Consider the following 114,737-nt stretch of genomic DNA (forward strand, 5'->3'; position numbering starts at 1 on the left):
GCACCGCGCCCGGGCGCCCCGCGCGCCCGGCCCCCCCCCCCCCCCGCCCCCCCCCCGGTGTTTTGGTTTGGCGCGCCCCCCCCCCCCCCCCCCCCCCCGGGGGGCCCCCCCCCCCGGGGGGGCGCCCCCCCCGCTTCCCTTCCTCCTCGGTCCTAGATCAGCCCGCGCCGCATCGCGTACCCCACCGCGTGTGCCCGGTTGCGCAGCCCCAGTCGGGTGATGATCTCGTGCAGCACGTTCTTGACGGTGCGTTCGGAATACGACGTCTTGGCGGCGATCTCGCTGGTGTCGAAGCCCTCCGCCACCAGCTTCAGCATCTCCGCCTCCCGGGCCGTCAACGTCGAGAGGGTCAGACCCCGCCCGTCAAGCATGGTGCGCTGGAGCATCCCGATCCGGTCGAGCAGCTCACCCAACAGGTCTCCCGGCATCACCCCCTCGCCGTTGGCGAGCGCCGTGATCAGGTGCACCAGCCGGTCCTGGTCGGCCTCCGAGCGCCGCAGCACGGCGGCGACCCCGCACTCCACTATGGTCTGCAGCCCGCCGGCCTCGAAGTGCCCCACCACCAGGCCTATCCGGCCCGAGGTGGCGAGCCGCAGCCGGCGCAGGTGCTCGGTCACCGTCTCGGTCAGCGCGTCGACCACCAGCAGGGAGACCTCCGCCCGTCCGGCCTCGCTCTCGCTCAGCAGCTCCACCTCGGGCCGCTGGCGCAGTTGCTGGACCACGCCGGTCTGCAGGATGAGGTCCTCCGCGTACACCGCCACCCGCACGCCCCGCCTGCCGCGCAACTGCTCGGGGACGCGCGGCCCGGCAGCACTGCCGGGCCGCGGCGCCACCCGGGTCCGACGGTTGGTGACGGCTTCCTCACGGGTTGTATCGGTCGACGTCATCGAACTACTCCATTCTCTGGTCCTGCGAGGGTGACGGCCGGCCGCCGCGAGGCGGGGCCGGCCGGGGGAATGTGGGGGCGGGTCACGCGGAGCCGGGCCAGGCTCGCGACCACACCGGGCGGGGTCTTCGTTCGGTCCGTTCGGGCAAGGGGCGTGCCCCTAGCTTGCCCGTACGGCCCTCTCCCTCGGCGCCGTACGGCCCTACCGTCACGCTATGACCACATCCGCCGAACTCGGCCTGCCAGCAATCACGGTGGCCCCCGGTGGCGTGGCCACCACGACCCTGACGGTACGTAATGATCTCGACATCGTTGAGGCTTACACGTTCGAGGCGGTCGGCGACTGCGCCGCGTGGACGACGGTCGAGCCGGCCCGGGTCTCGCTCTTCCCGGGGACCTCCGAGACGGTGACGGTCCGGCTGGCTCCGCCGCGCTCCCCCGCCACCCGGGCCGGCGAGTTCCCGCTCGGCATCCGGGTGCTGCCGGCCGAGCGCCCCGATCTGGTGACGGTCCCCGAGACCACGGTCACCGTGACGCCGTTCCACGAACTGCGGGCCGCACTCGCACCGCGCCGTCGCCGCGGCTGGCTGCGCGGACGCTACCGGGCCTCGGTGCGCAATCTCGGGAACGCTCCCACCGGTGTGACGTTCACTCCCGGGCAGGCGGGCGAGGACCTGCGGTTCCGGGTCACCCCGGAGAAGCTGCGGCTGGAGCCCGGCGAGTCCGGGGAGGTGCGGGTGCAGGCGCGCACCCGCAAGCTGATCTGGTTCGGCAAACCGGCGACCTGGCCGTTCGAGGTGACGGTGGGCCCGGAGGAGCGGGCGGACGGCAGGGACGGAAAGAACGGCAAGGACGGCGACAAGGCGGCGGAAGGCAAGCCCGAGACCGCTCCGGAGGCCGCGCCGACACCTACCCAGAAGCCCGTCCTGGAAGGCGAGTTCCTCCAGCTGCCGATCTTCCCCAAGTGGCTGCTCGCGCTCCTGGCGGCGCTGATCGCGCTGCTGCTGGCCTGGTTCGCCCTGGTCCGCCCGGCGGTGCGCAGCTCCGCGAAGCAGGCCGCCGAGCAGGCCGTCGCCCAGCAGAGCGCCACCCCGACACCGCCTGCCGGTGCTCCGGTCGGCGACGCGTCGGGCGCCCCCTCCAACGGCAACACGCCCGGCGGCCAGACCAAGCCGGGCGCCGGGAAGCCGACCGCCGGCCCGGGCAGTCAGGGCGGCCCCGGCGTGGGCCCGGCGGTGCCGGGGACCGGGCAGCAGTTCTCCGAAACGATCGACGTGCAGACCGCGAACGGCGCCGCCGGGACGGGCAGTTACCCGGTGCCGCACGGCAAGGTCCTCGACATCACCGACATCGTGGTCGCCAACTTCCAGGGCGACCAAGGCGTGGTGACCATCACGGCCGGCAACAAGACGATCACCACCATCGCCTTGGAGACCTTCCGCAACCAGGACTACCACTGGGTGACTCCCATCCAGGTCCCCGAGGACCAGGCCGTGACGGCGAACGTGACCTGCGAGGCGCCGGGCACTCCGGCCTCGGGCAAGCAGGCGGCCGCGTGCCACGAACTCCTCAACATCAGCGGGACGTTGAGCGACATCCGGCCGGGGAACTGAACGTTTCCGGCCCGTCCGTCTCCGGATTCCCCCTCCTCCCGCATCTCCCCTCACATCTCGTGACCATGTCAACACCCGACGGACACTGTTGCATCGTGCACCCGTACGGACAAAGCCGACCCGCCCGCAACGCGCCGCGGTCTGTCCTTCCGGGGCAACCGGCCTGGTCCTGCGGGGCAACCGGTCCGCCCCTTCGGGCGATGCGGTGTGCCCCGGGAACGCCGAACGCCGGCCCCGCCCGTTCGAGGGCGAGGCCGGCGTTCGGCGTGATCCCGTTCGGCGTGATCCCGTTCGGCGTGACCGCCGTCGGCGGCCGCCGGATCAGAACCAGTGCAGGCAGTGCGGGGAGCGCTCGGCATGGAACAGGGCGTCGGCGAGGACGGCCGCGCCGGGGCGGTGGGCGCGGATGTGCCCGGCCCGGACGAGTGCGCTCGGGGCGGTGCCGCCGAGGTAGACCGCACCCAGGTCCCGCACGTCCAGGGACAGATCGGGCTCGCGCTCCGTCGGGACGCACTCGGCCTTCCCGTCCCGGACGGTCAGCAGGTACCGGTGGTGCTCGCCGAGGAACGGGTCGTCGACGTCCAGGACGAGCTCGCCGTCCGTGAACCAGGCGCGCGAGGTCATCGCGCGCGGCACGTCCAGCAGCCGCACCCACAGCCAGTCGGTGTGGTTGCTCAGCTGGCCCGCGTTGAAGTCCGCGAGCTGCCAGCGCAGCGGGTGGTCGGGCGGGTAGTGGCGGAACGCGACCTGGGCGACCAGGTCGTGGCCGAGCACGAACCGGGCCAGGTCGGTGTAGCCGGCGTCGTCGACGGCGATGGTCTCGTCCACCGTCAGGGTGTCGTCGCCGATCCAGTAGCTGGCGTACCCGTCCGGGGTGCCGTCGGCGTCCCGGTGGACGGCGACGTAACGCGGCGTCGGGGCGATCGGGACCTGCCCCGCGCCCAGCTGCCACCAGCGGCGCGGCCGGGACAGCGCGCCGGGCTGGACCCGGCGGTAGCGGTCGTAGACCTCCTCCACGGTCTCCCCGCACTCAGCCCGCCGCAGCAGTTCGACCGAGCCGCTCGCCGACGCTCCGGCCCCCTGCGCCCTGGGAGCGGCGAAGGCGGCCTGGTGGCGCTGCACCGTGAGTCGCTGGGTGTACGTCGCCGGTCCGTAGCCGAACCGGCCGTAGATCCCGGCCTCGGAGGCCAGCAGCACGGAGAGGAACTCCCCCCGGGCCCGCAGATCGGCGAGCTGACGCCGCATCATTGCGGTGAGTATGCCCTGGCGACGGTGGGTGGGCAGGACGCCGACGGCCGTCACCCCGGCGACCGGGACGACGACCCGGCCGGGCAGGGTGAGCTCGAAGGTGTGCGCACCGGCGGTGCCGACGGGCCGTCCGTCCGCCGTCACGGCGAGCAGATTGCGGTCCATCTCGGTCGCCGCCCACCAGACTCCGCCGCCGTTCGCGTCCGGGGCATCCGGGAAGCGCCCCAGCGCGGCATGGAAGGTGTCGACGAAGGTGCCGAGGTCCTGGTCGGTCGTGGAACGGATCTCCATGTGGTGCTGTTGCCTCCCCGCAATACCGGCGCCACCCGTTGTGGCGCTCCCCGAAGTGCAGCGTTACCGCGCGGGCCGGTCAACCGAATTACCGGCGGGCGGGCTTCCGGAGCGAAACGCTGCACAAAGGCTGCGAGTGGTCTCGCCGTTCCGAAACGCTGCACAGTGCCGGTGTGACCACGCGAGCCCACCCGCCCCTCGCCGCCGTGCCCGCTACGGCGCCCGCCGCCGCGCCCGTCCCGGTGCCGGCCGCGGAGTTGGGCGCCCTGGTCGCGGCGGTGGCCCGGGGCGACCGGGCGGCGTACGCGGGGCTGTACCGGGCCGTGGCGGCCCCGGTGTACGGGATCGCGCTGCGGACGCTGCGCAGCCCCGCCCACTCCGAGGAGGTGGCCCAGGAGGTGCTGCTGGAGGTCTGGCGCACCGCCGCCTACCGGCCGGCCCGTGGAACGGTCATGGCCTGGGTGCTCACCATCGCCCACCGCCGGGCGGTGGACCGGGCCAGGGCGGCGCGCGCCGCCGCCGACCGCGAACTTCGGGCGGCCCTGCGGGAACAGCCGGGCCGTCGCCGGCCGCCGGGTCGTCGCCGGCCGCCGGCCACGGCCCGAGCGGCGGCCGCACGCTGCGGATGGGCGCGGTCCGCCCCGAGTGCCGCGGCCTGGCCCAGGCCGCCGTCCGCCTGGACTCCCCCGAGGTCGCCCGGATCCTGCGGGAGGCGGTGGATGCGCTCGGGATCGTCGCCGCCTGGACGGAGGTCATGATGCCCGCGCTGCGCGCGACCGGACGCAAGTGGGCCTCCTTCGGCGAGCAGTACGTCGAGGTCGAGCACCTGCTGTCCTGGCACGTGTCCACCGCCCTGCGCGCCGCGGCCGTACGGCCCACCAGGGCCCGGCCCGCGCCGCCCGTCCTGCTGGCCGCGATGCCCGACGAGCAGCACAGCCTGGCCCTGGAGGCGGCCGCGGCGGGCCTGGACGAACGGGCGCTGCCCTTCCGGATGCTGGGCGCGGCCGTCCCGCCCGGGGCGCTGCTGGACGCGGTGCACCGGATCGGCCCGGGCGCCGTGGTGCTCTGGTCGCAGTTCCCGCTCACCGCCGACCACGAGCTGGTCCGGCGGGTGGCCGACTCCACGTGGGGCCCGCGCGGTTCCCGCGGCCGGGCGCTGGTCCTGGCCACCGGCCCCGGCTGGGGCCGCTCCGGCCTCCCGGACGGCACCGCGGGCCCGCGGACCCTGGCGAAAGCGCTCGACCTCCTGGAGCGGACCGTCACCGCGTGAGCCGGGCCATCGGCCGGCTACCCCGGTCGAGTGAACCGGAGCCCGGAGACAGTCACCCGATCGAGTGGTGGCGGGCACCCCCCGCCCGTCGGGAGCGCCGCCGACACCGAGCCGGGTCCCCGAAGGCCGCAAGCGTTACATTGAAGCGGAGAGGGGAGAGGGACGTCGCTCCCGAACGGGGTGGCTGATGAGCTCGATCACCGACTGGCTGAGCGGCCTGTCCGGCCCGGTCGTGTACGCGGTCGTCGGGGCCCTCGTGTTCGCCGAGGACGCCCTCTTCTTCGGCTTCGTCATCCCCGGCGAGACCGCCGCAGTCCTCGGCGGGTTCCTCGCCAACCAGGGCAAGGTCTCCATCGGCTGGCTCGTCCTGGTCGTGGTCGGCGCCGCCGTTCTCGGCGACTCCACCGGCTTCGAGATCGGCCGCCGGATCGGCCCGAAGATCCTCGACACCCGCCCCATGCGGCGCCATGCGGACCGGATCGGCCAGGCCCAGGACCTGATTCGCCGACGCGGGCCGGCCGCCGTCTTCTTCGGCCGGTTCGTCGCCTTCTTCCGCGCCATGATGCCCGCCCTGGCCGGCACCTCCCGTATGCCGTACCCCCGCTTCCTGCTGTTCAACGCGCTCGGCGGCCTCATCTGGGGCGCCGGGTTCACCCTCCTCGGCTACTTCGCCGGAGCCGCCTACACCCAGGTCGAGGGCGCTGTCGGCCGTGCCCTCGCCCTCCTGATCGCCGCGTTCGTCGTCATCACCCTGGTCGTCTGGCGCCTGCGCCGACGCAGGTCCGAGGCTCGCACCCCGCCCCGGGACGACCGGGACGGCCAAGGCGACCGGGACGACCGGAAGAAGAAGCCCTGACGCCGCACCGCCGGGAGCGGGACCCCGTCGCCGTTTCCCCGATGCCGGGAGCCCGCGGTTCTCGGGCAACCGCCGAGCGCCGACGGTCACCGGTCCGAGTGGAGGTGGGCCACGGTCACCGCGTGGCGAGGTGACGGGCGCCGGTGGCGTCGCCCGTCGCGTCCGGCAGCGCGGCTTCCGGCCCGGGGTTACGGTCGAGAGGCCGACGGCCGCCGGAACCGGCGCCGTGCCGGGCCGCCCGACCTCGTCCACCCGGTTCGGAACCGGACATTCGGGGCAGCCGCCCGGTAACCCCGAAGCCCAGGACCCGGAAAGGGGAACGAGCCATGACCACACCCGACGACCACGGAACGCAGCCGGACCAGCCGACACAGGAACGGTCCGCCGAGGAACGCGCGATCACGGCCCCGACCCCGCGCGATGTCCGGGCGAAGGCCGAGGGCCGGGTCGGGGCCCGGGAGCGCTCCGCCGAGGAACGCTCCATCACGGCGCCCACCCCGGCCGATGTCCGGAAGAAGGCGGAGCCGGACGACGACGAGGAACCCGAGCCGCCCGCGGCGGACGCCGTGGCGCCGTAGGCCCCGTCTGCACCGCCGGAGGGATCGAGAACTCCCAGGTCGCCGTCCACCTCGCCCTCGTGAACCGGCGATCCGGACCGCTGCCGGGGCGCGGGCGTCCCGGCAGCGGCAGTGTGCGCGACCGGGCCGGACCTTGCGGGACCGACGGCCGTCCGGAGCAATCCGCCGCGCGGCTGGCTCCGAAGACCGGGTGCGGAGCATCCGCGCACCCGACGGCACCACCTGCGAGGCCCCACCCGTGACCGTATCGATCGCCCTGTTCACCCAGGACCTGCGGCTGCACGACAACCCCGTGCTGCACGCCGCCAGGACCGCGGCCGACCAGGTCGTCCCGCTGTTCGTCCTGGACCCCGCCGTCGAGGGCGCCGGGTTCGCCGCGCCCAACCGGCAGGCGTTCCTGGCCGACTGCCTCGCCGACCTGGACGCCGCACTGCGCCGGACCGGCTCCCGGCTGATCGTGCGCCGCGGCGAGCCCGCCGAGCAGACGGCCCGGGTCGCCGCCCGGGCCGGTGCCGCCACCGTGCACGTCGCCGCGGGCGTCAGTGCCTTCGCGCACCGGCGGGAGGCGCGGCTGCGCGAGCACTTCGGCGACCGCCTGCACGTCCACGACGCCTCGCTGACCGTGGTCCCGGCGGGCCGGATCACCCCGGCCGGCCGGGACCACTACGCGGTCTTCACCCCGTACCACCACGCCTGGCAGCTGGCGCCCCGCCGCACGGTGCTGGGCGCACCCCGGGCGATCGACACCCCGAGCGGCCTCGGCAGCGACAACCTGCTCCACACCGGGCCGCTCTCCCCGGCCCTGCCATCCGGGGGCGAGACCGCCGCGCGCGAACGGTGGCGGCGCTGGGACGTCGACGCGTACGCGCAGGTCCACGACGACCTCGCCGCCGACGCCACCTCCCGGCTCTCCCCGTACCTGCACTTCGGCTGCCTGTCCCCCACCGAACTCGTCGAGCGCGCCCTGCGGCACGGCGGCGAGGGGGCGCAGGCCTTCGTCCGGCAGCTCGCCTGGCGCGACTTCCACCACCAGGTCCTCGCCGCCCGCCCGGACGCCGCGCACCGCGACTACCGGGCCAGGGACGACCACTGGCACCGGGACGAGCGCGAGGCCGAGGCCTGGCGGCAGGGCCGTACCGGCTACCCGATCGTCGACGCCGGGATGCGCCAGCTCGCCGAGGAGGGCTGGATGCACAACCGGGCCCGTCTGCTGACGGCGGGCTTCCTCGCGAAGAACCTGTACCTGGACTGGCGGATCGGCGCCGCGCACTTCCTGTCGCTGCTGGTCGACGGGGACCTCGCCAACAACCAGCTCAACTGGCAGTGGGTCGCGGGCACCGGCACGGACACCCGCCCCAACCGGGTGCTCAACCCGCTGCGCCAGGCCGACCGGTACGACCCGGACGGGGCGTACGTGCGCCGCTGGGTGCCCGAACTCGCCCACCTGCCCGGGCCCGCCGTACACCGACCCTGGCAGCTCGCCCCCGACTACCCGGCCCCGCTCATCGCCCCGGACGCCCTCACGGACCGGTTCCGCCGTGCCCGCGGCAATCCCGTCGACTCCGTGCGGTGACACTGCGTGAGCCCGTCGGGCGGCTGACGTCCGGTTGACAGGACTCTCGACGATGAAGCTACGTTGAGTGTCTAACCCGTCGCATCCTGTGATCGCCCCTGCCTGCAACCGAGGAGCCCGAGCGTGACCACGACCCCCACCCGCCCCACCGCCGTACCGTCCATCGAGCAGCTGCCCCAGCCGAAGCTGCGTACGAACACCGACATCCAGGGCAACATCCTGGCGGCGTTCAACAAGGACTTCACGGACTTCCGCTACCTGCACTTCCCGGACGCCACCAAGGGCCGCGGCTGGCTCTCCGCGATCCTCAACACCGTCGCGACGACCAGCGAGACCGAGGACTTCAACGAGCAGTTCTCGCTGGCCCGCCGGGCCTTCGGCCGCGACCCCGCCATCACGGCCGTCCGCTGCGGCGTCTCGCTCACCTTCGAGGGCCTGGTGACGGTCGCCAACAAGCCCGATCAGGTCAAGAAGGACCTCAGCACCTTCACGTCGTTCTGCGCGGGCGCGGTCGCGCGGGCCAAGGAGCTCGGGGACACCGAGGAGAGCGACCCCAAGCACTGGCTGTTCGGCGCCGGGACCGGCGACAAGGTCGTGCACGCGGTCCTCATCGTCGCCGCGGACACCGAGGAGCTGCTGAAGGAGAAGCTGAAGAACCTCGATGCGGTCGAGAACACCCACCAGGTCACACGCGTCCACGTGGACCAGGGCCGCACCCTGTCGGGCTCGCTGAAGGGACACGAGCACTTCGGCTACAAGGACGGCATCTCCCAGCCCGGCGTGAAGGACTTCCACCGGGAGAACCCGGAGAACAAGGGCTTCCGCGACAACCACGCCGGAACCGAGCTGATCGAACCCGGCGAGTTCGTCTTCGGCCACAAGAGCGAGAAGGGCGACCGGAAGGCGCCCGAGTGGATGAAGAACGGTTCGCTCCAGGTGGTGCGCCGACTGCACCAGGACGTTGCGGGCTGGAACAAGGCCGTGGTGGACGGCGTCAAGCAGTTCACCGGGACCATGGACGCCCCCCGGCTCGGCGCCTGCCTGGTCGGCCGCGCGAAGGACGGCACACCGCTCGCCCCGCCGGTCGGCGCCGTGACCGGTCTCGGCTCCGACCGCAACGACTTCGACTACGAGAACGACCCCATCGGCCAGCACACCCCCTGGATCGCCCACATCCGCCGCACCCATCCGCGCGCCTTCGCCGGCGTCGTCGACGACAAGCCGAAGAGCCACCGCCTGATGCGCAGGGGCATCCCGTACGGCCCGGAGTTCAAGGGCGGCGCGGACGACGGCAAGGACCGCGGGCTGATGTTCGTCTGTTACGGCACATCACTGGAGGAGCAGTTCGAGCTGGTCCAACAGCACTGGTCCAACAACCCCGGGTTCACCCCCGGAGACCCGAAGGCCCCCAACGTCCCCAACGGCTTCGACAAGGTCATCGGCCTCGCCGGCAAGGCCGGGATCGGACTCGCGGACGGCACCCACGGCACGGTCGACATGAAGCGTTTCGTCCGCACCACGGGCGCGCTCTACGCCTTCACCCCGTCGATCACCACGCTGCGTCTCCTCGCCGAGGGCAAGGACCTCCCCAACAAGCCGGTCGGCTCCTGACCGGCCGGCGCACTGAGGAGACACCATGGAGAACCCCCTCATCGAAGGCACCGCCGGTGACCGCGCCCGCTGGCAGACCTGTCGGCAGCTGGCGCGCGAGTTGCTGCTGGTCGGTCCGGACGGCAAGGACCTGAAGCTGCGCTACCTCGACGTCCTGATCAAGGACGGCATCCCGGAGACGGGCGAGCCCAAGGACGTGCTGATCGTCGGCGCGGGCATCGCGGGCCTGGTCGCCGGGAAGCTGCTCAAGGACGCCGGACACAACGTCACCATCCTGGAGGCCAACGCCAGCCGGGTGGGCGGGCGGATCAAGACCTTCCGTTCCACCGACGACGAGGTCGACGGACCGTTCTACGACCCGGATCAGTACGCGGAAGCCGGGGCCATGCGGCTGCCCAGCTTCCACCCGCTCATCCTCGCGCTGGTCGACCGTCTCGGCCTGCGCCGGCAGCTGTTCTTCAACGTCGACGTCGATCCGGACACCGGCAACCAGAACGCGCCAGTCCCACCGGTGGTCTACGAGTCCTTCGAACCCGGCAAGGTCTGGAAGTACGGCGCGGACAGCCCGGAGTTCCGCGAACCGGTCAAGCGCTTCAACTCCTGGATCCGCACCAACCGGATCCAGGCCCGCCGCGAGGAGTACGCCGCCGACCCGAGCTGCGTCAACGAGGGCTTCCACCTCACCGGCGACGAGGTGCGGATCACTGCCGCCGACCTGGTCAACCGGGCCCTGGAGCCGATCCGCGACTACTACTCGGTGATCAAGGACGGCAAGCGGGTGAACAAGCCGTTCGCCGAGTGGCTGGACGGCTGGACCCGGGTGATCCACGAATTCGACGGCTACTCGATGGGCCGCTTCCTGCGCGAGTACGCGGGCTTCAGCGACGAGGCCATCGAGGCGATCGGCACGATCGAGAACATGACCTCGCGGCTGCACCTGGCCTTCTTCCACACCTTCCTGGGCCGCAGCGACATCAACCCGAACGCCACCTACTGGGAGATCGCGGGCGGCAGCTGGAAGCTGCCCGACGCGCTCGCCGAGGAGCTCCGGGAGGAGCTGCGGATGGGCGAGCGGATGATCCGGATGGAGTACTGGGACCCGCACCGGGACGGCGGGGGAGGCCGCAACGTCGGCCCGAACGGGCCGCAGGTCGCCGTTCTGACCGTCCCCGAGCACGACCCGGAGGCCGAACCCGAAGTCTGGAAGGGCGACTTCGCGATCGTCACGGTCCCCTTCTCCGCCATGCGGTTCGTCCAGGTGACGCCCCCGTTCTCGTACAAGAAGCGCCGGGCGATCATCGAGACCCACTACGACCAGGCCACCAAGGTGCTGCTGGAGTTCTCCCGCCGCTGGTGGGAGTTCACCGAGGCGGACTGGAAGGTGGAACTCGAATCCATCGCACCCGGCCTGTACGAGTACTACCAACGGGCCGGCGAGGAGGACGCCGAGGCGGCCGTGGCCGCCGCCCACAACGGCCACCGGCCGCCGCGCAACCTGCCGGAGATGCTGCTCGGCGCGCACGCGAGCGTGGACGAACGACGGATCAGCCAGGCCCAGCGGGAGGTCTACCAGCACACCGCGCTGCTGCGGGCGAGCGTGCGCCCCGCCACCAACTGCTTCGGCGGCGGTTCGACCACCGACAACCCGAACCGCTTCATGTACTACCCCTCGCACCCGGTGCCGGACAGCGACGGCGGCGGCGTGGTGCTGGCCAGCTACAGCTGGTCGGACGACGCGGTGCGCTGGGACTCCATGGAGGACTACGAGCGCTACGTCCACGCACTGCGCAACCTCCAGTCGGTGCACGGCCGGCGGATCGAGGTGTTCTACACCGGCTACGGGAAGACCCAGAGCTGGCTGCGCGACCCGTACGCCTTCGGTGAGGCGGCGGTGTACACCCCGCACCAGATGACCAGCTTCCACCTCGACGTGGTCAAGCCGGAGGGCCCGGTGCACTTCGCCGGCGAGCACGTCTCGCTCAAGCACGCCTGGATCGAGGGCGCGGTGGAGACCGCCGTCCGGGCCGCCATCGCCGTGCACGAGGCGCCCCCGCCGCCGCCTCCGGCTCAACCGGAGATCCGGCCCGAGGTGCAGGCCCGCAGGGAAAGCCGGAAGGAGGCGCTGAGCCGATGAGCGGCGACGACGAGTGGACGGTGGCCCGCTACCTGGCCACCAGGCTTGAGCAGTTGGGGATCCGGCACCTGTTCGGGGTGCCGGGGGACTTCCTCGGCCCGTTCCTGACGATCATGCAGGCCACGACCAAGGTGCGCTGGATCGGCACCCCGACCGAGATGGGCGGCGGCTACGCCGCGGACGCCTACGCCCGGGTGCGGACCGCCGACGCCGACCCGGACAAGCGCGAACAGGGCGTCGGAGCCGTTGCGGTGACGTACGGGGTGGGCGCGTTCAGCCTGCTCAACACCATCGGCGGCGCGTACGTCGAGGACGTACCGCTGATCGCGATCAACGCGGCGCCGTCCTACGAGCAATGGCTCAACTACCAGGCGGTCGGCCTGCTCACCTCGCACATGAGCCCGCGCCGGGAGAGCAACCTCGACGTCTACCGGCAGGTCACGGTGGACGCACAGGTGCTCTCCAACCCGGGACTCGCGCCCTCGCAGATCGACAGCGCGATCACCGCGTGCCTGACCGAGCGCAAGCCGGTCTACCTGGAGGTCATGGAGGACCTCTGGCACGCGCCCTGCGAGCCTCCGAAGGGTGAACTCCGCGCTCACGAGCGGACGTTCACCAAGCGGAACAAGGACATGCTGGAGAAGGCCGTCACGGCGGCGGTGGAGCTGATCAGGAAATTCGGCACACCGATCGTCTGGGCCGGCGAGGAACTGGTCCGCCTGCGGCTGGAGAACGAGCTGCTGGAGTTCGTGCAGTCCACCCGGATGCAGTTCTGCACCACGGTCGGCGCGAAGTCCGTGGTGTCCGAACGGCACCCGCTGTTCGCCGGCGTCTACAACGGCAAGGCGAGCCTGCCGGAGATCCGGAAGACCTTCAAGAACGCGGGGTGCCGGATCGGCCTGGGAACCTGGTCCACGTCCAAGAACCTCGGCGGCGAGCAGTCCATCGGCGACGACTGGATCGTGGCGGCACGCGACGGAGTCAGCGTCGGCGCCACGTACTTCCCCGAAGTGCAACTCGGCCGTTTCATCACCGCGTTGAGCAAAGCCCTGGCGGGACAGACCTTCCCGGCCGACCACTTCGCGCTGGCGCACGCGGCGGGCCTGGACGTCCCGGCCAGCACGGCCGCCTTCCTGGACTCGCTGAGCACCGACCAGTACCCGCCGGAGCTGACCTACGACAGCTTCTTCCAGCACATCAACCACTTCCTGGAGCACCAGGCCGCCGGCGGGGACCAACAGGCCGCCTCGCCGTTCACGGTGGTCTCGGACGCGGCGTTCGCGCTGCTCGGCTCGATGAACCTGCGGATCACCGAGCGGGCCGGCTTCCTGGCGCAGAACAGCTGGCTGTCCATCGGCTACTCCGTCGGCGCGGCCACCGGCGTGGCGCTGGGCCGGCAGCAGCCGATGAAGCGCCCGATGGTGTTCGTCGGGGACGGCTCGTTCCAGGAGATCTGCCAGGAGCTGTCCACCCAGGTACGTCACCACCTGCGGCCGGTGGTCTTCGTCCTGGACAACGAGGGTTTCTACGGCATCGAGCAGATGCTGGTCAGCCCCTGCTACTACAAGGAGAAGCCGTCCGACGGGGCCGACTTCTACAACGTGCTGCACCCGTGGCGCTACGAGAAGCTGGCCGAGGTCTTCGGCACGGACAAGGACCGGATGCACGGGTACGAGCTCACCACCCACGCCGAGCTCGACTCACTCCTGCTGGACATCGCCGATGCCGGCAACGACATCAACCACGCGCCGATCCTGGCGCGCGTCCGGCTCAGCCGGCACGACTACCCGAAGGCGCTCCAGTACAAGATCGACGAGAGCTGCAAGTAGCCGCCCCGAGTCCACCGGCCCTCGTCCCCGACGAGGGCCGGTGCGTGCTCGGTGCCGGCTGCCGGACCTCGGGCCGAGCCGCATCGGCGACTGCGTGACCGGCCCGGCAGAAGACCGGCCGGGGCCGGGTCACCGGCCGGCGGCCGGCCCGTTGGCATCCTCGGCGTGCTCGTGCCCGGTGTCCCGGACGACGACGACCGGGCAGGAGGCGTGCTGGACGCAGTGCTGGCTGACCGAGCCGAGCAGCGCCCCGGCGAAGCCCCCGTGGCCGCGGTTTCCGAGCACCAGGAGTTCGGCACCGTCGGCGACCTTCAACAGGACCTGGGCGGCGTTGCCGTACTCCACCCGCTCGCGCACCTCGACCGGGCACTGCGGGCCCGTCTCCTGCGCGACGGCCTCGGCGAGCGCCTTGCCGGCGTACCCGGCGACCTCCGCGTCGACCACGGCCACACCCCAGTCGTAGATGGCCGGGTACTCCCAGGTGATCACCGCCTCGACCGTGGCGCCGACCAGGGTGGCCTGCCGCACCGCCCACCGCAGGGCGGCGCGCGAGGACACCGATCCGTCGACGCCCACCACGATCCGCCGCTGTGCCGCCGTCTCGTTCATGTTCCCTTCCTCTTCTCTCGGATTGTGGATCGCGGGCCGGGCCTCAGCCGCGCAGGTCGAAGACCAGGCGGGCGGAGACCTTGCCGCTCAGGACCTCGTCGAAGCAGGCGTTCACGTCCTCGAGTCGGCGGGTCTCGCGGATCACCCGGGTGCGGCCGAGGGCGTGCAGGCGGAAGACCTCGGCGAGGTCCTCGCGGGTGCCGACGATCGAGCCGATCACCTTGGTGCCGTTCAGCACCGTCTCGAAGACGGGCAGTTCGAGCTTGCCGCCGGCCGGGAGGGCGACCAGGACGAGGGTGCCGCCGCGGCGCAGGGCGCCGTAGGCGGCCTGGAAGGAGGTGTTGCTGACGGCGAGGGCGATCGCGGCGTGGGCTCCGCCGAGGGCCTGGACCTCGGTGGCGACGTCCTGGGTGCGGGCGTCGATGACGTGGTCGGCGCCGAGGTCGCGGGCGAGGGCGAGTTTGTCGTCGGTGACGTCGACGGCGATGGTCTCGGCGCCGCAGATCCGGGCGTACTGGAGGGCGAGGTGGCCGAGGCCGCCGATGCCGGAGATCAGGACCCGGGTGCCGGGGCGGGCGCCGGAGACCTTGAGGGCCTTGTAGGTGGTGACGCCGGCGCAGGACAGCGGTGCGGCGTCCATCGGGTCGATGCCGTCGGGGACGGGGACGACGTAGTCGCCGTGCGCGAGCGCGTACTGGGCGTAGGCGCCGTCCACCGAGTAGCCGCTGTTGTGCTGCTGGAGGCAGAGCGTCTCCCAGCCGCAGACGCACTGGTCGCAGCGTCCGCAGGCGTCCGCGAGCCAGGGGATGGCGACCCGCTCGCCCACCCGCACGTGCCGGACCAGGTCACCGGCCGCCTCGACGATGCCGACGCCCTCGTGCCCGGGGACGAACGGCGGGCTGGGCCGGACCGGCCAGTCGCCGTGGGCCGCGTGGATGTCGGTGTGGCACAGGCCGGAGGCCTCGATCCGGACCCGGACCTGGTGCGCGGCCGGCTCGGGTACCGGACGGTCCTCGACGACCAGCGGAGCGGTGAAATCGTGGACGACGGCGGCCTTCATGATGGTCCTGCCCTTCTGGCGGTGGCGGAGCGGCGGTTCCGGTGTCCACCGGTACCGCGTTGCCTTCATCCCACCGCCTCGGCCCGGCGTCCGCTGGGGCCGGGAGGTACACCCGTCCAAGGCCGAAGGTCCCCGCTTGCCGTGGTCAGCCGATGCGGACGGCTCCGAGGGGCGTGTTCCCGTCAGGGCGTCTGGACCGAGGCACCCAGCCGGTAGTCGTGTGCGGAGAACGCGGCTGCGACGGCGAAGCGGTCCGCGCGGACGAGCGTCTGGCGCCATTCGATCAGGCGCCCGCCGGTGTCGTGGCCGAGCCGGTCGATCGCGAGCAGCGCGGTGGTCTCGGGGCAGTCGAGCAGGATGCGCTCCCCCTGGCCGGGGACGACGGCGCGGATGCGTTCCCAGCCGCCGCAGATGCGGCTGCCGCAGTGGCGTTCGAGTTCGTCGTAGAGCGAGGTGTGGGTGAAGTCGACGTCCAGCAGCGGGTGGGCCACGTCTGCGGGCAGCCAGATCCGGTCGACGGCCAGTGGTTCCTCGTCGGCCAGGCGGATGCGTTCGAGGTAGACGAGCGGCGTGGACTCCTCGAGTCCCAGTCGGGCGGCGATGACGCCGTCGGCGCGCCGGTCGAGCGCGCGCACGATGCTGCGCTGGACGGCGCCGACCTCCTCGACGGCGCGGAAGAGGCTGTACGCCTCGCCGACGTCCTGCTCCAGTGGGCGGCTCGCGGTGAACCTGGAGGCCTTGCCGCGCTGTGCGGTGACGAGGCCTTCTTCACGGAGCTTGCGGAGGGCCTCGCGGACCGTGTGCCGGCTGACCTGGTACTCGGCGACGAGGTCGTGCTCGCCGGGGAAGACGTCGCGGAACTCGCCCCCGTCCAGCCGGCGCAGCAGGTCGGCGCGCAGCTGCGCCCAGAGCGGATTGCCCGTGGATCGGGTGAGGGGCCTGGGGCCGGGCTCGGAGGTCACGGCGCCGTCCTGGGGGTCAGGGGTCGGATGGGTGGTGCGGGACACGGAGTGAATGTTCGTACCTTCGGGGGGATAGCACAAAATCGGCGCCCGCCGGTCGAGGCGGGCGCCGACGGGTGGCGACCGCTGCCCGGGCGGGGGTGTCCCGGGCAGCGGTTGCGGGGGCCGTCAGGCGATGACGCCGATCAGCATGAAGGCGGCCACCGCGAGCAGGACGACGGCGAAGGCCCGCTGCAGGGCGGTGCCGGTGAGCTTGGCCGCCAGTCGCTTGCCGTCCCACGCACCGAGGACGGCGGCGCCCACGAACGGCCCGAAGACCGCCGGGTCGAGGGATATGCCCGTGACCGTCAGGCGGGTGGCGAGCGAGACGACGGAGTTGACGAGGATGACCACCAGGCTGGTACCGACGGCCTTGCGCATCGGCAGCCGGAGCACGGACACCAGCGCGGGCACCGCGAGGAAGCCGCCGCCGACTCCCAGCAGCCCGGTCACCGCCCCCAGGCCGGCTCCGGCCGCGACGGTGCCCAGGGGCCCGTTCCTGCCGGCCGGCTGCGCGGGCGGACCGACGGCGGCGCCGCCGTCCCCGGTCGGCGCGCGCTGCGCGGTTCGGGTGCCGCGCAGCATCGCCGCGGCGGCCAGTGCGGCCAGGACGGCGAACGCGGAGGTCAGCACCGACTGCGGGATGCGGTGGGCGAGCACGGACGTCCCGATGGCGGGGAGCACGCCCGCCGCGGCGAACAGTGAGCCGGTCCGCCAGCTGATGTTGCCGGTGCCGGCGTGGCGGACGAGCGCGGTGACGGAGGTGGCGGTGACGATGACCAGGCTGGTGGTCCCGGCCTCGGAGGGCGCGACCCCCAGCAGGTACACCAGGGCCGGGACCGCGAGCACTCCCCCGCCACCGCCCAGCGCGCCGAGGGCCACGCCGACCACGGCTCCGCAGAGCAGAGCGGTGATCAGGACGCTCACGCCGTGACGCCGTCCGGGGCCTGGTCGGCGGGGTGCGCGACCTCGCCGTGCCATGCGGCGAAGCCGCCGCGCAGGTCGATGGCCTCGAAGCCGCGGGCGCGCAGCACGGACGCGGCCACCGAGGAGCGGTTGCCGCCCGCGCAGATCACGGTCAGCGGCTGCTCGGTCGGCAGTTCGCTCAGGCGGGCGAGCAGTTCGGGCAGCGGGATGAGCCGGGCGCCGGGGATGGTGCCCTTGTCCCGCACCTCGCCCGGGCCGCGCACGTCCAGCAGCTCGAAGTCGCGCGCGGGCTCCGCGAGTTGGCAGGCGAGGGTATCGGCGTCCACCCGCGCGGTGGCGGTCAGGTGCGCAGCGCCGAGAGCATCCACCGGGGCGGCCAGGGCACCCAGGACGCGGTCGAAGCCGATCCGGGCCAGGCGGGTCCGGGCCTCGGTCGCGGTGTCCGGGTCGCCGCACAGGATGATCGCGTCCTGGGCGTCGAGCACCTGGCCGGCGAGTTCGGCGAACCGGCCACCGAGGGGGATGTTGACCGCGCCGTGCGGGTGGGCGGCGGCGAACGCCTCCGGATCCCGGGTGTCCAGCACGGTGGCGCCGCCCGCCCGGGCCTGGAGGAACGCCTCCGGGGTGAGCGGGGAGACGGGGGTGTCCTCGTCCAGGACCGGACGGGCCTGGCGGTTGCGCACCGAGGTGAACGCGAAGTAGGCGGGCGCGGCGGGCTGGCCTTCGGTCACGACGGAGACGAACTCGTCCTCGGTCATGTCGGCCAGGGCGTAGTTGCCACGGCGCTGGTTGCCGATCGTGCAGCTCAGCTCGGTGGAGAGGTTCTTGCCGCAGGCCGAGCCGGCTCCGTGCGCCGGGTAGACGCGCGTGTCGTCGGGGAGGGTGAGCAGGGCGCGGGTGGAGTGGTAGAGGGAGCGGGCCATCTCCTCGGCGGACCGGCCGCGCGAGCTGAGCAGGTCGGGGCGGCCGACGTCGCCGATGAACAGCGTGTCGCCGGTGAGCACGCCGAACGGGATGGCGTCGCCGGCGTGTTCGCGCACGACGACGCAGATCGACTCCGGGGTGTGGCCGGGGGTGTGCAGGATCTCCAGGTCGACCCCGCCGAGGCTGAGGTGCTCGCCGTCGCCCAGGGGGTCGGTGTCGAAGTCGAGTGCGGCGGCGGAGCCGTAGGAGATGCGCGCGCCGGTGCGCTCGGCCAGCTCCAGGTGGCCGGAGAGGAAGTCCGCGTGGATGTGGGTCTCGATGACCCGCTCGATGGTCAGACCGTGCTGGTCGGCGGTGGTGATGTAGTCGTGGATGTCGCGCTGGGGGTCGACCACGACGGCCCGGCCGGTGGTGCGGTCACCGACGAGGTACGAGGCGTGGGAGAGGCAGTCGAGGTAGAACTGCACGAACACCAGTGGTCCGGCGGGCTTCGTCATCGCAAGCTCCTGAGGATGGACGGTGGGTGCGCCCTGTGGCCTTGAGGACGGGGCGCTGGACGGGGGAGGTCGCACGGCCGCGCGCCGTGGGCGCGAGGCGGCGACGGTGCAGGGGGCCTGGGCGGTGGATTGCGCGGGGAATCCGGGGTGCGCCCTGTGGGGGTCAGGCGAGCCCGCGGAGCATGAGGTTCCAGTAGAGGAACGGCAGACCGTGCCGCTTGAGGTACCACATGTCGGTGCGCTCGCGGATGGTGTTGATCACCGGGATCGACGGGGTGGGCCGACCGCTGTAGTCGAACTCGGCGAGCAGCATCTTGTTGCGGGCGGTGGTCAGCGGGCAGGAGGCGTAGCCGTGGTAGGCGGCCCTGGGTTCCCGGCCCTTGATGGTGGCGAGGAGGTTCTCGACGAGCACGGGCGCCTGCTTGCGCACAGCGGCGCCGGTCTTGGAGTTCGGGGATGATCCGGCGTCACCGAGCGCCCACACGTTGGGGTGGCGGACGTGCCGCATGGTGTGCTTGTCGATCTCGACGTAGCCGGCCGGGTCGTCGGCACCGGCGAGCGGGCTGCGCTTGACCCAGTCCGGGGCGCTCTGCGGCGGCACCAGGTGAGCGACGTCGTACGGCAGGGTCGTCCTGCCCCCGGTCCCCAGGTCGGTGACGACCACCTCGCGGGCGTCGGGACGGACCTCGGTGACCTCGCTCCCGTAGTGCACCTTGATGCCGTACCGGCGCACCACGTCGTCGAGTACGCGGGCGAACTCCGGGACGCCGAAGATGGCGGCGCCGGGGATCACCAGGTGGACGTCGATCTTGCCGAGCACGCCTTCCCGGCGCCAGTAGTCGGCGGCCAGGTAGGCGATCTTCTGCGGGGCGCCGCCACACTTGATGGCACCGGTCGGCATGCTGAACACCGCGCTGCCGGAGCGGGTCTCGCGGATGAAGCGCCAGGTCGCGGGGGCGTGCTGCGGCAGGTAGTTGCTGGACAGCCCGTCCCTGCCGAGCCCGGCCTCCAGGCCCGGCACGCGGTCCCAGTCCAGCTGGATGCCGGGGCAGACCACGAGGTGGTCGTAGGAGACGATGCCGCCGTCGTCGAGCGTCACCTCCCGGGCCTCGGGATCGACGGCGACCGCGGCGCGGCGGATCCACTCCACGCCCTTCGGCATGACGGACGCCTGCGGCCGGATGCTCTCCGCCAGGGGCGCCCGCCCGCCGCCGACCAGCGTCCACAACGGCTGGTAGTAGTGGCGGTCGCTCGGATCGAGCACCGCGACGTCCCGCTCGCCGGCGCGGCGGAGCCGGGCCGCGACCGAGATCCCCGCGGTCCCGCCGCCGATGATCACGATCCGGTGATGCTTGGTTATCAAAGGGGGCCTCCCTGGCCAAATGTACGGACATTAATCTAGGCATCAGCCACCCCGACTGCAAGCTTTTGTCCGTACATTTGCCTCGGTGGCACGACGCCGCCGGGACGCCGCCGGTGGGGCACGCGAGCAGCTGACACCACCGCCACGCCGGCCAGGCGTTAGCATCCACACAGTTGCGGCCGCACGGCCCGGAGCGCACGGAAAGGCGGAGATCGCCATGGGAGTCGAGATTCAGGTCGAGCCCCTGGGGGACCACGAGCACCTGGTCCGGGTCCGCGAGGGCGCCGCCGAGGCCGAGGCCCGGATCCGGGTCACCGACGGCGTCCTCGACCTGCCGCAGATCGCCGGCGCCGACGAAACCAGGATCGTCCACGAGACGGTGGCCTTCCTCGTCGAGCGCCAGCCCGTGATCGACATCCCGCCGATGATCGACCTCGACGACCTCGCGGACGCCTACGGCACCGGCTACCTGAACGACCTCAGCCGCCGCCTCACCGCACGGTAGGCCCCGGGCGAACGGCGACCAGCGGCCACCGGCCCGGCGCGGGACACCGCCTGCGGTGCTCGCACCGGAAAACCGCGCCGGTCGCGCGCGGCGCCCCGCCGTCGCTCATCGGACGGACTGCTCGGCCCAGATGATCTTCCCCCGTGCGGTGTAGCGGGTGCCCCAGCGGTCGGTGAGCTGGGCGACCAGGAACAGGCCGCGCCCGCCCTCGTCCTCGTCCGCCGCGTACCGCAGGTGCGGCGAGGTGCTGCTGCCGTCGGAGACCTCGCAGATCAGGCTGTGGTCGTAGAACAGGCGCAGCCGGATCGGGGTACGGCCGTAGCGGATGGCGTTGGTGACCAGCTCGCTGAGGACCAGTTCGGTGGTGAACACCGCGTCGTCCAGACCCCAGCGGGTCAGCTGCTCCGCCGCGCCGGCCCGCACGTCCGCGACGACCGCGGGATCGGCCGGCAGGTCCCATTCGGCGATCCGGTCGGCGGCCAGCCGACGGGTGCGGGCGACGAGCAGGACGACGTCGTCGCCGCGCCGGTCCGGCCGCAGCGCGTCCAGGACGGCATCGCAGGTCTCACGGGGCGTGCGGCCGGCCTCGCCGAGGGTGTCGGTCAGTGCGGAGAGCCGGTCCGGCGGGCCTTCCCCACCGTCCTTGACCAGCCCGTCGGTGTACAGCACCAGCCTGCTGCCCTCGGGAAGCGTCAACTCCTCGGTCCGGAACGGCAGACCGCCCAGCCCGAGCGGTGGACCGGCGGGCAGCTCGGGGTACTCGACGGTGCCGTCCGGGTGGACGAGGACGGGCAGCGGGTGCCCGGCGCGGGCCAGGGTGCAGGTGCCCCTGGTGGGGTCGTAGACCGCGTACAGGCAGGTGGCACCGGTGACCGGCGCTTCGCCGTCCGCCTCCTCGTCAATGAGGGTGACCAACTCGTCGAGGTGGCCGAGGATTTCGTCCGGCGACAGGTCGAGGGTCGAGAAGTTGCGGACGGCCGTGCGCAGCCGTCCCATCGTGGCGGCCGCGTGCAGGCCGTGGCCGACGACGTCGCCGACGACGAGCGCGACACGGGCGCCGGGCAGCGGGATGACGTCGTACCAGTCTCCGCCGACGCCGGTCCGCGCGGGCAGGTAGCGGGCGTCGACGTCGAGGGCGTCCTGTGCGGGGGTGGCGCTCGGCAGCAGGCTGCGTTGCAGGGCGACGGCGACGGCGTGTTCGCGGGTGAAGCGGCGGGCGTTGTCGATGCAGACGGCGGCGCGGGCGGCCAGTTCTCCGGCGAGTGACAGGTCGTCCTGGTCGAACGGCCCGCTCTCGTGCAGCCGCCACAGGTTCGCGATGCCGAGCAGCACGCCGCGGGCCTTCAGCGGGACGGTGATGAGCGAGAGGAGCCCGTGTTCCAGGGTCTCCCGGGTACGCTTCTGGGTTCGCCAGCCGACGTCGGCGGCCAGGTCGGGGACCAGGACGGGCCGACCGCTGACGAAGCCGACCGCGGGCGGGGTGGGGGCCGGGAAGCGGATCAGTTCGCCGGGGCGGTAGAGCGGGGAGTCGTCCGGGGCACCGCTGCGCGCGACCCGGCGCAGCTCGACCGGCTCCCCCGGAGCGGGCGGCGGCGGTTCCTCTCCGCGCAGGACAGGGTCGGCGAGGTCCACGGAGGCGTAGTCGGCGAGGCCGGCCGTGGCCAGCTCGGCGAGCTCCCGCGCCGTGGTGGAGACGTCGAGGGTGGTGCCGACGGCCGTGCCCGCCCGGTACAGCAGGCGCAGCCGGTCCTGCGCGATCTCGGCCCGGCCGGCCAGGGTGCGCAGTTCGGTGGAGTCCCGCAGGGTGGTGACGCTTCCGGCGCCGGCGAGGCGGACGTTCGCGGCCAGCAGCCGCTGCCCGGCGGGGAGCATCCGGTCGCTGACGGCCCGGTGGGCGAGCAGGAGCCCTGCCGTCCGGTCGTCGAGGCCGAGCTCGGCGACCGGACGGCCCTCGACGCCGGGCGGCAGGTCGAGCAGGCGGCGTGCCTCGTCGTTGGCCAGCAGCAGCCGGCCGTCCTCGCCAACGATGACGACGCCCTCGCGGACGGCGTGCAGCACCGCGTCGTGGTGCTCGTACATCCTGGTCACCTCGGCCGGGCCGAGCCCGTGGGTCTGCCGTCGCAGCCGACGGGCGGCGAACCCCGTACCCGCCACGGCCAGCGCGAGCGCGGCGACGCCGGCCCCGATGATGACCGGCAGCTCCTGGCCGATCAGGCTGTCGGCACGGCTGAGGGGCAGGCCGGCGGACACCGCGCCGACGACCGCGCCGCCCGCGTCCGCCACGGGGACGACCGCCTGCTCATCCTCGCCGAACGGGCCGTCGGCGGTCTCGACGACGACCCGGCCGGCGAGGGCCGGGGCGATGGAGCCGACGAAGGGCTTCCCGATCTCGTCTGGCAGCGGATTGGTGTACCGGACGCCGTCGCGGTTCATGACGACGATGAAGTCGAGGCCGGCCGGGCCCCGGGCTGCCTCGGTCAGCGGTTGGAGCGTCGCCGTCGGGTCGGGCGCCTGGAGCGCGGCCACCAGGCCGGGGGCGTGCGCGAAAGCCTCGGCGGCGGCGAGCGACCGGGCCCGCACCTCCTGCCGCCGACTGGCGCGGGCCTGCAACACCAGTGCGACCACCGCCGCCGTGACCAGCAGGACGACGATCAGCACCTGCACCAGGAACACCTGGCCGGCGACGCTACCGATCGTCGCCCGAACACCGGGGAGGCGGCCCGGCCGGCCGTCGCCGTGGTCCCGATGGTGATTCAGGTTCTGTCGCATCCCCATGTCTTACCGCCCGGGCCCGCACCGCACCGCCCACCACACCGGCACCCGTCCCGGCTGGACCCGGTCCGACCAGCACCGGTCGGCCGGGTCCATCGCTTCGCCGGCGGGCCGTACAGACGCGGGCTCAGTCCGCTGAACGGGGCTTTCCGGGGCGAGCCTGACGCCGTGATGACACCGGCCACCGCGGGATTATTCGGTTGCAGACGTCACGTTTTCCGACTGATCCTTGGCCCACTCGACGAACAAGGGGAGGGCGAGACCGGCGACCCACTTCTTCGACAGCACCTCGACGGCGCCCGACAACCGACGGTCGTCCCACGGCTCTGCGTCGAAAAGGGCGCCGGCCTTCTCTTCCCATGACGTCCGGTACACAGGAGCCGGCCCTCACACCCCTGCGGTTGCGGGACAGCTCCGACCCATCTCACCGCGATCAACCGGCAGGCGCGGTCCGGCCCAAGAAAGCTTCGGGAGCATCCTGCTCATGACCGACACGTTCACGGCGAAGGCCACCTACGGCCAGGTCTTCGCGGTCCCACAGTTCCGTGCCATATTCGCAGGTCGGCTGCTTGGCGTCATGTCGGACACGCTGCGGTCCGTCGCACTGGCGGTGCTGGTGTTCAGCCAGACCAACTCTCCGTTGTTGACGGCGATGGCGATGACGATCGGTTTCCTCCCCCAGGCCGCGGGCGGCCTGTTCCTTGCCGCGATGGCGGACCGGTTCTCACCGCGGACCCTCATCACCGCGGGCTACGCTCTCCAGTGCGCGGTCGGGCTGCTGCTCGCGTTCGGACACCTCCCGGTCGCGGTCAGCCTGCTCCTCGTCGCGGCCGTGGCCTGCCTGACACCGGTCACCACCGGGGCCGCGGGCCGAGTCCTGGCGGAGGTCCTCACCGGCGACACGTACGTGCTCGGACGTTCGCTGTCCTACCTCGTCGCGGTTTCGGCGCAGATGGTGGGCATGGCCGCCGGTGGGGCGCTGGTCGTGTGGCTGGGCGTGGATCGGACGATGCTGGTCACCGCGGGGGCGCACCTGCTCGCGTCGGTGATCAGCCGTCTGTTCCTGTCACACACCGAGGTGGTCCGCGCGGGCGGGTCGGTCGTGGCGGGCGGGTCGATCGTGCGAAAGACCTTGCAGGGTAACGCCGCACTCGCCGCCGCCCCCGGGGTCATGCAGCTGATCATGGTCCAGTGCCTGCCCGCCGCGTACCTGGCCGCAGCAGGGAGCCTGCTCATCCCGTACTCCGCGCAGCGTGCGTTCAGCCCGACGGAGACCGGCATCCTCCTGGCAGCCACGTCGGTCGGAATGCTCATCGGCGACGTCGTGGTCGGGCGAGCGTTCGCGCCTGCCGCCCGGGAACGGCTCGTCCTGCCATTGCTGCTGGTGATGGGCACGCCCCCGATCGCGCTGATCCTGGACCTGCCGCATCCGGCGATCGCCGCGGTGTACACGATCACCGGCATGGGATCCGCCTACTTGCTCGGCCTGCAGCGACGCTTCCTGGAGGCCGTCCCGTCCGACCTCCAGGGACAGGGTTTCGCACTGCTCAACACCACCACCATGACCATCCAGGGGATCGGCCCCCTGGTCTTCGGCGTGTTCGCGGAATTCCTCCCGGTCGGCCTCGCGATCGCCCTGACCGGGTTGAGCAGCGTGACCACCACGCTCCTCCTGCGCGACGCGATCCGCCCACGCACGTCCGGCTGAGGCTTCCTGACGCCCCCATCGCCCCTCCGTCGAAGCCGGAGTGGGTGACTTCCACGCCGAAGGCCTCCTGGGTGGGCACCTGGGACGGCTCGGTCCGGCTACGGAGCCCTTGTCGAGCCGGACCGCTCCTTCTGCTCCGGCAGGAACGAGGAGAGTGCGGCTCCGCCGGCCAGCCAGCCGGCGGCGAGCAGCCAGCCGGCGAGGACGTCCAGCGGCCAGTGCACGCCGAGGTAAATGCGGCTCAGGCCGATCACGCCCGCGAACAGCACGGCGCCGGCGGCGGCCGTGCGGGTGGCGGAGGGACGCGCGCGGGCGAGGGCGAGGGCGAGCGCCAGCAGACCGGCACTGAGGGCGGACGTGAAGGCGTGCCCGGAGGGGAAGGCGAAGCCGGAGGCGGTGAACGCCCAGTCCGTCTCGGGTGGCCGGGGCCGGCCGAAGGCGTGCATCAGGCCCTGGCGCAGCAGTTGTCCCAGCGCCAGCCACACCACGGGCAGCAGCAGCGCCCGTGCCACCGTCCACCGGGGCCTCGGCGATCCGGCGGTCCGGGGGTTCCGGGCGGTGACGACGCCTGCGGCCAGGGCGAGGAGGTAGGGAACCACGCCGGTGCCGAGGGAGGTGACGACCATGGCCACGGCTCGGGCGAGCGGTGGCCGATGTGCGGTACTCCAGTCGATGGCGGCCTGCTCGAAGGCGAACGGTGCCCAGTCGTTGGCGGCCACCATGGCCGCGATCACCGCGAAGGCCGACCAGGTACCGGCGAGCACGACCAGCCACCGTCGCGTCATGCGGTCAGCCACCAGCTCAGTCCTCCTGCCCGCGCCGTAGCCACCGGAGCGCGGCCTCGCGCGGCCAGGGTACGGCACGTCCACCCGGTTCCACCTCGGCCACAGCGACCGGAGCGGATCCGGTCCGGGCCGGCCGGTGCGGCCGGTGCGCCGTCCGTCTGCCGGAGGGAGGCCCGGTGCCGGACCGTGACCACCCGCACCGGGGACCGCCGCCGGTCGGTGGCGGTCCCCGGTGCGGGCGTGGCTCGGCTCCCGGTGCCGGCGCGGTGGCCGTACCGGAAGAGCGGAGCGTCAGCCGTCGTTCTCCGGCGACGGCAGGTAGGCGCCGGGCACGTCGTCCGGGGCGAGGATCGCGCCCTCGCCCGGGTACGGCGTGGTCCAGTTGTGCGTCTGATACCAGACCAGGTGCTCCATCTGCGCCGGGTTGGCCCGGTCCGGCGCCGCGTTCGGGCCGGTCAGCCGCTGGTGCGACTTCCAGGCGTCCCACTGGGCCGCGACGGCCGACTCCGCCGCCGGCGGTGCGATCGTGGCCGGTGCCGCGGCCGCCCGGAGGTCCTGCTCCCCGGGCACGTCGAGGCCGCAGGAGGGCGGCGTCTTCAGGCCGTCGGTCAGCGCGGTCCGGTTGGGCACCGCGGTGAACGGCGTGTAGTCCGGCCGGTCGGTGAAGGCCGTGGTCATCGGGCTGGCCGCGCTGTCCTTCTGGTTCATCGGGCGGATGCCGAGGATCTGCTCGATGGTGCGGATCATCGTGATCTGCGAGTAGTAACGGCTGTCCACGGCCCCGTGCTGCGCCCAGGGGCTGATGATCTGGATCGGGGCGCGGTGGCCGTCCACGTGGTCCAGGCCCGCCTGGGAGTCGTCCTCGACGACGAAGATCGCCGAGTCCTTCCAGTACTCGCTGTGGGTGATCTCGTCGACGATCTTCCCGGTGGCCAGGTCGTTGTCGGCGACCTGGGCTGCCGGGCTCGCCGGACCGCCGGTGTGGTCGCTGGACAGCCACAGCATGTTGAGGTTCGCCGGGCCGTTCTTCTCGAAGTCCTGCTTCCAGACCTGGTAGCGGTACAGGTCGGGCACGTCGGTGTCGAACTTCGGGAAGCCGGGCACCGAGACGCTGTTGAGCGAGGGGATCGGCGAGGAGGACTTGAGGGCGTAGGCACTGCCCTGCCCGGTCTCGTCCATGGTCCTGGCGTCGCAGTACAGGTTCTGCCAGGTGGCGTCGGCGGGCTTGTCCAGGAACTGGTGGAACTCGCCGAAGTCGCGCACCGTCCTGCCCGCCGCCTGCGCGCCCGTCCACAGGAAGCCGGAGCGCTGGTGGCCCAGGGCGTCGTCCTCGGTGTCGTAACTGCGTTCGTACTCGCCGGCCGAGGACTCGGTGTACTCCGGGTTGTCCGCCTGCATCAGCCAGTTGTGGCCCTCGGCGGAGTTGGTGCCGATGTCGTAGGTGTTGTCGTAGAGCCCGAACTGCTCGGCCAGCGCGTGCTGGTTGGGCGTCACGTTGGCGCCGAACTGGGCCAGCTTGGGGTCGCCGTTGCCCTCGGCGACGTCCCCGAAGACCTGGTCGTAGGTCCGGTTCTCCTTGACGATCAGGAAGACGTGCTTGATCGGCGACGGGTCGCCGATCCGCTTCGGCACCACCTCCTCCTTCGCCTTGTGGCCGTTCGCCAGCTTGACCGCGTTGTTGGTCCAGCCGTTCTGCCGGAACACCTTGGCGGTCTGCGAGCGGATCTCCCTGTCGCTCGGCAGGGTGAACTGGGTGAGGCTGGAGGTGGTGTCGTGGGTCTTGTGGGCGCCGGCGCTGTTGGGCCGCCGGGCGTCGATGCCACGGGTGTTGGAAACGATCACCTTCGAGCCGACGGTGGCGATCTCCGCCGGGAAGTAGTCCGTGGGCAGCAGGCCGACGTAGCTCACCGGCTCCTGCGCACCGGTGAAGCGGTAGACGGCCACCGCGTTGGCCCGGCCGAGGGTGACCAGCAGCCGGCCGTCCTCGGTGAGGGTCATGGCGGTCGGCTCGTAGCCGACGGAGGCCTCCGGCCACGGCTTGGTGGAGATGGTCTGGACGACCTTGTCGTGCGCGGTGTCGATCACCGACACCTCGTCGGAGGCGGTGTCGGCGACGAACAGCACGCCGTTCTTCGCGTACAGCGCGGTCGGGTGCAGGCCGACGGTGATGGTGCCGACGGGGGCGGCCGGGTTGGCGAGGTCGATCACGCTGACCGTGCCGGTGGTGGTGGCGGCGGTCTCCGGGTCGGCCGGCACCTGGGTGCCGTAGGAGTTGATCGTGCTGTCCCCGGCGGTGGCCGCGCGCCCGCCCTCGTTGGAGACGTACAGCTTCTGGCCGACCCGCACCACGCCGCGCGGCGCGTTGCCGACCGTCCAGCTCTGCTTGATCGCGCCGGTCGCCGCGTCGATCGCGACCAGCCGGTTCTGCCCGTTGACAGCGGCGTACACCGTCGAACCGTCGGCCGAGAACACCGCCCCGGAGGCCAGCGCGTGCTTCTCCCCGTCGGCCGGGATCTTCACCGCCACCGGGGCGGACAGCGTGCCGTCGGGCTTGACGGTGAACCGGGTGTAGCCGTCGAGCTGGCCCAGCCACAGCTGCTTGCCGTCCGGCGAGTAGACCGGGGACTCCTGGCCGACCGAGCCGTTGGGGATGCGCAGCTCGTCCGCCTTGTTGGTGCCGACGCGCTGCTGCACCTTCCCGGTCTTCAGGTCCACCACGACCAGCGCCGCGTCCCCGTCGGCGACCGCGGCGGCCAGGTGGCCGCCGTCCGGGCTGACCGTGGAGCCCATCAGCTTGCCGTTGTTGAGGACCTGCCGGCTGCCGTACGGGGCGAGGTACTGGTCGCTGGAGGCGACCAGGCCGTCGGCGGTGGTCTGGCCCACCTGGTCCGTGCCGAACTGGTGAGTGGCCGCGAAAGCCGTGCCGGTGGCCACGGCCACCGCCGTGATGCACGCCGTGGCGAGCGTGGCCCGGCGGCCCACCCGGCGGCCGAGGAGGACGAGGCGGTCGTTCCGGCTGCGTCGACGACGCGTCACCTGCATGGCGTCAGCCCTTCGTTGGATCGGTCGGATTCGTTGCGTCCGCTGTGTTCGGTGGGGAAGCGAGCAGCCCGACGTGACCGTCGAACTGCCACAGCGGGTTCGGTGCGTCCCCGGTCGGGGTGTGCACCAGGAAGTAGCCGTTCACTTCCTTCGGACCGTCGCCGTCGGCCATCAGCCGTCCGTCCGAGGCCACGTCGAGCTGGTAGACCGCCGTCCCCGGCGCGTCCGTCCCGGGAAGGTGCCAGGTGACCACGCAGCGCCAGTCGTTGCCCGGCCCCTCCGGGTCGACCTGGCCGTCGCCCCGCCGGCAGGCCGCGGTGGCCCGCAGCTCGGCCTCCGTCACGGCGGGGCGGTGCAGCTGCTCGGTCTGCAGCCGGTACAGGTGCGCGAACACGGTGGCGACCTCCTGCTGCACCTTCGCCTGCGAGATCCCCGAACCGGTCGAGGGTGTGGCCACCGCGACCGCGCCGGAGGTCAGCGCGAGCAGCCCGGCCAGCGGCAGCACTCCGAAGCAGAGTGTGCGGCGCCCCACCCCGTCCTCGCTGCCGGTGGTGAAGTCCCGCCGGACGAAGAGCAGGTGGGCCGCCGCGGTGGCGACCGCGGCCCAGACCAGGCTGACGGCGACGGAGATCAGCAGTTCGTCGAGCCGGCCCGGGTCGGCGAACAGCCCGTTCCAGGAGACGAAGGCGTAGCCGGGCAGCGCCAGGCGCAGCGCCACCGGCAGCGGCAGCACCTGCGCGAGCTGCATCGCGACCGCCGCCAGCGCGGGGACCAGCAGCCCCATCGGCGAGCGGCCCAGCAGGACGGAGCCGAGCAGCCCAAGCGCCGCCAGCGCCAGGGTGGGCGCCAGCGCGCACGCCCAGGCCAGCAGCACGCTGCCGGCCGCGTCCGACGGCGACAGCAGGTGTCCGTCCACACCGATCAGCGGTTCGTCGCCGACCGCCGCCAGCCCGCCGACCGTGCTCGACGCCACCAGTCCGGCCACGAGCAGCACGATCACGGTGGCGCTGGCCAGCGCCTTCGCCGCGAAGATCCGCCGCGGCGAGCGGACCGTCACCAGCAGGTGCCGCCAGGTCCCGAGCCGGTCCTCGGCGGCGAACACGTCGCCCGCGACCACGGAGGTCAGCAGGGGCAGCGCCCACGAGCCCGCGAAGCCCAGCACCACCAGCGGGCCGGCCCAGCCCGTGGCGTGCATCCAGCGGCCGAACAGGGTGTCGGAGGGCAGCGTCCCCTGCTGGGCCACCGCGGTCACGAACAGGCCCGGCGCGCTCCAGCAGGCCAGCATCAGCAGCCGGATCCGCCACTGCGACAGCAGCTTGACCAGCTCGAAGCGGTACACCCGTCCCACCGGCACCGGGCGCGCCCCCGGGGCGACGCCGGCGGCGGCCACCGTACGCCCGGCCGTGATCGTGCTCATTGCCCGTCCTCCTGCTGCTCGGTCAGGGCGAGGAACGCCGCCTCCAGGGCCGGGGCCACCGGTGCGACCTCGCGCACCCGGACGCCCGCGTGCACCAGCGCCGTCACCAGTTCCTCGACGGCCTGCCCCGACGCGTGCACCACCAGTGCCTCGGCCGCGCGACCCGCCTCGGCCTGCGCCGGGACCCTCACCCCGGCCGCCCCGGCGGCCACCCGTCGCGCGGCCGCCGGATCGGAGGTGAGCAGCCGGTGGTCGAGCTCGCGGTTCTCCGCGGCCAGCTCGCCGAGCGGGCCGGAGAAGCGGACCCGCCCGGCGGCCAGGATGGTGACCTCGTCGCAGAGCGCCTCCAGGTCGTCCATCCGGTGGCTGGACAGCACCACCGTCACCCCGTCGGCCGCGAGCCGCCGCAGTGCGCCGTGCACGTGCTGCTTGCCGGCCGGGTCCAGACCGTTGGACGGCTCGTCGAGCACCAGCAGCCGGGGGTCCGTGAGCAGCGCCGCGGCCAGTCCCAGCCGCTGCCGCATGCCCAGCGAGAAGCCCCGCACCCGGTCGTCGGCGACCTCGGTCAGCCCGACCTCGGCCAGTACCTCGTCGATCCGGCCCGCCCGGGTGTCCTGCCCGCGCAGCCTCGCCAGCGCGGCCAGGTTCTTCCGCGCGGTCAGCGACGGGTAGAGCCCGGGCCCGTCCACGAAGCCGGCCACTGCGTGCGGAGCCGGCAGCGCCCGGCCGACCGGTCTGCCCAGCACCTCCAGCTCGCCGCCGTCGGCGACGGCCAGCCCGAGCAGCAGCCCGAGCAGCGTGGTCTTCCCGGCACCGTTCGGCCCGGCCAGCCCGTGGATCCGCCCGGGTGCCAGCTCCAGCCCGACGGCGTCGAGCGCCACGACGTCACCGAAACACTTCGTCAGTCCCCGTGCCCGTACGGCAGCTTGCGTGTCCTTCATGGCCCCTTCTCGCAGTTCCCCAGGGAACCTAAGGGGTTGATCGGGCACAGTCAGGAACGCCCGGTTGAACAGCGCTGGAACAGCAGCGGCCCACGCTGTGGCGGTCCTGCGACCACCCCGAGCGGGCCGTATCGGCCTGGGCCGGGCCCGGGAGCGCACACCTCCGCGATGGACGCGCGCATGCCGGCGACCGTCGGGCAACCGACAGGTGAACACCGGACGACAACCACGCCGTCAGCACCGATTCTTCCGGTGACCGGCGCGGTCGACCGGCACCGCGCTTCGCCCTCCCCGCGGCGTCACATCCGCTGGAGGTTCCGCACCAGTCCGGTCATCTTCGGCGAGGGGACGACGTTGAGTTCCCGCTGCAGGAACGAGCGGTAGTGCTGGTAGGAGCGCAGCGCGCTGGCGAGGTTTCCCTCGGCGAGGTGCACTTCGACCACGATCCGGTGGGCCGTCTCACGGACGGGGTCGATGGAGATCGCCGCCAGCGCGGCCTGGATCGCCGACAAGTAGCGCTCCGCATCGCACAGTTGGTGAGCCAGACCCTCCAGGGCGTACAGCCGCAGCTGATCCCACCGCTCGCGCTCCAGGGTCAACCACTCCTCCTCCCAGCCCGGCAGGAGTTCGGCGGTGAGGTCGTCCACGAGTTCGTCGCAGCTGACCGGCAACTGGTCGAGCCCGGCGACGACTTGTCGTGCGGAGCGGCGCGCGGAGCGCAGGTCCACCCGGACGGCGGGCGCGAGGCGGAGCCACTGCCCGGGGCTCTCGATCGGTATGGCCCGGCCGCGCCGCCTCGCGTGGTACAGGGCGGTGCGCAGGTTCGCAGCCGCGCGGTACTGCGTGCAGTCCGGCCAGAGCCGTTCGGCGACCGCGCCGCGCTGGACGCCGCCGTCGTGCAGGGCGAGGAAGGCCAGCAGGTGCTGCGCACTCACCGGGAGGGAGAGGCGGTGTCCCCCGCCGGTGGCCTCGAAGCCCCGCAAGAGCTCGATTCCCGGGCTGTCCCACGACACACCCCCACTCTGCCGCGACAACCCGTTGCCCGCACCCGTTCGGGCGCGCCCCGGTTGCGGCCGAGGCCTGTCACCGCCGTGTCCGTCCGCCCCCGGATCACCGTCGCTCAGGTGTCGCAAGGACGTTGGCCAGGCCTCGCGGTGACGTCGCCCGAGCGTCACGGCCACCGTCGCCGACCGTCACGACCGCGCCCCGCCGCCGGCCGACCGCCACTCCAATGGGCCGCCCCCGAACGGGTGTTGGCGGAACCGTCGGTTCGTCGCGGGTACACGGCGCGGTCCGCGGGCCGACCGACGGTCACCCTGCGCGCATCCCCCGGTCCGTGGCGCTGAGGACGGCCGCGACAGGTTCGCCACGCGGGCGCGACGTGCCCGCGACGGCACCCGCCCGCCGGCCGTGACGGTCCCGGCACATCCGTGCGACGACCGGCCCGTTGACTGGCACCACCTGTTGCGGGCCTTCGTGGCAGGGCGACCGACGACCACCGCCGAACACGGTGCGACCGTCCGGCCGCGGCACGACCCACCGCTCGCCGGGGCGCCCCCGGTGCCCCCGCCCGACACCGAGAAAGGCGATGCCGTATGAAGGCCAGATCGGTGCTGCGCGACGTCCGCGCCCCCGAGGGCGAACTCCTCGGCGACCCGGCCGTGTGCATCGCCGTCCTGGACGGTCCCGTCGACCTGTCGCACCCCTGCTTCGAGGGCGCGGACCTCACCCGGCTGGACACGCTCGTCGCCGAACCGGCCGGCGCCGGCCCGATGTCGCTGCACGGCACCCATGTCGCGGGCCTGCTCTTCGGCCGGCCCGGCAGCCCGGTGGCCGGGATCGCCCCGCGGTGCCGCGGGCTGATCCTGCCGGTCTTCACGGACGAGGGCGAGGGACGGGTGCCCCAACTGGACCTGGCCCGGGCCGTCGAACGCGCCGTGCAGGAGGGGGCGCACGTCATCAACATCAGCGGCGGCGAACTCAGCCGGGACGCCCAGCCGGACCCCCTGCTGGAGCGTGCGCTGCGGCTGTGCGACGAGAGCGGGGTCCTGGTGGTCGCGGCCGCCGGCAACGACGGCTGCGACTGCGCCCAGGTGCCGGCCGCCGTCCCGACGGTGCTCGTTGTCGGCGCGGCCGGACCCGACGGCGAACCGCTGGACATCAGCAACTGGGGCTCCGCGTACGCCACCCACGGCCTTCTCGCCCCCGGGCGCGACGTCGAGGCCGCCGCCCCGGGAGGGGGGAGCACGGGCCTGACCGGCAGCAGCTTCGCCACACCGCTGGTGTCCGGGGTCGCTGCCGTGCTGGTCGGCGCGCAGGTGCGCGCGGGACACCCGCCCGACCCTCGGGCTGCCGGCCAGGCCCTGTTGCGGGGCGCTCGATCCGTGCCCTGTGCACCCGCCGACGCACCGGAGTGCCGACGCCGGCTGGTCGGCCACCTGGACGCGGCCCGGGCGTACGAGCTGATCACCCGAGGAGACCTGGCGGAGCATCCGGCCAGTGCCGGGACCACGGCCGAGGGCACCCCCCGCACCACCCACTCCCCCGAGGTCGGGGTCGCCACGGCCGGCGCACCCTCACTGCTCGGGACCTCCCCTTACGACTCGCACGAGGGAGCCAGCACCATGGACACCCAGAGCGTTCCCGTCGCCACCGCAGAGGCCGTTCAAGCCGCCCAGGCCGCACCGGCCGCGCAGGCGGCCCCTGCTGCCCAGGCCGCAGTGGGCCCGGAGGCCGTCCAGGCCTTCCAGGCCGCACCGGCCGCACAGACCGCACCGTACGAAGCCGTCCCCCCGGCCGCAGCCGCCGGGTTGACGGGCGCCACCGCCGCGGGCGCGCAGCCCGTGAGCCCCGCCTCCGTCCCGCCGCCCGTACCGGTGGCCGCGCCCGCCCAGGCCCCGCCCGCGCCCCCTGTCGGCGCCACGGCGCTCGGCCAGGCCCCGGCGGCCCCCTGCGCGTGCCAGGGCGGCGGGCCGTCGGGGGCCGGGCCGTCGGGCGGCGCACCGGCGGGAGGCGTCCGGCCCTCCTGTGCCTCCACCAACAACCGCCCGCTGGTGTTCGCGATCGGCCAGGTCGGCGTGGACTTCCTGACCGAGGCCAACCGGGACAGCTTCCGCCAGCTGATGGACCCCGTCGAGCAGCCCGTCGAAGGCCAACCGGGTGTGACGACGGAACGGCCCGCCAACCCCTACGACGCCGAGCAGCTGCACAAGTACCTGACCGTCAATCCATGGGCCTCCGACAAGGTCACCTGGACGCTGAACATGGACAGCACGCCGATCTATGCGATGGAGGCCGAACCCGCCGCCGGCATGGACTGGACCAGTACCCCCCTCGTGCCCCTCGGGGCCACGAAGGAGGAGGTGGTGGCGATCACCACCGATCACGACAAGCTCGCGGACGCCCTGATGGCACTCGCCGCGCCCGCTCCCCCGGTGTCCACGGTCTACCGGTCGTTCCGGGACGCGTACTTCGGCCAGCACTTCCAGACGGACGAGAAGGGCTACATCTCCCGGATCTCGATACCCGGCCGACTGACCGACCGGACCGTCCGGCTGTTCTCCGGGCAGGTCGTGCCCGTCGTCGAGGTCAAGAGCCGTGGCATCTTCATCTGGCGCCAGAAGCAGCTGGTGGACGCCGTGGTGGAGGCCGTCCTGGCGCACGCCCACGATGAGACGCTGACGGTCCCCGAGGACTACGTCCGCAAGACCATAGACGCGTTCCTCGACAAGGTCTACTACCAGTTCCGCAACCTCGGACAGACCTCCGCCGACCGGGCGCTCAACTCCGCCGGGACGAACGCGTTCTCGGTCGCCGGCCCGATCAGCACGGCCATGCTGCTGGGCCAGAGCGTCCCCAGCACCGTGACGCAGTCCGGCAGCCCGATCTCCCTCTACTGCATCGACACCATCTCCGTCGCGAAGAGCCCGTACTGCCGCATGGGATCGGACTGCCAGGACGTGAAGGTGACCTTCTTCGATCCCGAGAACGACCGGCGCGCGCGGGTCAGCATGCTGTTCACGATGGACGTCAGCGGCGAGTTCCCCGTCCCCCTGGACCCGCCCCACCAGTTCCTCGAGTCCTGAGCCCCCGGCACCGCCGGTGCCCACGCCGGCGGGACGCCCCCACGCCACCCGCCAGGAGGAGGCGGATCATGAAAACCCCCGCAGCGCTCCCCAGGATCACGCCCAAGTTGCCGGTCCTCGCCGCACCGGTCCGCAGGGACGGCCGGGCCGAAGCCGGCCGGCTGCCCGGCGACCCGGGCGTCGCACCGGCCAGGTCGGTCTGCGCCGATCTCACCGGCGCGGCCCGGGGCATGTGCTACGCCGCCCTCTGACGGCCCGCCCCGACGGACCGACGAAGGACGGAGTGCAACGGCACCACGAGAAGGGATGAGCAGAAATGATCAACGAAGAATTCCGTGAGGAGCGGCGGACGTGGTCCCCCACTCCGCAGCTCCCGAAGCTGGCCCCGCCGGTGGACCGCACCGGCCGCACCGGCGCCACCCTGGGCGATTCCCCCGGCGTCGAGGCCGACAAGGTCGACTGGAGCAAGGTCATCAGCGGCGGCCTGGACGCGCTCGGGTCGTTCTTCTGATGAGGCACCCCGTGCCGGCGACGGGCCCCGACCGGTCTGTCGCCGGCCACCCCGCCCGGTGACGCCGCCACGCACGACCGGCCACCGGAGCACCGGACAGGAGAGACAGGACCATGTACGAGCAGCCGCCGCCCCAGGTGCCGTCGATCGACCGCACGAAGGGGTACGACGCCTATCTGAAGGTGATCAAGGAAGTCGTCAGCGTCGATGACAGCCCGCAGCCGGTCATACCGCCCGTGAGTGTGGCCCTCGGATTCACCACCGGCCCGCCGCCGTCCGCCGCCGTGATCGCCCCCGCCAAGGAGGGCGCGGCGTCCGCCGAGAACCCGATCACACTGATCATGGACGGCCCCGGGGGATTCTACGGCCCCAGCTTCGCGGACCCGGGCCCCTGGGCCTGCGACGGTGCCCCCACCCCCGGCTGCATGCCGGCCCCACCCCCCGCGATCGGAGGACTGATCTGACCCCTGCCAGCCGTCCCGGACGGTTCCGCCCCGGGCCTGCGAGCAGGTCCGCCCCGAGCCGCCCGGCCGACGGAACCACCCCGCACGAAGGGAAGAACGACCATGACCGTGGAAGACGTCCGCCAGGAGTACCGGGCGTGGACCCCTACCCCGCAGCTCCCGAAGCTCGCTCCGCCGATCGACCGCACCGGCCGCACCGGCGGCACCCTGGGCGACGCCCCCGGCGTCGAGGCCGACAACTTCTTGAGCTTCCTCAAGACGGCGCTCCCGATCGCCGCCAGCGTGCTGCTCTGACGGGATCCGCCCAGGGACACCACGTCCACCCCGTGCCGGCTGCGAGGCCAACCCGCCTCGCAGCCGGCACACCGCTGCTCCGGGGTCAGCGCAGGCCGGCGAAGAGGTCGTTCTCGGGAACGGCCGCGCCGGTGGTGTCCTTGACCCGCACGAAGGTCTCCACGCCCATCAGCTCGGTGAACCGCTCCTTGCCCATCTTCAGGAAGAAGATGTTCTCGCCCTGGCTGGCGTGCGCGGCCAGGGCGTCGAACTTCCGGCCGCCGAACGCGGTGGTGTCCACCCAGGTGGTGATCTCCTCGTCGGGCAGACCGATCTCGGGCATCTCGCCCGCCTCCGCCGGGTCCGGGGCCTCCCAGTCCGCGCCGGCCTCGCGCAGGACCTCCCCGAACCGCTGCATGGCCGAGCGCGGCGCCGTCGTCCAGTAGACCTTCGGCGTCAGGTCGGTCAGCTCCAGCGCCGCCATCGTGATGCGGTGGGCCTGGATGTGGTCGGGGTGGCCGTAGAACCCGTTCTCGTCGTAGGTGACGACCACGTCGGGCCGGTAGTGCCGCATCAGTTCGGCGAGGCGGGCGGCGCCCTCCGCCACCGGCGTGCCCCAGAACGACCCGGGCTCGTCGTTGCTCGCCCAGCCCATCATCCCGGAGTCGGCGTACTCCAGCAGTTCCAGGTGGCTGACCTTCAGAACCTCGCAGCTGGCCTCCAGTTCCTGCCGGCGTATCGCGGCGACGGCCACCGGGTCGTGCCCGGGCTCGCCCGGCTTGACCCCGCCCGGTCCGTCACCGCACCTGCCGTCCGTACACGTGACGAGAACCGTGCGGATGCCCTCCGCCGCGTAGCGGGCGAGGACGCCTCCGGTCCCGGTGGCCTCGTCGTCGGGGTGGGCGTGCACTGCCATCAGTGTCAAGGGCCGGTCAGCCATGTGATTCATCCTCCGTCTGAAACATTCTCGCTCCCAGTCTGCGTCACGCGGGCGGGTGGTCGCTCACACGGTCCCGTCCGGCGACGGCCGACCGCCGCCGACTAGGCACGCCCGGCGGCCAGGGTGACGGGCAGACCGGCCTCGATGCGGCGCAGCAGCCGGCCGCCGTGGACGCCGGGGGCGTCGAAGCCGCGCACGTCGTCGGGGTCGTCGTCGACGATGTAGCCGGTGCCCTCCGGCTGCGCGGCGTCGAGGTCGAGGTGCCCCTCGACCGACAGGGCGCCGGAGTGGACGTCGTACTCCTCCTCGTAGAGGTTCTCGTACGAGGAGACGGGCAGTCCGCGGCGCTCGAAGAGCGCCACGGACTCGTCCCAACTGTGCAAGGTGGTAGTGATGTTCATGGGGCGAACTCTGCCACGCGGCACTGTCATCCTCGCCCCGGCCGGGACGGCACCGACGGCCCTCAGGAGAGCCAGATGTCCCGGACGCCGCGCAGCGGGTCGCGCTCCACCCGGGGTTCGGCGTGCCAGCGCATGGTGGCGCGGCCGTCCCGGTAGGCGGGCCAGGCCGCGCCCGGGTCGAGGTCGCGGACGAAGGCGACCCAGGCCCCGTGGACGGCGTCGGCCAGCGCCTGCGGCGGCTCGGCGCCGAGGGCCGCCGCCACGCCCTCGGCGTCCAGCAGGTCGAAGGCGAACGGCAGGTCGGTGCAGTGGTAGGCCTGCCCGGCACGGCCCGGGGCGGTGCCGGACCAGTCGAACTGGTAGAGCCAGGTGGGTCGTTCACGTTCGGCGCGGGCCTCGGCGATGGCCAGGGCCGGTGCGCGGAACAGCCAGTCGGTGATCGCGTCGCCGCCGGCCGCTCCCGGCCGCTCGGTGAGGAAGCGCGCGGCCCGGCCGTCGTCCAGGCCCAACGCGCCCAGCAGGCCGAGCAGCTCGCCCTCCGGGGGCGGGGTTGGGGCCTCCTCCGCCGTCGGGGCGGCGAACTCCTGCGCGGTGAAGCCGAGCAGCAGCGGGACGTCCGCGTCGGCGAGCGCCTGCGGCACCGGCCTGGGCACCAACTCGCCGTCGGCGAAGGGCGCGAGGAGCAGCGGGGGCAGCTCGTCGCGGTCCGGGCCGGGGGCGTCGAGCGCGTCCTGGAATGCGAGCAGTTCGGTGTCGGTGGCGTCCCGCAGGGCGGCCACGGTGGCGGGTACGCCGGCGCGCTCGGCGAAGGCCCGGCTGACGGCCTCGGCCACGGCACGGTCCTGCGGGCGCATCACCGCACCGGAGGCCGAGATCGCCGCGCGGAACAGTCCCCGGGCGGCAGGCGTCGCGAGCAGCGTCTGGACGGCGCCGCCGCCGGCGGACTGTCCGGCGACGGTGACCTTCGCGGGATCGCCGCCGAAGGAGGCGATGTTGTCCCGCACCCATTCCAGCGCGGCGATCCAGTCCCGCACGCCCCGGTTGTCGGGGGCGTCGGGCAGGTGCAGGAAGCCCTCGATCCCGAGCCGGTAGCCGATCGACACCACGACCACGCCGTCCCGGTTGAAGGCCGCGCCGTCGTACCACGGGCTCGCCGAGGAGCCGGCGACGAACCCGCCGCCGTGGATCCAGACCAGTACCGGCAGGCCGGCCGCCGGGGCGGGGTCCGGGGTGAAGACGTTGAGGTTGAGGATTCCCGCGCCGGGGACGGTCGGTTCGGGGATGGTGGTGACCTCGCCGAACGGACGGCGCTGCGCGGTCGGCCCGTAGGTGGTCGCGTCGAGCACCTCGGTCCACGGCCGGGGCGGCACCGGGGCGGCGAACCGCAGCTCGCCGACCGGCGGTTGGGCGTACGGGATGCCCAGGAACCGGACGCTGCCGTCCGCGCGACGCTCCCCGCGCACCGGGCCCCGGCAGGTGGGGACGACCGGGTGGTCCTGCGGTCCTGTGGTCATGCTGTGCCTCCAGTGGGCGTCACGGGCGCGGCGCGTCGTGCTCGATGTAGTGGCGGATCCGGTTGAGTTCCTGGGGGCCGACTGTACGGACGCCGTAGGTGCGGTCGGCGGTGACGGGGGTGACCGAGACGTGCCCGTTCCGCAGGACGGCCGTGGCGTCGGCGTCCGGGACGGTCTCGGTGCAGGCGTCGCCGGGCCGCTCCTCGCACACGCCGAGCGTGATCGCGAAGCTGTCGGCGCCGCTGGGCTGGTAGGCGTGCCAGACCTCGCGCCCGTGGCCGACGCTGGTCCAGCGGGGGGCCTTGGCCGGGCTTCCGGCGGTGACGTCGGGGTAGTCGACCTTGAGCGCGAAGTGGGCGGTGAGAAGGCCCCGGGCGCGGAGCCCGGCGATCAGGCGGGCGCCGAAGTCGGCGGTGGCCCGGTAGTCGGCGAGCGGGAAGAACACCCCGGTGTCGTCGCCCGCCGAGGAGAACGCGAGCGCCGGGACGCCCTCCTCGACGGCAGCCAGGGCGGCACCGACCGTGCCGGAGTCGTTGACCTGGGCGCTGACATTGGGACCGGAGTTGATGCCGGTGACCACCAGGTCGGGGCCGTTCGTCCAGCCGGACTTGGCGGCGAGGGCGGCCCTCAGGGCGAGCTTCACGGTGTCGGCAGGCGTGGCGCCCGGGCTGTCGGGGCCGCAGGGGCCGGCCGCGAGGCAGACCCCGTAGACTGGGGAGCCGGACGGCGTGCCGGCGCAGTCGCCCTGGTAGCCGGCGGGCAGGTCGGTGCGGCGGCTCAGGGTCAGGACGCCGTCGTTGGTGACGGCGGTGCCCGCGCCGGAGCGCACCTGCCAGGGTGCCATCACCACGACGTCCGCTCCGGCGGCGCAGAGCGCGCGGCGCAGCTCGTACAGTCCGAGGCCGTCGGAGTTCGACGCCTTGACGGCCCGCATCGAGTCGTCGTTGGTGAGCAGCACTCGCAGGCCGGCCAACGGGCGGGCGGTGGCGGCGGGGGTGGAGGACGCCGCAGAGGCGGAGGCCGAGGCAGCGGTGGCGAGTACGGCAGCGGCGGTGGCGAGGGCGGCGAGTCTTCGGGCGGGAGGTCTCATGCGGGTTCCCTTCCTGGCGGGCGGCGGATCGCGGGTGACGGGACGGCGGGTGGTCAGAGCACGAGTCCGGCCCCGTACGGGAAGACCGGGTCGGCGGTGTCGTGGGGGACGTCCGGGCGGGAGGCTTCGACGGCGGCCATCGAGCGGGGCAGTTCGAAGGGCAGTCGGCCTTCGGCGCGGGCGCGGCCGAAGACGACGTCGAGCATCGCCTCGTCGCTCGCGCCGTAGTCGGCGACCAGCGCGGCGGCCCGCTCGGCGATCTCCGGGATGACGGCGGGCCGTTCGAGGTTGATCAGCACGACGGTGGGGACGGCGTCGAGCACCCGGAGGATCGCGTCCGACTCGGCCTCGGGGAAGTCGAGGTGTCCGGAGTGGAACATCGACTCGAAGCGGTTCTCCCGGTACTCGTACGGGGTGAACAGCCGCAGCACCGCGAGGTCGGCCTCGGCCGGGGTGGCGGCGAGGCGCCCGTAGCGGGAGACGACGGATCGGTCGAGGCCCTCGGTGTAGAGCCGGGGGGCGGTCCGGCTGACCGGCAGGGCGCCGTCACGGTTGACCAGGACGGTGAGCGATCGGCGCTGGGCGGCGGCCCCGGCGGCGCGGAACTCGGGCCGGCCCACGGTCTCCTCGGCGGCGTCCGGGTCGACGTACCGCCGTTCGTCGAAGAGCCCGAGCACGAACTTCTCGCGCAGCAGCCGCCGGACCGAGTCGTCGATCCGCTGCTCGGCGATCCGGCCGGAGCGGACCAGGTCGACGATCACCTCGGGGCACTCCTCGCCGCCGAACTGGTCCACGCCCGCGTCCAGCGCCTTGGCCGCGCGCTCGGCGACGGTGAGGTGCTCGACGCCCCACGCCCTGGCCTGGTGCGGCTCGCCGAAGATCTCGTCGTCGGTGAGCAGCCCCCAGTCGGTGCACACGATGCCCCCGAAGCCCAGCTGCTCGCGCAGCAGACCGGTGACCACGCCCCGGTTGAACCCGAAGCCGACCTCCTCCCAGTCGGTGCCGATCGGCTGGCCGTAGTACGGCATCATCTGCGCGGCGCCGGCCGCGATCGCGGCCCGGAACGGCGCGAGGTGCAGGTCCCGCATGCCGCCGGGGTAGACCTGTTCCTTGCCGTGCGGGAAGTGCGGGTCCTCGCCGTCCTTCTGCGGCCCGCCGCCGGGGAAGTGCTTGACCATGGTGGCGACGCTGTCCGGGCCGAGGCGCTCGCCCTGGAAGCCCCGGATGTAGGCCTGGACGAGCTCCGAGGTGAGCGCGGCGTCGGCGCCGAAGGTGCCCGTCTGGCGGGACCAGCGGGGCTCGGTGGCGAGGTCGATCTGCGGGTGCAGGGCGACCCGCAGCCCGACGGCCAGGTACTCCCGGCGGGCGATGTCGGCGAAACGGTGGACCAGTTCGGGGTCGCGGACGGCCGCCAGGCCGATCGCCTCGGGCCAGGCGGAGAAGGCGCCGGCCTGGATGGAGGCACCGATGGTGAGGGTAAAGGAGTGCCGGGGGTCGGTGGAGACGGTGACGGGGATGCCGAGGCGGGTGCCGGCGGCGATCTCCTGCACGGCGTTGTGCCACTCGGCCAACTGCCGGGGGCCCGCGGTGCCGACCAGGTTGAAGTGGTTCAGTCCCTGGTCGCGGATCAGGCCCGTGGTGTCGGCGGGGAAGTCGGGGTCGCCCCCGTCCGCCGTCTCGACCGGTCGGCCGTCGGGGTGCATCGGGATCATGGTGTGGAAGAGCAGGCCGGCCTTCTCCTCCAGGGTCATCCGGGCCAACAGGTCGGCGACCCGCTCGTCGACGGGCCGGGACGGGTCCTGGTACGGGTGGACGGCGGCGGTGGTGCGCACGGGCGGGGTCTCCAGGGGAGTTCGGGACGGACGGGGTTTCAGCGGACGGTCCTGATCGGGGCCACCGCGAGCGCGCCGGCGAGGATGATCAGCGCCCCGGCCAGGTAGAGGGCGTCGTAGCCGGCCGCGCCGACGACCAGCGAGGCGACGAACGGGGCGATGATCTGCGGCCCGGCGTTGGCGATGTTCAGCACGCCGAGGTCGCGGGCGGCGTCGTCGGCGCTCGGCAGCACCAGGGTGACCAGCGCGGTGTCCACGGCCATGAAGCAGCCGAAGGAGATCCCGGCCAGCACGGTGAACAGCAGGATGCCGGTCCAGTCGGGCATCACCACGGGAACGGCCATGGTGACGGCGGCCAGCACGCAGGAGACCGCGACGAACGGCTTGCGCCGCCCGAGCCGGTCGGAGAGCCAGCCGCCGAGGGCGGTGGCGGCCAGGGTGGCGACGGCGTCGACGGGCGCCAGCACGGCCTGGGCGCCGGCCGCGTCCATGCCGTCGGGCAGGTCGATGTGGTCCTGCAGGATGTAGAACTGGAACAGCGAGACGGCGAAGAAGCCGAGCATCATCAGGAACCGGCCGATGAAGGCCCAGCGGAAGTCCGCGACCCGCAGGGTCGCGGCGAAGGTCAGGAGTTGACGGCGCAGCGGCACCGCTTCCACCGGCGGCAGCTTCGCCTCCCGGACCAGCACGGTGAACAGCACCGCGATCAGGGCGATGACCGCGCCGGTCACCAGGTAGCCGGTGCCGACGGAGTCCGGGACGTAGCGGGTGGCAAGGGTGACACCGACCACCGAGCCGATCGGGGTGCCGATGCCGACCATCGCGGAGGCGAGCCCCCGGCGTTCGGCCGGGACCCGGTCGGGGACGATCGCGGTGAGCGCGGACTGGTAGACGTTCATCGCGGCCTGGACCAGGCACCAGGCGATGGTGACCAGCAGGATCGTCCGGACCTGTCCGAGCAGTGCGAGGGCGCCGAAGGCGGCGAGCCCGCCGCCGAGGATCCACGGGTTGCGGCGGCGGGAGCGGTCGGAGAGCAGGCCGGCCAGCGGGTTGAAGAGGGTGGCGAACACCGCGGCGATGCCGGAGACCAGGCCGAGGCTGCCGACCTTTCCCTCCGGGTCGAGCAGTTCGATCTGGGCGGGCAGCAGGACCTGTCCGATGCCCAGGTAGACCAGGTACATCGCGGCGTTGCCGAGGGTGAGCATGGGCAGCAGCCGACGGCCCCCGGCGATCGGGGGCGGCTGCTGTGCCGCGGTTCTCCGGGCGCCGACGGCGGTGTCGGTGGTGGTCATGACCGGCCTCCTGGGTGGCCACAGGTCCCGTGCGTCGGGAAGTCGAGGGAGGATCCCGGGGGACGGCGCGGCTCGGCTCCGGTCGGCGGGCGGGTGGGGGCCGACCGGGCGGCTCGGGCGCCGTCTCGGGGTGGGCACCAGCGAACCATGAAAACCGAGTGGGTAGTAGGTTTTCGTCTTGTGACCCAGGCCACACGGGCCCCGCCGCCCGCACACTGACTAAGGTGACGGTCATGGACGTCAAGGACGGGTGGGCGACCCGTGACACCGGCAGGGGCGCGGCACGCGGCACGTACGCGGTGGGCGACGAGCGGCGCTCGCGCATCCTGGACGCCGCCGTCGAGCACTTCGCCCAGTGGGGCTTCCACGCGACCTCACTGGCCCGGATCGCCAAGGACGTCGGCATCACCCAGGGCGGGCTGCTGCACCACTTCCGCACCAAGGAGGCCCTGCTGGTCTCGGTGCTGGAGGCGAGCGACGAGCACGACACCGAGCGGTTCTTCGCGGAGGAGTGCATCAGCGTCGCCGAGTGGTTCCACCGCCTCCTCGACCTGACCGACCACAACAGCCGCCGCCCGGGCCGCACCCGGATGTTCAACGCCCTGGTCGGCGAGTCCGGCGACCCGGACCACCCGGCCCACGCCTTCTTCGCCCGCCGCTACCGCACCCTGGTCGACGACGCCTCGCAGTCGCTGCGCCGGGGCGTGGACAGCGGCGAGCTGCGCCCCGACACGGACTGCGCGGCCGAGGCCCGACAGCTGCTCGCGGTCATGGACGGGCTGCAGCTCCAGTGGGTGCTCGATCCGCGGACCGTGGACATGACCGCCCAGCTGCGCGGATACCTGGCACGGCTGTACCGGGGGCTGTCCACCACCGGGGCGGACCTGCCGCCGCGCCCGGTGGCGTAGCGGGAACTCCCCGCAGGGCCGGGCCCCTCCCCCACTGAAGGGGCCCGGCGGTCCGCGTGCCTCAGGCCGGCTCGGCCCGGGCCAGGGCCCGGCGGCCCTCGGCGATCCGGCCCGGATCCCACCCGCGCCGGGGAACGGAGTCGAGCAGCAGCCGGGTGTAGGCGTGCCGGGGCTCGGTGAGCACCCGCACGGTCGGCCCGGCCTCGACGACGCGCCCGCCCCGCAGCACCGCGACCTCGTCGGTCAGGTGCCGCACCACCGCGAGGTCGTGGCTGACGAACAGGAAGGCGATCCCGGACTCCCGGCGGATCCCGGCGAGCAGGTCGAGGATCTGCGCCTGGATCGACACGTCGAGCGCGGCCACCGCCTCGTCCAGGATCAGCACCTTCGGCTCGGCGGCCAACGCCCGGGCGATGGCGACGCGTTGGCGCTGCCCGCCGGAGAGCGCGCGGGGCAGGGCGGCGGCCTCGCGCCCGCCGAGGCCGACCTGGTCGAGGAGTTCGGCGACCCGGTGGCGGCGGCCGGCCCGGTCGAGCGCGAAGTGCAGCCGCAGCACCTCCTCGATGCAGTCGGCGACCGGGATCCGCGGGTCGAGCGACAGGTACGGGTCCTGGAAGACCAGCTGGATGCCGCGGGCCCGGGCCAGCCGTTCGGCGCGTCCCCGCGGGCGCACCGAACGGTCCGCGCCGTCCAGGTGGACGGTGCCCCCGTCGGGCTCCTCCAGCCCGACGAGGATGCGGGCGGTGGTGGTCTTGCCGCAGCCGGACTCCCCGACGATGCCGAGCGCACCGCCGGGCGGCAGGGTGAAGGAGACCCCGTCCACCACCGTCCGGCCGCCGAAGCCCTTGCGGAGCCCCTCGACCACCAGTCCTGTCGAATCCATCAGGGCAGGATCCCTTCGTCGGCGCGCAGGCAGGCGGCGAGGCCGTCGCCGGACGGGCGGAGCGCGGGCGGTTCGGCCGAGCAGCGCGGCTCGGCGAAGGCGCAGCGCGGGGCGAACGCACAGCCGGGCGGGGCCTCGGCGAGCGAGAGCGGGCGGCCGGGCACCGGTCTGGGCGCAGGGGCGTCCGGGTCGATCCGGGGGGTGCAGGCGAGCAGCCCGGCGGTGTAGGGGTGACGCGGGTGCGCGAACAGGTCGCCGGTCGCCCGGGTCTCGACGATCCGCCCGGCGTACATGACGTGGATCCGGTCGCAGACGGCGGCGGCGAGTTCCAGGTCGTGGGTGACGAAGAGCAGCCCGGTGCCGCGCTCGGCCTGGAGCCGGGTGAGGACGGCGATCACCTCGGCCTGGGTGGTGACGTCCAGGGCGGTGGTGGGTTCGTCGGCGATCAGCAGCTCGGGCTCGCCGGCCAGCGCGGCGGCGATGACGACGCGCTGGAGCATGCCGCCGGAGAACTCGTGCGGGTGGCGGCGCAGGGCACCGCGCGGGTCGGGGATGCCGACGGCGTCGAGGAGTTCGAGCGCCCGGGCGGTGGCCCGCTCGGCGGGGGTGCCGGCGGCGCGCAGGCCCTCGGTGAGGAAGTCACCGATCCGCCGCAGCGGGTTGACGGCGGCGCGCGGGTCCTGGAACACCATCGCGACCTGACGGGACCGCAGTTCGCGCAGTCCGGGGCGGTCCAGGGTGAGCACGTCACGGCCGCGGACCCTGACCTGCCCCTCGACGCGGGCGCCGTCGGGCAGCAGGCCGAGGACGCTGCGGCAGGCGACGGACTTGCCGGAGCCCGACTCGCCGACCAGGCCGACCGTCTCCCCCGCCGCGACGTTCAGCGAGACGCCGTCCAGGATCGGCCGCGCGGCCCGGTCGGCGGGCAGCCGGATGCTCAGGCCTTCGACCTCCAGCAGCGGTGGGGCCGTCCCGGCGCTCCTCGTCCCGGCGCTCCCCCTCTCAGCGTTCCCCATCTCAGCGCTCCCCGTCTCAGCGTTCCCCATCTCAGCGCTCCCCATCTCAGCGCTCCCCGTCTCAGCGTTCCTCATCTCAGCGCTCCCGTCGCGCGAGCCGGTCGGCGATGCCCTCGCCGACGATGCCGAAGGCCACCACGGCCAGCACGATGCACGCCGAGGGCGCGAGCGCCGGCAGCATGGCGCCCTGCTGGAGCGCCGATTCGCCGTCGTTGATCATCGCGCCCCAGTCGGCGGCGGGCGGCTGCACGCCGAAGCCGAGGAAGGAGAGCGCCGCGAGGTCCATCAGGGCGTAGCCGAAGTTGATCGCCGACTGCGCGAGCACGGTCGGCGCGATGTTGGGCAGCAGGTGCCGGGTGCAGATCGTCCAGCCGGACCATCCCTGCACCCGGTAGGACTCCAGGTACGGGCGGGCCTTCTCCTGTCGGGCGAGCCCGCGCACCAGGCGGCCGACGTACGGGGTGTAGGCGACGGCCATGGCGATCACGGGTGCGGTCAGGCCCGGCCCGCTGACGGCCACGAACATGATCGCCAGCAGCAGCCCGGGGACGGAGAAGACCAGGTCCAGCGCCCGGGAGAGCAGCGCGTCGACCCAGCCCCCGCGCCAGCCCGCCACCGTGCCGAGCAGCAGGCCGGCCACCGTGGAGAGTCCGACCACCAGCAGCGGGCCGAGCAGGCCGGTGCGGGCGCCGTACACCAGCCGGGAGAGCACGTCCCGGCCCGACTGGTCGGTGCCGAGCAGGTGGTCCGCGCTGGTGCCGACCAGGGAGGACTGGAGGTCCAGCGCCTCCGGATCGTACGGGGCGATCAGCGGCGCCAGCGCGGCGACCAGGACGAGCACCCCGAGCAGCAGCACCGCGGCGGTGAACAGCGGCCCGCCGCCCAACAGCCGCAGTCGGCGCAGCAGCGGGCGGCCCAGCGGCGATCGGCGGGGCGGCTCGGTGGCCGCGGCGGCGGTCATGCGGCACCTCCCCGGGCCAGGGACACCCGCGGGTCGATCAGCGGGGCGAGCAGGTCGACGGCCAGGTTGACGACGACGAAGCCGAGGACGGTCAGCAGGGTGACGGCCTGGACCACCGGGAAGTCCTTGGCCGTCACGGACTGCACCAGCAGCTGGCCGACGCCGGTCACGTTGAACGCGGTCTCCACGATCGAGGTGCTGACCAGCAGCCCGGCCAGCGTCGTCCCGCCGACGGTGACGATCGGCCCGAGGGCGCCGCGCAACACGTGCCGCCGCACCACCGCGCCGTCGGGGACGCCGCGCGAACGGGCCACTTCCACGTGCTCGCGGGCGAGTTCGTCCAGCATCGCCGAGCGGGTGACCCTGGCGAGCAGCCCGGCGAGGGTGACGGCCAGGGCGATGGCGGGCAGGGTCAGGTGGTAGAGCCGGTCGGCGAGACCGGTGCCGTCGGAGCCCGGGCCCGGGAACCAGCCGAGCTGGACGGAGAACAGCGAGACCAGTCCGATCGCGGTGACGAACGGCGGGGTGGCGGTGGCCACCCCGGTGCCGATCAGCACCGCCCGGTCCACGGCGCCGGGACGCAGGGCGGCCAGGATGCCGGTCAGCACGCCGCCGGCACAGACCAGCACCGCCGCGTACCCGATCAGCAGCGCGGTGCCGGGCAGGCGGGAGCCGATCAGCGAGCCGACGTCCTGGCGGAACTGGACCGAGCGGCCGAAGTCGCCGTGCAGCACGTTGCCGAGCCACTTGAGGTACTGGACGGGGAAGGGGTCGTCCAGGTGGTACTGGGCGGCGATCGCGGCCCTGGCCTCCGGCGTGGCCGGGTGGCCCTTGAGCAGGAAGGACACCGGGTCCCCGGGAGCGAGGTGCACGGCGCCGAAGACCAGGACGGAGGTCACCAGCAGCACCGCCGCCAGCCCGAGGAGCCGGCCGAGCAGGTATCTGGTCATCAGTGTGCGGAACCGATCGTCGCGGCCCAGGGGTAGTAGAGCTGGGCGATGCCGGCCGGGGCGCCGGTGATCCTGCTGCCCAGGAAGACGGAGAAGGGCGCCTCGTACAGCGGGATGGAGGGCAGCTCGCGAACGGCGATCCGCTGGAGCTCGGCGGTGAGGTCGGCGCGGGCGGCGGGGTCGGTGGCGGCGACGGCCTGGTCGTAGAGGGCGTCGAACCCGGGGTCGGACCAGTTGGCGTAGTTGCCGAAGTCGCCGGTGTGCAGGGACTGGTAGAACTCCAGCGGGTCCGGGGTGTTGTCGTAGCCGTTGGTGACCACCAGGTCGATGCCGGCCCGGGCGGCGGGGTCGGTGAACAGCGCCGAGTAGGCGTCCGGCGAGACCGGGCGGAGTTCGACGTCGAGGCCGATCTGCCGGCCGGCCGCCTGGACGGCGTTGCCGACCACGCTGATCTCGGGGGCGAGTGAACTCGTCGCCATCACCACCTTCCTGCCGCTCGCACCGGCCTCCTGGACGAGCTTGCGGGCGCCGTCCACGTCGTGCACCGGGGCGGGCAGCGCGGCGTAGTAGCCGGCCGTGCGCTCCGGGGCGATGGCCCAGGCGCCCTGCGCCGCCGGGGCCTTGGCGGGGATGCCGACGCCGCCGGCGGCGGACTTGATAATGCCGTCCCGGTCCAGCGCCATCGACAGTGCCTGGCGGACCTTCAGGTCACCCATCGTTCCCTGGAGGTTGAGCACGGCGAGGTCGGCGGCGGCGGTGTTGGGTCCGAACCAGACCTTGCCCCGGGAGGATCCCTGGAGCTGCACCAGGGAGCTGGACGGCACCATGTAGCCGCCGTCGACGGCCCCGGAGAGCCAGCCGTTGGCGCGAGCCGCGGCGTCCGCGATGAACACGAACTTCACGCTGTCGCTCTTCGGGGTGAGGGAGGCGTCCCAGTAGGCCGGGTTCTTCTTCAGGGTGATGCTCTCGCCCTGCGCCCAGTTGTCGATCGCGTACGGGCCGGTGCAGTCCACTCCGCCCTTCGGACTGCCGTAGTCCTTCCCGGCCTTGGCGAGGTAGGCGGCGCTCTCGATGGTGCCGGGCGAGGCGGCGAGCAGCTCGTCGAGCAGGACGTCGGGCTTGGAGAGCTTGATGGTCACTTCCAGCGGGCCGGACTTGGCGACCGAGGCGACGTTCTTGAAGGCGCTGGCCCAGGAGGAGCCGGTGGCCGGGTCCATCTGCCGGGTCAGGGAGGCGACCACGTCGTCGGCGGTCATGGTGGCGCCGTCGTGGAACTTCACGCCTTCGCGCAGGGTGTAGACCCAGGTCAGCGGGTCGGGGTTGGCGGACTTCACGGCCAGGCCCGGCTCGATCTTCAAGTCCGGTGTCACGCGGAAGAGTTGTTCGCAGACGTTGGCGAGCACGGTGTTCGGCGGGTAGTCGTAGGCGAGCGCGTAGTCGAGCGACTGCGGCTCCGCGTAGAGCGACCAGGTGAACAACGGGATCGCCCCCTTGGCCGCCGGGGTGAGCGCGGCGACCTGGTCGCCGGCGGTGCCGGTGGGGTTCCCGGCGTGTTTGGCCGAGGCGCCGGAGCAGGCTGTGGCGGAGATCGCGACCAGGAGCGCTCCGGCGGCGAGGAGAGCGGTGGATCTGGAGCGGTGCGGGAGAAGGCGCACGGAGGAGCCCACCCCTTTCCGAGTCGTGGGGGGCTGGGAGTTGCAGTGGAGTATTGATGCGGGAACGTTCCCGCACAAGGCCTTGCGGGAACGATTTTTCAGCGGTCGCGACTACTGACGCACGGCCGTCCGGGCTGGCAGCATCGACCCATGCCCGACACCCCGCGCGGCGGCGACCCCGCCGCCCCTGCCCGGATCCGACTGGTCGACGTGGCCCGCGAGGCCGGCCTGTCCAAGACCACCGTCTCCGCCGCGCTCAACGGCACCGGCCGGATGTCCGACGCCGTGCGCGAGCAGGCCCGCGAGGCCGCCCGCCGGCTCGGCTACCGGCCCAACGCCACCGCCCGGCTGCTGCGGGCCGGCCACGCCCGGCTGATCGGCTACGCCGTCGGCGAGTTCGCGCGCGAGCCGGGGTCGTACATGGTCTCCCCCTACTTCGCCCGGCTCACCAGCGCCACCGCCACCGCGGCCCTCCAGCACGGCTACGCCCTCGTCCTGCTGCCCGCCCGCTGCGGACCGGAGGAGTGGGCGGACCTTCCGCTGGACGCCGCCATCGTCGCCGACCCCCTCGACGACGATCCGCTCGTCGAGGACTTCATCGCCGCCCGCATCCCGCTGTTCACCGACCGCTCCGTCGAAGGCCGCCCCGGCACCCACTGGGTGGACGTGGACGCCGACGGCGCGGTCCGGGAAGTGCTCGACCACCTGCGCGCACAGGGCGCGCGACACATCGCCGTCGCCCTGCCCGGCACGGCGACCCGCTTCCACACCGCCGTCGCGGACACCTACCGGCGGTGGTGCGCCGAACACGGCGCCGTGCCCGGGCTCGTGACCACCGACGGACCCGGCGACGGCCCGGCCGTCGCCGCCGTCGAGCGGCTGCTGGCCGCCCCCGGGAACCGTCCCGACGCCCTGTTCGTCCTCGCCGAGGCCAGCCCCCCACTCGTCCTCGACGCGATCCGGCGGGCGGGGCGGAGCGTCCCCGACGACCTGCTGCTGGTCTGCGCGAGCGAGGACACCTCCGCCGCGCACACCCACCCGCCCGTCAGCACACTCAGCCTCCAGCCCGCGCTCGTCGCCGAGAAGGGCATCGAGCTGCTGCTGGCCGCCCTGGAGAGCGGCAGCCGGGAGCCGACCGGTGCCGTCGTCCCGACCCGCCTGAACATCCGCGATTCCTCGCTGCCGCGCCAAGGGCGTTGACGCTCGACGCACCGGTCCGGACCGGGCGGCGCCAGGGGCTCCGCCCGGGCCGGACGAAGGGGCCGGCCGGTCATCGGCGAGGGCCACTGCCGGCGGATGGCAGCGGAAGCGGCCCCAGCCCGCCCCCGGTTGGCACACAGGCCGACTCCGGCCTCAGGAAGCCGAGTTCGTCGACCAGCGGCGGACGGTGGCCACGTCGTCGGCGATCGCTGCCGCGGCGTCGCGCAGGGGCGGCAGGAGGGTGGCCACCGCTTCGTCGGGGGTACCCCGGCCCGCGTGGAGCGCGATGTTGACGGCGGCGGCGGCGACCCGGCCTCGCCCGTCATGGACCGGGACGGCCAGGGAGCGCAGGCCCTCCTCCAGCTCCTGGTCGACCAGGGCGTAGCCGTCCTGGCCGGCGGATCTGATGGCGGCGGTGAGCGCGCCGGGGTCCGTCACGGTTGCGTCGGTGAACTGACATGGAGTCACATCACTGATCAGTGACGCGAGTTCGCCATCGGGAAGAGCGCCGAGCAGGACCCGCCCCATGGACGTCGGGTACGCCGGGAGACGGGTGCCGACGGCGAGGTCGAGGTGCATGATGCGGGTGGTGGGGACGCGGGCGACATAGCGGATGTCCGGGCGGGCGCGGGACGGCAGCTGGACGGTCGTCGGCTTCTCCCTCCCGGACGCCTGGCGCCGGGAGCGCCACGACCTGCGCTCCCGGCTGACCTGGACCGGATCGAGCTCGCGCCCGCCGAGCAGCCTTATGTCAACAGCATTGACGTTGAACCGGGTGCGGGGATCTGATGGCGGCATTCGGAGGCCAGACCCTCCATGCACCGAAGGAGCCACCGCCATGGCCGACCCCGTCCACGCCCTCCAGGACGCCCAGCCCGTACCGTTCTGGCTCGACGACCCCGACCGGCCCGCGCCCGCCTCCGCCCTGGTCGGCGACGTACGCTGCGACCTGCTCGTGGTGGGCGGCGGCTACAGCGGCCTGTGGACCGCGCTCATCGCCAAGGAGCGCGACCCCTCGCTCGACGTCGTCCTCGTCGAGGCGCAGGAGACCGGCTGGGCCGCCTCCGGCCGCAACGGCGGCTTCTGCGAGGCCAGCCTCACCCACGGCCTCGCCAACGGGCACCAGCGCTGGCCCGACGAACTCGACGCCCTGGAGCGGCTCGGCGCCGCCAACCTCCAGGCCATGGAGGACACCGTCAAGCGCCACGGCATCGACTGCGACTGGGAGCGCACCGGCTCCCTCGTCGTCGCCACCGAGCCCTACCAGGTCGACGGGCTGCACGAGTTCGCCGAACTCGCCGCCCGCTACGGCAGCCGGCTCGACTTCCTGGACCGCGCGGCCGTCCGCGCCGAGATCGACTCCCCCACCTTCCTCGGCGCCCTGTGGGACCGCGAGGGCGTCGCCATGCTCAACCCCGCCCGCCTCGCCTGGGGCCTCAAGCAGGCCTGCCTCGACCAGGGCGTGCGGATCTTCGAGCACACCCGCGCCACCGGCCTGACCGACTCCCCGCGCGGGATCACCGTCCGCACCCCGTACGGCCGCATCGGCGCCCGCCGCGTCGCACTCGCCACCAACGCCTTCCCCTCACTGCTGCGCCGCCACCGCCCGTACACCGTGCCGGTCTACGACTACGCGCTGATGACCGAACCGCTCTCCGAAGCGCAGCTCGCCTCGGTGGGCTGGCGAGGTCGCCAGGGCTTCTCCGACAGCGCCAACCACTTCCACTACGTCCGGCTCTCCGCCGACAACCGCATCCTGTTCGGCGGCTACGACGTGGTCCACCAGTTCCGCGGCCGGGTGCGGGCCGAACGCGACCAGCGGCCGGAGACCTTCGCCACCCTCGCCCTGCACTTCTTCCGCACCTTCCCCCAGCTGGAGGGCCTGCGCTTCACCCATGCCTGGGGCGGCGCCATCGACACCTGCACCCGGTTCAGCGCCTTCTTCGACCTCTCTCACGACGGCCGGGTCGCCTACGCCGCCGGATTCACCGGCCTCGGCGTCGGCGCCACCCGCTTCGGGGCCGAGGTGATGCTCGACCTCCTGGCCGGCGCCCGCACCGAGCGGACCTCGCTGGACATGGTCCGCCGCAAGCCGCTGCCCTTCCCGCCCGAACCCGCCCGCTCGATCGGCATCGGCATCACCCAGTGGGCCCTCACCCGCGCCGACGCCAACGCCGGCCACCGCAACCTCTGGCTGCGCACCCTCGACCGCTTCGGCCTCGGCTTCGACAGCTGACGGCCCCGGCCGCCCTCGGCAGCGGGCGAGGAGGCTCGGGACCGGACGGCTGCCGTCCGAACGTCCGATGCCCGGTCGATGGCCGAGAGGCGAACCGGATCGTCCTCCTCGGGCTCCCCGCACCGGACCGCAGACGCCGTGGGGCGGTCAGCCGGTGTGGCGGAGGCGGGCCAGCGTCGCTGCGCCGAGGACGGTGGAGACCAGCCCGACCAGCAGCGCCACGAGGGCGCCGCCCAGCCCGTTGCCGGTGCCGAGGCCGCCGGAGGCGGTGGCCGCGACCAGCCCGCCGAGGGCCATGCCGAGCGGTCCCGTCACCAGGGCCAGGACGGCACCGCCCCGCCCGGGTCCGGTGCCGATCCGCCCGGTGGAGCGAGCCAGGGACAGCCCGCCGCCCACCGCGCCGGTGAGCGCCAGCAGCGCGGCCACGATGGCCCCGATCCGGCCGGCGCTCAGGGTGGTGACGCTCGCGGCGACCGGCAGGCCGGTGGCGTGTGCGGCGAGGAGGTGGTGGACGGACATGGTGTGACCTCTTCCGACGACTGGCTGTCGCCCGAGCATGCCCGCCGGAGACCGCCCCGGTCGTCCGGCGTGCGCGGACACTTCGGCTGCCGCCGACGGCGTAGCAGCCCCGCGGGTACCGCGGCTGCGGTAGTCGGATGATCATCCGTACGCAGGAGTCCCGCGCCGCGCCGTCCGACTAGGGTGCGCCCATGAATACAGGACGGTCCGACCGCCGGGCCGCGGCGATGGACTGGGCCATCGCCGTCGGTGTGGCGGCCACACTGCTGGTCACCGGGCTGGCCGGACGGCACTCCGGCACGCGCCTCGATCCCCTCGGGCCCGTGCTGCTGGCGGCCGGCGGTCTCGCGCTGGTCGCGCGCCGCCGGGCGCCCCTGCCCGTCCTGGCCGCCACCGGGCTGTGCACGGTGGGCTACCAGGCGACCGGCTTCGACGTGCCCGCCGTCGCGTACCTCTTCGCGGTGTACGCGGCCGTACGGGCGGGGCACCGCGCCGTCACGGTGGTGGCGAGCGTGGCCATGCTGGCCGCACTGCCGGTGGCCGCTCTGGTGTCGGGCCTGCACGACACCGGCCAGGCGTTCGCGCAGGCCCGGGGAGCCCTGGAGATCGCCTGGCTGGTCGCGGCCGGCGCCGCGGGCGAGGCGCTGCGGCAGGCCGAGCGGCGGGCCGACGAGGCCGAGCGCACCCGGGAGGAGACCGCCCGGCGCCGCGCCGACGAGGAGCGGCTGCGCATGGCGCGGGAACTGCACGACTCGCTCACCCACCAGATCTCGGTCATCAAGGTGCAGGCCGAGGTCGCGGTCCACGTGGCGCGCAAGCGCGGCGAACGGGTACCGGAGTCGCTGCTGGCCATCCAGGAGGCGGGACGGGAGGCGGCCCGCGAGCTGCGCGCCACCCTGGAGGCGCTGCGCGACGACGACACGACCCCGCCTCGCGGCCTCGACGACGTCCCCGAACTGGTGGAGCGGGCCCGGGCCTTCGGCCTGGACGCGACGCTGACGGTCGAGGGACGGCGCCCGGACGTCCCCGCCGCGGTGGACCGGACCGTCTACCGGATCGTCCAGGAGTCGCTCACCAACATCGCCCGGCACGCGGACGCCGCCACCGCCTCCGTCCTGATCGACTGCCGCCCCGACTCCCTCGCGATCCGCGTCGATGACGACGGCAGGGCGACACCGGCCGCCGCCCCGACACCCGGCCTCGGACTGCTCGGCATGCGCGAACGCGTCACCGCCCTCGGCGGCAGGCTGCGCGCCGAACCGCGCGACGAGGGCGGCTTCACCGTCCAGGCCCACCTCCCCGTGGACCGGGCGAGGTGATTCGGGTCCTGCTGGTCGACGACCAGCCACTGATCCGCAGCGGCTTCCGCGCGCTGCTCGACCTCGAGGACGACATCGAGGTCGTGGCCGAGGCCGCCGACGGCCGGGAGGCCCTCGACCGGGCCAGGGAGCACCTGCCCGATGTCGCCCTGATCGACATTCAGATGCCCGGCGTCGACGGCATCGAGGCGACCAGGCGCATCGCCGCGGACCCGGCCCTCGCCGGGGTGCACGTCGTCATCCTCACCAACTACGGCCTGGACGAGTACGTCCTCGACGCGCTGCGGGCCGGCGCCGCAGGATTCCTCGTCAAGGACATCGTCCCCGACGACTTCCTGCACGCCGTCCGCGTCGCGGCCCGCGGCGACGCCCTGCTGGCGCCCTCGATCACCCGCCGGCTGATCCGCCGCTTCCTCGCCCAGCCGCCCACCACTGCGGTCGGCACCGGCGCAGGCCCGGCGGAGCTGACCGGCCGCGAGCGCGAGGCCGTCGTGCTGGTCGCCCAGGGGCTGTCCAACGACGAGATCGCGCACCGGATGGTGATCAGCCCCATGACCGCAAAGACCCATGTCAACCGGGCCATGACCAAGCTCCACGCCCGGGACCGGGCCCAACTCGTGGTCTTCGCCTACGAGTCGGGCCTGGTGGTCCCGCACGGCTGACGGTCCCGGCCCCGGCAGGAGCGGCGCAGCCCGTCACCGCGGCGCCCGCGCCGTCCACCGGCGCCGGGCTCCTCCCCTCACCGGTCAGGACAGGTAGTCCTCCAGCCCGCCGTCGCGCCGGATGTCCAGGGTGACGCAGTGGAAACCGCCGCCGAGCGCCCGGGAGTGCCGCAGCCGGAGCGGCAGGACGGTGATCCCGGCGTGCTCCAGCAGCTTGATCAGGCTCTCCTGGCCGGCTTCGACGATCGCCGTGTCCGGGGAGACCATCAGCAGGTTCATGCTGATCCAGCTCTCGCTGAGCGCGTGCTCGGGCGTGTCGCCGGAGGGCTCGGCCGGCGGGCACCACAGGATGTCCCAGCCCCGCAGCGGCTCTGGGACGGTCCCCGGAGTGATCCGCTCGGGGTTGAGCAGCACCAGCCCCGGCCGCAGCAGCGCGATGGTGCTGTCGATGTGGGTGTAGCCGTAGATGTCGCGCAGCGGGTGCAGCCGCAGGCCGCCGTCGCCGAGCAGGCCGAGGGTCGACTCGAGCCACTGCAGGCCGAGTTCGTTCCCGCTGCGGGAGACCTGGTAGAAGACGTCCCGGCCGAGCCGCAGGACGTTCGCGGCGTCGAAGACCGGCTCGGCCTCGCCCAGCAGCGGAAGCCCGTCCGCGTCGAACTCGAAGAGCTCGTCCTTCAGTTGCGGACGGGGCGCGGCCAGCCAGCGCGCGCCACGGCGCAGGTAGTCCTGGAAGAGTCCGCGCAGCCCGAAGACCTCGAAGTAGCGCTGCCGCATCGGGCTCGCGACCTCGATCACGGTCTCGCCGACCACCAGGGTGAGGTCCCGCGGGCAGTAGGAGTGGAAGCCGCCGTCGGCCTTCCAGAGCGGGGAGGCGAACTCGGCGGCGTGGTCGACTGCTTCGGGCTGGTGGACGGTGACGTCGAGGCCGCGCAGGGTGGCCACCAGCGCGTCCAGGTCCTCCTCGGTCTCCTCCACCACCTGCTGCGGGTAGGGGCCGATCTCGATCGAGGCGAGGTCGGCAGCGCTGGTCTTCGGGAAGCAGGACAGCCAGGAGGACGGTTCGGTCTGCTCGGGCAGCCGGGCGCCGACGGCGGTCCCGACCACGACCTCCCGCAGGGTGGTGAACTCGTCCCAGCTGTGCACCGGACGGGCCGAATCGGACATGACTCCCCCTTGACACGGGTTAAGGGAAACGCGGATAAGGCGGCGAATGTGACGGCTTCGAACCGCACCTCGGACGGCGGGGCCGGCACCGGGCGACCGCGAGCCATCGGCGGAGCGGGCCCCATGAACATGCGGAAACAGCAAGGGAAATCGGAACGGATTCATCGCCGGACCGGCGCCGGCCGACCACGGCGTACGGGAAATCACCGGTCGGGCAGCCGAATTCGCTTTTCGAAGGGCCGGGATCGACGGTCAAGCTACCCGGACGACCGACGGCGGCGCAAGGACCGTGATCGGCATCGAATGCGCCGCCGCGGTGAACCGCCGGTCGATCCGCGCGTTGTTCGACTCCCTTGTTCCGATGCTGATCAATACCCGGGCAAGGGCCTGGACGAGGCACTCGCGCGACCGGCCACCGCCCCTTCGCACCGCGGTCCGGCGCTCACCACCGCCAGGCCCGACGGATCCGGCTCCCGCCCGCCAGGGCCAGCAGCGCCCCGCCCGCCGCGGCGACCCCGGCCACCGCGAGGTTCTGGCGCTGCGCCCGGCGCCGGTCGGCGACGGCCGCCCGGGCCGAGGCCGCCAGGAAGGCCCGCTCGATCCCGGCCGCGGCCAGCTCGCCGGCCGCCACCTGCCGCATGAGCTGCTCCAACCGGACGCCCCGGTACAGCAGTTCCGGGTCCCGGTCGCCAGCTGCCCAGCCCCGCGCGGCCGCGCTGAGCCTGCGCTGCTCACCCAGCGCCTCGCGCCCCTCCGCCAGCCACCCGCGCAGCCTGGGCCAGGCCTGCGGCAGCGCGTGGTGGGACAGCTCGACGGTGTCCCGGTCCACCATCACGAGCCGTGCCCGCACCAGCCGTTCCATCACCTCGGGTACGCCGGGGTCGTCGAACTCGGCCCGCCGGACCGGCTTGCGGGCGCCCTCGTCGCCCCCCGCGCCCAGGTCGTCACCCGGCACCGGCTCGCCACCGGGCGTCAGCCCGTCGCCCAGGGCCGTCGCACCACCGCCGGCGTCCTCGCCGACACCGAGCAACTCCCCGCCGAGCCGCAGGAACACCGCCTGCACCCGCGCCTGATCGGACGCCTCCAGCCCGTTGTACAGCGCCTCCGCCGTCCGGGCCAGCGCGCCCTCGAAGCCTCCGGTGGCCTGGAACCCGGCCAGGGTGAGCGCGTTGCCGCTGCGCCGCCGCCAGGTCTCCAGCAGGGCCGCGGACACCAGCGGGAGCGCGCCCGGCTGTTGTGCGGCGGTCGAGATGAGGACGGCCAGCAGGGCGCCCTCGACGGTGCAGCCGGACCGTAATGCCGGCTCGGTGATCGCCCGCCGCAGCTCGTCCGGCGCCGGACGACCCACCGACAGCACCGCGTGCCGGCCGGCCTCGGCCAGCCCCTGGTGCTCGGCGAACAGCGGCCCGCACTGGTCCGAGCGGAGCACCAGCACCACCCGGCACCGGGCCGGCGCCGCCACCGGCAGCCCGTCCGGTGCCTCGCCCGGAGCGCCCGTGGCGGTCGCCACCAGCGCGTCCAGGAAGCGCGCCCGCTCCGCGGCGTCCCGACAGCGGGTGCGCAGTTGCTCCCCTTGGTCCACCACCAGCACCGGATCCCCGGCCTGCGCACCGGAGACACCTCGCGCCGCCTCCCCGACTCGCTGCCCGAGCCGGGCGAGCGCGAGCGCGTACGCCTCCATCGGTCGTTCACCGGGAGTCAGCAGCGCCACCGGGACGCCGCCGTCGGCCGGGGGCCGGCCCGCTCCGCCCCCGGCCCCGGCTCTCCCCCCGGTAGCCGCACCGGCGCCGGGAGGCCCGCCGAGGCGGGCCAGCAGACCGGCTCTGACCAGCGAGGACTTACCTGCCCCGGACGGCCCGGAGAGGATCACCAGCCGCCGTTCGGCCAGCAGGGCGGCCAGCCGGTCCAGCAGCGCCTCGCGGCCGAAGAACCGCTCGGCGTCGGCCGCCTCGAACGCCGCCGCGCCGGGGTAAGGGGCCCGTCCGGCGTCCTGGGCGCACCGCCGGGCGGCGGTGTCGGCGGCCAGTTCGGCGGCGAGCAGCTGCCAGCGGTGCCGCCACTCCCGCACGTCCCCGCCGCAGGCCTGCACGTAGGCGAGGGTGACGGCGAGGCTGGGCAGCCGCCGACCGCCCGCGGCCACCGACAGGCTGGCCGCCGAACAGTGGGCCCGGAGGGCGAGTTGACGGTACGGCGGACGCCCGGCGCGCTCCCGCAGGGCCCGCAGATCACCCGCGAAGCTCAACAGCGGCCCGTCCCCGGGGTCCAGTGGACTTTCCCGACGAGGCACTACGGCCCCCTTCTCCGTTGAAGCGGTGTCCTGAAATCCCTGAGTGCCCACGCGCCACACACGCCGCGCGTGCCTCGTGCCGATCCCCCCCGGTGATTCATCATGCACAGCACCGCTGGCGTCAAACAATGGTGCGTGCGGGTCGGTTGTTCCGAGTTGATGTTCAATGTCCAGCCGCACGGCGCCGAACAAAGCCGGTGGGATAGAACCGGAACCCGCAGCCTTCGCTGACTTCGGAGATATCCATGAAGTTCACGCGGTACTGCCGTTCCCTCCTGTCCACACCCGCGATGGCGGTGGAGCGGTACACCAAGAGCCACCAGTCCGGGGCCGACATCGCCATGGTCGATCTGGAGGATTCGGTCCCACCCGCCCGAAAGGAGGAGGCTCGTCGGCTCGCCGAGGAGTTCTTCGCGCTCCCGTCCACCAAGCTCGCGCGCAGCGCGGTGCGCATCAACTCCCTTTCCGGACCGGACGGTCTGCGTGACCTGATCGCCATCACCCGGTACCGCGTCAAGCCGGACCTGGTACTCATCCCGATGGCCGAGTCGCCCCGGGACATCGAGATCGCCGCCGGCGCGCTCGGTGCGGACTGCCCGGAGACGGAGTTCCTGGCCGTCGTGGAGACCCCGCTGGGCATCGAGCACGCGCCCGCCATCGCGGCCGCCGGGCACCGGCTGCGCGGGCTGGTCTTCGGCTCGGCCGACTACGCCTTCGCGGTCGGCGCCCGGCTCTCCTGGGAGGCCCTGGCCCACGCCCGTGCCCGGGTGGTCAACAGTGCCCGTGCCACGGGGGTGGAGGCGATGGACGCGCCGTTCTTCGAGGTCGCCGACCTCGCCGGGCTGCGCCGGGAGGCCGGGCTCGCCCGGGACTTCGGGTTCAGTGGCAAGATCGCCGTCCATCCGCGCCAACTCGCGCTGATCAACGACACGTTCAGCCCGGACGAGGAACTTCTGGCGCACGCCCGCCGGGTGGTCGCGGCGGGACTGGAGAACGGCCGCTCGGTCACCGTGGTGGACGGGGTGATGGTCGGCATGCCCTTCTTCGAGGCCTCGCAGCGTCTGATCGAGCAGTTCGACCCACCCCGGCCCGACGGTTCGCACCACGCGCAGCACCAGCCACAGCGCCACCCGCAGGACCACGCGCCCACCGACACCCCGAACCACGCGACGGAGACGTGACGATGACCGAAGAATCCATCCTCGGCCCGCGCCGGTACCGCAACGCCGAGGCCATGCTGGCCACCGCCGACCCGGTCTGGCAGGCTGCCGCCGCCAACGGCCTGATCGGCATCCGGGCGGACTCCGAGTCCAACAACCGGCTGATCGTCCGCGAGACCGGCCACGAGTTCGCAAACATGGTCTCCTGCTCGTACCTGGGCCTGAACAACCACCCCTCGGTCCTGGCCGGCGCGGTGGACGCGCTGACCGAGTCCCGCAGCACCTGGCTGGTCACCTCCACCACCCGGATCCGGCACAACCTGCTGGTGCGGCTGGAGGAGGAGCTGGGCGAGCTGTTCGGCGCGCACATCCTGCCGGGAGCGTCCTGCACCTCGCTCACCGCCGGCATCCTGCCGCTGATCGCCTCCGGTCACCTGGACGGCGCCTGTCAGGGCGGCGGCGGGCCCCGGGTCATGGTCTTCGACCGCTTCTGCCACTTCTGCATGGCCTACGTGAAGCCGATCTGCGCGGACGAGTCGCTGGTGCTGAACTGTCCGCACAACGACCTGAACTACCTGGAGGACATCTGCCGCAAGTACCCGCGGGTCGCCTACGTGGCGGACGGCGCCTACTCGATGGGCGGCACGGCGGCCCTGGACGGGCTGCTCGAACTCCAGGACCGCTACGGGCTGTTCCTCTACATCGACGACTCCCACTCGCTGTCCATCACGGGCGAGCGCGGTGAGGGCTTCGTCCGCTCCCGGCTGGAGATGAACCCGCTGACGGTGATCACCGCGAGCCTCGGCAAGGGCTTCGGCACCAGCGGCGGTGTCGCGATGCTCGGCAACCGCGCGCAGTTCGAGTTCCTGCACCGGCACGCCGGCCCGGTCGGCTGGTCGCAGAACATCCCGCTGCCGCTGGTCGGCGCGTCGCTGGCCAGTGCCGCCATCCACCGCTCCCCCGAACTGGCCGACCTCCAGGCGAAGCTGGCCCGCAACATCGAACTCTTCGACGAGCTGCTGCCGACCACCTTCGCGGGCAACGGCCTGCCGGTGCGCCGGGTCGACGTCGGGGACGCCGAGCGCGCGGTCAAGCTGTCCGCCCAGCTCTTCGAACGCGGTTACTACAGCTCGGCGGTGTTCTTCCCGATCGTGCCCAAGGGCGAGGCCGGGCTCCGGCTGATGATGCGCGCCGACATGGACGAGCGGCTGATCCGCGACTTCGCCGGTCACGTCAAGGAACTCACCGCCGACCTCTAGGACCTGGGAGCAGCCGCGATGGACGCAACCGAACCCACCGGCTACCGGCGGATCGGCGAGCGCCGCTACCGCGAGGTGGTCGGGCGCTACTACGAGGAGTTCGAGGTCGGCGAGGTGGTCGAGCACCGCCCCGGGCGGACCGTCACCGAGCTCGACAACGTGCTGATGAGCATGCTGAGCATGAACGACGCCCCACTGCACATCGACGCCGCCTACAGCGAGCACACCCCGTGGGGGAAGCCGATCGTCTCCAGCCTGGTGACGCTCAGCATCGTCGGCGGGATGACCGCCCGCTCGACGAGCGGGCGCACCATCGCCAACCTGGGCTGGGAGAACATCCGGATGACCCACCCGGTGTTCACCGGCGACACCCTCTACGCGGAGACCGAGACCCTCGCCAAGCGGCTGTCCAAGAGCCGCGCCGGGCAGGGCATCGTGCGCTGCCGCACCACCGGGACGAAGTCCACCGGCGAGGCCGTGGTGGTGTTCGAACGCAGCTTCCTCGTCCCGCTGCGCGGCCACGGCCTGGACGAGGTCGCCGGGTACTGACGTACCACCGGGCCCGACGGTCTCCGCCGCCGTCGGGCCCGGTGTGCAGGCGGGGAGGGCGGCCGCCCTCCCCGCACGTCGCTCAGTCCTCGCGGCGGACGTCCACCAGCACCTTGCCCACCGTCTCCCGGGCGGCCATCGCCCGGTGCGCCGCGGCCACCCCGGACAGCGGCACGGTCCGGTCGATCCGCGCCACCAGCCGCCGCTCGGCGGCGAGCCGGAACAGGTGGTCGGCGATGCCCTCGAACAGCGCCCGGTCCGTCAGGACGTGCTTGAGCCAGAAGCCCTGCGCCCCCGCCGAGCGCTCGGTCAGCTCGCCCATCGTGAAGCCGTCCACCACTGCGCCCCTCGCCCCGACCGACACCAGCCGCCCGAAGGGTGCCAGTGCGGCCAGCCCGGCGCGCAGCACCCGGCCGCCGACCGAGTCGACGAACAGGTCCAGCCCGCCCGACTCCGCGAGCCGCCCGGCCAGGTCGGGGTCCTCGGGGTCGAGCACGGAGTCGGCGCCCAGCGAGCGCACGAACTCCCGCTTCTCCGGGGTGGAGGCCAGGCCGACCACCCGGCCCGCGCCCAGCTCCCTGGCCAGCTGCACCGCCAGGTGACCGACCCCGCCCGCGGCCGCGGTCACCGCGACGGTCTCGCCCTGCCGCAGCCGCCCCGCCAGGGTCAGCGCGCCGTAGGCCGTCGCGCCCTGTTCCAGCAGGGCGAGCGCCTGCTCGTCGTCCACGCCGTCCGGCACCTCCACCGTGTGCGCCGCCTCGGGGACGGCCACCGGGGCGTACCCGCCACCGGTGCGCAGCAGTGCGACGACCCTCCGGCCGTCCTCGCGGCGCCGCCCGACCACGTCGACGCCGAGCACCGCCGGCAGCGGGAAGCGGAGGTACTCGCCGGTGCGGCACTCCAGGTCGGCGTAGTTGAGCCCGGCCAGGGTGACGTCGACCAGCACCCGGCCCGGGCCGGCCACCGGTTCCGGCACCGTCTCGATGCGGAGCTCCTCCGGCCCGCCGTAGCGGTGGATCACCACCGCGCGCATCCCGTTCCCGCCCCCTTCCACCTCGTCCACGGTCGCCTCGTCCACGCTCGGCTCGTCCACCTCCGCCTCGGGCCTCATGCCGGCGAACAGCGCGAGCAGCGCGGTCTCCAGGGTGCGGACGGCCTCCGGGCTCTCGCCGACCACGCAGTACATCACCGAGCCGTCGGCCGGCCCGAAGTCGCTGCTGTACAGCACGCCGGTGCCGGTCTGCGGGTCGAAGGCCAGTCCGGCCGCGCCGGTCGCCTCCACGGCCTGGGCGAAGGACGGCACCTTGAGGCCGCCGAGCTCCAGGACGTAGCGCGAGCCGCGGTGCTCCTCGCGCAGCAGGCGGCCGAAGAAGACGTCGTGCAGGTGGCTGGAGCCGGTGAGCCGGCCGTTCGTCTCGTGGAAGTAGATCTCACCCTTGGGGGTCAGCACGGCGTCCGCACTGACCGTGCCCCGGTAGCCGATCACCCTCAGCGCCTCGCACAACCGGGCGCCCTGCTCGACGAGTTCGGCCAGGACGCCCGAGTCCGGGGTGACCGGCGGGGTGATCTCCCCGACCACCACCGGCCGCATGACCATCTCGCCGCAGCCGGCGAGCACCACGGCCGTGTCGTCGACGACGAACTGGGCGTACAGCGGCGCACAGTCGGCGAAGTACCGCTCCACCACCACCCGCTGGCCGCGCCCGCCGGTCAGCCAGGTCCACCGCTCGGCCACGTACGCGGCCACCGCCGCCCGGTCCGGCAGCGGCACCACCCGCTCGGCGCCGACCGCCTCCACCCGCTCGTCCCGGGCGAGGATCTCGTTGCCGAAGCCGCCCGCCTGGTACTCGACCTTCACCATCACGCTGTGCCCCTGCGCCAGCAGGTGCTCGACGGCGGCCTCCACCTCCGCGGGCGAGCCGGCCACCCTCCCGGGCGGGATCGGCACCCCGGCGCCGGCGGCCAGCGCCCGGAACCCCGCCTTGCTGTTGACCAGGGCGTTGCCGCCCTGCGCGGCGAAGGGCTGACCGGGCATGGCCTGCGCCACGCCGAGCGCGGCCGCCAGCTCGGCCACCGCGCCGTTCGGCGAGATGGCCAGCACCTCGTCGACGGTGCGCCCGTCCAGGACGCGGCGCAGCTCCGCACGGAAGCCCGGGGCGGCCAGGCGGTCGGTGGTGAGCACCTGGTCGCCCTGGGCGCCCGGCGGCGGCACCACGAAGGTCAGGCTGTCGGCCCGCACGCCGGTCAGCCCGGTGACGTACGCCAGGTACTCCGGGTCGGGCTCCCGGGGCAGCACCAGGACGTCGCCGTCCTCGGCCCACCAGAGCATCCGCTGCGCCCCGCACCCGGCGAACAGCTGCTCCGGCGGCGTCATCCCGGTGAGGTCCCCGACCATCTCCTCGGTGCGGTTGTTCGCGATGCAGAGCGTCGTCATCTGGTGAACTCTCCCGGCGTTCGGCGCTGTTGCGGCCCAAGGTCCTGGTCCCGCGCACGGCACGGATGTGGCGTGCGCTACTGGTGTAGCGCACCGGGGTTGTTCCGGTTCGGCCCTCGGTCATTGAACAAAACGCCGAACAACCGGCGGCCCCACCGTCCTCCCGGCTCGGAAGGGCTCGGCTGCCGTCGGCCGCGGGGGGGGGGGGGGGGGGGGGGGGGCGGCGGGCCCCGCCGGGGGGGGCGGGGGGGGGGGGGGGGGGGGGGGCGGGGGGGGGGGGGGGGGGGCCCCCCCCCCCCCCCCGCGAGGGTGCACCGGGGTTCGGGAGGTCAGCGGGACCTCAGCCGGACGTCAACGGCCCTGGAGGCGCCTGACGTTGTCGCCGAAGCTCCAGCCCTTCGAGCCGTCCCAGTTGACCGACCACGTCATGAGCCCCTTCAGCGAACCGCTGAAGGCGTTCCACGACTGGCCGACCAGGCCCGGGTCCATGTAGCCGCCGCCCGCGCCGGGCTGGGCCGGCAGACCGGGCACCTGCTTGTCGTAGGGCACCTTGACGGTGGTGCCCTGGATGGTCAGGCCGTTGTTCAGGCAGGTGGTCTGCGCGGTGAAGCCCTGTACGGTGCCGGCCTGGTAGGAGTCGCCGGAGCAGCCGTACATGCTGCCGTTGTAGTACTGCATGTTCAGCCACCACAGTTGCCCGTTGTCGGCGTACTTCTTGACGATCGGCAGGTAGGCGCCCCAGATCGACCCGTAGTTGACGCTTCCGCCGGTGACGTACGCGGTTTCGGGGGCCATCGTCAGGCCGAAGCCCGGGGGCATCTGGGCCAGCACGCCGTCGATGATCCGCATCAGGTTGGCCTGGGAGGCGGACAGCGTGTTGATGTTGCCGCTTCCGGACAGGCCGGTCTCGATGTCGATGTCGATCCCGTCGAAGTTGTACTTCTTGAGGATCGGGACGACGGTCGCCACGAACCGGTCGGCGACGGTACTGGAGCTCAGGTCGATGCCGGCGGCGGCACCGCCGATCGACATCAGGATCGTCGCCCCGGCCGCCTTGGCCCGGCACATCTCGGCGGGGGTCGAGACCTTGACGTTGCTGTCCATGCCGTCCTGCCACAGGACGGTGCCGTCCGAGAGGATCACCGGGAAGGCGGCGTTGATGACGTTGTAGCCGTGCGCGGCGATCCGGCTGTCCGTGATGGGGACCCAGCCCATGCCGGGATGGACGCCGTTCAGGGCGCCGTCCCAGTTCTCCCAGTACCCCTGCAGGACCTTGCCCGACGGCTTGGGCTTCGTGGGGCAGGTGTCGCCCGGCGGCGTGGTGGGCGGGGGTGTGGTGGGCGGCGGCGTGGTCGGCGTGGTGGCCGTCGGCGAAGGGCTGCCGCCGGGGCCGGTGAGCGTCACGTCGTCCGCGTAGTACGCGGGCTGCCCGTACCAACCGTGCAGGTAGACGGTCACCGAGGTGGTGGTGGGCCCGGTGGTGAACCCGACGCTGAGCTGGCTGTACGACGCGTTGTTCGCCGTCCAGGTGGACGGGTCACTGCCGCCGCCGGTGCCGGTGGCGCCCAGGTAGACGTAGCTGCCCTGGACGTAGGCGCTCAGCGTGTACTGGGAGTTGGGCTGCACGCTGATGGTCTGGCTGCACTGGGCGGTGTCCTGGCCGGTCGGCGTGGCCTGGAGCGCGGAGGAGCCGGAGTGCACCGGACTGCCGACGGCCGTACCGGAGCCGCCGGAGCAGGTCCAACCGGAGAGCCCGTTCTCGAATCCGGGGTTGGCCACCAGGTTCGGGGTGGCGGCCCCGGCCGTGACGGTGCCGGCCACGGCGATGCCGGCCCCGATGACGGCGGCGGCGCAGACCCCGGCGAGTGAGCGCCTCAGGATGCTCGCCCCGGGCCGGTCCCGGCCGGTCCTGCTGACCCGCGCTGCGCGCTCGACGGTCGTTCGGCGCGGACCGGGCTCCGGGGACGGGCCGAAACCGCCCGACGGGCGTGGCGTGCGCGACCTTCGACGGAACATGCTGTGCTCCCTTCCCGCCGAGCGCCATGGGCATGACCGACGCGTGGGGGCGTGACGCCCGGCCTGGGTGAGGTGGGGACCTGTGGGGGTGTGCCGGACCGGATCGTAGGAGGGGCGACATGGCCCGTCAATAGGTCTGGACCAATTAAGGTCTGGACCAATCCCCGGGAGGAGGCGGGAGGGAGCCGCAACGCGCCGGCGACCGGCGCCACGGGTCGACCTCGACCTGGCACCGGCCGCCGGGCTGCCGGGCTGCCGACCGGAGGTCGGCGAGGGGGCGTCAGACGGCCCGCGGGGCGGTCATGAGCGCCGTGATCTCGTCGGCGAGGTGCGGGCCGAGCTCGCCCCAGCCGTCCTTGTAGCCGTAGACGCCGGCCAGGGTGCGGGCCTCGTAGTCGCCGTTCATGATCTCGATGTCGTCGGCCGTGATGAGTGCCGGGTGGGCGACGCCCACGGCCGCCGAGACCTTCATCAGCTCCTTGCGCAGGGTGCGCAGGTAGACAGCGGCCCGGGTGGACTTCGAGGCCGGGTCGAGGCCGCGGGCCAGCCACGGGTTCTGGGTCGCGATGCCGGTCGGGCACTTGTCGGTGTGGCACTTCTGCGCCTGGATGCAGCCGATCGACAGCATCGCCTCACGGGCCACGTTGATCATGTCGACACCCAGGGCGAAGGCGACCGCGGCGTTCTCGGGCAAGCCGAGCTTGCCGGAGCCGATGAAGGTCAGGTCGTCGGTCAGCCCCAGCTCCGCGAAGGTGCCGTAGACCCGGGAGAAGCCCATCCGGAACGGCAGCGACACCGAGTCGGCGAAGATCCGCGGCGCCGCCCCGGTGCCGCCCTCACCGCCGTCGATCGTCACGAAGTCGACCCCACGGTCACCACGTGCCATCAGCGTGGCCAGCTCCTGCCAGAAGCCCATCTCCCCCACCGCGCTCTTGACCCCGACCGGCAGACCGGTCTCGGTGGCGAGCAACTCCACGAAGTCGAGCATCGAGTCGACGTCGCCGAACGCGGTGTGCCGCGACGGGGAGGCGCAGTCCTTGCCGACCGGGATGCCGCGGATCCCGGCGATCTCCGGGGTCACCTTCGCGCCCGGCAGCATCCCGCCCAACCCCGGCTTGGCGCCCTGGGAGAGCTTGATCTCTATCGCCTTGACCGGAGCACCGGCGACCACCTCCTTGAGCTTGTCGAGGTTGAAGCTGCCGTCCTCGTTGCGGCAGCCGAAATACGCCGTGCCGAGCTGGAGGACGAGGTCACCACCGTTACGGTGGTGCGGCGAGAGACCGCCCTCGCCCGTGTTGTGCATCGTGCCTGCCAGCGCCGCCCCCTTGTTGAGCGCTGTGATGGCCGCGCCGGAGAGCGATCCGAAGCTCATCGCCGAGATGTTCACCACGCTCGCCGGCCGGAACGCCCTGGCCCGCCCGCGCGGCCCGCCCAGCACCTTGGCCGAGGGCAGCGGAGCCTGCGGATCGTGCATGTCGGGCAGCGTGTCGGCGAACGTGCGCTGCTTCACGTAGGCGTGCCCCTGGACGTGCTCGACGTCGACTTCGGTTCCGAACCCGAAGTAGTTGTTCTCCTCCTTCGCCGACGCGTAGATCCACGTGCGCTGGTCACGGCTGAACGGGCGCTCCTCCTCGTTGGAGGTCACGATGTACTGCCGCAGCTCCGGCCCGATCGTCTCCAACAGGTACCGGGCGTGCCCGATCACCGGGAAGTTCCGGAGCAGCGCGTGCCGCTTCTGGATGAGGTCGCGGGCAGCCAGAAGCGCCACCGCTGTTGCGGCGGCCGCGCCGATCTTCCGGGCTTGCATGGACGTTCCTCCTCGATGCACGACTTCGTCGCGAGGCGGCGGAGCCGTTGACGTGTTGGCTGTTGGACGGCGCGCACACGGCCGAGCGGGCAGCAGCGTCCGTCGAAGGACTGCGAAACGATGTTATGAGGCCCCGCGGACGGGCCTGCCGTCAGGGGGCCGGTCCGGGGTCCGGCTTCGCGCCGGAGGGGGCAGTGTCGCGGAACGCCAGGCCAACCTGGGATTCGAGGGCGTCGGCCACGTGCCCGACAGCTGGCTGACCGCCAACGGCTGGGTCGACCCGCTCACCGGCGCCGCCTACAACCCGGCGAACTACCCGCTGCACGGGTCGGGCCTGTTCTTCGCCGGCCTGGAGTGAGACGGCACGCTGCACGTCTACGATCCGAACTCCGACGGCACGTTCACCCCCCGACCGCAGGAGACGGCCCACACCCGGGGCCGCCTCCTGGGTGAGGCGGAACGGGGGCGGTGAGGCGCCCGGGCAGTACGCAGTGACGAAGCTCCTGGCCGACGGGGGTCACAACCACGACCACCCGCCGACGGCCAGGAGCTTCGTCGTGCCTGTCCCCCGAAACCACGGTGAGGTCGGGAGGGGCGTCACGATTCACCAGCCGGATCGCGCCGACGGCCAGGCCGCCGCCGAGTGCGATCAGTGGGGCCTCCGGGCCGACGGGCTGGTGGGTGTGCCACCGCCGGGCGGCGTGTGGCCGAAGTGGAAGAGCTTTCTGGGAATCCCGGTGCGGCGATCAGAGGAGTGTCCTGGTGCCGTCGCTCGGGCGGTCGGCGGCGGCCGGAGTTCTCAGAAGGCTCCCAGATTCTCTCCGAAGGTGGCCAGAGAGGGCTGAAAGCGTCGGTGTCGGTTTTCCGATGATCCTCGACTGACTTGGAGCCCTTGCTGTGGCCACGTTCCTTTCCGGGCTGGGCCGGTTCTCCTTCCGGAGACACTGGCTGGTCGCCCTGCTGTGGGTGGGACTGCTGCTGGGGACGGGGGTGCTGGCCGGGCGGGCCGCAGCCCCGCCGCCGAACGACTTCTCCATGCCGGGTACGGAGGCGCAGCAGGCGTACGACGTTCTGAAGGAGGGTTTCCCGGAGCTGAACGCCGACGGCGCGACGGCCCGGGTGGTCTTCCGCACGCAGGGCGGCAAGGTCACCGATCCCGGGGCGAAGGAGGCGATCGGGAAGGCGGTTCGAGCGCTCGGCAACGATCCGCAGGTCGCGCGGGTGACCGACCCGTTCACCGCCCGCTCGGTGAGCGAGGACGGCTCCACCGCGTACGCGCAGGTCTCCTACCGGGTGCCCGCGTCGAAGCTGGAGGACGGCTCGCGCACCGCCCTGCAATCGACCGTCGAGCAGTCGCGCTCGCCGGAGTTGTCGGTCGAGGTCGGCGGCAATGCCGTCAACGCGACGCCAGGCGGGCATTCCTCGGAGGCCCTGGGCCTGGCGGTGGCCGCCGTGGTGCTCGTCGTGACGTTCGGCTCGCTGCTGGCGGCCGGGCTTCCCCTGCTCACCGCCGTCCTCGGAGTGGGCATCAGCGGACTGGCCATCCGGGTGCTGGCGCAGCCGCTCGGTCTGGGCTCGACCACGACCGGCCTCGCCACCATGATCGGGCTGGCCGTCGGCATCGACTACGCCCTGTTCGTGGTCTCCCGCTACCGGGCCGAACTCGCCCGTGGCCGCAGCCGCGAGGAGGCGGCCGGCCATGCGGTGGGCACCGCCGGGTCGGCGGTGGTGTTCGCCGGTCTGACGGTGGTGATCGCCCTCGCGGGACTGTACGTGGTGGGCATCCCGCTGCTGACGCAGATGGGACTCGCCGCGGCCGGCACGGTCGTCATGGCGGTGCTGATCGCGGTCACCCTGATCCCCGCCCTGCTCGGGATCTGCGGCCGCCGGATCGGTCCGGCCCGCCCGCGGCGCCGGCGGAGGGGCGCGGCCGGCACGCCTCGGCCGGGCCTGGGCGTGCGGTGGGCGCGGTTCGTGGTCAGGCGGCCGGTTGCCGTCCTCCTGGGTGGTGTCGCCCTGCTCGGCGTGATCGCGGTTCCGGCGGCTTCCCTGGAGATGGGCCTGCCGGGCGACGAGAGCAAGCCCGTTTCGACCACCCAGCGCCGGGCCTACGACCTGGTGGCCGAGGGCTTCGGTCCGGGCTTCAACGGCCCGCTGACCGTGGTCGTCCAGGCCGACGGCGGCGGCAGCGCCGAGCCGGCGGCGCAGGGCGTCGCCGACCGGATCCGCGACCGGAAGGACATTGCCGCGGTCGGGCAGCCGAAGTTCAGCGAGTCCGGCGACACCGCGGTCCTGACCGTCGTCCCGGCGACGTCGCCGGGCAGCACGGAGACGGCCGACCTCGTGCACGCGCTGCGTGACCCGGCGCTCGCCGGAGACAGCGGTGCCCGGGTGCTCGTCGCCGGTACGACCGCGATGAACGTGGACGTCTCGCAGAAGCTGTCCGACGCGTTGATCCCGTACCTGGGTCTCGTGGTCGGCCTCGCGTTCCTGCTGCTGATCGCCGTCTTCCGCTCCCTGCTCGTCCCGCTGAAGGCGGCACTGGGCTTCCTGCTGTCGGTCCTGGCCGGTCTGGGCGCGGTGGTCGCGGTGTTCCAGTGGGGTTGGCTGGGCTCCCTCGTCGGGGTCGCGGAACCGGGCCCGGTGATGTCGATGATGCCGATCTTCATGGTCGGTGTCGTCTTCGGCCTCGCCATGGACTACGAGGTGTTCCTGGTCACCAGGATGCGCGAGGCGTACGTGCACGGGCAGCCGCCGTTGAAGGCCGTGGTCAGCGGATTCGAGCACAGCGCCCGGGTGGTGACCGCCGCGGCGGTGATCATGATCTCGGTGTTCGCCTCGTTCCTGGGCTCGGACGAGCAGATGCTCAAGACCATCGGCTTCGGGCTCGCCGCGGCCGTCCTCCTCGACGCGTTCGTCGTCCGGATGGCGATCGTGCCGGCCGTCCTGGCGCTGCTCGACCGGCGTGCCTGGCACCTGCCCGGCTGGCTGGACCGTCTCCTGCCCGACCTCGACGTCGAAGGCGAGCGCCTCGAACGGGCTCCGCGCGAGGCCACCGCAGGGGCGGTCGTGACGCCGTCCGGCGGAGGCCACGACACCCCCGCCGAGGCCGCGGGAAGCGGCAGCGGCCGCCCGGCCGGTGCGTGAGTCGTCTGCTCCTCCTTCGGCCGGTCCCCGCTCCCGGCTGATCCTGCGCTCCATCACACGCCCTGAATCCACCACCCTCAGGAGATCGCTCATGCCCGCCGCCCCGCCGCGTCCCGCTCCCGCCCGTACGCTCTGGCGCCATGCCCTCGAAGGAGCCTTGTCCACCGTGGCCGCCCTGGTGGTCATGGCCGCCACCGCATGGGCGGCGCTGACCGCCCTCGGTGCGGACGCGATCGCGTCCGTGTCCCGACTGGTGCCGACGCTGGTGAGCATGGCCTTCGGGAGCGGCATCACCGTGACGTCGGCGCCCGCCGCCGGGTCCGGAGGCGAGGACGGGCTCGGCGGATTCGGCGGAGGCGGGCTCGGCGGGCTGCTCGGAGGACTGGGCGGCGGCGGTGGCCTGGACCTCGGTCTGACGGGCGTGGTCTCCGTGACGCCGCTGACCCTGACCTTCCTGGGCACGGCCGTCCTGGCGATCGGGTTCTTCCGGCCCCTGTACCGGCGGCCACAGCCCACCTCGGAGATGCTGTGGGCCCGGTTCGGTGGCGCCGTGTCGTCCGCGGCGGCGCTCTTCCCCTTGCTGGTCGGTACGGCCCACGGCACGGCACGGCTGCCCGAGAGCGTGACGGAACGGTTCGGCAAAGGCGGCTCGTCCGGAGCACTCGGCCGGTTCGGCGGCGGCGGTGGCCTCACCTCGGGGCTGTCCTCGGTGACCTTCGACACCGACACCGCGGTGACCGTCTTCTTCGGGCTGCTGTGGGTGTGCGTGGTCCTCGGCCTCGGCTGCGTCGCGGCCCGGCGCACGACCCTGTCGCGCCCCCTCACCCTGGGCCCGGTGCGACTGAAGTGGCACGCTGTCACGTCCACGGTGACGGGCATCGCGGCCGTGCTGTGCTGCTCTGTCCTGGCTGTCGCCCTCGTGGCCGGTGCAGCGGCCCTGACCGGCCGGGAGCAGGCGGCCAAGGCAGCGGGGGCGCTGCTGCTCCTCGGCCCGAACCTGGTCGCCGTGCTGCTCACCGCCGGGCTGGGAACCCCCTGGGAGGCGGGCACGCACCGCATAAAGCCCGAGGGCGGCGGGATGTTCGGCATGTTCGGCGGAGGAGCCCGGAGCGACGCGGCGGGCACGGACAGGTCCCTGAGCATCGACGGCTGGTCGGGCGCCGGCGTGCCGGTGTGGCTGATCGGGCTGCTGCTCGTGCTGCTCCTGTTCGTGGTCGCCGGGTACGTCGCCGCCGCCCGTACCCCGGCACGCACCCGGCGGGAGGAAGCCCAGGCCGTGTTCGGCCGGCACACCGAGACCGCGATGCGCCTGGGGATCGCCGTCGGCCTCCTGTTCCTCCTGCTGCCCCTGGCAGCCCGGGGGTCGCTGCGGGTGGGCGTCAGCGTCATGGGCAACGAGATGGGAGGCATGACCGCCGGTCTCGACGGACGTCCGGGACTGCCGGCGCTCGCCGCCGTCGTGCTGGCCGCCCTCGCGGGCTACGGCGGCAGCCGCCTCCACGAGCGGCGGGCCCGTCGCCGGCACGCGGCCGCTCCCACCACCGACGCCAAGGGCCGGTACCCAGTCCCAGCCCCTGTCCTGGCCCGCTCGGCCTCCTCCCAGGACTCCTCCGACCACGCCTCCTGAGCATGTGATCCTGGGAGGACCCCACTCAGCCCTGTCCGTGAAGGCGGCGATCCACACCATGGCGGCACCGACACCCCCGGTTCGACCTGCGGGGGACCGACCGGACCACCTGCTCGTCGTCGACGACGAGCCCACCGTCCGGGAACTGCTGCGCACCGCTCTGCGCTACGCCGGCTTCGACGTCGACGCGGCCGGCACCGGGCGCGAAGCCCTCGACCTCGCCGCACGGCGCACACCCGATCTCGTCCTGCTCGACGTCATGCTCCCTGACCTGGACGGCTTCGAGGTGATCCGCCGCCTGCGCGCCCAGCCCCGGGCACCCCACCCCGGCCGCGGCGGAGACGTGCCGGTCCTCTTCGTCACCGCCCGCGAGGACCGCCGGGACCTCCTGCACGGTCTGAGCCTCGGCGGCGACGACTACATCACCAAGCCCTTCGATCTGGAGGAGCTCATCGCCCGGATCCACGCCGTCCTGCGGCGTACCCGAGGCGAGCAGACGGCCCGAATCACTGTCGGAGACCTGGCGATCGAGCCCGACAGCCACCACGTCACGCGGGCAGGGCGGAGCGTGCGGCTCTCCCCGACCGAGTTCCGCCTGCTGCACTTCCTGGTGACGAACGCCGGACGGACCATGACGAAGAACCAGATCCTGGAGAGCGTGTGGGAGTACGACTTCGGCGGTGACGCCGGCATCGTCGACACCTACATCAGCTATCTGCGCCGCAAGGTCGACAGCGACGAACCCAAACTCATCCACACCGTCCGCGGGGTGGGATACGTGATCCGCGGGCCCCGGCCATGACGCGGTCCGTACCGCCGGTCCCGCCCGTCGTCCCGAACCCGAAACGGCGCCGCGTGCCATCGATCCGACGCCTGCTGAGCGGCCTGTCGCTCCGCACCCGCCTGGTGTGCCTGTCCATCGCCCTGGTCGCCGTCGGCCTCATCGGCACGGGCCTGCTCGTCACCACGGCCCTGCACGGATACCTCCAGGACCGCGTCGACGACCGGCTCGTCCTGACCGGCCAGGTCGCGGCCCGTCTCTCACCGCCCGTCGGCCCCGGTACTCCGACGGGCGTGCAGGCCCTGGGCATCCTCGGAAACACGACCGTGACGTACCTCGACGACGACGGCGCCACCCGCCGGGCGTTCGACGTGAGTCCCACACCACCCGGCGGCGGCCCCGAACTCCCTCCCCTCGACCGCGAGGCCGTCCTCGCCCACGGAGGCCACCCCTTCACCGTGCCCTCGCACGACGGCGAGCACGCCTGGCGGGTGGTCGCCCTCACCCAGCCCACCCAGCTCGTCCCACCGGACCCGTCCGGCAACCGGGGAAGCGTACTCGTGGCGACCGCCCTCGACGAGGTCGACCACACCGTCGCCAAGACCCGCACTCTCTCCCTGACCATGGGGGCCGCACTGCTCGCGGTACTGGCCGCCGTCGGCTGGTTCGCCGTCCGCTCCGGCCTGCGCCCACTGACCCGGATCGAGGAGACCGCCACGGCGATCACCGCCGGCGACTACTCCCACCGGGTCCCCGAACTGGCCGCTCCTCACACCGAAGTGGGCCGCCTGACCGCCTGTCTCAACCAGATGCTGACCCAGATCGACACGGCGTTCCGGGCCCGCGCGGAGACCGAATCGAGGACGCGACGCTTCTTCGCCGACGCCAGCCACGAACTCCGTACGCCCCTCGTCGGCATCAAGGGCTACACCGACCTCTACCGCATGGGCGCCCTGTCCACCCGCGAGGACCTCGACCGGACCATGACCCGGATCGCCGCGGAGTCCAAACGCCTCACCCGGCTCGTGGAGGAGATGTTCCTCCTCGCCCGCCTCGACGAGGACACCCACACCGCGGCCGCCGGCCTCGGCCGGGCACCGGCCTTCACCCTCGATCTCGCGCCGATGGACCTGCGCACCCTGGCCGCCGACGCCCTCCGCGACGTACGCGCCCTGGACAAGGGCCGCCCGGTCACCCTCACCGGCCCCGATGGCGGGAAACCCTCCAACGCCCCCGCGATCGCCGACGAGGCCCGGCTCCGCCAGGTCGTCACCAACCTGATCGGCAACGCCGTCACCCACACCCCGCCCGGTACCCCGATCCGCATCGGCGTGGGCACCGTCGGCGCCCACGCCGTCCTCGAAGTCGCCGACCAGGGCCCCGGCCTCACCCCCACCGAACGCGAACGGGTATTCGACCGCTTCTACCGCACGGACGACTCCCGCAACCGCGCCACCGGAGGCTCCGGCCTCGGCCTCGCCATCGCCCAGGCGCTCGCCGCCGCCCACGGAGGCCGCATCACCCTCGACACCGCCCCAGGCCAGGGCTGCACCTTCCGCCTCCTGCTCCCCTGGCCTTCGCCGTCACATCAGTGGCCTGCGCCGCCCTCGGCGTAACAATGGCGCCCCCATCCGGCCCTGGGCGGCGGCGCACCGCCTCCTCACCGCGCAGGGTGACGCGCCCCCGGCCCCGCCGTCGCGCTCGCCAGGCACCGTGCGTCGGCCTGATCGGACTGATCGGCGTGTGGGGCGGGCCGTCCGGACTGTCGCCGGTACGTGCCGGGGGTGGGCTGGCCGAGTGCCGCACATGGGGCGGACGATGGAGGGACCATCCGCACGCGCCCGGGAGGAGTGTGGGAATGGCTCGCAGCACGGCACAGGGGGGCGACCGGCCGGCGCCGGCGGATGCCTCGATGGCCGCCGGCGGGCTGCTGGACGTGCTGGGGGTCGCCGCGGTGGTCCTGGACGAGCGGGGCCGGATCGTGCTGTGGAGCCCGCAGGCCGAGGAACTGTTCGGCTTCGGCAACCAGGAGGCACTGGGCCGGCCCGCGGCGAAGCTGTTGGTGGAGGAGGAGCAGCGGCCCCAGGTGCTGGAGCTGTTCAGCCGCGTGATGTCCGGGCAGGGGCCGTGGGCGGGGGTTTTCCCGGTGCGGCACCGGGACGGGCACACCGTTCGGGTGGAGTTCCGCAACATGCGCCTGGTGGCCGAGGGAGGCCGCCTGTTCGCGCTGGGCATCGCTTCGAAGGAGCGGACGCTGCGCCGGGTGGAGCGGGACGTGGCACTGTCCTCGCGGTTGGTGGACCAGTCGCCGATCGGGCTCGCCGTGCTGGACACCGGGTTGCGGTACGTGCTGGTGAACGCGGCGCTGGAACGGATCGACGGCGTACCGTCCGGGGAGCACCTGGGCCGTACGCCCTGTGAGGTGCTGCCGCACCTGGACACCGCGATCGAGGCACGCATGCGAGAGGTGTTGGCCTCCGGTGAGCCGGTGCTGGACGAGGTCACCACCGCGATCAGGCCGGCCGATCCGCACCGGGAGCACGCGTGGAGCGCCTCGTTCTACCGGCTGGAGGACCAGGCCGGGCGGATCATCGGGGTGGCGGTCTCGGTGGTGGACGTCACCGAGCAGCGCGAGGCGGCGTTGACCGCGGCGCGGGCCCGTCGGCGCCTGTCGCTGATCGCGGACGCCTCGATCCGGATCGGCACCACCCTCGATCTGCCCACCACGGCGCGCGAGCTCGCTGACGTGGCCGTGCCCGAGGTCGCCGACATCGCCGCCGTCGACCTTCTGGACGCCGTCCTCGCCGACCCCGCGCCCGGTGGTGACCCGGGCGAGGTGCGGTTCCGCGCCATGGCGATCAAGGCCGCGGACCGCAGCCCCGCACTCCAGGCCGCCGACCCGCTCGGAGAGGTCGCCCGCTACGTGGCGCAGCGGCTGGTCGCCCAGTGCGTGCGCACCGGCCGTCCGGTGCTGGTGCCGCAGGTGCGCGGCCCGGACGTCGCCCGCGTCGCCCGCGACGCCGACGCCGCTGACCTGCTCCGGCAGGCCGGACTGCACTCGTACCTCGCCGTACCGCTGATCGCCCGCGGCGAGGTCCTGGGCGCCCTGGACCTGAAACGGACCCGAACCCCCGCCCCGTTCGACGCCGACGACATGGTGCTGGCCACCGAACTCGCCGCCCGCGCCGCCGTCTGCATCGACAACGCCCGCTGGTACCAGCGGCAGCGCCACGCCACGCTCGTCCTCCAGCGCCACCTGCTTCCGCCGCGCCACACCGCCGATCCGCCCGGCCTCGCCATCGCCCACCGGTACCAGCCCGCCACCACCACGCACGAGACCGGCGGCGACTGGTTCGACGCCATCCCGCTGCCCGGCGAGCGCACCGCGCTCGTCGTCGGCGACGTCATGGGCTCCGGCATCACCGCGGCCGCCACCATGGGACAACTGCGCACCAACACGCGCACCCTGGCCCGCCTGGGACTCGACCCCGACGAGGTCCTGACGCACCTGGACGAGACCACCCGCGACCTCGGCGAGGCCATGGCCACCTGCCTCCTCGCCGTCTACGACCCGCACACCCGCAGGTGCCGCCTGGCCTGCGCCGGCCACCTCCCGCCCGTCCTGGTCCGCGGGCACCACCCGCCGCACCTGATCGACCTCGACCCCGGCGCACCGCTGGGCGTCGGCGACGTCCCCTTCCGCACCACCGACCTGCGCCTGCGGGCCGGCGACGACCTGGTCCTCTACACCGACGGGCTCGTCGAGGTCCGCGACCAGGACATCGACCAGCGCCTGGAAGCGCTCATCGACCTCCTCGCCTGCCCCCACCGGGACCTGGAGGACACCTGCGACCTCCTGCTCTCCGCCCTGCGCCGCCCCGACACCGCCGACGACGTCGCCCTGCTCATCGCCCGCGTCCTGTCCTGACCGGCAGGCCGTCGCCCCTCTGCCGGCCGGACGCGCGCTCCCCGCTGCCGGACGTCGGCCAGGCTCGGTCGTCGGCGGCCAGCCATGGCTCGTCGGCGGCGGTGACGGGGGTCGTTCCGGTGAAGGCGCGGACGTCGTGGTGGAGGTGGGACTGGTCGGCATAGCCGCCCTCCGCGGCCACCTGCGTGGGGGACTGCCCCCGGGCCAGACAGTGGACGGCGCGATCGAAACGGACCAGCATGGCGGCGCGTTTGGGTGTCAGGCCGATCTGCGCCCCGAAGCGTGACCACGTGCGCTGCCGGCTCCACCCGATCCGCACCGCGAGGTCGCTCACGCGGGCCCGTCCGCGGCTGGCCACGATCTGGCGCCAGGCCCATGCCACTTCAGGATCGGCCGCCCTGCCCGCATGGAACCGGGTCATCAGCTCCGTGTCGATCAGCGCGAAACGCTCCGGCCAGGTTCGCGCATGGTGGAGCCGCTCCCGCAGACGCGGCGCGGCCCCACAGGTCGTCGAGCGCGATGACGCTCCCGCGCAACTCCGCGAGCGGCAGCCCGAGTACGGAGTGCGCGACCAGCGGAGACAGGCGGACCTGCACGCACTCGACATCCTCGGCGTGCACCTCGAACGCCCTGAAGGCGAGCCCGGCGGTCAGACTCTCCGATCGCATTCGGCCGGCCGCGCCGTCGATGTCGAACGGGCGGCCCCCGAACTCGACAGCCACGGTGACGGCCGGGTGCGGAATGGCACGCAGGTCGATCGGACCGATGCCGCGCATGCGGAACCCGGCCATGTCGACCCCGGGCAGCGCGGTCACCCGCGACGGTCGCGCGATCTCCCAGGCAACGGTGGAGTCTGCCGTCCGGCGAACAGGTTGCACACGACGACGGTACGAGCAGCCCGGCATCGGGATCAACCACCGTACGAGGCGCGACATTTCTCCAAGACGCCCCGAGCCCGCCACTGCGAGAGTGATGGCCCCCGCACCGACGGACGGAGGAACGATGGACGAGACGACCACCCCGCCGAACGAAGACAGCCGCGCACGACCCGACGCGGCACCGAACGCCCCGGGCAGACGGCGGGCGCGGACCCGCCGGTGGCGGATCGCCCTGATCGACACCGGCCCGCGGTTGGACGCGTACGCCGGCGACAGCTTCGCCGCCCGCCTGATCACCACGCCCGTGGTGGCGGAACTCGTCTGGCGGCTTCGTACCGACAGCACGATCCGTGCCGCACTCGACAGCGCGTTCACACGCCACGTACGGATTCCCGACCGGATCGTCTCCGACGTCAGGGGCATGACCTACCGCAGCCTCACCGCAACCGACGAAGCGTCCAGCGCGTACGTGAGGGAACGGCCCGTCCCCGACCGGCTGGCAGGCCTCGGCCTGCCGACGCTGGTGATCTTCGGTTCCCAGGACCGGCGATGGCAACCCGCCTCCGCCCAGGACTACCACCGGGTCCCCCACGCCCGCATCGAGATCCTCGACGGTGTCGGTCACACGCCCATGTTCGAGGACCCCGACACCACCGGAGCCCTCCTCCACGGCTTCGTCGACACCGCGACGCCTCCCGCCGAGGAGGCCGCCGACCTCGTACGGGCGGGTACCGGACTCTTCGCTCCTGGCCACCCTTGAGGTCAGGGCAGCGTCCAGAACCGGGTCGTGACGAGGTAGAAGAGGACGGCCCAGAACGCGGTCACCCCGGCGACGGTGCCGAGACCGATGCGGTTGTTCCTCGCCGCGGGCTCGTCCGGCGGGGGCCGGAGCCACCGCTTGAGCAGCGGGTTCACGTAGAAGGGCATCGTCAGGAAGCTCATGGTGAAGCTCGACAGCAGGTTGCCCACCAGCAGTCCGATCCAGAGCGGCATCCCCAGCGGCGAAAGGGCGAGCGTCAGCAGCACGACGGTCGGGTACAGGCCGACCCACACCGCGATGGCGGTCCTGGTTTCCGACGGCGGCGGCGCCGCTTTGCCGTTCTCCTCGAAGGCGAACCAGCTGCCGAAGGAGTTGTCGATCGTCCGAAGCTTGAACTCGTTGAACCTGTCGCCCTCGGCGAGCAGCTTCCGCCGCGCGTCTGACGTCAGCCAGGCGTCGAGGTGCTCGGCACTGTCGAACCGGTACAACGTGGTCCACTCGTCCTGAAGCCCCTCGATCGGGCGGAAGAGCTCCGTACCGCGAAAGCCCTCGAACGTCCGCCCCTCCTGGCTCATCCGCCGCTGCCAGTCGAGGAACTCGTCGACGTGGTCGGGGTGGACGCGGTGGGTGACCACGACGGTCACGAGCGGATCCGGAGCCTGCACGCCGCCTCTGACGACCTGCTGGGTTCCCGGACCGTCGAAGTACCTGCTGCCGGTGTCGAGCAGGTTCTGCCTGGTCGCGCTGTTGATCCATGCCTGTAGATGGGCTATCGAGTCGAACCGGTAGACGACGGTCCAGTCGGGCTGCAGGGACGTTCGCGGGGAGACCTCCGCGCCGAGGTAGCCGGGGTAGTCGGCGGCGGCGGCGTTGACGTCCTGCTGCCACGCCTCGTACTCGTGCTCCAGCCCCGGCCGGACCCTCAGACCGATGATGGCCGTCGCCGCAGCGTCCCCGTCCCCGGGCTTCACGGTGTTCATTTCGGTCCGGGCGCCGTCGACACCGGCCTGGCCTCGCTCAGCCGGCTGTAGATCCGTTCCGGGGTCAGCGGCAGCGCGCGGTAGCGGACACCCGTGGCGTCGTGGAGCGCGTTCGCCAACGCGGGGGCCACCGGATTGATGCAGCACTCTGCGATCCCCTTCGAGCGCATCGGCCCGACCGAGTCCGAGGACTCCACCAGGAGCACGTCGGTACGGGGGATGTCGGCGTAGGTGGGGATGCGGTAGTTGCGGAGGTTCGGGTTGACCATGACACCGTTCGCGTCGATCTGGTGGTTCTCGGTCAGCGCGAAGCCGATCCCCTGGGCGACACCGCCCTCCACCTGTCCCCGGACCTGTACGGGGTTGATGACGTCGCCGGCGTCGGTGGCCTGCACGCTGTGGAGGATGCGGATCTCGCCCGTCACCCGGTGGACGGCGATGCGGATTCCCTGCGTGTTGGAGGCGACACTTCGCGGTGAGCCGTAGCCCTTGCGGGCGGCGGTGAAGCGGATTCCGCGCGCGCGGGCCAGGGCGACGAGGTCCGCCAACGACACGCGCTGCTCGCCGCAGAGGACGCCGTCGTCGTCCATCGAGCACATCACGACGTGGACGCCCGTGTGGGCGGCGGCGAACTCCAGGATCCGGTCCCGCACCGCGTTGGCCGCACGGAGGACGGCGTTGCCCGCCACGAAGAGTCCCGCGCTCGCGAAGGCGCCGGTGTCGAACCCCGTGCGGTCGGTGTCGGACTGCACCAGGCGGATCCGCTCCGGCGTCGTGCCCAACTGGTTGGCCGCGATCTGGACGTGGGCGGTGGGGGTGCCCTGGCCGAACTCGACCGTCCCGACGGCCAGCTCGTACACCAGGTCGTCCCCGAGCGTGACCCAGGCCTCCGAGACGTGCTCGGTCGGGGGCGCGGTCTCGTGCAGGGAACTCGCCACGCCGGCCCCGACGAGCCAGTCGGGCCCCGGTGACGGCTCGTGAGCCGTCCGGGCCATCGCGGCGTCCACCAGGTCGATGCACCTGGCGAGTCCGTCCTCGCTGAACATCACGTCATCGGGTCCGTCGTCCATGGCGACGAGCGGATCGCCCGGCCGCACGATGTTGCGGCGCCGCAGTTCGAGCGGGTCGAGGTGCAGGGCGCGGGCCAGCTCGTCCATCGCCGATTCCACGGCGAACGCCGGCTGTGTCATGCCGTATCCGCGCAGTGCCCCGCTCGGAACGGTGTTCGTGTAGACGGCGTAGGCGTCGTACTTCTTGTTGGGGCAGCGGTAGATCATGACGGCGCTGCCTCCCCCGTACAGCGTCTCGCCGCCGTGGTTGCCGTAGGCGCCGGTGTTCGACACGTTGCGGACCTGGAACGCCGTCAGCGTTCCGTCCGCCTTCGCGCCGAGCTTGACCGTCAGCGTCATCGGATGCCGGGGCGAGGCCGTGGTGAACTCCTCCTCACGGGTGTACTCGAAGCAGACGGGCCGCCCGGTGTCCAGCGTGGCGAGGGCGGCCAGATCCTCCGAGAACACCTCCTGTTTGCCGCCGAAGGCGCCGCCCACGCGCTTGCAGAACACGCGTAGCTGGTCCGGCCGCAGCGCGAACAGGTAGGCGAGTTTGACCTTGGCGATCGACGGCGACTGCGAACTGGTACGGACGTTCAGGCGGCCGTCCTCCATCCAGGCGATCGAGCCGTGGGTCTCCAGGTGCGCTTGCTGCACGCGCGGCGAGGAGTACGTGCCCTCGTGGATCACGTCGGCGTCGGCGAATCCGGCATCGACGTCACCGATGTGCGAATGGATCTCCACCAGGATGTTGTGGACCGGATCCCGGACGAAGGGGTCGTGGGCGCCGTGCAGTTGCGGCGCCCCCTCGGCCATCGCCTCCTCGGGGTCGAACACGGCCGGCATGACGTCGTAGTCGACGACGACCCTCCGGCAGCCCTCCTCCGCCGCCGCGACGGTGTCGGCCAGGACGGCCACGACGCGCTGGCCGACGAAGCGCACCGTGTCGTCGAGGACGAAGGTGTCGTCCGGATCGACGAGATGGTCGGTGTGGATCGCCGTGGTGAAGCGCTTGCGCGGCACGTCCTCCCAGGTGTAGACCCGGCGCACGCCGGGAACCGCGAGTGCGGCGGCCTTGTCGATCGAGACGATCCGGGCGTGCGCGTGCGGTGAGTGGAGCACCTTGAGGTGCAGCATGCCGTCGAGACGGGTGTCCATGGTGAACTCGGCGCGGCCGGTCACCACGTCGTCGGCCGCCGGCGTGCCGACACTCGTCCCCACCGCTTTTCCCGGGGCCGCCGTCTCCACGCCGGCGACGCCCCGCACGGCGTCCTCGATCGCCCGGTAGCCGGTGCAGCGACAGAGGTTGCCCTTCAGCGCCCGGGGCAGGTCGTCCTTCTGAGCCTCGGTGAGCGCCGCCGACGTCATGATCATCCCGGCTGTGCAGAAGCCGCACTGGAATCCCGGGGCGTCACGGAACTGTCGCTGCATCGGGTGCAGGTCGCCCGGTGATCCGAGACCCTCGATCGTCGTCACCTCGTGGCCGTCCGCGCGGAACGCGGGGGTGATGCAACTGTGCACCGGATCGCCGTCCACCCATACCGTGCACGCGCCGCAGTCGCCCGCGTCGCACCCCTTCTTGACGCCGAAGTGACCGAGCGCGCGGAGGAAGGTGCGCAGGCACTGGCCGGGTTGCGGCTCGTCGTCGAAGCTCCTGCCGTTCACGATGAAGGTCATGCCGGGCCCCCAGCCATGAGTTCGTGACGGATTTCCTCGGTGAAGTGCTTGGTCAGGTGGCGACGGTGTTCGGGGGTCCCGTTCGGATCGGCGAACCAGGCGTCGGCGGGGATGACATCGATGCTGTGCTGAAGAGTCCGCTCGTCGGGCATGCTGTCGAAGGCGATCCGCACCGGCCGCGTGGTGCCGGCGGTGACGGTGAGCATCAGGTCGTTCTTCCCGGGCGTCCGGGTACCGATGAGGAACACCGTCGAGCGGCCGAGCCGGGTCAGTGCGAAGCGGCGGTGCACGGTGCGTTTCCGCAGGGCGCGCGCCGGAATCCTGACGCGGCGCAGCAGTTCGCCCGGTGCGAGGACGTTCCGGTTGTTGCCGGTCACGAAGTCGAGGGCATCGACGACGCGGACCGACCCGTCGGGAGCCCACAGCTCGTACCCGGCCTCCAGGGCGACCGTCAGCGTGATCATCGGGCCGGCAGGCAACGACAGGCAGATGTTGCCGCCGACGGTCGCCGAATTCCACACCTTGAACGAGGACAGTAACGCCTCACAGCCCGTGGCGAAGAGGGCACCCGCAGTCCACTCACGTGGCGGCGTGAAGGCGTACAGGTCGCGGATGGTGCAGGTCGCACCGATCTCCAGGCCTGCGTCGCTCGGAACGAGCGGTTCCCAGCCCAAGGACGTCAGATCGATCAGGCGGCGCAGGCCCGGCTGCTCGGCGGAGAACAGGAACGTGCCGCCCGCGAGCCAGGCATCGCCTTCACGCCAGTCCAGGCCGGGTCGGTCGGGCGGGCGCCGGACCACTTCGGTGATGGTGTTGAGGTCCATGGGAACCGTTCTCCCTCATGACGACCACCGCGCGACGGACCGCCCCCGGATTCGCCCATGGGCCGCTGCGGTCGAACGCCCGAGGGGGAGCCTTGGCGGGCGCTGGCATTCATGTCAAGCGTATAGCCGGACGAGCCGGGCCCGCCAAGTCAGCACCTCGGGTGACGTCGAGCCGTCGGGGTCGGTACGGCGGTGCTGGTCGGGCCGGACGGGCGGGTCGGTAGCGGCTCCGGTGGTTCGCGCTCCGTCCGGCAACAGCTCACCGGGGGCTCCCCGTCGCCCGGCAGCAGCTCACGCAGGACCCGGACCGCGCCGGCCGCGGCTGACGGGCCGTCCGGAGCGGACGGCCCGTCGGTTTGCGACGTGTCGGTCACGGGGTCAGGCCGTCCGCGCTCCGCCGGCTCACCAGGCGGGCTCCGTCCGGTGGGAGGGCCACGACCTCGTGTCCGAAGACCCGGTTGATCGAGCTGCCCCCGTTCAGCGAGATGTCGGCGCCGTAGACGTGCACGGAGACCGCGCGACCGGTGCCGCCGTTCGACACCCGGTGGATGTCTTCGTCGGGCGGCACCAGGAGCTGCACCCGGCCGGGAGAGCAGGTGGTCCGGCCGGACGGCACCAGCACCCTGCGGCCGGATCCGGGGAGCCGCCACAGCCGGTACGCCTCGTCCACCTCGACGCCCTCCACCACACCTGACACACACCAGGCGACATGGTCGTGGATCGGGGTGGACTGCCCGGGCAGCCAGGTCAGGGCCACCACGGAGTGCGTCCGTCCGGCATGCAGCAGCCGCTGCGAGTAGCCGTCGGTGTCACCGGCGCACAGGTCGTCGGGAACGATCAGCCCGGCCCGCAGGTACTTGCGCAGGGTGTCCGCGGTGAGCTGGGCGGTCAGGACGTCCGCGGCGCCGTAGCGCGCGAGGTCGGAGAGGAACTCGTCGAGGTTGGAGCCCGGTTTCACGGCCTACCGCCCCACCCCGGTGAGCGCGCGCACCTCTAGCTCCTCGAAGCCGCGCCGGTCCGACTCCTCGTCGCGACGGCGGCGGCTGCCGACCAGGGAACCGAGGACGGCGGCCGCGAACCCGACCGGGATCGAGATGACGCCCGGATTCTGCAGCGGGATCGGTGCGGTGGTGGTGCAGGAGATCAGCGCCGTGGCGTTGCCGACCTGCTTGCTGGACGCCTCCACCCCGCAGTCCTTCGCCTGAGCGGCCGTCAGCTTCACGGCGTGGACCGTGCCGGTCGCGCCGCCCCAGCAGATCGGGGAGAGCAGCACCAGGCCGATCGAGCTGACCAGGCCCGCGTAGATGCCGCACTTGGCGCCGAAGGTGGTGAAGCGCTTCCAGAACAGGGTCAGCAGGATCGCCGGCAGGTTGGCCGAGGCCGCGATGGCGAAGGCCAGGGCCACCAGGAACGCCACGTTGAGGTCCCTGGCGAAGATCGACAGGGCGACCGCGACCGCGCCGATGACCACGGCGGCGATCTTCGCCGTGACGAGCTCCTGCCGCTCCGTGGCCCTGCCCCTGCGGATGACGCTGGCGTACAGGTCATGGGCGAACGACGACGACGAGGTCAGGGTGAGCCCGGCGACGACCGCGAGGATGGTGGCGAACGCCACCGCCGCGACGAAGGCGAGCATCAGGGAGCCGCCGGTGGTGCCCGCGCCACCGCCGAGGTGCTCGGCCAGCAGCGTGGCGGCGGTGTTGCCCGACGGATCCTTCTCCTTGATCGTCGCCGTGCCGACCAGCGCGGCCGCGCCGAACCCGAGCACCAGGGTCATCAGGTAGAAGACCCCGATGATGCCGATCGCCCAGTTCACCGACTTGCGCGCGTCGCGGCCGGTCGGGACGGTGTAGAAGCGGACCAGCACGTGCGGAAGCGCCGCGGTGCCCAGCACCAGGGCGATGCCGAGGCTGATCAGGTCGAGTTTCGACCAGCCGTCGGTCGACCCGTACTTCAGGCCGGGCTGGAGGAAGGCGTCGCCCTTCTTGGACGCCGTGGCGGCGTCCCCGAGCAGGTGGCTGATGTCGAACCCGTACTTCGCCAGCACCCACAGGGTCATCATGGCCGCGCCGGCGATCAGCAGCACCGCCTTGACGATCTGCACCCAGGTGGTGCCCTTCATCCCGCCGACCACGACGTAGACGATCATCAGGGCACCGACCCCGACGATGGTCCAGATCTGCGCGGAGGCGCCCTTGACGTCGAGCAGCTGCCCCACGATCGTCGCCGCGCCGACCATCTGCGCGATCAGGTAGAAGATCGAGACCACGATGGTCGACACGCCCGCGGCGGTCCGCACCGGCCCGCTGCGCAGCCGCGCGGCCAGGACGTCGGCCATGGTGAACCGCCCGGTGTTGCGCAGCAGTTCGGCGACCATCAGCAGCGCGACCAGCCAGGCGACCAGGAAGCCGATCGAGTAGAGGAAGCCGTCGTACCCGGAGAGCGCGATGATCCCGGCGATGCCGAGGAAGGAGGCCGCGGACAGGTAGTCGCCCGAGATCGCGATCCCGTTCTGCAGCGCGGAGAACTGGCCGCCGCCGGTGTAGAAGCCGCCGGTGCCCTGGGTGCTCCGCCGTGCCCAGAGGGTGATGGCGAGGGTCACCGCCACCAGGGCGACGAACAGGCCGATGGTCAGGCCCTTGTGCGAGGCCGACTGCGCCGCCGCGGCGAGCGGAAGGTGCTGTGTCATGCCTGGTTCTCCGTCAGTTCCTGGTCGCCGCCGCGGCCGGCCGGGGCCGGGGCGATCGGATGGGACGCCGCCGCGTTCCGCAGGGCCGCGGCCGGCGGGTCCAGCCGCCGGGCGGCGAACCGGCCGTAGGCCAGGGCGATGCCGAAGGTCGAGACGAACTGCAGCAGCCCGAAGACCAGGGCCACGTTGACGCTCCCGACGACCTTGGCCGCCATGAAGCCGCGGGCGTAGGCCGAGCAGAGTACGTATGCCAGGAACCAGAGCAGGAACGCCGCCGTCACCGGGAACACGAACCTGCGGTAGGCGGCACGCAACTCGGTGAATCGCGGATCGTTGCCGATCCAGGGTGTGTCACCGCGCGACGGCGCGGCCGGGTCGATCATGGGAATCCTTCTGAGCAGTGCGGAACTTGCCGAAGGCCCGACCGTAGGAATCCACGGTAGACAAGCGATGAACGTGCGGTCAGCGACGGTCCCGGCCGCTCGTGGCGGAGCCCGGGCAGAAGCCACTGCCTGCTGCCTGGGACATGTCGGCCGGAAGGTGGCCGCTGCGGGGCGAGCCCGCCGAGGCGGTGGCCTACTGGGCGAAGCGGACCTCCGGGTAGGCCGCCGAGGGCCCGTCCAGCAGCCGGCCCGGGTGGTCGAGCAGGTGCCGGTCGAAGAACGCACCGAGGTACGCCCGGGTGGCGGCGAGCGCGCGGTCGCCCTTGATGCTGCCGTACAGCGCCGCGGCCTTCTCGGGCGGCAGCTGGTCACGGATGCCGAGGGAGTCCACCAGCCAGTGCATGTCGCAGAACGACAGGTGGCCGGCCTCCGGCAGGTCCAGCCAGCGCTTCCAGCCGGTCAGGTGCTGCCAGGTCTCGTCCCAGTTCGCCGTCGGGGACTCACCGGCGTGACGCTGCGCACCGAGCAGCAGCACCGGGCGGGAGAGACCGTCGGCCGGCAGCGGGACGAAGAAGTCGCCGTCCAGGTCGGCGGCGGCACGGATCCGTCCGTCCTCGCGCATCGCCTCGACGGCGCCCGCACCGCCGATCGAGTGACCGGCCGCGCCGATCCGGGAGGGGTCGATCCGGAGCCCGCGGACGAGCCCGGGCCCGGGCTCGGTCAGCCGGTCGATCAGGAAGCTGATGTCCTTCGCCCGGCCGCGGATGATCTCAGCCCCCCGCCGGTCGTCCACCTTGCCGCAGATCAGGCAGCTCTCCACCCGCCCGTCGGGGAACTGCACGACCGTCTCGTAGGTGTGGTCCAGCGCGGCCACCGCGTAGCCCCGGGCCGCGAGGTCCTCGGCGAGGGCGGTGAGCGAGGCGCGGTTGTAGCCGAAGCCAGGAGACAGCACGACCAAGGGGTGCCGCCCGGGCGCGGGCACCGTGCCGGCCTTCACACCCGTTCCCACGGCGCTGAGGTCCGAGGTGCCGTACAGGGCGGTGGACACCTCGGGGGAAAGGTACGGCAGCTGCTCGCCGCGCGCGGACTGCGCCGGGTACCAGAGGGTGGCCATCAGTTCGCGGGTGGTGGCGTCCGGCCGCCAGGGGTCGTGCCTGCCGGTGTCCACCAAGCGAACCGAGGCGGCACCGATCAGCCGGTGCGTGGTGGGCGCGGGCACCTGCGGCACCTCGGCCGCCGCGCCGACGGGCGAACTCGACCAGGAGGCGACGGAGGGTGGTCCGGCGGTCGGGGAGACGGCGAGCGCGGCCTGCGGGCCGGTCAGCGAGAGGAGGGCGGCGATGGGCACGGCGAGCAGTGCGGCGTTCCGCCACCGAGGGGTCGTCGACATGACGCCACGTTAGGTCGGCGGCCGAAACCGGCGCGTCCTGCCTGCGGCGTAACCCGATCGGCCGCAGGTCGGAGCCGCCGCGCCGGGCGGACCAGCCTCTCGGACGAGCCCGCCTCCACCCTGAGCGGCCTTGCGCAGGGGCCGCTCGGAGCGGCGTCCCGGGAAAGCGCTTTCCAAACGACCTCGAACTGGGTAGGCTCGATCACCGTGGCAGGCACCCTGCCTCCCCTCCCGCAGCGTGCCGCGTCGCCGACGGGCCGGGCCGGCCGGCGGCCGCTCCCTCCCCCGAAGCCCTCTGCAAGCCCTCTGAAAGCTGGCCCCTGATGCTCGACCACGACGAAACCGGGTACCTCCGCGACGGGGCGCCGCACCGCGTCGTCTCCGGTGCCCTGCACTACTTCCGCGTCCACCCGGACCTCTGGGAGGACCGCCTGCGCCGGCTTCGCGCGATGGGCGCCAACACCGTCGACACCTACATCCCCTGGAACTTCCACGAGCTGCCCTCCGGCGCCTTCGACTTCACCGGCTGGCGGGACCTCGCCCGCTTCTGCCGCATCGCCCAGGCGCAGGGCCTCGACGTCATCCTGCGGCCCGGCCCCTACATCTGCGCGGAGTGGGAGTTCGGCGGCCTGCCGGCCCGGCTGCTCGCCGCCGACGGGCTGCGGCTGCGCTGCGCCGACCCGGCCTACCTGGCCGAGGTGGACGCCTGGTTCGACGCCGTCGTGCCCGAGATCCTGCCGCTCCTGGCCGGCCGGGGCGGCCCGGTGGTGGCGGTGCAGATCGAGAACGAGTACGGCAGTTTCGGCAACGACCGCGCCTACCTCCTCCACCTGCGCGACGGCCTGCTCGAACGCGGCGTCGACTGCCTGCTGTTCACGGCGGACGGCGCGGAGGACGCGATGCAGCAGGGCGGCGGCGTTCCGGGCCACCTCGCCACGGCGACGTTCGGCTCCCGGGCCCCCGAGCGGTTCGAGGTGCTGCGGCGCTACCAGCCCAAGGGCCCGATGACGGCGATGGAGTTCTGGATCGGCTGGTTCGACCACTGGGGCGAGCCGCACCACGTGCGCGACGCCGCCGAGTCCGCCCAGGCCCTGGACGACCTCCTCGCCACCGGCGCCTCCGTCAACCTCTACATGGCCCACGGCGGCACCAACTTCGGCTTCTGGGCCGGCGCCAACCACACCGGCACCCGCCCGTTCGACACCGGCTTCCAGCCGACCGTCACCAGCTACGACTACGACGCTCCGATCGGCGAGGCCGGCGAGCTCACCGAGAAGTTCCACGCCTTCCGCGCCGTCATCGGCAAGTACGTCCCCCTGCCCGAGGGCGAGCTGCCCGAGCCCGCCCCCCGCGTCGCTCCGCAGCGCGTCCGGCGCCGCGCCGCCGCCCGGCTCCTGACGAACCTCGACGCCCTGTCCGAGCCGGTGCGCTGCCCGACGCCCGAGCCCATGGAGAAGATCGGCCAGTCCCTCGGCCTCATCCACTACCGCACCCGGATCTCCGGCCCGCGGCCGTCCATGCCGCTGCGCATCGACGGCATCGGCGACCGCGCCCACGTGTTCGCGGACGGCCGGCCGCTCGGCGTCCTGCACCGCGACGCCCCGGCGGAGACCCTGCCGCTGGAGGTCGGACCGGACGGCGTCGTGCTCGACATCCTGGTCGAGGCCCTCGGCCGGGTGAACTACGGCCCCCTGCTGGACGACCGCAAGGGCATCAGCCGCGGCGTCTCCCACGGCCACCAGCGGCTGTTCGACTGGGAGATCCGCCCCCTGCCGCTCTCCGACCTCGACCGCCTCGCCTACGAGAACGCGGACCCGGTGGGCGACGCGGACCCTGCCTTCCACCGCTTCGAGGCCTCGCTCGCCGAGCCCGCCGACGCCTTCGTCGCCCTGCCCGGCTGGGGCCGCGGACTCCTCTGGCTCAACGGCTTCCTGCTCGGCCGCTACTCCGCACAGGGCCCGCAGCAGACCCTCTACGCCCCGGCTCCGCTGTGGCGGGAGGGCGTCAACGAACTCGTCCTGCTCGAACTGGACGGCCACGGCGAGGAGATCGAGCTTCGCGACCAGCCCGACCTCGGGCCGCTCGCCGCCGCCCCCAGCTCCGAGTACTGAGCTCACACCACCAGGCCGTCGGCGGCCGTGCTCCTCCCTCGAGGGGCACGGCCGCCAACGGCCTTTCGGGGCAGGGGCTCTCACCACGAAGCGCCGAGGGCCGTAGGAGTCGGGGGACTCCTACGGCCCTCGGCGCACCGTCGGACAGGGGCTCTCGCCCCGTCAGGCGGTACGGTCCAGGTCGCCGCGCAGCACCGGGTGGGTGAAGGGGCTGCCGTTCGCGTAGCGGGCCAGCTCGTCCGCCGCCGCGGCCGCCATCCGCCGCAGCTCGCCGCCGAGCGAGCCGGCGACGTGCGGGGTGAGCAGGACGTTGGGCAGGTCGTAGAGCGGCGAGTCCTCGGGCAGCACCTCCGGGACGGTGACGTCCAGGACGGCGTTGAGGCGGCCCGAGACCAGCTCCTCGACCAGGGCGTCCTGGTCGATCAGCGACCCGCGCGAGGTGTTCACCAGCGTCGCCCCGTCGCGCATCAGGGCGAGCCTGCGGCGGTCGATCATGTGCCGCGTGCTGGGCAGTTCGGGCGCGTGCACGCTCACCACGTCGCTGCGCTCGCACAGTTCGTCGAGCGTCACCGGGCGGGCGCCCAGCGCGGCCGCCTCGGCCTCGTCCACGTACGGGTCGTGGAGCAGCAGCTCCAGGTCGAAGGGGCGGAGCAGTTCGAGGACGCGCCGCCCGATCCGGGAGGCGCCGACGATGCCCGTGGTGCGCCGGTAGTTTCCGGCCTCGGGGTAGGCGGCCTGCCAGTCGTGCGGGGCCCGCCGCGCGCGGTAGTCGGCGCTGAGCCGCAGCACCTGCTTGTTGGCGAACAGCACGTTGGCGACGGTGTACTCGGCGACGGGCAGGGCGTTGGCCCAGGCGGCCGAGGAGACCTGGATGCCGCGCTCCCAACAGGCCTCGGTGACATGGTGCTTGACCGATCCGGCGGCGTGGACGACGGCGCGCAGCCGGGGCGCGGCGGCGAGGACGGCCTCGTCGAGCGGCGGGCAGCCCCAGCTGCTGACGATCACCTCGGTCTCGGCGAGCACGGCGGCCGCCTCCGGGGTGGTGAAGTCGTCGACGACGAACACGGGATCGAGTTCGGCGAGGGTGGTGAGCCGGTCCATGGTCTCGTCGTCGACCAGCCGGCCCACGAGGTCCGGGGTCATGGCCAGCAGGGCGCGCGGGCGCCGACGCGGCGAGGTGGGTGAACTCCCGTTCACGGCGGTCGGGTTCGGCTGGTTGGACACGTGGTTCTCCGGCGCGGTCGTGGAGCTTGCGGTCTGGTGGGTCACTTGACGCTTCCCGCGGTCAGGCCGGCCTTCCAGTGGCGCTGGAGGGCGACGAAGGCGACGACCAGCGGCACGACGGCCAGCAGCGAGCCGGTGACGACCAGCGGGTAGAACTCGGGGAACGCGTGGGTCTGGGTGTTCCACGAGTAGAGGCCGAGGCTGACCGGGAAGAGCCGGTTGTCGGAGAGCATCACCAGCGGCAGGAAGAAGTTGTTCCAGATCGCGGTGAACTGGAACAGGAACACGGTGACGAAGCCGGGCATGACCATCCTCAGCCCGATCGACCAGAAGGCGCGCAACTCGCTCGCACCGTCCGTGCGGGCGGCCTCCAGCACCTCGCCGGGGATGTAGCCGGCGCAGAACACGCGGGAGAGGTAGACGCCGAAGGGGTTCACCAGGGAGGGCAGGAAGACCGCCCAGAAGGTGTTGGCGAGGCCGAGTTCGGAGGCGAGCAGGTACATCGGCAGGGCCAGGGCCGTGGTCGGCACCAGCACGCCGAGCAGGACCAGCCCGAACAGCTTCTCCTTGCCGCGGAAGCTGTACACATGGAAGGCGTAGCCGGCACAGACGCAGATGAGGGCGCAGAGCAGGGCCCCGATGCCCGCGTAGAGCAGCGAGTTGAGGTACCAGCGGAAGTAGATGCCGTCGCCGGTGGTGGCGAGGGCGTGCAGGTTGGCGCCGAGGTTCCAGTTGGACGGCGTGAGGCTGTGGCCGCCGAGGAGGTCGCCGGTGTTCTTGGCGGCGGCGGTGAGCAGCCAGCCGAGCGGCAGCAGCGTGTAGGCGGCCGCCAGCACGAGGGCGCCGTTGACGGCGGCCTTGGACAGCGTCCAGGGCGTGCGCGGGGCGCTGTCGCGGCCGGCCCGGGGGGCGCGCGGGCGCCGGCGGGTGTCGCGTTCGGGGGCGAGGGTGGTCATGCCGAGGCCTCCGTCCGGCGGGCGGGGCGGGTGCGGGTCGCCCAGGTGACGAGGAAGGACAGGAGGGCCGCGGTGATGGCGAGCAGCACCGAGGAGGCGGCGGCGAGGCCGTAGTCGCCGCGGTCGAAGGCGGCGGTGTAGGCGTACATGTTGGGGGTCCAGGTGCTGACGACGCCGGGTGAGGCACCGTGCAGGATCATCGGTTCGGTGAACAGCTGGAGGGAGCCGATCACGGTGAACAGGCCGACCATCACGACCGAGGCGCGGATCAGCGGGATCTTGATGCTGAGGACGGTGCGCAGCGGGCCGGCGCCGTCCACGATGGCGGCCTCCAGCACCTCGCGCGGGACGGCCTGGAGCGCGGCGTAGAAGATGACGGTGTTGTAGCCGACCCACTCCCAGAGCGCGATGTTGACCACGGCGGGCAGCGGGTTGCCGAGCAGGTCGGGGCTGGTGCCCACGGAGTTCAGCGCCTCGATGACGGGGCTGATGCCGGGGGTGTACAGGTACATCCAGATCAGGGCGGCGATGATGCCGGGCACCGCGTGCGGCAGGAACAGCGCGAGCTGGAAGAAGCGGCGTGCGCGGGCCAGCGTGGAGTCCAGCAGCAGCGCGAGGACCAGGGAGAGGCCGACCATCAGCGGGATGTACAGCAGGCAGTACAGGGCCGTGGTCTGGAAGCCGTCGCGGAAGGCCTGGTCACCGAGGGCGCGGGTGTAGTTGCCGAGGCCGGTGAAGACCGTCTCGACGCCGCCGAAGCCGAGACCGGAGCGGTGCTCGGTGTAGAGGCTGAGGTAGACGGCGTACCCGATCGGGACGAGCGTGCAGGCGGTGAAGAGGATCAGGAACGGCGCGAGGAGCAGGGCGGGCGCGCCGTACCGCCCGTACCGGCGCCGCCTGCTGGTGGAGCGGGCGGGCGCGGTACGGACGGCGCGGTCGGTTGGAACGGTGGTCACTGGGCGACCTTGATTCCGCGGTTCTTCAGCTCGGCGACGGTGGCCTGCTGGGCGGCGTCCACGGCGGACTGGATGGTGCCGCCCTGGGTGAGCTTGCCGAAGGCGTCCTTGAGGGAGGTGTTGGTGGCGCCCATGGCCGGGCCCCACTGCCAGCCGGGCTTGATGGACTTGGCGGCGTCGGCGTAGATCGCGTAGACGTCCTGGCCGCCGTAGAAGTCCGTCTTGAAGGCGCCCTGGGCGACGGGCACCAGGGCCGGCGCGGCCGGGTAGGCCGAGGAGGTGCCGGAGGCGATGCGGGCGCTGAAGCCCTCGGGCGTGGTGGTGGCCCAGGTGGCGAACTCCACCGCGGCCTTGGCCTTCTTGCTGTTCTTGGAGACCGCGAAGGTGGTGCCGCCGACCATGCCGCTGGCGGGGTTGCCGTCCCAGGTGGGGACGGGGGCGACGGCCCACTTGCCGGAGGCGTCGGGGACGGTGCCCTTGAGCACGCCGCCGCCCCAGGAGGCGCCGAGGTAGCCGGCCGTCTCGCCCTTCTGCAGGGAGGCCGTCCACTGCTGGCTGAAGGACGGCATGACCCGGACGAGGTCGTCGTTGATCAGCTGCTGCCAGTAGTCGCCGGCCTTCTTGGTCTCCGGGCCGGTGGCGTCGACCTTCCAGGAGTCGCCCGAGCTCTTGAACCAGTGGGCGTCGGCCTGCCAGGCCATGGCCTCGAAGGTGGTCGGGTCGTCGGGGAAGAAGGTGGCGATCCGGGCGTCCGGCTGGGCCTCCTTCAGCTTCTGGGCGGCGGTGCGGAACTCGTCCCAGGTCTTCGGCGCGGTGATGCCGGCCTTGTCGAAGAGGTCCTTGCGGTAGTAGAAGGCCTGCGGCGAGGCGTCCAGCGGCAGGGCCCAGGTGCTGCCGCCGAGGGTGGTCAGGTCCAGGGCCTGGTTCAGGTACTTGGACTTGACGTCGTCCGTGACGAGCTTGCCGATGTCCTGCACGGCGCCCTGGCTGACGAAGTCCGGCAGCTGCGAGTACTCGACGTTGAACACGTCGGGCGCGTTGCCCGCCTTGACCGCGTTGGAGATCTTCGCGTAGCCGCCGGCGACACCGGAGGGGATCTCCTCGTAGGTCACCTGGATGTTCGGGTGGGAGGCGTTGAAGGCGGCCACGACGTCCTTGGTGCCCTTGGCCCAGCCCCAGAAGGTGAGGGCGACGGGCTTGCCGTCGTCGGAGCCACCGCTCGACGAATCGCTGCCGCAGGCCGCGAGGGACGTCACGCAGAGGGCGGACGCGACGAGGGCGGCGGCCAGACGGGGGGCTCTGCGGACGCGGGTGGGGGTGGTGGGCATGGCTCGTCTCCCGTTGGAGGGGGTGTGAGGGGTGTGGCCATCCTCGGACCGCACTTCGATCGAAGTCAAGGCTTCCGGATCAAATGATCCGTTTCGATCTGGCACACCGCCGTGATGTTCGGGCTTCTTTACGGGAAAGCGCCCTTTCCGTGATGTTTGCCCCCATCCACTCGGATCATTTGATCAATATCATGGACGATCGATCTGGGTTGTTCCCGGATCCGATCCCCCCGTCCCGACCGAGGAGCCCCCGGCATGCCCCCGATCGAGCTACCACCCGAAGACCGCTCGCTCAGCCCCGTCACCGGCTGGACCAGGGCCCACTGGGAGGCCGCCGCGGACGGCCTGCTGGCTGCCGTCCGCCGCCACGCCGGCCCCGAGCACGCGCTGATCGGGCTGCCGGGCGACCGCCCCAGCTGGTCGGGCCCCCGCTCGGACGGGCTGGAGGGGTACGCCCGGACCTTCCTGCTGGCCGCCTTCCGCATCGCGGGCGCCGGCGGCGACGACCCCCATGGCCTGCTCCCGGCCTACGCCGAAGGGCTCGCCGCCGGCACCCGCCGCCCGACCACCGAACGCGCCCTCACCGACGCCGACCCCGTCTCCTGGCCGGTGATCACCGACCGGGGCCAGGCCATGGTCGAGGCCGCCTCGATCGCCCTGGCCCTGCGGATCACCCGCCCCTGGCTCTGGGACCATCTGGACGAGGACGTGCGCGAACGGGCCGGCGCCTGGCTGGCCCGCGCTCTCCACCAAGCACCGGTGGACAACAACTGGTGGCTCTTCCCGCTCACCGTCGGCGGCTTCCTCGCCGACGCCGGCATCGACGGCGTGGCCGCGGAGCGGGCCGTGGAACGCGGCCTGGCGAAGATCGAGTCCTGGTACCGGGGCGACGGCTGGTACACCGACGGACGCCCACGCGCCTTCGACCACTACAACGGCTGGGCCTTCCACCTCTACCCCGTCCTCCACGCCCACCTGGGCGACGAGCGGCACCTGCTCGACGTGTACGGCGGCCGGCTCGCCGCCCACCTCGCCGCCTTCGCGCGCACCTTCGGTGCCGACGGCGCCCCCATTCACCAGGGCCGCTCGCTCACCTACCGCTTCGCCGCCGCGGCCCCGCTGTGGGCCGGAGCGCTCTGCGGGAACACCCCGCTGTCCCCGGGCACCACCCGCCGCCTCGCCTCCGGCGCCCTGCGGTACTTCCTCGACCGCGGCGCACTCGACGCCGAGGGCCTGCTCACCTCCGGCTGGCACGGGCCGTACCCGCCGATGGTCCAGCCGTACTCCGGCCCCGCCTCCCCGTACTGGGCGAGCAAGGGCTTCCTCGGGCTGCTGCTGCCACCGGACCACCCGGTGTGGACGGCCGTCGAGCAGCCCGGACCAGCGGAACTGGGCGACGCCGTCCGGCCGCTCCCCCGGCCCGGCTGGCTGATCCAGTCCACCGCCTCCGACGGCCTCGTCCGGCTGCACAACCACGGCAGCGACGACCAGCCGGCGCACGAGGTGCTGCCCGACGACCCGCTCTACGCACGCCTCGCCCACTCCACCGCGACCGGACCGGTGCTGGACGGACCGCCGGACAACCACCTCGGCCTGATGGTCGGCGGCACACTCACCGAGCGCGGCCGGATCCGGCCGCTCGGCACCGGCGACGGCTGGGCCGCCTCCGAGCACCGGCCCAGGACGGGCGGCGCGGAGCTCCCCGGGATCGTCGTGACCTCGCTCGTCCTCGCGGCCGGGGCCGAGGAGGTGCACGCCCACCTGGTAGCCGGGGCCGAACCGGGCACCGAGGTCCGGCACAGCGGGTGGGCCGTGGCGGGCGACTCCGTCGAGACCACCGTGGACGGGCCGTACGCCACCGCCACCGCCACCGGGCCGGACGGCCTGCGGCTCGTCTCGCTGCTGCGCTGCGCGGACGGCTTCACCACGGCCGGCACCGACCCGCTGCCCTCGGGCACCGCCTTCGGCGCCATCGGCGCGGTGCCCCGCGTCGCCGGGCACACCGCCGACGCGGCCGCGCTGTTCGTCAGCACCGCACGGCTCGACCGGGGCCCGGTCCGGCCGCCCCGCGCGTCCGTCGAGGTCCGCACCGAGCGGGCCCCGGAGGGCCACCTGCTCCACGTCCGCTGGCCGGACGGCGGGCGGCACACCGCCCTGCTCGCCACCGGCTCCGTCACCGTCCGCCGGGAGGACTGACCACCGTGCGACTCGCCCTCTCCACCCTGGGCCTGCCCGGCCGCCCGCTCACCGAGGTCCTCCGCCTGGCGGCCGAGCACCACTGGCAGGGACTGGAACTGCGGTGCGCGCCCGGCGAACCGGTGCACCCTGCCATGACGGCCGAGGAACTGCGAAGCGCCCGGCGGGAGTTCACCGCCCACGGGATCACCCCGCTCGCCGTCGCGTCCTACCTCGGCGTCGCCGCACCGGGCGACGACGACCGGCTGCTCTCCGCCCTGACCGACCACCTGCGACTGGCCGCCGGGCTCGGGGCACGCCATCTGCGCGTCTTCCCGCACGGCGCGCAGTCCGCGACGGGCGCGGCCGGCCGGCGGGCCGTCCGGCGGCTGACCGCCGCTGCCGACACCGCCCGCTCCCTCGGCGTCCGCATCCTGCTGGAGACCCACGACTCGCACCGCTCCGGGCACGACGTGGCGCGCGTGCTCGACCTCGTCGGACATCCGGCCGTCGGCGCGCTGTGGGACCTGATGCACACCCACCTGGCCGGCGAGAGCCCGGCGGAGAGCCTGGCCGCGCTCGCGCCCCACCTCGGCTACGTCCAGGTCAAGGACATCGCGAGCGACGACGACCTCACGCCGATCGCGCTCGGGGCGGGCGTGCTGCCGATCGCCGAGTGCGTGCGGGCGCTGCCCGCGGACTGCTGGGTGTCCTGGGAGTACGAGGCGCCCTGGCACCCGGCCGCAGCCCCGCTGCCCGGGCTGCTGGGCCCCGGAGCGGCCTACCTCGCCCGGCTCGCGGTCTGAGGCCGGGTCTGGGGCCGGGTCTGGGGCCGGGGCGGGCCGGGCGGCACGGCCGGGACGACCCCCGGAGCCCGGCCCGGCCGCGCCTCAGCGGGCCTCGCCCGCGCCCCCGCAGGAGGTGCGGACCTCCAGCGAGGGCAGCAGTTCGAGGTGGTGGACGGGCAGCGAGCCGCCGAGGTCCAGGCGGCGCAGCAGCAGCTCCACGGCCGCCGCGCCGACGGCCCGCTTCGGCGGCGCGACGGCGGTCAGCGGCGGCGCGGCGAGGGCCGCGAAGACGTCGTCGTACGCGATCAGCGCCACGTCGTCCGGCACCTGGAGGCCCCGGGCCCGCAGCAGCGGCGGCAGTTGGATGGCGTCCTGGTCGTTGTGGACCAGGACGGCCCGCACGCCCCGGGCGGCGGCCTCGGCGATCCGCTCGGCGACGGCCTCGGAGTCGACCCCGGGGCGGCGGATGTCGATCACCGGTTGCGGTTCCAGCCCCAGCAGCGCCGTCCCCTCGGCGTAGCCGGCCCGGACCTGGTGCGCCGTCCAGGTGTCCTCGCGGGCGACCAGCAGCACCGAGCCGTGCCCGAGCGAGGCCAGGTGGCGCAGTGCGAGCAGGACGCCGTGCCGGTGGTCCGAGCCGACGGAGTCCAGCAGCGCGCCCTCGCCGTCGGCGGGGGCGCGGCGCTCGACGAGCACGGCGGGCACCGGGAGCCCGCCGGTCCACAGGCCGTCCTCGCCGCCGGCCGGACGCCAGTTGGGGGTCAGGAGCAGGCCGTCCACCCCGGAGTCGAGCAGTTGCCCGACCTGGGCGCGGTCGTCGGCCGACTCGTACGGGGCGATGGCGAGCACCAGGCGCGCGCCGGCGTCCGCGGCTGCCGCGCGGGCGCCGCCGACCACCTCGTCGAAGTACGAGCCGACGGTGGGGACGAGCATGCCCAGGACCCGGTCGGAGCCCTCGGCCGCGGCGGACTTGACGCGCGGCAGCGAGACGGCGCCGTGCGAGCGGCTCAGCAGCCCGTCGTCGGCGAGCACCGCCACGTCGCGGCGGACGGTGACGGCCGAGAGGCCCATCCGGACGGCGAGGTCCACCACACGTACCGTCCCGAGGTCGCGTACGACCTCTAGGATCTGGGACCGGCGCTCCTCGGCCGTGATGGTCATGGCTTCCCTCCTGATGTGCCCCGGTGCCGCGCGGCAACTGATCAATCCGCATCATTCAATCGAAATCCGATCGAACGAACACGGATCTGCTGAGTCGATCAGAACCACCGTACCGGTCACCCGATCGTCCGGTCAGGTCCTCCCGCGTTCCCGGCCTGCGGAAACCCCGCCCGGGCCGCTCGCTCGCCGGGCGTCCGGCACCGCCGCGCGGCCGGCCGCTCCCCCGCTCACCGGGCCCGCGCGGGCGGCGCCCCGGTACTCCCCCGCAAGACGACCCGGGTCGGCAGGGCCAGTCGGACGGGCCGCCGCCCGCCTCCGGACTCGAGCGCCAGGGTGACGGCGCCCGCGCCGAGCCGCTCCAGCGGCATCCGCACCGTCGAGAGCGCCGGAGCCACGTCCGCGGCGAACGGGATGTCGTCGAAACCCGCCACCGACATCCGGCCGGGCACGTCGACTCCCTGCGCGCGGAGCTCACCGAGCGCACCGATCGCGCAGACGTCGGACAGCGCCAGCACGGCGGTGGGCCACTCGGCCCGCGGACGGTCGAGCAGCCGCCGCACCGCCTCGCGGCCCCCGGCGCGGGTGAACTCCACGTGCTGGACGGCCCCTTCGGCCGGCTCGATGCCCGCCTCGGCGAGGGCCTCGCGCACCCCGGCGAGCCGGTCCATCGAGACCTGCAGCCGCTCCGGCCCCGTGATCACCGCGAACTCGCGGTGCCCCAGGCCCAGGAGAGCCCGGGTCAGGTCGGCCGCACCCCCGCGGTTGTCCGGCAGGACGGCGTCGTAGGCGGGGCCGTGGTCGGTGACGGTCGCGATCCGCCCGCCGTCCGCCCGGTAGTCGGCGAGCGCCGCGTCGACGGCCCGGACGGCGGCCGGGTCGGTGTGGGCGGAGCCGGCCAGGACGATGGCCCGCACGCGCTGGCCGTGCAGCATGCGGATGCCCCGCACCTGCGTCTCCGGCTCCCCGTCCGTGTTGATCACCAGCGGGAGCAGCCCGGCCTGCCCGGCAGCGTCGGAGACCCCGCGGGCGATGGCCGCGAAGTACGGGTCCGCCACGTCGTGCAACAGCACGCCGACGTTGGCCGTGGCGGCACGGGCGAGCGCCTGGGCGGGGGCGTTCGGCAGGTACCCGAGGGCGTCGGCACTGGCCCGGACCTTCGCGGCCAGCTCCTCGCCGACCGTCCGGGCCGAGCCGTTGAGCGCGCGGGAGGCCGTCGCGAGGGAGACTCCGGCGTGACGGGCGACCTCACTGAGGGTGACACCCATCTGCCGTTCCCCACTTCCGTTTGGCACCTGCGTTGACGCGCACAGCATATCTCCATAACCTCTCGGAAAGCGCTTTCCCATTGACCGCACAGGACCACACAGGACCGCGGAGGACCACGCATGACTCAGAGAGTGATCGGCGTCGTGATGAACGGCGTCACCGGCCGGATGGGCTACCGCCAGCACCTGGTGCGCTCGATCCTGGCCATCCGCGAGCAGGGCGGGCTCGCCTTGGAGGGCGGCGACACGCTGTGGCCCGAGCCGATCCTGGTCGGCCGCAGCGCGCAGAAGCTCAAGGAGCTGGCGGACCGCCACGGCCTGACGCACTGGACGACCTCGCTGGACGAGGCGCTGGCCCACCCGCTCGCCGAGATCTACTTCGACGCCCAGGTCACCCAGGCCCGCGAGCAGGCCCTGCGCACCGCCATCGCGGCCGGCAAGCACGTCTACACCGAGAAGCCGACTGCCGAGTCCCTCGACGCCGCCCTGGAGCTGGCACGACTGGCCCGGGAGGCCGGGGTGTGCAACGGTGCGGTGCAGGACAAGCTCTTCCTGCCCGGCCTGCTCAAGCTCAAGCGGCTGGTGGACGGCGGCTTCTTCGGCCGCATCCTGTCGGTGCGCGGCGAGTTCGGCTACTGGGTGTTCGAGGGCGACTGGCAGGACGCGCAGCGCCCCTCCTGGAACTACCGCGCCCAGGACGGCGGCGGCATGATCCTGGACATGTTCCCGCACTGGCGCTACGTGCTGGACCAGATCATCGCGCCCGTCCGCTCGGTGTACGCGCACACCGCCACCCACATTCCCGAGCGGGTCGACGAACAGGGCCGCGCCTACCCGGCGACGGCGGACGACGCCGCCTACGGCATCTTCGAGCTGGAGGGCGGGATCACCGCCCAGATCAACTCCTCCTGGGCCGTCCGGGTCGACCGCGACGAGCTGGTGGAGTTCCAGGTCGACGGCACCGAGGGCAGCGCGGTCGCCGGGCTGCGCAACTGCCGGATCCAGCACCGGGCCACCACCCCGAAGCCGGTGTGGAACCCGGACCTGCCGGCCACCGAGCGCTTCCGCGAGCAGTGGCAGCAGGTCCCGGACAACGGCGAGTTCGACAACGGCTTCAAGGCTCAGTGGGAGCTCTTCCTGCGGCACGTCGTCACCGGCTCCCCGTACACCTGGGACCTGCTGGAGGGCGCCAAGGGCGTCCAGCTGGCCGAACTCGGCCTGCGCTCCGCCCGCGAGGGCCGCCGCCTGGACGTCCCCGGACTGGAGATCCGATGACCGAGCTGAACCTTCCCGGCCTCGGCCGCTACCGGCTGAGCACCCCCGAGCCGCTGGAGATCCCGGCGCACCCGCCGAAGAACCGCACGGCCTTCGCCGCCGCGCACGTCGTCGCCGACCCGTTCGGCGGCAACGCCCCCGGCGCCCCGGCGGCCGTCGACTGGGACGCCACCCTCGCCTTCCGCCGCCACCTGTGGTCCCTCGGCCTCGGCATCGCCGACGCCATGGACACCGCCCAGCGCGGCATGGGCCTGGATTGGGCCGCCACGCGGGAGCTGATCGTCCGTTCCGGCGCGGAGGCCCGCGCCTTCAGGGAGGCAGCGCGAAGCGCTTCGGACCAGGGTGGTGGCGGGCGACGGGAGGGAGGCCGCCTCGCCTGCGGCGTCGGCACGGACCAGCTCACCGGCCCGGCCGCCGGCCTCGCCGGGATAGCAGCCGCGTACGAGGAGCAGCTCGCGGTGGTCGAGGAGGCCGGCGCGCAGCCCGTCCTGATGGCCAGCCGCGCACTGGCCGCGCAGGCCCGCGGGCCGGAGGACTACCTCCAGGTCTACGGCCGGCTGATCACCCAGGCCGGTCGGCCGGTGATCCTGCACTGGCTCGGCGAGATGTTCGACCCGGCGCTGGCCGGCTACTGGGGCTCCGCCGACCTGGACGCGGCCACCGAGACGGTGCTCGCGCTGATCCGCGAGCACCGCGCCGGCATCGACGGCATCAAGGTCTCCCTGCTCGACGCCGACCGGGAGATCGCCCTGCGCCGCGCCCTGCCCGAGGGCGTCCGGCTCTACACCGGCGACGACTTCAACTATCCGCAGCTCATCCGCGGCGACGAACTCGGCCACAGCCACGCACTGCTGGGCATCTTCGACCCGATCGCCACCCGCGCCGCGGCCGCGCTGCACGCCCTGGACGCCGGGGACCTCGACCGGTACGACGCCCTGCTCGCCCCCACCCTCCCGCTGGCCCGCCACCTGTTCGCGGCGCCGACCTACCACTACAAGACGGGCGTCGTCTTCCTCGCCTGGCTGGCCGGCCACCAGAGCCACTTCACCATGGTCGGCGGGGCTCAGAGCGGCCGTTCCGTCGTCCACCTGGTGGAGCTGTTCCGCCTGGCGGACGCCGCCGGGGTCCTGCCCGACCCGGAGCTGGCGGCGCACCGGATGCGGCAGTTCCTCGCGGTGGCGGGGGTGGAGGCGTGAACCGGCTCTCGCTGAACCAGATCACCACCAAGGGCTGGAGTCTGCCGGAGGCGGTGCGCGGCTGCGTGGAGGCCGGAGTCCCGGCGATCGGGCTCTGGCGCGACAAGGTCGAGGAGGTCGGTGTCGCGCGCGCGGCCAAGCTGGTCCGCGAGGCGGGACTGGCCGTCAGCAGCCTGTGCCGGGGCGGCTTCCTCACCGCCGAGGGGCCGGAGGCCCACCGGGCGGCGCTCGCCGACAACCTCCGCGCCCTGGAGGAGGCGGCCGAACTCGGCACCGACACCCTGGTGATGGTCGTCGGCGGGGTCCCCGAGGGCAGCCGCGACCTGGCCGGGGCGCGGGACCGGGTCGCCGACCGGCTGGCCGAACTCGCCCCGTACGCCGGTGACCTGGGTGTGCGGCTGGCGATCGAGCCGCTGCACCCGATGTTCTGCGCCGACCGTGCCGTGGTCTCCACCCTCGGCCAGGCCCTCGACCTGGCCGAGCGCCACCCCGTCGAGCAGGTCGGCGTCGTCGTCGACAGCTACCACGTGTGGTGGGACCCGGACCTCGCCGCGCAGGTCGCCCGTGCGGGCGCCCGGATCGCCTCGTACCAGGTCTGCGACTGGACGCTGCCGCTGCCCGCCGACGTCCTGCTCGGCCGGGGCCACGTGGGCGACGGCCACATCGACTTCGGCGCACTGACGGACATGGTCACGGCCGCCGGCTACACCGGCTGGATCGAGACCGAGATCTTCAACCAGGAGATCTGGGACACCCCCGGGGAACAGACCCTCGCGACGGTGGTCGAGCGCCACCGTGCCCACGTGGTGAGCGCATGAGAGTCGTCCTCGCGCCGGACTCCTTCAAGGGGACGGTCACGGCGACGGACGCCGCCCGGGCGCTGGCCGACGGCTGGCGCTCGGTGCGGCCGGACGACGAGCTGATCGCGCGTCCGATGGCCGACGGCGGCGAGGGCACCCTCGCCGCCGTCGCGGCCGCCCTGCCCGGCACCACCGAGCACGACGTCTCCGGCTGCACCGGCCCCGACGGGCGGCCGGTCACCGGGCGGTACGCCCTTCTCCCCGACGGCACCGCGCTGGTGGAACTCGCCGTCGCCAGCGGGCTGCCCCTGATGTCCCGCCCCGCGCCGCTCACCGCGACCACGCGGGGCACCGGCGAGACCGTCGCGGCGGCCCTCGACGCGGGCGTACGCCGGCTGACGGTCGCCCTCGGCGGCTCCGCCTCCACGGACGGCGGCACCGGCCTGCTCGCGGCGCTCGGCCTGCGGCTGACCGACGCGGAGGGCCGGGAACTCTCCGATGGCGGCGGGGCGCTCCTGCGGGCCCACCGGGTCGACGCCACGGGCCTGCGCCCGGCGCCGCCCGGCGGCGTGGTGCTCCTCACCGACGTCACCAATCCGCTGCTCGGCCCGGACGGCGCCGCCGCCGTCTACGGCCCGCAGAAGGGCGCGGACCCGAGCGAGGTCGCCCTGCTCGACCAGGGCCTGTCCCGGCTCGCCGCGCTCCTCGGTGCGGACCCGGACCAGGCCGGCTCCGGCGCGGCGGGCGGCACCGCCTACGGCCTCACGGCCGCGTGGGACGCCGTCATCCGCCCCGGCGCCGCCGCCGTCGCCGACCTCCTCCACCTCGACCAGGACATCGCCACGGCGGATCTGGTGATCACCGGTGAGGGCCGGTACGACGCGACCAGCCTGCGCGGCAAGGCCGTCGGCGAGGTCCTCGCCCGTGCCGCCCGCGCCGGCGTCCCCGCCCGGATCGTCGCGGGCGAGTCGGCCGACGACCGGGCCCTGACGCTCAGCGCACTCGCGGGCAACCCGGCCTCCGCCCGGGAGCACGCCCAGAAGTGGCTGGTCCGCGCCGGCGCCCGCCTCGCACACGACGCGGCGGAGGGCTGAACTCCCGTCGTCCTGCGCGGCCGGCCGCCGACCGCGCAGGACGGCAACCGGCCTGTCGGGCCGGGAGGACGGCACGATCGCTTCGGCACCGGGCTGTCTGACGGTCGGCCTTCAGCCGCACCACGACTCGGCCACCGAGGCGGCCAGAGCGGTGGCCTGGGCGTGGCCCGCGCGGGCAGCAGCCGGCCGGCGTGTGTCGTCCACCATGTTGCGGCCCATCACGCGACGCGCGGCACGGTCCGGGGACAGCAGGACAACGCGTGCCCCGTCGTCGGACAGATCCGCGGCCTGCTGCTGCGCGTTCGGATGCGGCCCGACCGCGTGGGGGATCGGCACGACCGCCAGCACCCGGCGGTACCCTCGCGCGAGCTGGAGGTTGGCAGTCGAGCGGCTGCCGCCGTCCATCCAGCGCCGGCCCGCCACGGTTACCGGCGGCCACACGACGGGCACGGCACAGCTCGCCGTGACCGCTTCGAGGAGCGTCACTCCGGAGTGCGCGTCGAACACCTCGACGTTTCCGGTCCGGGTGTCGACAGCGGTGATCCGCAGCTTCCGCTCGGGCCAGTCCCGCACCTCGCCCAGGAGCGCACCGACCGTCCCGAAGACGTCGGACTCCGGGCCGGTGCGGGCGCGCAGCGCCGTTTGGGCGAGGCGTTCCACGGACCGCTGCGGATCGCGGGAGCCGAGCGCCGCCCAGAGGAAGCGCGCCGTCTGGCTCGCCGTCACCGGGAGCCGGACCGCGTCGGCCCCGGAGAGCTGACGCTCGTACAACTCTGCCGCCGGGACGCCGGACAGGAGCCGGGATCCGAAGACGGCACCGCCGGAGGTGCCGATCACGACCTCGGCCCTGGAGAGATCGATCCCGGCCTCGGTGAGCCCTGCGAGGACCCCGGTCAGCCAGGCCCCGCCCACCGGTCCGCCGCCGCCGAGCACGAGTGCGGTGTCTGCCACGCTTCCCCCTTCCATGGAGGTGCCCGTGGACGTCCACGGGCGATGAAACGGGGAATGGCCCCGATTACTCCGCCGACGATGGCAACAGTACCGGGGAATGCTCCCCGGTACCGCTGTCGAGACGGCAGGGGCGGCGTGACAGCCGACGGAGGATCCCGATGGCTTCGGCACCGGCGGCCTCTGCCGCCTCCGGTCGACCCGCCTCGGCCGAGCGGTCGGCGGTCGCCTACGGCAGTCGGGCGTGCTCGGCGCGACTCTCGGCGATGCGCTGCTCGGCGAGGGCGCGGGCCCGGTCGCGGTCGTGGCCGGTGAGCCTGGCGAGGATCGCCGCGAGTGGCCTGATCCTGCCGAAGCCGCCCCAGTGGCCCTCGGGGATCTCGGTGGGGAAGACCCAGATCCGGCCGGGGTCGCGCGGCCAGGCGCCGTCCTCGGCGTCCAGGATCGCCTCGGTGACGTCGGCGATGACGCCCGCGCGCTTCCGGGCGTCGAGCTGGCCCTCGGGCACGGACGGGACGACCTTGTAGCGCGGGGCGTCCGCGATCTCACCGCCGACGTAGACGGCGGCGGGCCGGTGCAGGAAGAGCCAGGACACCGAGCGGGTGGCCGGGTCGGCGGGGTCGAAGCCCTCGTGGCGGATCAGGATCTCGGTGATGCGGTTGAGCAGGGCCGCTTCCACCTCCGGCCGCAGGGCGCCGTCGGGGATGTGGACGTCGAGCATCGGCATGGCCGTCGCCTCCTGGATTTAATTTCTCAACTCAGCTGGACCGGAGCCTAGCCGGGGCTGAGTGGAGATTGTCAACCCAGATGCCCCGGGCGGTCTAGGATCGAGCCATGACGGAGCAGCGGCACCAACGGCGGATCGACCCGGCGAACTGTTCGGTCGGGCGCGCACTCTCGGCGGTCGGCGAGCGGTGGTCGCTGCTGATCGTGCGGGAGGCCCTGGACGGTGTCAGCCGCTTCGGGGAGTTCCGGGCCCGGCTGGGAATCGCCAGCAACCTGCTCTCCACGCGGCTCGACGGCCTCGTCGCCGCGGGTGTGCTGCACCGGGTGGCGTACCAGGAGCCCGGCGACCGGCAGCGCTTCGAGTACCGCCTCACCGAGAAGGGCGTCGACCTGAGGCCCACCGTGATCGCCCTGCTGGAGTGGGGCGACAAGTACCTCGCGGACGAGGAGGGCCCGTCGGTCGTCGTCCGGCACCGCACCGCCGACGGCCACGGCTGTGACGAACCGGTCACTCTCGTCCTGACGTGCGCCGCCGGACACACCGGCCTGCCACCGGACTCCGTCTACCGCAGCCCGGGCCCGGGCGCCCGCTTCCTGCCGTCCTGAGCGGCCCTGCCACCGGGCCGGTCCACGCGGCGGCGTGCCGTAGCCGTGTCCCTGCCCGGCCCGGGCGATCTGTGCGGCGGCCGGGACCGCGCGCCTGGGAACCCGGCAGCCGGGGCAGGTGCCCGTGCCACCGACGCCCGTCCATGCCGTCCGCACCCGCGGACGGCCCCGAGGCCGGGCCCGGGACTTCAGCCCAGTTCCATGAGGATGTCGGCGCGGGCGTAGTAGTCGGCCACCGGGAGCCGGTCGCGGGTGATCCTCACGAACCCGGCGTCCTCGTAGAGGTGGACGGCGGGGGCCAGCCTGCTGTTCGTGCCGAGGAACAGCCTGGCCGCGCCGAGTGCCCGGGCCCGGCCGATCGCCGCGGCCACGAGCCGGCGGCCGATGCCGCGCCCCCGCGCGCCGGGGGTGACGGCCATCTTCGCCAGCTCGAACACGGCGTCCGGGTGGGCCAGAAGCGCTACGCACCCCACGACGGTTCCGCTTCCCGGCTCACGGGCCAGGAGCACGTCGCCGCCCGGGTCCACGATGCGGCCGAACGGATCCCCGAGCACGGCCCGGTCCTCCTCCAGGGTGAACAGCTGCGAGATCCATTCCTCGTTCAGCGCGCGGAATGCGTCGGCGTCGCTCGGCGAGGCGATCGAGGAGACCACGGGCGGGGCGGAGGCGTACGGCATGGGGCGGGTTCCTTCCCTGGATGACACCACGTCAGCCTGCGACCGCGCCGACTCATGTGTCCAATACGTACACCGGCCGCGATCCATAGGCTGGAGATATGGATCAGCGAATCGAGCTCCGGCATCTGCGCTACTTCCTGGCGCTGGCCGAGGAGTTGCACTTCGGCCGCGCCGCCCGCCGGCTGCACATCGCCCAGCCGGCCCTGTCCCAGCAGATCAGGCAGCTGGAGAAGATCGTCGGCGTCGAGCTGTTCCGGCGGACCTCCCGGAGCGTCCGCCTCACGGACGCCGGGGTGACGTTCCGGCCGCGGGCGAGGGACCTCCTGCGCCGGCTGGCCGCCGATCTGGACGAGGCCGGCCGGGTCGGCCGCGGCGAGGCCGGCCGCCTGGACGTCGCCTTCATCACCTCCGCCGCCGCGATCGTCAGCGAACGGCTCCGTGCCTTCTCCCTCCGCCGCCCGGACGTCCAGGTCAGGCTGCACGACGGCTTCACCGTCGACGTCCTGACGGCCCTGGAACGCGGCACGGCCGACATCGGGATCGTCCGGGACGCCGAGGAGCGCGACGACATCGACCTCGCCCTCCTGGCGACGGAACGGTTCGTCGCGGTCGTCCCCGCCGACCACCCCGCCGCGGAGAGCGACCGGGTGGAAGCGGCGGCGCTGGCCACCGACCCCCTGATCCTGTTCCCGCGCTCGGCGGGAGCGCGCGCGTTCGACGTGAACACCCAGCCGATCCGGCACACCGGCAACGACGTCCGGGTCGTACAGGAGTGCTCGAACTGGCACACCATCACCATGCTCGTCGCCGCAGGCCTGGGCGTCACCATCGCCCCCCACAGCGTCACCGCGCTCCTCCCCGCGGGCGCCCGGCGCCTCGAACTCGACGGACCGTCCGCCATGAGCCGGGTCTTCCTGGCCACCCGCCGAGGAGACGACCGCCCCCTCGTGCGGGCCTTCGTCGCGGTGTCCGAATCCGTGGCGGGCCGGGGTGGACGGTCGAACGACGGGGCCGCGTCGGCCTGCTGAGCGCTTCGGACGCCCGTGTCGGGGCATCCGGGCCCGACGTACGGGGGCGCGGACACTCGGCCGTCCGGTGCGCTTCCGCGTGCCGCCGCCACGACGTGCAGTGACGGTGGTGCGGTCCGTGACGTCACGGGCGGCACGCCGTCACCGTGACGTCGCCCCAGCGTCGATCAGGACCCGAGTGCCACGGGAGGGGACGACCGAAGGCGGGACGATCCTCCTGCAGGTCGGCGGAGCGCCTTCGAACGGTCCGGGCACGCGTGGGAGAGCCGGGGCGGGGAGCCGGACGGAGCCGATCAGGGCGGGGACGGGACGCCGACGACCGGCTGGGCGCCGCTCGGGTTGCCCGGTGGGTGCGAGCGTGCGGCAGGTCGCGGGGGCGCCGAGCGGCGACCGGCAGTCGACGCCGCGGGAAGGCGTCAGCGGTGCGGGTTCGGTCAGAAACCGATGATCTGCAGCGTGGAGTTGACGGTGAGGTAGAAGGTGCGGGCGTCGGGGCCGAGGGCCAGGCCGGTCACCCAGGTGAGGCCGGTGATGCCCTCGGCCGGGACGAGGGTGTCGGTCGCGGTGTCCAGGGCGAGGACCGAGGCCGTGCCGTCGGCGCTGGTGAGGTCCTGCTGGACCATGTACAGCCGGGTACCGTCCGCGCCCACCGACGGGTTCTGCAGCCACTGGCCCGGGGCGATGTCGATGGTGGAGAGGGTGCCGGTGGCGAGGTCGACGGCGTAGCCGGTGCCGCCGTTCCCCACGCCGTAGAGCCGGTTGCCGTCCGGGGAGAGAGCCAGGCTCGGGACGGAGCCGATCGGGGCGGCGATGGCGCCGGCCACGATCGGGGTCCCGGTGCTGGTGTCCAGATGGACGAGGTTCTCGTCGGTGGCGGCGTACGCGGTGTCACCGCCGGGCGACGTGACGATCGAGCCCAGGTGGCGGCCGGGCACCGGCACGGCGGCGGTGAAGCCCTGCTGCTGCGGGGAGAAGGACAGGACCCGGGCGCTCGGCTCGGCCGGGCGGTGGTAGCGGGCCGGTCCGTCCTGCCCGACGTAGACCCTGGTGCCGTCCGGGCTGACCACCAGCGAGGTGAGGGCGCCGGGGAGGGTCCCCTCGGGCCGAGGCTGGTCCGGTACCTCCGTGCTGGACACCACGGTGTCGGTGGCCGTGTCGATGGCGCCGAGGTCGGCCAGCGGCGCCTTGCGGGCGGTCGAGAACAGTACGTAGACACGCGAGCCGTCGGGGCTGACGGCCAGCGGCCCTGGACCGGCCCCGAGCCCGGTGGACAGCGTCACCACCCCGGTGATCGCCCCGCTCTGGGTGTCGACCACCTTCACCTTGGCACCCTTGATGCTGTCCTTCACCGCGACGTAGGCCTTGCGCCCGTCCGGGCTGACCGCCACCGACGCGGGTGACGAGTCCAGTTCGACGGTCCGCGGGACGCCCGGGACCGGCCCGCCGGACGTGCCGGTGACGGCGCCGGCGGAGCCGGACCCGGCGAGCAACAGTGCCGCACCCGCCGCCAGGGCGCCTAACCAACGAGCCTTCGACAAAAGCGAGTTCATGTGACCCTCCCCTTCGGACACCGCGGGTTCCCGCGATGGAAGGCAAACGCTACGGGACGAGCCCGTACGAGATGCGGCTTCGGTCTCCGCAACCGGCGTGAGCGGGAGCAGTCGTAGCCGTAGCCGGTCCGCGAGTCGGGAGCGGCGGGTGGTGTCGCGGGAGGCCGGCGTTCGACGCCACCTGGCTCGGCTGGAACGAGATCCTCGCCGTCGACTGGGACGAGCCGGCGATCCCTCGTGCGACCAGCATCGCCCGGTACCGGCGGCTGCCGGACGGCGCACTGGAGCTGGTGCGTCAGGAGGACTGGAGTCGGGGGTTCGCAAGGGCAAGCGGTATCGACACCCTGAGGGCCATCACGCACCCTGCCTCGCCTTGGGACGCGGGCCGTCAGCGCCGGGCCAGCAGGCCTCGTGCGTAGGCCGCCTGGCCGACGTGCTGGAGGTCGTCGGCGATCACACTGATGAGACGCACCCCCAGGGTGACCGGGGGCTGCCACGACTCGTCGACGATCCGGGCGAGGGACCGGTTGTCGAGGCCGCGCACGTAGTCGACGGTCCGTGCGTGGACGGCCTCGTGGTAGCCCACGAGAAGGTCGGCGGTGGCGGTGACCTTGGCGACCTGCGCGGGTCGGTGCCCGTAGCCGGTGGACGACGCGGCGAACGGCAGGGCGAACCGGCCCGCCCAGCCGTCGGCGGTCCACACCTGTTCACGGTCGGCCGCGTCGGCGAGGTGGTCGTCCTGCACCCGGGTGAGGTGCCAGACCAGCCATGCGATCGAGTTGGCCGAGTCCTGCACCCGGAACGCCAGCTGCTCGGGGGTCAGGCCGTCGACCACCTCGGCGACCGTGTCACGGATCCGGTCGAACGCGTCCACGAGAAGATCGGTGCTGGTCACACCGGCCACTGTCGCCTCCCGGTCGAGTACCCCGTCCCACCGGCGGCGTGGCGGGTCACGCGCCGCACCGACGATTGTGTCCCGCCCGTGGAGCCCCGGCCACCCGGGCCCGACGCGCCGTCGCCCGGGCAGCCCCACAGCCCGGCGGTGTCGGTACTGGCACGACTGCCCCGGCGAGCCGATCATGGCCCTGGCGTGGTCGGGACCACCCCGGGTTGGGACGGCCGGCCAGAGCACCACCGGATGGCATGCGGTGGAACCTCCGCCTTCACCCACTGCGGGCCGTCCCGCCGCTTCGTCCGTGTCGTTCACACCAGAAGGGCCCCTCCATGGCCGCCTCCCGGACACTCCCCGCCGACCGCCGTGGCTCGGCACTCCGTTGCGTGAGCGTGGCCCTCGCGCTCGGTGTCGCCATCGCACTGACCGGTGCAGGCCCCGCCCCAAGGGCCTGGGCCGACGACGGCCCGTTCCCCGTACCGGTGACAGCCGGCCCGGCCGGCCAGGTGATCACGGTCAAGGCGGACGGCACCCGCGCCACCGTGACCCTGTGGGTTCGCCAGGACGGCGCCTGGCGGTCCCTCGACTCCACCACCGACGCGCGCATCGGGTCCGGCGGCGTGCACGACGGCCCCACCCGCATCCAGGGGACCGGGACCACACCGACCGGCACGTACACCATCACCCAGGCCTTCGGCATCTCCCCGGACCCGGGCACGAAGATGCCCTACCACCACGTCACCACGCACGACTGGTGGGTCCAGGACCCCTCCTCTGCCTACTACAACCGCATGCGCACCGACACCGAGGGCGGCTTCCACCTCACCGAACAGGGCCCCCTCGGCAGCGAACACCTCATCAACTACCCCGTCCAGTACGACAACGTCCTGGTCATCGACTTCAACACCTCCCCCGTGGTGAAGGGCCGCGGCGCCGGCATCTTCCTCCACGACCTCGGCCCCCAGGCCGGCGCCACCGCCGGCTGCGTCGCCGTCCCCGCCGCCTTCATGGCCCGGACGATGCAGTGGATCGACCCCGGCGACCACCCCGTCATCGCGATCGGCTAGACAGCCCCGAGCCCGCCCCGGGACGGCACCTCCCGCCCAGTTCCCCCGCCGAGCGCGACCCACGGCAGAAATCTTCACGGCGGGCGGCTCCCCGACCACCATCGCTGCGGCGTGCCGAGCCCGCTTCGGCCCCGACGCCTGTCGGACCCGGCGGGCGGCGGACGCCGGTCAGTCCTCGCGACGGGTCATGTGCATGCGCCAGTTGGTGAGCCAGGTCCGGCCGTCGTCCCCTTCTCCGGTGGTGGAAGCGGGTGCACGCGCGCCCGCAGCGTCACCCGGACAGGTCGGCCGTGCTCACGGCTCAGGCGCGCCGGACCCGGACGCCGCTCTCGGCGATCGCCTGCTCCTCCGCGTCCGGAAGCCCGGTGTCCGTCACCAGGTCGTGGACGTCGGCGAGCGGGCAGATCGTCGCGAAGGTGACCCGGCCGATCTTGGTCCGGTCGGCGAGCACGACCGTGCGGGCGCTGCTGCGCAGGAAGGCGCGGTCGGTCTGGGCCTCCATCTCGTCGTGGGTGGTGCAGCCCTGCTGCACGGTCAGGCCGTCCACGCCGATGAAGGCGAGGTCGAGGTGGTACTGGGCGAGCATGCGCTCGGCGGCCGGGCCGACCAGTTCGTAGCTGGCCGAGCGGGCGAGGCCGCCGATCACGACCAGGCGGACTTCGGGGCGCACGATCAGCTCGGCCGCGATGTTGACCGCGTTGGTGACCACCGTGACGTTGCCGCGCTCGCCCAGCACCCGGGCCAGTTCGGTGGTGGTGGTGCCGCCGGTCAGGCCCACCACGGCGCCGTCCGGCACCAGTTCGGCCGCGGCCCGGGCGATCCGGCGCTTCTCCTCCTGCTGCTGGTCGCCTCGGTGCCGCAGCGGGATCTCCAGGTTCACCGCCCCTGTCACGGCACCGCCGCGGGTGCGCTGGAGCAGCCCCTGGTCCTGCAGTTCCTGGAGGTCCCGGCGCACGGTCGCCTCCGAGACCTCCAGCAGTTCGGCGAGCGTCCGCACGTCCGCGCTCCCCGCCTCGGCGATGTGCGACACGATCCTGGCGGCACGATCAGCTTTGAGCATGGACGGAGTGTAGGTCAGGGCTGGTCACCTGGCCCAACAGACAGCGTTCCGCCCGAGCGCCTGGCATCACACCACCTACGTACTGTCGGCGCCTTGAGGACGCCCAGCAGTCGCGTGACCTCCGCCGCCATGGCGGTTCGTCCGGAGCCGAGGTAGCGGCGGGTGTCGACGAGCGAAGGGTCGTCGTCGAGGGTGCGCCGCACGGCGCCGGTGAAGACCTGGTTGAGGTGGGTGGCGATGTTGACCTTGGTCATGCCGTGCTCGACCGCGCGGGTCAGGTGCTCGTCGGCCACGCCGGAGGAGCCGTGCAGGACCAGCGGCACCGGAACGGCCTCGCGCAGTGCGGTGATGAGGTCGAAGTCGAGGACGGCATCGCGGGTGAGCATGGCGTGGGAGGTCCCGACGGCCACGGCGAGGGCATCGAGGCCGGTGGCGGCCACGTAGGCGGCCGCCTCGCTCGGGTCGGTCCGGGCGCCGGGGGCGTGCACCCCGTCCTTGCCGCCGACCTCGCCGAGTTCGGCCTCCACCCACACGCCTGCCGCGTGGCAGCGGGCGACCACCTCGGCGGTGGCGCGGACGTTCTCCTCGTACGGCAGCACGGAGGCGTCGAACATGACCGAGGAGAAGCCGAGTTCGACCGCCTCGGCCACCAGGTCGGCGGAGGTCGCGTGGTCGAGGTGGACCGCGACCGGCACCGAGGCGGTGCGGGCCGTGGCGAGCACGGCGGAGGCTATCGGGGCGAGCGCCCCGTGGTAGCGGACGGCGTTCTCGCTCAGCTGCAGGATGACCGGGGCGCCCGCGGCCTCGGCGCCCGCCACGATGGCCTGGGCGTGTTCGAGCTGGATGACGTTGAAGGCACCCACCCCGTGCGCGGCGTCCGCCGCGGGGGTGACGATGGCGCCGGTTCCGGCCAG

The 114,737-nt window shown here is 73.1% G+C and carries 93 protein-coding genes and 3 pseudogenes (1 of these 96 cut by a window edge); 41 read left to right on the forward strand and 55 right to left on the reverse strand.

Annotated features, from left to right (window positions below; translation table 11 throughout):
* Window positions 1-152: 152 nt before the first annotated feature.
* Window positions 153-887, reverse strand: a complete 735-nt coding sequence (locus ACIRRH_RS22470; protein WP_403070142.1) for a LuxR C-terminal-related transcriptional regulator — start codon at window positions 885-887, stop codon at window positions 153-155.
* 214 nt (window positions 888-1,101) lie between these two features.
* Between ACIRRH_RS22470 and ACIRRH_RS22475 the strand changes: the two genes are divergently transcribed.
* Window positions 1,102-2,499: a hydrolytic protein gene (locus ACIRRH_RS22475; protein WP_403070145.1), complete on the forward strand. Its 1,398-nt coding sequence runs from the start codon at window positions 1,102-1,104 to the stop codon at window positions 2,497-2,499.
* A 321-nt stretch (window positions 2,500-2,820) separates the two neighbouring features.
* Here ACIRRH_RS22475 and ACIRRH_RS22480 read toward each other — a convergent pair whose 3' ends face one another.
* The gene (locus tag ACIRRH_RS22480; protein ID WP_403070148.1) at window positions 2,821-4,038 is read right to left on the reverse strand and encodes a GNAT family N-acetyltransferase; all 1,218 of its coding nucleotides are present in this window, start codon (window positions 4,036-4,038) and stop codon (window positions 2,821-2,823) included.
* Between the two features lie 206 nt (window positions 4,039-4,244).
* Between ACIRRH_RS22480 and ACIRRH_RS22485 the strand changes: the two genes are divergently transcribed.
* The 8 genes from ACIRRH_RS22485 (at window position 4,245) to ACIRRH_RS22520 (ending at window position 13,889) form a co-directional block, all read left to right on the forward strand.
* Window positions 4,245-4,796 carry a sigma factor gene (locus tag ACIRRH_RS22485; protein ID WP_403070468.1) on the forward strand — a complete coding sequence of 184 codons (552 nt, stop codon included), beginning with the start codon at window positions 4,245-4,247 and terminating at the stop codon, window positions 4,794-4,796.
* On the forward strand, window positions 4,742-5,308 hold the full coding sequence (locus ACIRRH_RS22490; RefSeq protein WP_403070471.1) for a hypothetical protein: 567 nt from the start codon (window positions 4,742-4,744) through the stop codon (window positions 5,306-5,308). The genes ACIRRH_RS22485 and ACIRRH_RS22490 overlap by 55 nt, the downstream gene beginning before the upstream one ends.
* 187 nt (window positions 5,309-5,495) lie before the next feature.
* On the forward strand, window positions 5,496-6,164 hold the full coding sequence (locus ACIRRH_RS22495) for a DedA family protein (RefSeq protein WP_403070151.1): 669 nt from the start codon (window positions 5,496-5,498) through the stop codon (window positions 6,162-6,164).
* Between the two features lie 326 nt (window positions 6,165-6,490).
* Entirely contained in the window at window positions 6,491-6,742 is a 252-nt protein-coding gene (locus ACIRRH_RS22500; RefSeq protein WP_403070154.1) for a hypothetical protein, read from the forward strand.
* Window positions 6,743-6,980: 238 nt separating this feature from the next.
* The gene (locus ACIRRH_RS22505; RefSeq protein ID WP_403070157.1) at window positions 6,981-8,315 is read left to right on the forward strand and encodes a cryptochrome/photolyase family protein; all 1,335 of its coding nucleotides are present in this window, start codon (window positions 6,981-6,983) and stop codon (window positions 8,313-8,315) included.
* Window positions 8,316-8,438: 123 nt separating this feature from the next.
* Window positions 8,439-9,926 carry a Dyp-type peroxidase gene (locus tag ACIRRH_RS22510; protein WP_403070160.1) on the forward strand — a complete coding sequence of 496 codons (1,488 nt, stop codon included), beginning with the start codon at window positions 8,439-8,441 and terminating at the stop codon, window positions 9,924-9,926.
* A gap of 25 nt (window positions 9,927-9,951) precedes the next feature.
* Entirely contained in the window at window positions 9,952-12,060 is a 2,109-nt protein-coding gene (locus tag ACIRRH_RS22515) for a flavin monoamine oxidase family protein (RefSeq protein ID WP_403070163.1), read from the forward strand.
* On the forward strand, window positions 12,057-13,889 hold the full coding sequence (locus ACIRRH_RS22520) for an alpha-keto acid decarboxylase family protein (RefSeq protein WP_403070165.1): 1,833 nt from the start codon (window positions 12,057-12,059) through the stop codon (window positions 13,887-13,889). Before ACIRRH_RS22515 ends, ACIRRH_RS22520 begins: the two co-directional genes overlap by 4 nt.
* A 129-nt stretch (window positions 13,890-14,018) precedes the next feature.
* Here the strand turns inward: ACIRRH_RS22520 and ACIRRH_RS22525 are convergent, their stop codons facing one another.
* The 6 genes from ACIRRH_RS22525 to ACIRRH_RS22550 all read right to left on the reverse strand — a co-directional run bounded on the left by ACIRRH_RS22525 (window position 14,019) and on the right by ACIRRH_RS22550 (window position 20,270).
* Entirely contained in the window at window positions 14,019-14,498 is a 480-nt protein-coding gene (locus ACIRRH_RS22525) for a universal stress protein (protein WP_403070168.1), read from the reverse strand.
* A 43-nt stretch (window positions 14,499-14,541) separates the two neighbouring features.
* Entirely contained in the window at window positions 14,542-15,558 is a 1,017-nt protein-coding gene (gene adhP / locus ACIRRH_RS22530; RefSeq protein ID WP_403070473.1) for an alcohol dehydrogenase AdhP, read from the reverse strand.
* A 182-nt stretch (window positions 15,559-15,740) separates the two neighbouring features.
* A complete protein-coding gene (locus tag ACIRRH_RS22535; RefSeq protein WP_403070171.1) occupies window positions 15,741-16,565 on the reverse strand; it encodes a GntR family transcriptional regulator in 825 nt (274 codons plus the stop codon).
* Between the two features lie 123 nt (window positions 16,566-16,688).
* Window positions 16,689-17,486 carry a sulfite exporter TauE/SafE family protein gene (locus ACIRRH_RS22540; RefSeq protein ID WP_403070174.1) on the reverse strand — a complete coding sequence of 266 codons (798 nt, stop codon included), beginning with the start codon at window positions 17,484-17,486 and terminating at the stop codon, window positions 16,689-16,691.
* A complete protein-coding gene (locus ACIRRH_RS22545) occupies window positions 17,483-18,907 on the reverse strand; it encodes a rhodanese-like domain-containing protein (RefSeq protein ID WP_403070177.1) in 1,425 nt (474 codons plus the stop codon). Before ACIRRH_RS22545 ends, ACIRRH_RS22540 begins: the two co-directional genes overlap by 4 nt.
* A gap of 163 nt (window positions 18,908-19,070) precedes the next feature.
* Complete coding sequence (locus ACIRRH_RS22550; protein WP_403070180.1) at window positions 19,071-20,270, reverse strand: FAD-dependent oxidoreductase; 1,200 nt, start codon at window positions 20,268-20,270, stop codon at window positions 19,071-19,073.
* A 217-nt stretch (window positions 20,271-20,487) separates the two neighbouring features.
* On the opposite strand from ACIRRH_RS22550, the gene ACIRRH_RS22555 reads away from it, so the two are divergent.
* Entirely contained in the window at window positions 20,488-20,775 is a 288-nt protein-coding gene (locus tag ACIRRH_RS22555) for a hypothetical protein (protein WP_403070183.1), read from the forward strand.
* A gap of 105 nt (window positions 20,776-20,880) precedes the next feature.
* Here ACIRRH_RS22555 and ACIRRH_RS22560 read toward each other — a convergent pair whose 3' ends face one another.
* A complete protein-coding gene (locus tag ACIRRH_RS22560) occupies window positions 20,881-23,550 on the reverse strand; it encodes a SpoIIE family protein phosphatase (RefSeq protein WP_403070185.1) in 2,670 nt (889 codons plus the stop codon).
* A gap of 607 nt (window positions 23,551-24,157) precedes the next feature.
* Here ACIRRH_RS22560 and ACIRRH_RS22565 point away from each other — a divergent pair.
* A complete protein-coding gene (locus tag ACIRRH_RS22565; protein ID WP_403070187.1) occupies window positions 24,158-25,255 on the forward strand; it encodes an MFS transporter in 1,098 nt (365 codons plus the stop codon).
* 98 nt (window positions 25,256-25,353) lie between these two features.
* Here ACIRRH_RS22565 and ACIRRH_RS22570 read toward each other — a convergent pair whose 3' ends face one another.
* The 5 genes from ACIRRH_RS22570 to ACIRRH_RS22590 form a co-directional block, all read right to left on the reverse strand.
* Window positions 25,354-26,052: a phosphatase PAP2 family protein gene (locus ACIRRH_RS22570; protein ID WP_403070190.1), complete on the reverse strand. Its 699-nt coding sequence runs from the start codon at window positions 26,050-26,052 to the stop codon at window positions 25,354-25,356.
* Between the two features lie 279 nt (window positions 26,053-26,331).
* The gene (locus tag ACIRRH_RS22575) at window positions 26,332-29,082 is read right to left on the reverse strand and encodes a bifunctional YncE family protein/alkaline phosphatase family protein (protein WP_403070193.1); all 2,751 of its coding nucleotides are present in this window, start codon (window positions 29,080-29,082) and stop codon (window positions 26,332-26,334) included.
* A 4-nt stretch (window positions 29,083-29,086) separates the two neighbouring features.
* Window positions 29,087-30,499 carry an ABC transporter permease gene (locus ACIRRH_RS22580; protein WP_403070196.1) on the reverse strand — a complete coding sequence of 471 codons (1,413 nt, stop codon included), beginning with the start codon at window positions 30,497-30,499 and terminating at the stop codon, window positions 29,087-29,089.
* A complete protein-coding gene (locus tag ACIRRH_RS22585) occupies window positions 30,496-31,440 on the reverse strand; it encodes an ABC transporter ATP-binding protein (protein WP_403070199.1) in 945 nt (314 codons plus the stop codon). The genes ACIRRH_RS22580 and ACIRRH_RS22585 overlap by 4 nt, the downstream gene beginning before the upstream one ends.
* Before the next feature lie 299 nt (window positions 31,441-31,739).
* Window positions 31,740-32,453 carry a BTAD domain-containing putative transcriptional regulator gene (locus tag ACIRRH_RS22590; protein WP_403070202.1) on the reverse strand — a complete coding sequence of 238 codons (714 nt, stop codon included), beginning with the start codon at window positions 32,451-32,453 and terminating at the stop codon, window positions 31,740-31,742.
* Between the two features lie 582 nt (window positions 32,454-33,035).
* On the opposite strand from ACIRRH_RS22590, the gene ACIRRH_RS22595 reads away from it, so the two are divergent.
* From ACIRRH_RS22595 to ACIRRH_RS22615, 5 genes are all read left to right on the forward strand, one after another.
* A complete protein-coding gene (locus tag ACIRRH_RS22595; protein ID WP_403070205.1) occupies window positions 33,036-35,525 on the forward strand; it encodes a S8 family serine peptidase in 2,490 nt (829 codons plus the stop codon).
* A gap of 68 nt (window positions 35,526-35,593) precedes the next feature.
* Window positions 35,594-35,776 carry a hypothetical protein gene (locus ACIRRH_RS22600; protein WP_403070208.1) on the forward strand — a complete coding sequence of 61 codons (183 nt, stop codon included), beginning with the start codon at window positions 35,594-35,596 and terminating at the stop codon, window positions 35,774-35,776.
* Window positions 35,777-35,841: 65 nt separating this feature from the next.
* Window positions 35,842-36,036 (forward strand): hypothetical protein, encoded by a 195-nt coding sequence (locus ACIRRH_RS22605; protein ID WP_403070211.1) that lies wholly within the window; start codon window positions 35,842-35,844, stop codon window positions 36,034-36,036.
* Window positions 36,037-36,149: 113 nt separating this feature from the next.
* Complete coding sequence (locus tag ACIRRH_RS22610) at window positions 36,150-36,500, forward strand: hypothetical protein (RefSeq protein ID WP_403070213.1); 351 nt, start codon at window positions 36,150-36,152, stop codon at window positions 36,498-36,500.
* A gap of 102 nt (window positions 36,501-36,602) precedes the next feature.
* Window positions 36,603-36,794, forward strand: coding sequence for a hypothetical protein (locus ACIRRH_RS22615; protein WP_403070215.1), 192 nt, complete (start codon window positions 36,603-36,605; stop codon window positions 36,792-36,794).
* Window positions 36,795-36,879: 85 nt separating this feature from the next.
* On the opposite strand, the gene ACIRRH_RS22620 is transcribed toward ACIRRH_RS22615, so the two are convergent.
* The 6 genes from ACIRRH_RS22620 to ACIRRH_RS22645 form a co-directional block, all read right to left on the reverse strand.
* Complete coding sequence (locus tag ACIRRH_RS22620) at window positions 36,880-37,713, reverse strand: PIG-L family deacetylase (RefSeq protein WP_403070218.1); 834 nt, start codon at window positions 37,711-37,713, stop codon at window positions 36,880-36,882.
* A 101-nt stretch (window positions 37,714-37,814) separates the two neighbouring features.
* Complete coding sequence (locus ACIRRH_RS22625) at window positions 37,815-38,114, reverse strand: hypothetical protein (protein WP_403070221.1); 300 nt, start codon at window positions 38,112-38,114, stop codon at window positions 37,815-37,817.
* Window positions 38,115-38,176: 62 nt separating this feature from the next.
* Entirely contained in the window at window positions 38,177-39,628 is a 1,452-nt protein-coding gene (locus ACIRRH_RS22630) for a carboxylesterase/lipase family protein (RefSeq protein WP_403070223.1), read from the reverse strand.
* A 19-nt stretch (window positions 39,629-39,647) separates the two neighbouring features.
* Window positions 39,648-40,718, reverse strand: coding sequence for a 5'/3'-nucleotidase SurE (gene surE, locus ACIRRH_RS22635; protein ID WP_403070226.1), 1,071 nt, complete (start codon window positions 40,716-40,718; stop codon window positions 39,648-39,650).
* 53 nt (window positions 40,719-40,771) lie between these two features.
* Entirely contained in the window at window positions 40,772-42,550 is a 1,779-nt protein-coding gene (locus ACIRRH_RS22640) for a glycoside hydrolase family 3 protein (protein WP_403070229.1), read from the reverse strand.
* Window positions 42,551-42,588: 38 nt separating this feature from the next.
* Entirely contained in the window at window positions 42,589-43,842 is a 1,254-nt protein-coding gene (locus tag ACIRRH_RS22645; protein ID WP_403070232.1) for an MFS transporter, read from the reverse strand.
* Window positions 43,843-44,075: 233 nt separating this feature from the next.
* On the opposite strand from ACIRRH_RS22645, the gene ACIRRH_RS22650 reads away from it, so the two are divergent.
* Window positions 44,076-44,750: a TetR/AcrR family transcriptional regulator gene (locus ACIRRH_RS22650; protein WP_403070234.1), complete on the forward strand. Its 675-nt coding sequence runs from the start codon at window positions 44,076-44,078 to the stop codon at window positions 44,748-44,750.
* 61 nt (window positions 44,751-44,811) lie between these two features.
* On the opposite strand, the gene ACIRRH_RS22655 is transcribed toward ACIRRH_RS22650, so the two are convergent.
* The 5 genes from ACIRRH_RS22655 to ACIRRH_RS22675 form a co-directional block, all read right to left on the reverse strand.
* On the reverse strand, window positions 44,812-45,633 hold the full coding sequence (locus ACIRRH_RS22655) for an ABC transporter ATP-binding protein (RefSeq protein WP_403070237.1): 822 nt from the start codon (window positions 45,631-45,633) through the stop codon (window positions 44,812-44,814).
* On the reverse strand, window positions 45,633-46,649 hold the full coding sequence (locus tag ACIRRH_RS22660) for an ABC transporter ATP-binding protein (RefSeq protein WP_403070240.1): 1,017 nt from the start codon (window positions 46,647-46,649) through the stop codon (window positions 45,633-45,635). Before ACIRRH_RS22660 ends, ACIRRH_RS22655 begins: the two co-directional genes overlap by 1 nt.
* Window positions 46,650-46,725: 76 nt before the next feature.
* Window positions 46,726-47,610, reverse strand: a complete 885-nt coding sequence (locus ACIRRH_RS22665; RefSeq protein WP_403070243.1) for an ABC transporter permease — start codon at window positions 47,608-47,610, stop codon at window positions 46,726-46,728.
* The gene (locus ACIRRH_RS22670) at window positions 47,607-48,560 is read right to left on the reverse strand and encodes an ABC transporter permease (protein WP_403070245.1); all 954 of its coding nucleotides are present in this window, start codon (window positions 48,558-48,560) and stop codon (window positions 47,607-47,609) included. Before ACIRRH_RS22670 ends, ACIRRH_RS22665 begins: the two co-directional genes overlap by 4 nt.
* Window positions 48,560-50,215, reverse strand: coding sequence for an ABC transporter substrate-binding protein (locus tag ACIRRH_RS22675; RefSeq protein ID WP_403070248.1), 1,656 nt, complete (start codon window positions 50,213-50,215; stop codon window positions 48,560-48,562). Before ACIRRH_RS22675 ends, ACIRRH_RS22670 begins: the two co-directional genes overlap by 1 nt.
* A 150-nt stretch (window positions 50,216-50,365) precedes the next feature.
* Between ACIRRH_RS22675 and ACIRRH_RS22680 the strand changes: the two genes are divergently transcribed.
* Window positions 50,366-51,415: a LacI family DNA-binding transcriptional regulator gene (locus ACIRRH_RS22680; protein ID WP_403070251.1), complete on the forward strand. Its 1,050-nt coding sequence runs from the start codon at window positions 50,366-50,368 to the stop codon at window positions 51,413-51,415.
* 153 nt (window positions 51,416-51,568) lie between these two features.
* Here ACIRRH_RS22680 and ACIRRH_RS22685 read toward each other — a convergent pair whose 3' ends face one another.
* Window positions 51,569-51,994: an IclR family transcriptional regulator C-terminal domain-containing protein gene (locus ACIRRH_RS22685; protein ID WP_403070254.1), complete on the reverse strand. Its 426-nt coding sequence runs from the start codon at window positions 51,992-51,994 to the stop codon at window positions 51,569-51,571.
* 34 nt (window positions 51,995-52,028) lie between these two features.
* Here ACIRRH_RS22685 and ACIRRH_RS22690 point away from each other — a divergent pair.
* Together ACIRRH_RS22690 and ACIRRH_RS22695 are read left to right on the forward strand one after the other, a co-directional pair.
* Window positions 52,029-52,097, forward strand: a pseudogene (locus ACIRRH_RS22690) (hypothetical protein); the annotation flags it as partial.
* Between the two features lie 156 nt (window positions 52,098-52,253).
* Entirely contained in the window at window positions 52,254-53,651 is a 1,398-nt protein-coding gene (locus ACIRRH_RS22695) for an NAD(P)/FAD-dependent oxidoreductase (RefSeq protein ID WP_403070476.1), read from the forward strand.
* A gap of 147 nt (window positions 53,652-53,798) precedes the next feature.
* On the opposite strand, the gene ACIRRH_RS22700 is transcribed toward ACIRRH_RS22695, so the two are convergent.
* Window positions 53,799-54,170 carry a DUF6223 family protein gene (locus ACIRRH_RS22700; RefSeq protein WP_403070257.1) on the reverse strand — a complete coding sequence of 124 codons (372 nt, stop codon included), beginning with the start codon at window positions 54,168-54,170 and terminating at the stop codon, window positions 53,799-53,801.
* 191 nt (window positions 54,171-54,361) lie between these two features.
* On the opposite strand from ACIRRH_RS22700, the gene ACIRRH_RS22705 reads away from it, so the two are divergent.
* Entirely contained in the window at window positions 54,362-55,489 is a 1,128-nt protein-coding gene (locus tag ACIRRH_RS22705) for a histidine kinase (protein ID WP_403070260.1), read from the forward strand.
* The gene (locus ACIRRH_RS22710; RefSeq protein WP_403070263.1) at window positions 55,486-56,151 is read left to right on the forward strand and encodes a response regulator; all 666 of its coding nucleotides are present in this window, start codon (window positions 55,486-55,488) and stop codon (window positions 56,149-56,151) included. The genes ACIRRH_RS22705 and ACIRRH_RS22710 overlap by 4 nt, the downstream gene beginning before the upstream one ends.
* A gap of 84 nt (window positions 56,152-56,235) precedes the next feature.
* Here the strand turns inward: ACIRRH_RS22710 and ACIRRH_RS22715 are convergent, their stop codons facing one another.
* Together ACIRRH_RS22715 and ACIRRH_RS22720 are read right to left on the reverse strand one after the other, a co-directional pair.
* Window positions 56,236-57,315: an inosamine-phosphate amidinotransferase 1 gene (locus ACIRRH_RS22715; protein ID WP_403070266.1), complete on the reverse strand. Its 1,080-nt coding sequence runs from the start codon at window positions 57,313-57,315 to the stop codon at window positions 56,236-56,238.
* 442 nt (window positions 57,316-57,757) lie between these two features.
* Window positions 57,758-59,557 (reverse strand): hypothetical protein, encoded by a 1,800-nt coding sequence (locus ACIRRH_RS22720; protein ID WP_403070269.1) that lies wholly within the window; start codon window positions 59,555-59,557, stop codon window positions 57,758-57,760.
* A 290-nt stretch (window positions 59,558-59,847) separates the two neighbouring features.
* On the opposite strand from ACIRRH_RS22720, the gene ACIRRH_RS22725 reads away from it, so the two are divergent.
* From ACIRRH_RS22725 to ACIRRH_RS22735, 3 genes are read left to right on the forward strand one after another with little or no spacing between them, the layout of a single operon-like run.
* Window positions 59,848-60,783 carry an HpcH/HpaI aldolase/citrate lyase family protein gene (locus ACIRRH_RS22725; protein ID WP_403070272.1) on the forward strand — a complete coding sequence of 312 codons (936 nt, stop codon included), beginning with the start codon at window positions 59,848-59,850 and terminating at the stop codon, window positions 60,781-60,783.
* Window positions 60,784-60,785: 2 nt separating this feature from the next.
* Window positions 60,786-62,021 carry an aminotransferase class I/II-fold pyridoxal phosphate-dependent enzyme gene (locus ACIRRH_RS22730; protein WP_403070275.1) on the forward strand — a complete coding sequence of 412 codons (1,236 nt, stop codon included), beginning with the start codon at window positions 60,786-60,788 and terminating at the stop codon, window positions 62,019-62,021.
* 18 nt (window positions 62,022-62,039) lie between these two features.
* Complete coding sequence (locus ACIRRH_RS22735; RefSeq protein ID WP_403070278.1) at window positions 62,040-62,570, forward strand: MaoC family dehydratase; 531 nt, start codon at window positions 62,040-62,042, stop codon at window positions 62,568-62,570.
* Window positions 62,571-62,652: 82 nt separating this feature from the next.
* Here the strand turns inward: ACIRRH_RS22735 and ACIRRH_RS22740 are convergent, their stop codons facing one another.
* The 4 genes and pseudogenes from ACIRRH_RS22740 to ACIRRH_RS22755 all read right to left on the reverse strand — a co-directional run bounded on the left by ACIRRH_RS22740 (window position 62,653) and on the right by ACIRRH_RS22755 (window position 68,827).
* Window positions 62,653-65,004, reverse strand: coding sequence for a zinc-binding dehydrogenase (locus ACIRRH_RS22740; protein ID WP_403070281.1), 2,352 nt, complete (start codon window positions 65,002-65,004; stop codon window positions 62,653-62,655).
* A 351-nt stretch (window positions 65,005-65,355) separates the two neighbouring features.
* Window positions 65,356-66,312 (reverse strand): annotated as a pseudogene (locus ACIRRH_RS22745) (chitinase); the annotation flags it as partial.
* Window positions 66,313-66,450: 138 nt separating this feature from the next.
* Window positions 66,451-67,020, reverse strand: a pseudogene (locus tag ACIRRH_RS22750) (carbohydrate binding domain-containing protein); the annotation flags it as partial.
* Window positions 67,021-67,300: 280 nt separating this feature from the next.
* Window positions 67,301-68,827: an FMN-binding glutamate synthase family protein gene (locus tag ACIRRH_RS22755; protein ID WP_403070284.1), complete on the reverse strand. Its 1,527-nt coding sequence runs from the start codon at window positions 68,825-68,827 to the stop codon at window positions 67,301-67,303.
* A gap of 897 nt (window positions 68,828-69,724) precedes the next feature.
* Here ACIRRH_RS22755 and ACIRRH_RS22760 point away from each other — a divergent pair.
* From ACIRRH_RS22760 to ACIRRH_RS22780, 5 genes are all read left to right on the forward strand, one after another.
* A complete protein-coding gene (locus tag ACIRRH_RS22760) occupies window positions 69,725-71,974 on the forward strand; it encodes an MMPL family transporter (protein WP_403070287.1) in 2,250 nt (749 codons plus the stop codon).
* 91 nt (window positions 71,975-72,065) lie between these two features.
* The gene (locus ACIRRH_RS22765; RefSeq protein ID WP_403070290.1) at window positions 72,066-73,601 is read left to right on the forward strand and encodes a streptophobe family protein; all 1,536 of its coding nucleotides are present in this window, start codon (window positions 72,066-72,068) and stop codon (window positions 73,599-73,601) included.
* A 58-nt stretch (window positions 73,602-73,659) separates the two neighbouring features.
* A complete protein-coding gene (locus ACIRRH_RS22770; protein ID WP_403070293.1) occupies window positions 73,660-74,403 on the forward strand; it encodes a response regulator transcription factor in 744 nt (247 codons plus the stop codon).
* 53 nt (window positions 74,404-74,456) lie between these two features.
* The gene (locus tag ACIRRH_RS22775) at window positions 74,457-75,998 is read left to right on the forward strand and encodes an ATP-binding protein (protein ID WP_403070296.1); all 1,542 of its coding nucleotides are present in this window, start codon (window positions 74,457-74,459) and stop codon (window positions 75,996-75,998) included.
* A gap of 242 nt (window positions 75,999-76,240) precedes the next feature.
* Window positions 76,241-78,310 carry a SpoIIE family protein phosphatase gene (locus tag ACIRRH_RS22780; protein WP_403070298.1) on the forward strand — a complete coding sequence of 690 codons (2,070 nt, stop codon included), beginning with the start codon at window positions 76,241-76,243 and terminating at the stop codon, window positions 78,308-78,310.
* On the opposite strand, the gene ACIRRH_RS22785 is transcribed toward ACIRRH_RS22780, so the two are convergent.
* Together ACIRRH_RS22785 and ACIRRH_RS22790 are read right to left on the reverse strand one after the other, a co-directional pair.
* Complete coding sequence (locus ACIRRH_RS22785) at window positions 78,288-78,644, reverse strand: helix-turn-helix domain-containing protein (RefSeq protein WP_403070301.1); 357 nt, start codon at window positions 78,642-78,644, stop codon at window positions 78,288-78,290. The genes ACIRRH_RS22780 and ACIRRH_RS22785 overlap by 23 nt on opposite strands.
* A 49-nt stretch (window positions 78,645-78,693) precedes the next feature.
* Window positions 78,694-79,125 (reverse strand): hypothetical protein, encoded by a 432-nt coding sequence (locus tag ACIRRH_RS22790; protein ID WP_403070304.1) that lies wholly within the window; start codon window positions 79,123-79,125, stop codon window positions 78,694-78,696.
* 187 nt (window positions 79,126-79,312) lie between these two features.
* Between ACIRRH_RS22790 and ACIRRH_RS22795 the strand changes: the two genes are divergently transcribed.
* Complete coding sequence (locus ACIRRH_RS22795) at window positions 79,313-79,948, forward strand: alpha/beta fold hydrolase (protein WP_403070306.1); 636 nt, start codon at window positions 79,313-79,315, stop codon at window positions 79,946-79,948.
* Between the two features lie 2 nt (window positions 79,949-79,950).
* Here the strand turns inward: ACIRRH_RS22795 and ACIRRH_RS22800 are convergent, their stop codons facing one another.
* From ACIRRH_RS22800 to ACIRRH_RS22830, 7 genes are all read right to left on the reverse strand, one after another.
* The gene (locus ACIRRH_RS22800; protein ID WP_403070309.1) at window positions 79,951-80,928 is read right to left on the reverse strand and encodes an antibiotic biosynthesis monooxygenase; all 978 of its coding nucleotides are present in this window, start codon (window positions 80,926-80,928) and stop codon (window positions 79,951-79,953) included.
* Window positions 80,925-83,654 (reverse strand): molybdopterin-dependent oxidoreductase, encoded by a 2,730-nt coding sequence (locus ACIRRH_RS22805; RefSeq protein ID WP_403070312.1) that lies wholly within the window; start codon window positions 83,652-83,654, stop codon window positions 80,925-80,927. Before ACIRRH_RS22805 ends, ACIRRH_RS22800 begins: the two co-directional genes overlap by 4 nt.
* On the reverse strand, window positions 83,651-84,478 hold the full coding sequence (locus tag ACIRRH_RS22810; protein WP_403070314.1) for an FAD binding domain-containing protein: 828 nt from the start codon (window positions 84,476-84,478) through the stop codon (window positions 83,651-83,653). Before ACIRRH_RS22810 ends, ACIRRH_RS22805 begins: the two co-directional genes overlap by 4 nt.
* 370 nt (window positions 84,479-84,848) lie before the next feature.
* Window positions 84,849-85,436 (reverse strand): cysteine dioxygenase, encoded by a 588-nt coding sequence (locus tag ACIRRH_RS22815; protein WP_403070317.1) that lies wholly within the window; start codon window positions 85,434-85,436, stop codon window positions 84,849-84,851.
* Window positions 85,437-85,439: 3 nt separating this feature from the next.
* The gene (locus ACIRRH_RS22820) at window positions 85,440-87,167 is read right to left on the reverse strand and encodes a cation acetate symporter (protein ID WP_403070320.1); all 1,728 of its coding nucleotides are present in this window, start codon (window positions 87,165-87,167) and stop codon (window positions 85,440-85,442) included.
* A complete protein-coding gene (locus ACIRRH_RS22825) occupies window positions 87,164-87,550 on the reverse strand; it encodes a DUF485 domain-containing protein (protein WP_403070323.1) in 387 nt (128 codons plus the stop codon). The genes ACIRRH_RS22820 and ACIRRH_RS22825 overlap by 4 nt, the downstream gene beginning before the upstream one ends.
* 193 nt (window positions 87,551-87,743) lie before the next feature.
* Window positions 87,744-88,940: an alpha/beta hydrolase family protein gene (locus tag ACIRRH_RS22830; protein ID WP_403070325.1), complete on the reverse strand. Its 1,197-nt coding sequence runs from the start codon at window positions 88,938-88,940 to the stop codon at window positions 87,744-87,746.
* A 323-nt stretch (window positions 88,941-89,263) separates the two neighbouring features.
* Here ACIRRH_RS22830 and ACIRRH_RS22835 point away from each other — a divergent pair, with 323 nt between their 5' ends.
* Window positions 89,264-91,051, forward strand: a complete 1,788-nt coding sequence (locus ACIRRH_RS22835; protein WP_403070328.1) for a beta-galactosidase family protein — start codon at window positions 89,264-89,266, stop codon at window positions 91,049-91,051.
* Between the two features lie 162 nt (window positions 91,052-91,213).
* Here ACIRRH_RS22835 and ACIRRH_RS22840 read toward each other — a convergent pair whose 3' ends face one another.
* The 4 genes from ACIRRH_RS22840 to ACIRRH_RS22855 form a co-directional block, all read right to left on the reverse strand.
* Window positions 91,214-92,194, reverse strand: coding sequence for a hydroxyacid dehydrogenase (locus ACIRRH_RS22840; protein WP_403070479.1), 981 nt, complete (start codon window positions 92,192-92,194; stop codon window positions 91,214-91,216).
* A 122-nt stretch (window positions 92,195-92,316) separates the two neighbouring features.
* Window positions 92,317-93,231 carry a carbohydrate ABC transporter permease gene (locus ACIRRH_RS22845; protein WP_403070331.1) on the reverse strand — a complete coding sequence of 305 codons (915 nt, stop codon included), beginning with the start codon at window positions 93,229-93,231 and terminating at the stop codon, window positions 92,317-92,319.
* Complete coding sequence (locus ACIRRH_RS22850) at window positions 93,228-94,187, reverse strand: carbohydrate ABC transporter permease (RefSeq protein WP_403070333.1); 960 nt, start codon at window positions 94,185-94,187, stop codon at window positions 93,228-93,230. Before ACIRRH_RS22850 ends, ACIRRH_RS22845 begins: the two co-directional genes overlap by 4 nt.
* Window positions 94,184-95,515: an ABC transporter substrate-binding protein gene (locus ACIRRH_RS22855; RefSeq protein ID WP_403070336.1), complete on the reverse strand. Its 1,332-nt coding sequence runs from the start codon at window positions 95,513-95,515 to the stop codon at window positions 94,184-94,186. The genes ACIRRH_RS22850 and ACIRRH_RS22855 overlap by 4 nt, the downstream gene beginning before the upstream one ends.
* Before the next feature lie 255 nt (window positions 95,516-95,770).
* Between ACIRRH_RS22855 and ACIRRH_RS22860 the strand changes: the two genes are divergently transcribed.
* Together ACIRRH_RS22860 and ACIRRH_RS22865 are read left to right on the forward strand one after the other, a co-directional pair.
* The gene (locus ACIRRH_RS22860) at window positions 95,771-97,711 is read left to right on the forward strand and encodes a DUF2264 domain-containing protein (protein WP_403070339.1); all 1,941 of its coding nucleotides are present in this window, start codon (window positions 95,771-95,773) and stop codon (window positions 97,709-97,711) included.
* Between the two features lie 5 nt (window positions 97,712-97,716).
* The gene (locus tag ACIRRH_RS22865; RefSeq protein WP_403070341.1) at window positions 97,717-98,496 is read left to right on the forward strand and encodes a sugar phosphate isomerase/epimerase family protein; all 780 of its coding nucleotides are present in this window, start codon (window positions 97,717-97,719) and stop codon (window positions 98,494-98,496) included.
* An 84-nt stretch (window positions 98,497-98,580) separates the two neighbouring features.
* Here ACIRRH_RS22865 and ACIRRH_RS22870 read toward each other — a convergent pair whose 3' ends face one another.
* Complete coding sequence (locus ACIRRH_RS22870; protein ID WP_403070344.1) at window positions 98,581-99,639, reverse strand: substrate-binding domain-containing protein; 1,059 nt, start codon at window positions 99,637-99,639, stop codon at window positions 98,581-98,583.
* 227 nt (window positions 99,640-99,866) lie between these two features.
* Window positions 99,867-100,904 (reverse strand): LacI family DNA-binding transcriptional regulator, encoded by a 1,038-nt coding sequence (locus ACIRRH_RS22875; RefSeq protein ID WP_403070347.1) that lies wholly within the window; start codon window positions 100,902-100,904, stop codon window positions 99,867-99,869.
* Between the two features lie 120 nt (window positions 100,905-101,024).
* Here ACIRRH_RS22875 and ACIRRH_RS22880 point away from each other — a divergent pair, with 120 nt between their 5' ends.
* From ACIRRH_RS22880 to ACIRRH_RS22895, 4 genes are read left to right on the forward strand one after another with little or no spacing between them, the layout of a single operon-like run.
* A complete protein-coding gene (locus tag ACIRRH_RS22880) occupies window positions 101,025-102,179 on the forward strand; it encodes a Gfo/Idh/MocA family protein (RefSeq protein ID WP_403070350.1) in 1,155 nt (384 codons plus the stop codon).
* Window positions 102,176-103,375, forward strand: coding sequence for a dihydrodipicolinate synthase family protein (locus ACIRRH_RS22885; RefSeq protein WP_403070353.1), 1,200 nt, complete (start codon window positions 102,176-102,178; stop codon window positions 103,373-103,375). Before ACIRRH_RS22880 ends, ACIRRH_RS22885 begins: the two co-directional genes overlap by 4 nt.
* Window positions 103,372-104,193 (forward strand): sugar phosphate isomerase/epimerase family protein, encoded by an 822-nt coding sequence (locus tag ACIRRH_RS22890; RefSeq protein WP_403070356.1) that lies wholly within the window; start codon window positions 103,372-103,374, stop codon window positions 104,191-104,193. The genes ACIRRH_RS22885 and ACIRRH_RS22890 overlap by 4 nt, the downstream gene beginning before the upstream one ends.
* Window positions 104,190-105,269, forward strand: coding sequence for a glycerate kinase (locus tag ACIRRH_RS22895; RefSeq protein WP_403070359.1), 1,080 nt, complete (start codon window positions 104,190-104,192; stop codon window positions 105,267-105,269). Before ACIRRH_RS22890 ends, ACIRRH_RS22895 begins: the two co-directional genes overlap by 4 nt.
* 111 nt (window positions 105,270-105,380) lie before the next feature.
* Here the strand turns inward: ACIRRH_RS22895 and ACIRRH_RS22900 are convergent, their stop codons facing one another.
* Both ACIRRH_RS22900 and ACIRRH_RS22905 read right to left on the reverse strand, forming a co-directional pair.
* Entirely contained in the window at window positions 105,381-106,220 is an 840-nt protein-coding gene (locus tag ACIRRH_RS22900; protein WP_403070362.1) for a patatin-like phospholipase family protein, read from the reverse strand.
* A 226-nt stretch (window positions 106,221-106,446) separates the two neighbouring features.
* On the reverse strand, window positions 106,447-106,944 hold the full coding sequence (locus ACIRRH_RS22905) for a hypothetical protein (RefSeq protein WP_403070365.1): 498 nt from the start codon (window positions 106,942-106,944) through the stop codon (window positions 106,447-106,449).
* 107 nt (window positions 106,945-107,051) lie between these two features.
* On the opposite strand from ACIRRH_RS22905, the gene ACIRRH_RS22910 reads away from it, so the two are divergent.
* Window positions 107,052-107,549, forward strand: a complete 498-nt coding sequence (locus ACIRRH_RS22910; protein ID WP_403070368.1) for a winged helix-turn-helix transcriptional regulator — start codon at window positions 107,052-107,054, stop codon at window positions 107,547-107,549.
* Window positions 107,550-107,737: 188 nt separating this feature from the next.
* On the opposite strand, the gene ACIRRH_RS22915 is transcribed toward ACIRRH_RS22910, so the two are convergent.
* Window positions 107,738-108,226 (reverse strand): GNAT family N-acetyltransferase, encoded by a 489-nt coding sequence (locus ACIRRH_RS22915; RefSeq protein WP_403070371.1) that lies wholly within the window; start codon window positions 108,224-108,226, stop codon window positions 107,738-107,740.
* Between the two features lie 98 nt (window positions 108,227-108,324).
* Between ACIRRH_RS22915 and ACIRRH_RS22920 the strand changes: the two genes are divergently transcribed.
* On the forward strand, window positions 108,325-109,254 hold the full coding sequence (locus ACIRRH_RS22920) for a LysR family transcriptional regulator (RefSeq protein ID WP_403070374.1): 930 nt from the start codon (window positions 108,325-108,327) through the stop codon (window positions 109,252-109,254).
* 434 nt (window positions 109,255-109,688) lie between these two features.
* On the opposite strand, the gene ACIRRH_RS22925 is transcribed toward ACIRRH_RS22920, so the two are convergent.
* Together ACIRRH_RS22925 and ACIRRH_RS22930 are read right to left on the reverse strand one after the other, a co-directional pair.
* On the reverse strand, window positions 109,689-110,804 hold the full coding sequence (locus tag ACIRRH_RS22925) for a lactonase family protein (RefSeq protein WP_403070377.1): 1,116 nt from the start codon (window positions 110,802-110,804) through the stop codon (window positions 109,689-109,691).
* 388 nt (window positions 110,805-111,192) lie between these two features.
* Window positions 111,193-111,699: a DUF664 domain-containing protein gene (locus ACIRRH_RS22930; protein WP_403070380.1), complete on the reverse strand. Its 507-nt coding sequence runs from the start codon at window positions 111,697-111,699 to the stop codon at window positions 111,193-111,195.
* Between the two features lie 383 nt (window positions 111,700-112,082).
* Here ACIRRH_RS22930 and ACIRRH_RS22935 point away from each other — a divergent pair, with 383 nt between their 5' ends.
* Complete coding sequence (locus ACIRRH_RS22935; protein ID WP_403070383.1) at window positions 112,083-112,763, forward strand: L,D-transpeptidase family protein; 681 nt, start codon at window positions 112,083-112,085, stop codon at window positions 112,761-112,763.
* A gap of 301 nt (window positions 112,764-113,064) precedes the next feature.
* Here the strand turns inward: ACIRRH_RS22935 and ACIRRH_RS22940 are convergent, their stop codons facing one another.
* A complete protein-coding gene (locus ACIRRH_RS22940) occupies window positions 113,065-113,823 on the reverse strand; it encodes a DeoR/GlpR family DNA-binding transcription regulator (protein ID WP_403070386.1) in 759 nt (252 codons plus the stop codon).
* 14 nt (window positions 113,824-113,837) lie between these two features.
* Window positions 113,838-114,737, reverse strand: partial view of a ketose-bisphosphate aldolase gene (locus ACIRRH_RS22945; RefSeq protein WP_403070389.1) — the 3' portion only. It continues 6 nt past the right edge of the window; only the last 900 of its 906 coding nucleotides appear in the window; its start codon lies off the right edge, out of view — the gene reads right to left on this strand; the stop codon is at window positions 113,838-113,840.

The organism is Kitasatospora sp. NPDC101235 (assembly GCF_044767505.1).
Classification (GTDB): Bacteria; Actinomycetota; Actinomycetes; order Streptomycetales; family Streptomycetaceae; genus Kitasatospora.

Bases quoted from the DNA above. Each gene is read 5' to 3' on its own strand.
- ACIRRH_RS22470 (WP_403070142.1), bottom strand. From the start codon at position 887: ATGACGTCGACCGATACAACCCGTGAGGAAGCCGTCACCAACCGTCGG.
- ACIRRH_RS22475 (WP_403070145.1), top strand. From the start codon at position 1,102: ATGACCACATCCGCCGAACTCGGCCTGCCAGCAATCACGGTGGCCCCC.
- ACIRRH_RS22480 (WP_403070148.1), bottom strand. From the start codon at position 4,038: ATGGAGATCCGTTCCACGACCGACCAGGACCTCGGCACCTTCGTCGAC.
- ACIRRH_RS22495 (WP_403070151.1), top strand. From the start codon at position 5,496: ATGAGCTCGATCACCGACTGGCTGAGCGGCCTGTCCGGCCCGGTCGTG.
- ACIRRH_RS22500 (WP_403070154.1), top strand. From the start codon at position 6,491: ATGACCACACCCGACGACCACGGAACGCAGCCGGACCAGCCGACACAG.
- ACIRRH_RS22515 (WP_403070163.1), top strand. From the start codon at position 9,952: ATGGAGAACCCCCTCATCGAAGGCACCGCCGGTGACCGCGCCCGCTGG.
- ACIRRH_RS22520 (WP_403070165.1), top strand. From the start codon at position 12,057: ATGAGCGGCGACGACGAGTGGACGGTGGCCCGCTACCTGGCCACCAGG.
- ACIRRH_RS22525 (WP_403070168.1), bottom strand. From the start codon at position 14,498: ATGAACGAGACGGCGGCACAGCGGCGGATCGTGGTGGGCGTCGACGGA.
- adhP (WP_403070473.1), bottom strand. From the start codon at position 15,558: ATGAAGGCCGCCGTCGTCCACGATTTCACCGCTCCGCTGGTCGTCGAG.
- ACIRRH_RS22545 (WP_403070177.1), bottom strand. From the start codon at position 18,907: ATGACGAAGCCCGCCGGACCACTGGTGTTCGTGCAGTTCTACCTCGAC.
- ACIRRH_RS22555 (WP_403070183.1), top strand. From the start codon at position 20,488: ATGGGAGTCGAGATTCAGGTCGAGCCCCTGGGGGACCACGAGCACCTG.
- ACIRRH_RS22560 (WP_403070185.1), bottom strand. From the start codon at position 23,550: ATGGGGATGCGACAGAACCTGAATCACCATCGGGACCACGGCGACGGC.
- ACIRRH_RS22575 (WP_403070193.1), bottom strand. From the start codon at position 29,082: ATGCAGGTGACGCGTCGTCGACGCAGCCGGAACGACCGCCTCGTCCTC.
- ACIRRH_RS22580 (WP_403070196.1), bottom strand. From the start codon at position 30,499: ATGAGCACGATCACGGCCGGGCGTACGGTGGCCGCCGCCGGCGTCGCC.
- ACIRRH_RS22585 (WP_403070199.1), bottom strand. From the start codon at position 31,440: ATGAAGGACACGCAAGCTGCCGTACGGGCACGGGGACTGACGAAGTGT.
- ACIRRH_RS22595 (WP_403070205.1), top strand. From the start codon at position 33,036: ATGAAGGCCAGATCGGTGCTGCGCGACGTCCGCGCCCCCGAGGGCGAA.
- ACIRRH_RS22600 (WP_403070208.1), top strand. From the start codon at position 35,594: ATGAAAACCCCCGCAGCGCTCCCCAGGATCACGCCCAAGTTGCCGGTC.
- ACIRRH_RS22605 (WP_403070211.1), top strand. From the start codon at position 35,842: ATGATCAACGAAGAATTCCGTGAGGAGCGGCGGACGTGGTCCCCCACT.
- ACIRRH_RS22610 (WP_403070213.1), top strand. From the start codon at position 36,150: ATGTACGAGCAGCCGCCGCCCCAGGTGCCGTCGATCGACCGCACGAAG.
- ACIRRH_RS22615 (WP_403070215.1), top strand. From the start codon at position 36,603: ATGACCGTGGAAGACGTCCGCCAGGAGTACCGGGCGTGGACCCCTACC.
- ACIRRH_RS22620 (WP_403070218.1), bottom strand. From the start codon at position 37,713: ATGGCTGACCGGCCCTTGACACTGATGGCAGTGCACGCCCACCCCGAC.
- ACIRRH_RS22625 (WP_403070221.1), bottom strand. From the start codon at position 38,114: ATGAACATCACTACCACCTTGCACAGTTGGGACGAGTCCGTGGCGCTC.
- ACIRRH_RS22630 (WP_403070223.1), bottom strand. From the start codon at position 39,628: ATGACCACAGGACCGCAGGACCACCCGGTCGTCCCCACCTGCCGGGGC.
- surE (WP_403070226.1), bottom strand. From the start codon at position 40,718: ATGAGACCTCCCGCCCGAAGACTCGCCGCCCTCGCCACCGCCGCTGCC.
- ACIRRH_RS22645 (WP_403070232.1), bottom strand. From the start codon at position 43,842: ATGACCACCACCGACACCGCCGTCGGCGCCCGGAGAACCGCGGCACAG.
- ACIRRH_RS22650 (WP_403070234.1), top strand. From the start codon at position 44,076: ATGGACGTCAAGGACGGGTGGGCGACCCGTGACACCGGCAGGGGCGCG.
- ACIRRH_RS22655 (WP_403070237.1), bottom strand. From the start codon at position 45,633: ATGGATTCGACAGGACTGGTGGTCGAGGGGCTCCGCAAGGGCTTCGGC.
- ACIRRH_RS22660 (WP_403070240.1), bottom strand. From the start codon at position 46,649: ATGGGGAACGCTGAGAGGGGGAGCGCCGGGACGAGGAGCGCCGGGACG.
- ACIRRH_RS22665 (WP_403070243.1), bottom strand. From the start codon at position 47,610: ATGACCGCCGCCGCGGCCACCGAGCCGCCCCGCCGATCGCCGCTGGGC.
- ACIRRH_RS22670 (WP_403070245.1), bottom strand. From the start codon at position 48,560: ATGACCAGATACCTGCTCGGCCGGCTCCTCGGGCTGGCGGCGGTGCTG.
- ACIRRH_RS22680 (WP_403070251.1), top strand. From the start codon at position 50,366: ATGCCCGACACCCCGCGCGGCGGCGACCCCGCCGCCCCTGCCCGGATC.
- ACIRRH_RS22685 (WP_403070254.1), bottom strand. From the start codon at position 51,994: ATGCACCTCGACCTCGCCGTCGGCACCCGTCTCCCGGCGTACCCGACG.
- ACIRRH_RS22695 (WP_403070476.1), top strand. From the start codon at position 52,254: ATGGCCGACCCCGTCCACGCCCTCCAGGACGCCCAGCCCGTACCGTTC.
- ACIRRH_RS22700 (WP_403070257.1), bottom strand. From the start codon at position 54,170: ATGTCCGTCCACCACCTCCTCGCCGCACACGCCACCGGCCTGCCGGTC.
- ACIRRH_RS22705 (WP_403070260.1), top strand. From the start codon at position 54,362: ATGAATACAGGACGGTCCGACCGCCGGGCCGCGGCGATGGACTGGGCC.
- ACIRRH_RS22715 (WP_403070266.1), bottom strand. From the start codon at position 57,315: ATGTCCGATTCGGCCCGTCCGGTGCACAGCTGGGACGAGTTCACCACC.
- ACIRRH_RS22725 (WP_403070272.1), top strand. From the start codon at position 59,848: ATGAAGTTCACGCGGTACTGCCGTTCCCTCCTGTCCACACCCGCGATG.
- ACIRRH_RS22730 (WP_403070275.1), top strand. From the start codon at position 60,786: ATGACCGAAGAATCCATCCTCGGCCCGCGCCGGTACCGCAACGCCGAG.
- ACIRRH_RS22735 (WP_403070278.1), top strand. From the start codon at position 62,040: ATGGACGCAACCGAACCCACCGGCTACCGGCGGATCGGCGAGCGCCGC.
- ACIRRH_RS22740 (WP_403070281.1), bottom strand. From the start codon at position 65,004: ATGACGACGCTCTGCATCGCGAACAACCGCACCGAGGAGATGGTCGGG.
- ACIRRH_RS22755 (WP_403070284.1), bottom strand. From the start codon at position 68,827: ATGCAAGCCCGGAAGATCGGCGCGGCCGCCGCAACAGCGGTGGCGCTT.
- ACIRRH_RS22765 (WP_403070290.1), top strand. From the start codon at position 72,066: ATGCCCGCCGCCCCGCCGCGTCCCGCTCCCGCCCGTACGCTCTGGCGC.
- ACIRRH_RS22770 (WP_403070293.1), top strand. From the start codon at position 73,660: ATGGCGGCACCGACACCCCCGGTTCGACCTGCGGGGGACCGACCGGAC.
- ACIRRH_RS22780 (WP_403070298.1), top strand. From the start codon at position 76,241: ATGGCTCGCAGCACGGCACAGGGGGGCGACCGGCCGGCGCCGGCGGAT.
- ACIRRH_RS22795 (WP_403070306.1), top strand. From the start codon at position 79,313: ATGGACGAGACGACCACCCCGCCGAACGAAGACAGCCGCGCACGACCC.
- ACIRRH_RS22800 (WP_403070309.1), bottom strand. From the start codon at position 80,928: ATGAACACCGTGAAGCCCGGGGACGGGGACGCTGCGGCGACGGCCATC.
- ACIRRH_RS22805 (WP_403070312.1), bottom strand. From the start codon at position 83,654: ATGACCTTCATCGTGAACGGCAGGAGCTTCGACGACGAGCCGCAACCC.
- ACIRRH_RS22810 (WP_403070314.1), bottom strand. From the start codon at position 84,478: ATGGACCTCAACACCATCACCGAAGTGGTCCGGCGCCCGCCCGACCGA.
- ACIRRH_RS22820 (WP_403070320.1), bottom strand. From the start codon at position 87,167: ATGACACAGCACCTTCCGCTCGCCGCGGCGGCGCAGTCGGCCTCGCAC.
- ACIRRH_RS22825 (WP_403070323.1), bottom strand. From the start codon at position 87,550: ATGATCGACCCGGCCGCGCCGTCGCGCGGTGACACACCCTGGATCGGC.
- ACIRRH_RS22830 (WP_403070325.1), bottom strand. From the start codon at position 88,940: ATGTCGACGACCCCTCGGTGGCGGAACGCCGCACTGCTCGCCGTGCCC.
- ACIRRH_RS22835 (WP_403070328.1), top strand. From the start codon at position 89,264: ATGCTCGACCACGACGAAACCGGGTACCTCCGCGACGGGGCGCCGCAC.
- ACIRRH_RS22840 (WP_403070479.1), bottom strand. From the start codon at position 92,194: ATGACCCCGGACCTCGTGGGCCGGCTGGTCGACGACGAGACCATGGAC.
- ACIRRH_RS22845 (WP_403070331.1), bottom strand. From the start codon at position 93,231: ATGACCACCCTCGCCCCCGAACGCGACACCCGCCGGCGCCCGCGCGCC.
- ACIRRH_RS22855 (WP_403070336.1), bottom strand. From the start codon at position 95,515: ATGCCCACCACCCCCACCCGCGTCCGCAGAGCCCCCCGTCTGGCCGCC.
- ACIRRH_RS22860 (WP_403070339.1), top strand. From the start codon at position 95,771: ATGCCCCCGATCGAGCTACCACCCGAAGACCGCTCGCTCAGCCCCGTC.
- ACIRRH_RS22870 (WP_403070344.1), bottom strand. From the start codon at position 99,639: ATGACCATCACGGCCGAGGAGCGCCGGTCCCAGATCCTAGAGGTCGTA.
- ACIRRH_RS22875 (WP_403070347.1), bottom strand. From the start codon at position 100,904: ATGGGTGTCACCCTCAGTGAGGTCGCCCGTCACGCCGGAGTCTCCCTC.
- ACIRRH_RS22880 (WP_403070350.1), top strand. From the start codon at position 101,025: ATGACTCAGAGAGTGATCGGCGTCGTGATGAACGGCGTCACCGGCCGG.
- ACIRRH_RS22885 (WP_403070353.1), top strand. From the start codon at position 102,176: ATGACCGAGCTGAACCTTCCCGGCCTCGGCCGCTACCGGCTGAGCACC.
- ACIRRH_RS22895 (WP_403070359.1), top strand. From the start codon at position 104,190: ATGAGAGTCGTCCTCGCGCCGGACTCCTTCAAGGGGACGGTCACGGCG.
- ACIRRH_RS22905 (WP_403070365.1), bottom strand. From the start codon at position 106,944: ATGCCGATGCTCGACGTCCACATCCCCGACGGCGCCCTGCGGCCGGAG.
- ACIRRH_RS22910 (WP_403070368.1), top strand. From the start codon at position 107,052: ATGACGGAGCAGCGGCACCAACGGCGGATCGACCCGGCGAACTGTTCG.
- ACIRRH_RS22915 (WP_403070371.1), bottom strand. From the start codon at position 108,226: ATGCCGTACGCCTCCGCCCCGCCCGTGGTCTCCTCGATCGCCTCGCCG.
- ACIRRH_RS22920 (WP_403070374.1), top strand. From the start codon at position 108,325: ATGGATCAGCGAATCGAGCTCCGGCATCTGCGCTACTTCCTGGCGCTG.
- ACIRRH_RS22925 (WP_403070377.1), bottom strand. From the start codon at position 110,804: ATGAACTCGCTTTTGTCGAAGGCTCGTTGGTTAGGCGCCCTGGCGGCG.
- ACIRRH_RS22940 (WP_403070386.1), bottom strand. From the start codon at position 113,823: ATGCTCAAAGCTGATCGTGCCGCCAGGATCGTGTCGCACATCGCCGAG.